A 115,343-nucleotide genomic window follows, 5' to 3' on the forward strand; every position below is an offset into this window, starting at 1 on the left:
CGGGCAATACGCCGAGGATCATCCAAGAGGATGAGTACTACAGCTTTGGACTTAGAAAACCAACGGGTGGTTATGACTTATCCAACAACAACCGCTATCTTTACAATGGTAAGGAGGTGCAAACGGACTTGGCTAACCAATACGATTATGGCGCTAGATTCTATGACCCCGTGATCGGTAGATGGAATGCTGTAGATCCGCTCGCAGAGATGGCATTTAATTTCTCAGGGTATAATTATTGTAACAATAATCCTGTTTTATTAACCGATCCACTCGGGCTAGCTGCCGATTCGGGAGGAATTCACCTCCAAGCGGTGACAGTAACAGCTATCCGAGATGTGACAAAGATTATGTATCTTTCAGGTACTTTCTTTCGAAATTTGTATGGAAAATACTTAGATCGAGTTGGAACGACTAATAACGTTTATAGTTTTAATGGGTTATTAGTACAATCGATGCTGCACAGAAAAGACGTTGAAATAAATGGTCAGCTATTAGATAAAATGAAACGTGACGAAGATTTTTTAAGATTTAGAAATGATTTGATAAAGATCCTGAGAAAAAATTCTAAATTCAGAAAATTGAAATTCCTGAACAGAAGTGGCCAAGTCCAGTTTGGAGGCAAACAATTTTTTTCGCAAGAGGGTTTAACTGATGAAACAGGGTGGGCAATGCGAAATGCTAATATTAGTGCAGATGCAACACTGAAAGCCGATGGAACAATCATAATTAATTATGAAATCCAAGATACATTTGACTTAAGTTCTCAAGATGGTAGATCCGATACCTACAATAATCTTAGCGGAATCGGTGGCCTCGTTTATCACGGTCTCTTAGGTGGAAAAGGCGATATGAAAGTTTGGGGACATTGGGTTGAAGAAATTAAGTAATGATGAGACACAAAGCAATATCATTTTCAATAGCACTACTGTGCTTAACTATAGTCTCATGTGAGCAGAAAATGACTACTACCGTAAAAAAAGATGAGTTTTACACTGGCAAAGGTGGGTGGGATTACGCAAGATTCCCTTTGATTAAACCATATGAGGCTCGACTCGTCGCCGGCTTTGACAATTGGATTGTAAGACTTGATTCAACAAGTTATGACGGGACCGTGCCGAACGTAAAAAGCCTAAACATTATTGGGGATAGCTTAATCATACTTTATAGTAAAAACACTTTGTTAGATGGCCTACCTACTAAACAGTCTTGGTATGTTATACTCCCTGCAAGGCGAATAGAAAAAGGATTCAAAAATCATGAAGATTATACAAGTTATTTAGATAGTTTGGGAATACTACAAGAACCGAAACTTTTAGACATACATCTAGTGAACAAAGATTTTCAACATAATGATAGAATTAATTGGTAACGGACCATTTAAATTTGTTGAACAATAAGCTAGGTATAATCATTTCTTGAAGTTAATTCCGCGATGTCCGTAGACTTCCAAGGCTACGGACATTTTTGTTTTGTAACCATCAGTCTACCATATTGTAACAATGAAGGAATTCTAGCACTTGCTGAAAACTATTGCCCTTTGCTACCGCAAGCGTTCTGCTTGTGAGATTAAGTTACTGTCTGTAGTATTCTAAGACTACGGACTTTTGTATCTTCTAGACTTCAGTCTACCAAAATAGTAACACTCGAAAAGGACAGTATCCTACTGCAAACTATTGCTCATCTGGAACAACGGCAGATACATCGAAATCAAAATTACGCCTACAATAAGCCCGAGGAATATGATGATGAGCGGCTCCATGGCACTGGATAGTGAGGATGTTTTGTATTCCACTTCTTCCACATACTGGTCGGAGATGCGGGCAAAAAAGTAATCAAGCTGGTTGGTCTCTTCTCCTACTTTCACGAGTTGAATCATTTTGGCTGGGTAAACATTAAAAGCTGCCAGGCTCTGGTGTAAGGAGCGGCCATTCATAATATCGTCTTCCACCTTTTTTAAAGAGCTTTCAATCGGGTAAAAATCAATCATCTGCCTGATGAGGGCTATTGCACGCAGCAGCGGCAAACGCGCGTTGATGAGCAGGCGCATGGCATTGCAAAACCTGGCCAGGTAAATCTTTTGCACCAGATTACCCACTATCGGCAACCTGAGTAAAATATGGGTAGACCACATCCTGAACTTTTCGGTTTTACGCAAGCTAAACAGGATGCCACCTGTAATTACCAACAGAATGAATGCATTAAAGAAGTTATTTTCCAGCGCTTGTGATATGCCAATGATTTTTTCGGTAATCCAGGGCAGTTGGCCGCCAAAGCGTTTAAATACATCGCCAAACATCGGCACAATAAACTTTAGCATAAAGAATACCGCCGCGAGCGAGGAGGACAAGACAATGCAAGGATAGGTGAGCGAAGAAATGATCTTACGACGCTGCTTGATCTTATTCTGATAATACTTAGCCAGATCCTGCAATACCTCGATCAGTTTTCCGGTTTCCTCGCCAATCTGTAAGCTGTAAATCTCGTACATGGAAAAACGCCCGCTTTGCTGCAATGCTTGCGAGAAAGTGGTGCCGCCCAGCACAGCCTGCTCTATAGAGGCGAACAACGCTTTGTCTTTTTCTTTTTTCAGATCAGCAGTAATCAGTTCAAAACTGCTTTTCAAATTAATACCCGCCTGTAGCAGGGAGCTAAGCTCCAGATACAACGCTTCTTTCTTTCGATCCGGAAGTTCACGGCTGCCGAAACTAATGTCTTTGTTGAGGAACGCCAGCAGGCCGCCGGTCTCTTTATCGGCGGTTGCTGATACTTTCTTTTGGGGCTGCGGTTTCTTTGTTTCGTATCTCGATAAATCAATGGATGGCATGGGCGTTTAATTTAATCAGGTTTTCGGAGCTGTACAGTTTGCGGTAGCGATAGGGGAACTGTTGATCATTGAGAATCACCGTTAGCGTAAGTTCATCAATTGGTATTGACAGCGAAGCCTCTTCTTCAACCACAGGTGTCTGTTCATAATAAAGCAGTGGTTTTGTGGTTTGGAGTTGAAACGTATCGGGTACGGTTGCAGCCCTGATCACATGGTTTTGATCAAAGTGATATCTGACCTGTTGCCCTGGTTTGGTGAAAATCAGGCTATCTTGCTTATACATTATACTTTCAGACCGCTCAAAATCTTTTTGAAGCAACTCATCTAATCTTACAACAACTGCCATCTTATCGTTTTTGCGGGTGAATCCGGCATATGCCTTGCTCATCATGCTATACGCTGTGTACGTCATAGCAATAACAATGGCCGAAATTAACATAGCAATTGTTAGTTCCATAATGGTAAAAGCCGGTAGGCGCTTCTTACTTATCCTCATTATTGATAACGATCTTTCTGATTTCGCTGATTTTTTCATGACGCTCGTCATACAAAACCAAATGAACCTCCTGTAGCCGTGCATTACCTTCATAGGGTAGGATATCTTTTTCTATGGTCCAGTCTTCGTTGTTATCTTCTTTAGCGCCATAACTTAGCGGGTGCTCCAACTCCAGCATAGCCTGCTGCAGCCTGACTTGTGCCCGAAGCCGTCTTTCGGAAAGCGATAAGCGCATTACATTCGTGTAAATCATCATGGCAATGCCCAGCACCATTACAATTACCACCATAGATACCACAACCTCCAATATGCTGGAAGCAGTAAGTTTAACGGATCTTATTTTGCTTCGAGCCATTGTAGTATTTTGTAAGTTTTTTGGGAAGCAGGTAAAAGGCGGTTCGTTAGATAATAAGGCGATAATGCCGGTGCGTCTATCCGAATATTAATCAAGTAATTCTCATAGCGCGTGTAAGCCGTTTGGTAAAGAAACCTGCCGGCATAAACATTACCGTTGATGGAGGCGCCGTCTTTATAGTTCAACAAACCCTGGGCATAAACGCGCCCGTTAATCTGGGCGTTCTTCCCTAATTCGATCAGGGGTTTTACTTCATTTTGTGCTTTTTCATAAGTAAATACCGTTCCGTCAATCCGAACGTTATCACCAATACTGAGTTTTTCCTGGCCTTTGTCCTCGTCGTCGAATTTAAGCACGCCCAAAACGGAAGGGTAACCAAAACTGCATTTATCTTCGACAGTAATTGAATCCGTAGCAAAGAGCTGACAAGTGCCTGTAAAGCCACTCTTTACCATAATGGATTTGGCGAATACCAATACATTGTTAAGACGGCAAGATCCATCCAGGGTAACCGAAGTATCCGACTGCAAAACGATATGGCCGCTCAGCTGTTCAGTGATGTTTTGCGGCTCTTTACCGAAAACGAAGGTCATGGCAGGAAGGAGGAAGGATTGTGTAAGTGATCCTTCAGGTAACGGCTGTCTGCGTAGCATAGAATCCGCTATGAAGTATCTTTTCAGTATTTGTAGTTGCCCCTCATCCAGCTTAGGAAGGCGGCGATCGCTATTGTGCTTTTTACCAATAACAATCCGCTTATCACCCTGGTAAGCATGATTGTTAACGTAGGCCTCCTGTATACCTGCCTTGGGTAAATATGCATCTCCTTTAATCGTTGTTTTGCCACTTACAGATAAAGACCGGTCTTCATCAATAATATACAAGGCAGCCCATTGGGTGGAGTCAATTTGATTCCCCATTGTAAATACTTTAGTCAGTGTATCCTTCTGAATAAAAGCACGAGCCACACCAATATTAAACAGGCCCCATGGCTTACGCATCAGCTGTACGGAGTCATTTACCTGATGGAATAAACTGATAGTCTTAGGTTCGTTATAGTCAGCATCGCTTTCCAGCAGTATGTTAACGGCAGAGGCCAGGTTGTTTTGCAACATTGTGTACCGAAACGTTTTTTGGTACTGCAGCTTATAGAAATAAGCCGCTGTAATTAACGACGAGCAAATCACAGCAATGACCAGCGCTATTACAATAACCATATACAAGGCGGAAGCTTTGAGCATGGCTATTTAGCTGGCATTAACTTTTGATGCCTCGTTCTTCTGCTTTTTTATCTTTTTCGGCTTAACAGCCGGCGGTGTAGCTGTGGTGCTCTGAATTGAATCTCTTTTGTGCAGCCAGTGAATGGCTTTTACTTTTTGCCACAGCGATGGCGTTTTGAGTGTATTTGAAACAATTTGCCCATGTTTATACCTAACGGTTTCAACAGAATCGCCACCATGGTAGATTAGTACCTTACCTTCAAGCAAGTTGTCTGCATAACGTCCGGATTGCCTTGGCTGCCCTTGCTCGTCGTAAAAGGTAAAATCCCCTTCTTTTATACCGTGTTGCCAGTTTACTAATTCGGCCAGGGCACCGCTTTCCTGCCAGCTTCTCCAAAGTCCATCTTTCAGTCCGCTGTCGAACTCGCCTTGTTCTTTCAGGCTTTTATCGGTATAGTACTCCTCGTACTTACCATGCAGTAATTTACCGCTGTATCCGCCCTGCGTGTTATGAATTGTATTGCCACCATACCAGTAGTAAATCCGGTCACTGTGCAGTGAACTTACTGCCGAAGGGGTTATTTCAGTCACAATTGTACGACCAGGCGCCGTAATCCGTACCTTATTCAGACCAAAGCTGGGTATCCGTTGTGCCTGGAGGGAGGAACTGGCGAGCAGAAATATTATATACACATATCTTTTCATGGCGTTTCGTTACTGGTAGGTATATAATGAGTGAGATGTTGATAGCTGATTTGAATAGAATCTTTCAAGTTTTTTAAAAGTTTAACGCCTCCCGAGGATTCACCCTCGCTTAGCATCAGGCTTTTGCCACTCACCGTCATGAGCGCATAAAGTTTTTTAGTATGTGGGTTTCTGATGTAGCCGGAATAGCGGATAAAACCCCAGTTCATTGCTTGCTTACGCGTTCCTGATGCCTGATGTATTAGCGGCGATAATCGTGTTGTGCTACTGATTATTTGCCTAACCGGAATTTGTGCTGTATCTTTTTTTATGGGTGCTTTAGCCATGGCAAAAGGGTCCCGATAATTTAATTTCAAAGAGACTGTGTCTTTGATAGCTTCATAGTCGTTCAGGGGCTCTTTCGGATAATTTGCAGATGTTTTTGGCATTACTGGCAGTTCGTCGTCATTATTGACGGCCGCAACAATACGATAAATAATCAGGCCCCATACCACGGCAACTATCAGCCCTAAAAAGTACACAGATGCTTTATTTTTCATAAGGCCTGCTTATTGTAAGGTAAAGCTTCTAACCGTACTGGCTGTCCCTTCATTACCGGCAGCATCTATAGCAGTCACTTTCCAGTATATGCGTTCTCCAAAAGTTCCTGTGGTCAGCGTGTAAGATGTTGTATTAATCAGCATCGGAAAGCTGTCATTATAACGGGTGGTACCATCGGCTTTAAAAGCATAAAGACGGTATTTTGATGCCGTGGCTACCTGGCTCCATCGCATGGTGACCGGAGAACTGACAGACTGATCTGCAGCAGGTGCCGTTAGGCTGACCTGACCAGGCGGCGTGCTGTCAAATGTCAGGTTGCGGATAACCGACCACCGGGATTGTGCGGTATCGTTTTCTGCCCGGACGCGCCATTGATAAGTCTGGTCTTTTAACAATTTGTAAGTAAACTGTTGTGCCGGTGTGGCCTGGTCCAGCACAAGCTTGGTTTCATCAGCAAAACTGTTGGTGTCCAGCTGCAGGCGATACTTCGTGGCACCATATAATTCTCCCCAGCTGAAGTTGAGGTTACTTTGCGTAGTCAAAAGGTTACTACCAGGGGTATTTACTTGCACCACTTGTTGCTTGATCGAGGAAAAAAGAACCGAAAATTGCTGCGGTGTGGTATAAGCGGTTTCAGAACTGCCGTTTTCAGCGCGTACACGCCACTGGTAGGTACCTGGGCTCAGGTTGAAAGCAAACTTATCACTTTTAACCACTGTATCAACAACAATAACAGTTGCAGAGTCAAATTTTGGCGTAACAATTTGAAGGCGGTATTGCAATGCATCTTCTACTTGGTTCCACCAGAAATTCAAGGTATAGCTCGTACTTTTATAGTCATTTCCAGGCGCATTGAGCATTACCTGCCGCTCCTTAATGGAAGGTTCAATGAAATCTTTACAACCGAAAAGCAGGCTAGATAAGGCAACTAATAAGAAATAAGGCTTAAGTTTTATCACGCTCGAATTTACGGCAAAAATTAATAAGTTAACTAAATTAATTGAAGCTTAACGAAACTGCTACTCGGTGCTAGTCCACGCCGCTTTGTTTGTGAATGATTATCTTTGAAAACTTACTTGGAATAGTCGATGAAGTAGGCACCTACCTAGGCACTTTGAAGTTGACTTTCTTTGAAGATTTTTATGCTAATATAATACGCTCGAGCTTAGCTGGGCGTGCTTAAAAGTCTATTTTGTGACCTCGCTCAGTCCTTACATATACAGGCTTTAGGGACCGTCGATTATAAGGCCGAGAAACAGTATCGGCATGGCTCAGCTTACTTCCAATATTAATTACGATGCTACTAATTTTTGAAAGGCAGATCAACAAAATTTCTACTGGCGAAGAAGCTGCTCAGGTTGCCAAAATACCGGAGTAGCAAAACGCACATACTATGATAACCGAACTTCAGGAAAAGGTTAAAAAGCTGTTGGTATCAATGTCCGCAATGCTTTTTATAGCATTTTAGATTTTACTAGCTGTTTTGTTTTGCAAGTGTGGCTCCGTTTTTTTAGTTACATTCAATGCAGTTATTCTGCCTACTCATAGCGTATCTTTCTGGTTTAAAAAAGTCTACCATCTCCTGTAAATTGTTTTCCGCGAGCATGGCTTCTACCAGCTGTAGTGCTTCCGCCGTTACTTTGGATGTTCTAGCGAGCATATTCTTTTCATAAGATGATATGGCATCTTCTATAGTCAGGAAATTATTAGCGCAGAGTGCCTGAGACAATTCAAGAGCATCCAGCATGGCTTGGTTTACGCCATCCCGCGAAGGAGGCGTTTGATGTGCAGCGTCGCCAATCATTGTTAGGACTGGAAGGGATTGCCAGGATTGGTCCGCAGGAAAGTAGTATTGCGGACGTGCAACGAAATAGGACTCAGTGGTATGGAATATTTCGTGCCAGTCATCACTCCAGTCAGAAAAGCGCTCTCTGAACCATTTGAACGCTTATGCTTTATCTGTAAAGTCAATGCCCGAACTCTTTACCCAGAGATCCGGCTCTCTAGTAATCGTATAAAATGATAGCGATCCTTCACCTTTGGCGCTTAATACAATTGTCTTGCCATTCCAATGAGCAAAAACTTTTCCGCCATTTGTCAATTTCCAGAGATTAGGTGCATTTGATACAGCGTTGTAAATATTACCCTCAATAATGGTAACACCAGAATAGATACGACTGGTGTTAGTGATGTATTTTCTGACTTTTGTATTTGCGCCATCGGCAGCAATGACTATATCTGCGTAGGCAGTAGTTTCGTTTTCAAAAATGAGGTTCCAACCCTTGCCTTCCTTGTGTAATTCCAAAAAATTGGAATTCCATACTATGGTGGTATCATACAACGATGCAATAAGTAGATCACGAAGCGGACCTCGGTCAATTTCTGGTCGTGCATGCGTTTTATCTAAATCCTGTAGCGGAGTTTGGTTTTGCTCTGTGTAGTGCATTATGCCGTTGTTATCGGTAATGGCAATTATCTCTGCGCCAGGTCAGTAATTATTTCGGAATACCTCCATAAGGCCGCCTGCCCTTAATGCTTTCAGTCCAAACTCATAATGCAAGTCAAGCGTAGCACCTTGTTGACGGATCTGCTGGTTTGTGTCGCGTTCATATACTTTTATATTTACCCCTTCTTTGTGAAGCCGTCTGGCCAATGTCAATCCTCCCGAACCGGCACCTATAATGGCTATTTGTTCGTTTTCTAATAACATAATGTTTATTGTTTTGAATTTCTATATCTGCATACAAAACTCTTGTTACTTTTATAGGTAAAATAGCTGTATTTGATATTAAAATAACCGTAAATGAAAAAATCGATCATTGACAAAGGCTCAGGCATTGCTCTTGAATTTGGCCGATTATTGGGTGCTACAATACGTGGCCGTTTTATAGATATTCTGGAAAGTATGGGGCAGCATACATCACCGGTTTTTCTTGGGGAAATGATTTGCGTATGATGATCCGGCATTATCATTTGAAGGAGGATGTAATTATCGAGCGAACTAATGAATTAGCAGAAGGGGAGTAAGACATAATATTTCTATTAAGCGGAATATTTCCGGCATTGGTTAACCCGGTCGCACAATTATTATCAGAGCTGGCAACTATGCTAATCTGCAGGCACGCCGTATCTTCTACTATGGTTATGCCCCGAAATACCCTTTTCGGGAGCGTTACCATAGCGGCTTCCAGGCAGCATTTGCTTGGCTTATTCGGAGAAATAGATCATCCTGTGGTTAAAGCATTATAGAGGTACCCGAAAACTTTATATTAGAAACCAGCGTTTCTCCGCATATCATCAATAGCGCCAGCGAAATGCTAAACCAGCCTGTTCCTGCAAGTTTGGAAAGGCTGTTTTATAAGCTATAAAGTGCGAAGAACTACTATGCCATATTATTTCGATCCTGATGCAGCGAACGTCATTGCCCATGAGTAACATGCATATTGAAGATATCAAAGCTATATATGCTATTAAGATCCATCTACAAACAGATGTAGACTTACCGCCAAATATCGCTTCCTTGGCGAAAGAAGCAGGCATGAGTGAGCCTAAATTACGCAGGCTTTTTAAGCGAACTTTCGGAAAAGGGGTTTTTGAATTTTACCAGTTCACGCGCATGCAAAAGGCTGCTGGTTTGCTTAAAGAAAAACGGCTTACTGTCTCTGAAGTAGGTTATCATTTAGGCTTTACCAATCTAAGTCACTTTTCTAAGGTGTTTGAGCAGCACATCGGTGTAAAACCGAAGAAGTATTCCAGTCAACTTTTCGCATAAACCTTATTATTGAAGGTAACTATGCCTGTTATGCAGTTGCACGGTTAAATGAATCATCGACCAATAGCTAATAAAATATATTTTCCTGCCATTATAATTACAGGATACGCTTAAATATACCTTTTGCTCTTGTGAAAATAGTCTGGTAGCATGTGTCCCCTTGAAAGTCTTTACTATTCCAAATATTGTGAGTTGAAGTAACATCAATAGTAAACTGTGAACCCGATTTGAAAGGTTCACTCACTAATTTAACACCTGAGACTCAAATTTTTAATAAAGAAGGAAATGTTAATTAATATAATTTGCTTATTGTGTAATATTATTGTAACTTACAATTAACAAAACAACCTTGTCATTATATAACCAATTAATGCCTATGAGATAGTCAACCTCCCTGCTCCATTTGGCAAAGTGCCGACTTCAGCATCCATTCACCTAAGTACTTATTATTTTAACCTTTATCTAACTACCTTTATCATGAAAAAATTTAAAACCTTTGCCTTTCTGGCTACTCTTTCTTCTTCGCTTTTATTCGGTAGCTGTACCAAAGACAAAAGTCTACCAAACGCTAAAACTCAAGATGCTGACGCGGCTGCGTCGTCCAAAAAAGGCACCCTTTCTGCAAGTTTTGGTGATATAGCCGAGATTGACATTTCGCGTGGGGATACTTGTTATTATTGGACTAAATCCGGAACGGTATCTTCAGGTACTTCAACAAACTCTACTTATTACCGATCACCAGTTAACTATTCACTACCCTCCGGTAAAACGCCTGCAGATGTAGTGGCAATTGCTATTGCTAATACAAACTGGTGCTACTTCTGGTATTCGGATGGTACAATGTCCGTAGGATACAGCAATAATGCAACAGCGTATATTTCTCCTAAGCCTTATGCGCTACCTTCAGGTAAAACACCTGCCGATATCCTGGCTATCTCTATAGCCAAAAGTAACAACAATGTATATACCTGGTATAAAGACGGAACAGCGTCTGTTGGCAATTCAACAAGTTTAGGTGCCATCAGAGCCCCTTACCCTTATACCGTTGCAGCCGGCAAAACGATCAGTAACGTAGTGGGCATCGGTATTGCAGGAAGCAATGACCATACCTACGTTTGGTATAATGATGGTAGTACAAAATCAGTTTCTTCCGGCTATACTGATATCTTCGACGCTTATTTCGGCGCAGTGCCATCTTCTTTTTAAACATTTTTACAAGCAATAAAAAAGCGGGTTGCTATGGTAATAGCAACCCGCTTTTGGATTTGTAACATAAGCAGCCGACGATGAAAGGCGTATCTGTTTTATGTGGGAACTATTATGTTACTGTATTTTAAATCAGTAATAAAAATGGTGCTGTACTCGCCGCTCGACTCGGTACGCTGGCGGGATGTAACATTTGAAGAATAGTCGACTGTGACTTATAATCTCATTAAATTAGTTAAGCTTGATATGTCTAATGGCGGTGGTTAGCCAATGCGTGATATCAATTGCACATTTGAGTTTATGGGCACCGTTGTTGGTAAACGTGTGTTTTTATTATGATGCTGATACGATAAACCATATATTGTATCTGCAGGATAAATACGTGTTAGCCCGCGGCCCAAAAAGCGGAAAAGAAAGGCATAAGGCAAAAAAAGATGATAACACTTTGATACACAAGCAGTCGAAAAGCTAACATCGGCGACGAGGTGTATCGTATAAATGCCGCCGCGTTTAGGGGAGGCGCATTAAGGGTATAGCTGAAGAAAAGCAGGACACACGTAAACGTAACCGTATGATCTTGAGATATGCCACAAAAAATGGCTCGCGGGTTGTTTTATCCGGGATTGATGATAAAAAAGATTCGGTTTAGATAGTGCTTGGACGGTATAAAGAGTACATTTTGAAAAATAGCAAATTGCACGCTGGCAAGGATTAAAAGAATGGGTTTATCAATGGATTATGATGCTGTTGTGGTAGGCTCCGGGCCTAATGGACTGGCTGCAGCTATACTATTACAACAGCACGGGTTATCGGTTTTACTGCTCGAGAAAAAGGACACGATAGGTGGTGGGTTTGTCAAGTGAGGCGTTAACCCTGCCCGGCTATTTGCGTGATGTATGCTCGGCTATTCATCCCTTGGCTGTAGATTCACCATTTTTGCAAACGTTGCCCTTATATCAGTTCGCTTAAACAGCTACCCTCAGCAAAAACGGTACTATTTGACATAACACCTCATCAGCTATTGCAAATAGCCGGCGAAAAGCTTTTGCACTTTTAAAAAAGTCAGCTTCAAAAATATCGATATGGCATGGTGTATTCAAAGTAGACAGGGCGCTGGATGCCCCAATACCATTTAAAGACCATACCGTAGAGCAGGCAGGCACTGTACACCTGGGCGGTTCGCTGCGTGAAATAACGCAGAATGAATTGCAAACCGCCAAAGGGCATCATCCAGAAAAGCCGTTTGTATTGTTGTCGCAGCCCAGCATATTTGACCCAACCCGTGCTCCCGAAGGCAAACACACCGCCTGGGCTTACTGCCATGTGCCCAATGGCTCCACTTTCGACATGACGAATGCTATTGAAAGTCAGATTGAGCGATTTGGGCCTGGCTTTAAAGAACGCATACTGGCCAAGCATACCTTCAATACAGCGCAGTTGCAAAACCATAATCCTAATTTTATCGGGGCGATATTGACGGTGGCATTATTGATTTGCGGCAGTTGTTTACCCGTCCGGCGCTGCGATGATCGCCGTACACCACCTCATCAGCGGGTTTGTACCTCTGTTCATCATCAACGCCGCTTGGAGGAGTGGTGCATGGTATGTGCGGCTATCACGCCGCTAAACACGCGCTGCAAAATATTTTTCACATCAAGGTTGCGCCTTTATAAACTAACCTTAAAATATACTAAATTATATGTCATCAAATTTTGCAAAGTTCAAGTTACATGAAGACTGGGTAGTAGTTATACTTGGCTCCCTTATTATACTGCTTGTCCTGGTGTGCTGCTTGCAATACCTGCTTTTGCTTGGAAAACAAGCGATGAACTATCGATTAAAGTTTTAGGAGCCGGTAACCTGAAGCTTATTGGATTAATGTTTTTGTTTGTGGGGGTTATTGGATTAATAGGCGTGTGGCCAAGCGGTAAAAATTTAACGACTTTTTGCGCGGCTATCCTGCGGTATACCTGCTTACTATTTTTGCGCTGATGATGGCCGGCAGCAGTCAGGCGAAGGCATCAAACCTGGAGGTAGTTATATTTAGTTTGATAATTGGCTTACTTATTAGCAATGTTTTTTATTTACCCGAATGGTTGCGCAACTCGCTGTCTACCGAGTTGTTTGTTAAAATTGGTTTGGTGTTGCTGGGCACCAGCGTTATTTTTTTTACATATTCTGAAGGCGGGTTCCTTGGGCCTAATTCAGTCTTTGGTGGTAGTTACCTCAGTGTGGTACTTTGCCTGTTGGGTATGTCGCAGGCTTAAGATAGATGACGATATCACCATGATGATTTCCAGCGCTGTATTCATATGCGGTGTTTCGGCCGCTATTGCTACAGCAGGAGCAATTAAAGGAGATTCAAAAAACTATCTTATGTGATTTCATTGGTGTTGATAACCGCTATACCCATGATTATTTTTATGCCTATTATTGCGCACCACTTTAATATGCCCCAAGGTGCATGGCTAGGAGGTAGTATCGATACTACAGGAGCCGTAGTGGCGTCTGGCAGCTTTCGTATGACCCTGTAACTGCAATTTTCATCGCATCTGATGTTTTCTTAAAATCCATACAAAGGTCAGTTACATGTCCAAGCATAGTTGCTGATTACTGGTTTATGTTGACCAATTAAAAGTTAGTCTGAGAGCGAGGGTCGTGATCATGAACTTGGTTAGTAACTCTAAAGTTTTGATATAAAAACGAGCAAATAGATCTAATAACTGTGAACCTGTTTGAAACGGCTATTACTCTCAATTTCAAGTAAGTGAACCAATAAACATACTATTTCGCTGCTTTAGCTTGAACCAAAAAGTAACCTCTTACCATTTTTTACGTACAAATGCACGTTTGAACGTCTTTTGATTATGCTGGTGTTGGTTTAAACGGGTGTAAGTTAATGTTTTATAGTAAAAAGGTATTTTGTAATTATTATCACTTCTTTGCATTCGGTACTGCTTTATGTGTGGTATTTTATGTTTATACCGGATTGGGTATTGCTGGAAGATTAAGCAACACACAGGCCTTTAATGAGCAAGGTGCATCAACGGCAGTTCTTTATCCTGCCGTTTGCGGTACCATCATTGATACCGGCGTATGTGGCACCAGTATGCGGTTAAATGCTGCGCCTAACCAAACCAATTACCTCTGGAGCACGGGCGAAACTTCTTCGGCCATAACGGTTACTTCGACGGGAACCTATTGGTGGGAAACTATTGATATGGACAACAACAAGGTGGTTAACGGTAATTTCAGCAATGGAAGAACAGGTTTTACCAGTAGCTATACCTACGCTGCGCCAACAAATAACAGGGTTCTTTATCCCGAAGGCACTTATTCCATCACCACAAACCCCAGAAACGTTCACTCCAATTTTGATCCGTCTACCGATCATTCCGGTAATGGAAATATGATGGTGGTAAATGGAGCATCACAGGCAAATGTTACAGTTTGGACAGAAACCATAAACGTAGGAAAAAACACCGATTATATATTTTCTGTATGGTTTACCTCCGTAAATGCTGAAAACCCCGGGCGATTGAACTTTTCGATTAATAACGTGCCGCTTGGCAATCCCATTGTATTATCAAACCAAACCTCAACTTGGCAGAATTTTACGGTGCGCTGGAACTCAAAGGATGCAATGAGTGCTGTAATCAGTATCGTAAACCAGAATACCATTGCCAGCGGGAATGATTTTGCGTTGGATGATTTGGTTTTTGCACCTGTGTGCCGCAACACTTATAATGTCAAGTTTTATTCGAACCCGCTAAAGCCATCAATAATTACACAATAAAGATTATCAATATACATTCCCCAATTAATTAATTAATATGAAGCAAAAATTTACCTTGATTAAACTTGCTATTGTTGCTTTTCTTTCTGCCTTTTCCTTATTGGCAGCGGCACAATCGCAAACCCCTACGGCAGCAAGTCCATTTTATACGCCAAGCGATGCTACATCAGCTCCGCCAAATGCGGCTACTGATGTAGGTAAAGTGCTATGTTTTGGCGGAACGGTTACGCTCAAGGGTAACGACGCTGTGGTTGCCAACAATACTTACCAATGGTTTAAGGTCAATACATCCGGACAGAAAGTACTGGTTAAAGAGGCCATTGGCGATAACACTTACCAGGAAAATACCCAAGGGGCGGGTTACTACACTTACCATTTGGTTGTATCTAATGCTGACGGTTGTAGCTCGCCGGAGTCGAGCCCGTTAAAAGTTTATGTGCTGCCACAGTTGAATGCTACCATTGCGGCTACTAAAGACAGGGTATGTTCGGGCGCACAAACCACTTCAGATTTGAGCATTCAAGGGCTGGATAGCCGTTTTGAATATACTTATCAGTGGACCAGAGATGGCCAGAACATAACCAATAATGGCACCTCAAGCACCTATACCGTTGCCGAGCAAAACCAGGGTACTGTAAATTATGCTGTTAAAATAGCATATAAACTAAATCCTGATTGTACCCAGACAACAGCTCCAAAAGCAATTACTGTGGTTCTGGTTCCGGGTGCTCCAACAATCAATTTCGGAAACTAATAGCTCGGGCATAATCGCTTAAGCTGTGTGACAGGAGGATTGGTTTTTGACGCAAAAGCATCGTAAATATCGCTTATGCCTGCTACTGCTTTGGGCAGTAGCAGGCTTTGCCCTGCTTTCAAACAAAGCGGTGGGGCAGGTATATACGCTATCAGCAGGTGAGTCAAAAAACCTGAGTATCAATGAGCCGAACGCTGCGGCTTATCAATGGTACAAGGACGGTGCTCCTATTCCGGGTGCTACAAACAGTCATTATCTGATTACAACCCCTGGAAAATACACGGTTCAGGCATTTAATAGTGAGAGCTGCCCGTCGCCTATGTCGCAAGAAATAGTTGTGATGCTGACGGAAGAAAAGCGAGTTGATCTGGTGGTAACCAAAAAGTCGGAAAGCCGGCAGGTACGTTCGGGCGAACCGTTTGAGTATTTACTGACGGTGACCAACAAAGGTCCGGCCAAGGCCACCAACGTGCAGCTAAAAGACGCCTTGCCCGATGGAATGGAGTTTATATCGGTAAAAACGCATACAACTGGCATGCCCGATTATGATGCTGGTGCCCGTGTGCTTACCTGGAATATCGGTACACTGGAGTTGAACGAAGAAGCAGAACTGCGCCTGTTAGTTAAAACTACCGTGCGCGGAACGGTGACTAATTCGGCATCGGTAAATGCGACGGAAGAGGATCGGAATATAGCCAATAACCAGTCGTCAGATACCAAAAGCATTGTAGGGTTGGATATACCAAACATTTTTACGCCCAATGGCGATGGTAAAAATGACGTGTTCGAAATACCGGAACTCAGCAGCTTTGCCGAGAACGAACTATTGATTGTAAACCGGTGGGGTAACAGCATTTATGAGAAAAAGAACTATCGGAACGAATGGACAGGCGAGGGGCTGAGCGAGGGAACTTACTTCTATATACTAAAAGTGAAAACTGCAAATGGTAATTGGGAAGTGTACAAAGGATATGTAACCCTGCTCCGGACAAAATAGAAAGATGAAAGAGATGCAATTTTTTGATGCTGTTCGATATAAGGGAAGCAAAGCATACAGGCTGATGATGATTGTCTGGTTCACGGTGTTTTGCATGGGTGTGTGCCATCGGGCGCAAGCCCAGCAGGATGCGCAGTTTAGCCAGTATATGTTTAACGGCTTGTACATCAATCCAGCCTTTGCCGGATACAAGCAAGATGTATATCTGAATGCTTTCTACCGTTCACAGTGGACCGGTTTGGAGGGTGCTCCACAAACTTTTTCGCTGGCAGCAGACGGTGCAGTGAACGATGCCAAAGTAGGGTTGGGGATGTTAGTGTTGCAGGATCGGATAGGTGCACAAAGCAGCTTTGCGATGTATGGCAATTATGCCTATCGGTTACAGATTGGCGATAATGAAAACAGCCGCCTGGCTTTTGGTATAGGTGCAGGCTTTGTGCAGAATGGACTGGATGGTACTAAGCTTCATGCCGTACAATCAGATGATAGCTATGTGCCCGTAGGTAATCAAACTGTTATATTGCCCGATGCCCGATTAGGTGCATTATACACCAACGAGCGGTTCTTTGCGGGTATCTCGCTTGATAATGTGCTGTCGCGTGTTGTCAGTGCAACTAAAGATAAATCCATCATGACACCGGTACCAATACCACATTTTTATCTTACCGGCGGAACGATATTCGATGCAAATGATCAGGTGAAAATACGGCCGTCCTTTTTAATTAAGGATGATTTTAAGGGACCAACCAGCCTCGATATTAATTTATTTGCGCTGCTGGGCGAACGTGTGTGGATAGGAGGTACTTACCGTACGGCTGTTAGTTTGTACAATAAACCGCATCTGCAAAACGGTCTGCAAAAATCAAACGCAATGATTGGAGTGGTTGAGTTTTTTGCTACGGACAGGCTTCGTATAGGCTATGCGTTCGACTACTCATTAACGCCATTGCAGAATTACAGTTACGGATCGCATGAATTATCTATCGGCTTTTACTTACGTAGTGCTAACCGCGAGCCATACTTTAATAAGTGCTATTTCAATTAATCATTATTCAACAAAGGAATACGTAGTGTTATGAATTTGAAACTACTTTTTTTGCCCCTTTGCTTTGCTGATATTCCGTAGGCGTGGTTCCAAATTGTTTCAGAAAGTTTCTGCCCAGGTGCGATTGTGAGCTGTAACCTACCAGCGCGGCAACTTCATACACTTTGTGTTCTCCTGCTTCGAGTAATTTTGCTGCAGCCTTTAACCTGGTGATGTTAATCAGTTCATTCAGGGAAAGGTCTGAAATAGCTTTTATTTTGCGATATAGAGTAGGCTTGCTCATATTCATTAAGTTAGCAATGTACTCTGCATCCAGTTCGGTGTTTTGCATATTGTTGCATATAATGCTGCCCAATTTTTCCAAAAACTTTTCGTCGGCCTTTGAATTTGCCATTGATCGGATAGGCGTTAGCGGGGAGCTGGCAAAGTGTTCCTTTATCTTGCTACGATTGCTGAGCAGGTTAGCTATCTGTACGTGTAAATGTTGCGGCGAAAATGGCTTGTCTAAATAAGCGTCAGCGCCAATATCCAAACCTTCAATTCTGCTCTGGAGGCTATTTTTAGCGGTAAGTAGAATGATTGGAATGTGGCTGTAAGCTAAATCTGTTTTTATTTTTTTGCACAGTTCAAACCCATCCATAACCGGCATCATTACGTCGCTGATGATTAGCTGGACCGTGGCTGATTCAATTTTGGAAATGGCTTCCTGGCCGTTCCGTGCCTTTAATACTGTATAACGGGTTTTCAGTTCCTGCGAAATAAATTCGAGTATTTCCGGATTATCATCTACCACAAGAACTACCGGATTATTGGTGTCTTGTACAATACCTTCGTTATCTGCTTCCGGTTGATCGGATGTTGAAATGCCCGATGAGAAATCAAATTCATGATCCTGATGTATAGGGATTGAAAGTGTAAATGTATTCCGGTCCCTTTTTAATTCATTTAGTTCCAGCTTACCCTTATGCAGTTCCGCTAACGAGCGCGAAAGCGGCAAACCAATGCCTGTACCAGTATGTCTTTCAGAAACCTTCATTCTAAAGAAAGGCTCAAATATCTTATCCCGCATCTCAAAGGGTACCGCATCGCCGTCATTTCTAAATTCAATATTGAACGTATCTTTTTCTGGCTGTTGCGCTAATAGTTCAACTTCAACCGTGGTAGTGCTGTACTTAATTGCATTGCCAATTAAATTGTACAGTATTTTGGTAAAGGCTTCTTTATCAACATAGGCATAAACACTTTCAAAGGGCTGCTTGAGTTTGTATGCCAATTCCTTATGCTCGGCTAAAGATCTGAACTGTGAGAATGTGTCTGTTAAAAGTTGGTTAATGTTGGTTTTAACAAAGTTAAGGCGATAGCCGTCCTGCTCCGCTTTTCTGAAATCGAGCAGTTGGTTGGTAAGCTCCAACAACCGGTTTGTATTCGTTTCCATGACCTTCAGGCTGTTTTGAATAGCCGGACTTTGCCCGGTGCTTTTCATAATACTTTCCATTGGCCCTTTTATTAAAGTCAGCGGCGTTCTGATTTCATGGGCAACATTGGTAAAAAATTCAATTTTAGCGGTATAGATCTGTTTTTCTTTATCGTGATTTAATGATTCAATAATCCGTTCGTTTTTCTGGCGGGTTTTGGCATGGTATCGTTTCAACAGAAAATAAACAAATACCACCGCTAACACCGCATAAATAAAATACGCATATACGCTTGCCCAAAATGGGGGCGCAATATTAATTTCAAGTGTAGTTCCGGCTAAATTCCACTGGCCCTTGCTGTTGATCGCTTTTACTATAAAGGTATAATGTCCGGGAGCTAATTGCGTGAAATATACTTTCCGGTTGCGTTTTAATTCAATCCAGTTTTTATCCAGCCCTTTCATCATGTATTTATAGCGGATCATTTCGGGAGCCGAAAAGTTTAATGCTGCAAAATCTATACTGAAAGATGATTGGTTATGGTTCAGGTTAACCTCTTTGGTAAGTAAAACAGATTGCTGTAATAACGTATTTTGCCCCCTGACAGAGATTTCCTGGTTATGTACCTGAAAGCCTGTAATATAAACCGGATAATATAAATTTCTTTGTTTAAATGCAGCGGGATTAAAGCTTATCATTCCCTTTACACAACCAAAATATAGTGTACCGTCTGCATCTTTATAGGCTGAGTTGTAATTGAACTGGTCGCTAAGTAAGCCGTTGGATTTGGTATAAATGTGTTGATTACCGTTGGTAAGGTTAAGGCATACCAAGCCATGACTGGTGCTGATCCATAGGTTTTTATTGTCATCTTCCAATATGCGGTACACATGATTGCTTGGAAAACCGTTATCTAAATTGTACACTTTGCTATGTTTAATGGCAGGATCATATTGCCACAAACCAATACCATCAGTAGCCAGCCAAAGCTTTTGGTTACTGTCCTCAAACACACCATTTATTGTGCTGGTTTCCAGCACATGCGCCTCCGGTCCAAATTTAATTTTAGCACCTTGGTTTGTAGGAATATGATAGCTATATAAGCCATCATTTACGGTGCCAAGCCAAATATTGCGGTTGTGGCCCTCGTGCATGGAGTAGATAAAAGCATTTACCGGTATTGCACTAATAGGTGTGAAATCTTTAGTGGTTTGCTGATACTTATACATACCCTTCGTTGTACCGGTATAGATGTCGCCGGCTTTGGTTTTACAAAAACCGATGATGAAGTTGCTTTTTAATTTATTACGCTCCTTACCGGCAAGGTATATGCGCTCAACTTTTCCCGAACTGATATTCAGAACATCCAGACCACGCTCAAAGGTGCCAACAAAAAGTTCGTTGCCATTAGGTAAAAGGCCATGAATGTTTGTGTTGGACAAGCCGCTGCTACCATTAGGGCAAAAGTGCGTCCAGGTACGTTTGTCTGGATTAAGCTTATTCAAGCCGTTGTCTTCTGTACCGAGCCACAGGTTGCCGTACGTATCCTTACATATTTCACGTACAACATTGCCTTTTAGCGAGTTTTCATGATCGGTACCGGGATAGTATTTGGTGAATATGGAATATTGCTGCGAGTAATAATTTAAACCGCCAAAATAAGTGCCCGCCCACACGCCGCTCTCTGTATCTTTATAAAGCGTATAAACGGCATTGTCGGAAAGCGAATAGGGATCGTTATAATTTTTCTTGAGATGGATTGTGGATCCGTTTTCCGTATTGTAAATGTATATGCCCGATTCGGTTGCAATCCATATCTGGTGATCATTATACTTCAAAAAGTCACGAACAAATATCTCGGTATGGTCTTCATTGTAAGTTAGCAGGTCTTTGTAAGTGCCTGTGGCGATATCAAATGCTTTCACGCCTTGATTGGTAGTCCCCACCAATAGTTTATCATTTCCGGCTGGATAGATTTTCTCAATAGCATTAGAGGCTACCCACTTTGAGTTTTTGAACAGGTTGTAACTCTCAAACGATCTCTTAGACTCATTGAATTTTTCCAAAGTGCCCGCTGTGGTTGACAGCCAGAATACGCCTTTGTGGTAAAGGAGGGAGGTGGCTTCAAAACTCTGAAGTGAACCATAATCCGTCAGCTTTCCATCAAATACGTTGTATTTGAATAGCGACGAACCAAAAATAAACCATGTATTGTTGAGCTTATCATGGGCAATGCTCCTGATTACATCCTGCTTATTGATACGCAAATGCGTAAAACCCTCACTGCTAAAATCGTATTTGTCAATCCCCTTATCGGTGCCAATCCATAGATTTCCTTTCGCATCCAGGCTGAGCGTATGCACCATATTATTGGATATGCTTTTCGGATCTTTAGGATCGTGCCTGAAAACTTTAAAAGTATAGCCATCAAAGCGGTTAAGCCCATCTTTGGTACCCAGCCACAAAAAGCCACGCTTGTCTTGCAGGCTACAATAAACGGTGTTGTTGGACAGCCCGTTTTCTACCTGGTAATGCTTAAAATAAAAAGGCTGCGCATTACAGATAAAACACGGAACAATAAACAGGAGCAGGTATAGGAAGTACGTTGGTTTCAAATTGGTTTACTTCCACAAATATATTTTTTTACCTGATAGATAACAAATGATACTTTTTAACCAATTATTGATACGATTTGATTAACTGATACCCTGCTAAATCAATTTAATTTACCCCCTGATTAAGGCACCACCAATTGGCCTTAATTGAGAAACAAAAACCAATCAATTATTAATTTATGAGAAAAGCTTTACAACTCAGGCATGGGATTTACTTCCGTATGCAATGGCCGCCCAACACCATAAGGTGGTCTAAAACATTAATGTTTTTTTTCTTACTGGTAGCTTGCCTGGCTTTTACCAAGCAGGCTGCAGCCCAGGTTAAAGTAAGCGGTACCGTTGTGGATACTACCGGGCAGGTTCTTATTGGCGTTGCTGTAAAGGTTAAGTCGGGCTCTGGAGGCGCTACAACGGATATTAACGGTAAGTTTACCATTACAGTTCCCAGCAACAACAGTGTGCTTACATTTAGTTACGTTGGTTTTGATGCACAGAGCGTGCCGCTGAACGGGCAAACCAATATCACTGTGCGGTTACGTTCCAGCAACTCCACTTTACAAGATGTTGTGGTTACGGGGTTCGGTTCGCAAAAAAAGGAATCAGTAACCGGATCTATATCATCAGTAACCAGTAAAGACATTGAGCGGGTACATGCTGGCGCTACAGTGAGTACTACTTTGGCTGGTAAATTACCGGGTGTAACTTTCCGAATGGCCGAAGGCAGACCAGGATCAGGAGCCAGTATACAGATACGTAACATGGGACGCCCCCTTTATGTAATTGATGGTATACAGCAAGATGAAGGTCAATTCAACAACCTGGCATCAAATGATATCGAAAATATATCTGTGCTTAAGGATGCAAGTGCTGCTATATATGGTGTTTTGGGAGCTAATGGCGTTGTTGTAGTAACTACCAAAAAAGGATCGGGAGAAACCCGTATCAATGTGGATGCGAACTATGGCATGCAAAATTGGACCCGCTTTCCGCACGTAGTAAATAATTCTTATGATTATATGCGCTATCGTGCCGAGGCGGAAATTAACCGCTTTGGTAGTACCAATATCACACAAGCAGAACTTGATAAATACCGGGTTGGTACAGAGCGTGGTTATCAAAGCTTTGATTGGAGAGAGTATGTTCTTAATAGTAACAACAATGCTCCACTGTCTACCATCAACGTGAATTTTACAGGTGGAAGTGATAAGTTTAATTATTATGTATCGGCTACAAGTTTTTACCAAAACTCGCAGCTGGGTAAGGAGTATGAGTTTAAACGTAACAATATTCAGTCGAACATAAGTGCTAAAGTAGCTAACGGATTAAAAGTAAGCTTGAACATTAACGGCCGTATAGAAAGTCGCGAAAACCCCGGTGTACCAGGCGGAGATGATTACTTTTTAGCCCGTTTTGCGGTGTTAAGAAATAAACCGACTGAGCGCCCTTACGCTAATGATAATCCTGAATATTTAAACACTATTTCGAATAATGAGTCAAATTACGCTTTTCTGAATAAAAAGACATCGGGCGTATATCGTAGCGACTGGCGCGTGGTTCAAACCAACTTTAATGCCGAGTACCAAATTCCAGGAATCAAGGGTTTAGTGGCTAAAGGTGTATATTCTTATTACTATGCTGATAACTTAGTAAACAACCACGAGTATACATACGATACTTATACCTATCAGCCAAATACTAACACCTACTTAAGAACTGGTGGCAGTAACAATCCGTGGCGCGAGCGCGAGCAGGTAAAAAATATCAATACAACTGCGCAATTGCAGTTGGTTTATAATAATTCTTTCGGAAAGCACACTATCGGCGGCTTACTGGTAGCCGAAAGGATGGAATTGCATAATTTAAGAAATTGGCTGCATGCAATACCTGTATCTAACAACTTGCCGCTTATTTATTTTGCTAATATTGATACCTACGACGATACTGACAATACAGACAGACGTGCCGGTTACATAGCGCGCTTCAATTACAATTATGCCAATAAATATTATTTAGAGTTGTCAGGGCGTCGGGATGCATCTTATTTATTTGCGCCAGATCAACGTGCTGGGTATTTTCCTGGTGGGTCTGTAGGCTGGCGTATTACCGAGGAGAACTTTGTAAAAAATTTTTTAGGCGACAAGAATACCTTAAGCGATTTAAAATTGAGAGCATCCTATGGCGTTTTGGGTGATTATCGAAGACCTTATGATGCTAACGTAACTGTAGTAGATCCATTTAAATTTTTGCCTGGATATAACTATAATCAAGGTTCAGCTGTTTTGAACGGGAATAATATTGTAGGTTCACGTGATCAAGGACCGCTTGTTACGCTACTATCATGGACGAAAAGTAGAATTTTTGATATTGGAGCTGACTTTGCTTTATTTAACAACAATCTGACCGGTACGGTTGATTATTTTTATCGTAAGAGAACAGGTTTACCTAAAGGAAGAGTTGACCGGTTAGTTCCGTCTGAACTCGGTTATGGTTTGCCAGACGAGAATTTAGAAAGTGATGCCCAATATGGTGAAGAGCTATCTTTAAATTATAATGGTACTATTGGAAAAGTAAGGTTCAATGTCGGTGGTAACATTGGTTATACACGTGCCAGAACCATTGACAGATATAATCCTACCTACTTCAATTCGTGGGATAAGTACCGTAATTCGGAAGAGAATCGGTTTAGAAACATTGATTGGGGACAAGAGGTTATAGGTCAGTTTACATCACAAGAGCAAATCAATAATTACCCTGTAAATATTGATGGTAAGGGAAATAGCAGCTTGATACCAGGTGATTTGATATACAAAGATCAAAATGGAGACGGTAAAATTGATGGCTATGACGATCGTCCTATCGGCTTTGGTTATGGTCAGCAGCCTAATATAAATTTTGGATTCACGATAGGCGGAACTTACAAAAATGTAGATTTCAGAGCCGATTTCTCGGGTGCATCAGGCTACACATGGTTCCAAAACTGGGAAACAAGATGGGCTTTCCAAAACGATGGTAACCTGAATACCATATTTGAAGATAGATGGCACCGTGCAGACCCGTTTGATGTAAACAGTGAATGGGTTCCGGGAAAATATCCCGCAAACCGCTATAATCCGGGTACAAGTCATTCAAACTATAACCGGAATTCAACCTACTGGCTGCATAATATTACTTATTTAAGAGCCCGGACTATTGAAATAGGTTATTCATTACCTGCAAAACTTTTAACTAAGGTAAGAATCAAACGTGCCAGATTCTATGTGAATGGTTATAATATGTTTTCGTTTGACAACATGAAAGATTATAGTCTTGATCCTGAGACTATTGATGATAACGGGCTGCAGTTCCCTCAAAGCCGGGTGCTCAATTTTGGTGTCAACCTAACTTTTTAATAAATACTTCTTAGCAAATTTTCCATGAAAAAAACATATAAAGCATTTATTCTTGCAGCTTTGCTTAGTACGGGCGCATGCAAGAAGGATAAAGAATATTTGGATGTACGTCCTAGACAGCTAGTTCCAACGGAAACATTGTTTTCTGACCCTGTACTAGTTTTATCAGCATTGGCTAATTTATACGATCGTCAGCTCGATTTTTCAGGGCTGGATAACGGCTGGGCATCATTTGTAGATTTTAGTGAGGCGTTCCCTTCAGAAAATGGCAGCGCCGGTATTGTTCAGCGAAATGGATGGGGTTACGGCGACTGGGGTACCTGGGATTACACCTACATACGCGAGCTGAACCTTTTTATTCAACGGGCTAATGCATCAACCGGTTTGAATGAAAATGATAAAAAAAGGTTTCTTGCCGAAGCACGCTTTCTTCGCGCCAATTATTATTTTGAGATGGTTAAAAGAATGGGAGGGGTGCCTCTTATTACTCAACCACTTGAGTTTACCGGAGATGTAACTAGTTTACAATTTCCGAGATCGAAGGAGTCTGAAATTTACGACTTTGTGATTAGTGAGGCCGAAGCGATAAAAGATATGTTACCTACTAATCCTGATGAAAAGGCACGGGTAACTAAAGGGGCTGCACTGGCTATGGAAGCAAGGGCTGCTTTGTATGCTGGCTCAATTGCTAAATACGGAGCTAACACGCCGCAGGTTTCGCTTCCTGGCAATGAAGTAGGCATACCTGCCGGCATGGCAAACGGCTATTACACCAAAGCGCTTGCCGCTGCACAACAAGTCATCAATGGCGGCGCGGGTAGTTACTCCTTATATAAAGAAATACCTGATTTGTCCGAAAATTTTGCCGCTGTTTTTTACGATAAAAGCAGTAAGAACAAGGAGTCGATCTGGGTTGAAGATTTCAAAACAGGTACCACAAAAACACATTCTTATACGGTTAACAATCAGCCTTATTCTTTATCTGAGGAAGGGGGCGACGCTGGCAGGTTAAATCCGTCATTGAATATTGTTGAAGCGTTTGAAAAACTGGATAATACTTATGCGCCGCTTCCTACGGTTGATGCAAGTGGTAATCCAATTTTTTATACTAATCAAAAAGACATCTTTGCAGGCAGAGATGCACGTTTGGAAGGCACTGTAATTATACCAAGCGGATTGTTTAAAAGCCAGCCGGTAGATATTTGGGCAGGTTATCAATTAGCAGATGGTAGCATTTTTAGCAGTTCGGATGCTACGGCCTTCAGAGCTTTACCGGGCACTACTGAAAATATCCAGGTTATTGGCCGGGATGGGCCGGCCAATGGTAAGGAGTTCAGAACACAAACCGGGTTTTACATCCGCAAGTATCTGGATCCGGTAATCGGTTCTGGCCGACGCGGCCGCCGTAGCGATGTAGCCTTTATCCGTTACCGTTATGCCGAAGTGTTGCTTAATGCTGCCGAGGCTGCATTTGAGTTAAACCAACCCGGAGTGGCACTTAATTATATGAATCAGGTTAGGTCTCGTGCCGGTTTAACAACGCCGTTAACCGAAATAAACTTCGATCGTATTGTTCATGAAAGAAGAGTTGAACTTGTTTTTGAAGGACATACTTTGTTTGACATGAAAAGATGGCGCCTTGCCCATATTGTATGGGACGGCAACCAAACCACCATTGCCGATTTAAAAAGCAATATAGGCAGTGCCAAAAAGCGCAATACGCAGCCGTGGGGTTTATGGCCTTATAAATACTACAATCCGGGAAACCCTAATAACGGCAAATGGCTGTTCAAAGAAGTAAAGCCGAATTTAGTAACAGGCGCAAACAGATTTCAGCTTGGTAACTATTATTCACAAATAGATAATAACATCTTATCGAACAACCCTAAGATTGTTAAGCAACCCAATCAATAATATCAAAGATTATGAAATTTAAATATCAATATTTAGTTCTGGTGGCAATTATGTGGCTGGCTACCTCTTGTAAAAAAGATACTTATGATGCGCCTAAAATAACATTGAAAGGACGTTTGGTTTATAATGGAGAGTCCATCAACCTTGAATATAATCAGGTTCCGTTAGAACTTTATCAGCCCGGTTTTGGTAAAACCGGAGCTATCACCGCTACCTTTGCCCAGGATGGTACCTACTCAATGTTATTGTTTAGTGGCGATTATAAGCTAATTATCCCTAATGGCCAGGGGCCATTCCGTTGGAGTGAGAATGCAACAACCAATAGGAGAGATACCATGAATGTGAGTATCAACGGCGACCAGACGCTGGATTTGAACGTAACGCCTTACTATCTAATAAGCAATCCGCAAATGGCTGTAAGTAACAGGGTGGTGACTGCCACATTCGGTATAAACAAAGTAATAACTGACGCTAACGCCCGCAATATTGAGCGTGTAACATTATATGTAAACAAAACGCAATTTGTATCAGGAGGTTCGGATTACAGTATTGTTGCCACTGATTTGGCAGGAAGTGCCATATCAAATCTGAACAGTGTATCTATGAGTGCAACAGTACCCGCCATTGCACCCACTCAAAATTATGCATTTGCGCGTATAGGTTTAAAAGTTCAAGGTATTGAGGATATGATTTTCAGTCCGGTACAAAAAATTCAGCTATAATCCTAAGGGCCGTCCAACTGACGGCCCTTGTTTTAAATTGCTTTTAATTCTAACTCTATATAAATGAAAAAAAGCCTGCTTATTTCTCTTTTATCAATTGTAAGCTTTGGTACAGTAAATGCCCAGCAAGGCCAATGGAAACCCGTTGGTGATCGCATCATGTCGCCTTGGGCCGGCAAAGTTAATCCGCAGGCACCACTGCCCGAGTATCCGCGTCCGATGTTGGTCAGGAACAATAACTGGAAAAATCTGAATGGATTGTGGAGTTATGCAATCGTGCCGAAATCACAAAACGAGCCGGCCAAATATGATGGTAAGATACTGGTGCCTTATGCAGTAGAATCAGCCTTGTCGGGCGTAGGCAGACCGGTTGGGAAAGATAGTTTGTTGTGGTATAAAAATACCGTAACCGTGCCATCATCCATGCGGTCCAAAAGCGTATTGCTGCACTTTGGGGCGGTTGACTGGCAAACTGAAGTATTTGTAAATGGTAAAAGCGCCGGAAAGCATGAGGGCGGATTTGATCCGTTTACCTTAGATATTACGCCTTATTTAGCTAAGGGCACTAAGCAGGAAATTAAAATTCGTGTATGGGACCCGACCGATGACGGCCCGCAGCCGCGGGGCAAGCAGGTTAAAAAGCCGGATGGCATTTGGTACACGCCGGTTACCGGCATATGGCAAACTGTTTGGTTAGAAGCTGTGCCTAAAACCTACATTGTATCAACCAAACAAACGCCCAACATTGATGAGCAAACCATTAAGGTAGCGGCAAGCGTAAAAAATATTTTACCCGGCGATAAACTTAGTATAGAAGTGATGGACGGGCAGCGGCGTGTAGCACAAACGCAGATTGATGCAAGCGACTCTGCGGCCATTAAACTATCGGATCAGAAATTATGGTCGCCGGCAAGTCCGTTTTTGTACGATTTGCGCATTACCCTGCTGCGTAATAAAAAACCGGTTGATCAAATACAAAGCTATTTTGCCATGCGCAAAATTTCAATGGCTCCTGATGCAAAAGGTATTCAACGGTTAATGCTCAACAATCAGTTTCTGTTCCAGTATGGCCCGCTCGATCAAGGATGGTGGCCTGATGGTTTGTACACGCCGCCTACAGAGGAGGCAATGGTGTATGATATTGATCAGCTCAAAAAAATGGGTTTCAACATGATCCGCAAACATATTAAGGTAGAGCCAGCCAGGTATTATACCTATTGCGATAAGCAAGGTATGCTTTTATGGCAGGATATGCCAAGCGGTGATTTAGGTAACGGCTGGGGCAACAACCCAGGTGTATATGACCAGGCCACCGATAAAGACCGCACGCCTGAGTCAGAAGGATACTATCGTAAAGAGTGGAACGCTATTATTAATACCTTATATAACAACCCATGCATTGTGATATGGACACCGTTTAACGAAGCTTGGGGGCAATTCAAGACCGAAGAAATAACCGAGTGGACCATGAAAAAAGATCCATCAAGGTTAGTAAACAGCGCCAGTGGCGGTAATTATTTCATGACCGGCCATATGGTTGATTTGCATAATTATCCGCACCCGGCTATGCCACGGCCTGAGCTTTTCGGTAAATATGTAGCTTTGGTTTTGGGTGAATTTGGCGGCTTGGGCTGGCCGGTAGAAGACCATATATGGCAAAGCACGCGTAACTGGGGGTACCAGAACTTCAAAAAACCCGAAACGCTACTGAAAAAGTATATCACCTTTACCGATCGCTTACAAGAGCTCATTAAACGAGGCCTTTCGGCTGCGGTATATACGCAAACCACCGATGTGGAAGGGGAAGTAAACGGATTTATGACCTATGACCGCAAGGTTACTAAAATGCCAGTCGATCTACTGCACAAAGAGCATATGAAACTATATGACGCTGCCTTAGTAACACCGGCTTCTAAATAACATCACTTAAATATAAATCTTATCTCATTACAAAATAGTTACCGTTTAACATATTACTTATAAATAATGACGAAAACATCAACCGTCCATCGTATCTGCACTACTTTCAAAAACAGGTATGTCAAATTACTTAGCCTGTCGCTGGCACTGGCAACAAGTGCACAGGCACAAGTTAGCAAGGCGCCTGCTTATCCGCTTATTACGCACAACCCTTACTTTAGCGTTTGGTCAAACACCGATACATTAAACAAATCGGTAACGCACCATTGGACAGGGCAGGAGCAATCTTTATTGGGGGTTGTAAAAGTTGACAACCAATTTTACCGTTTCATGGGTCAGGCCGAAATACAGTATAAGCCTGTATTGTCCATTGCCGAAGAGCAACCATACAGCTGCCAATACCTGATTGATGCGCAACCCGCAAGCGGTTGGCAAAATGCAGACTTTAATGATGCCGATTGGAAATCAGGTGCAGCACCATTTGGTGATGACCGTGCCAAGGCGGGTACAGCCTGGACCGGCTCAGATTTGTGGATGCGCCGCAAATTTACTTTAGATAAGCTGCCCGAGGGGCAAATGATGCTACGTGTTTTTCATGATGATGGCGCAGAGGTGTACTTGAACGGTCACTTAATTTCTACTATTCAAGGTGCAAACGGCGATTACGAGCCTTTCCCGTTAACAGCAGAAGCAAAATCGTTTCTGAAAACCGGGAACAACGTTTTGGCAATTCATTGCAAAAATACCGGTGGCGGCAGTTGGCTGGATGCCGGATTAGAATACCAGGTAATCAGCAAGTCGCCAATTGACGTAAAGCTGGCCTCGCAAACCGGCGTGAATGTATCGGCTACCCAAACCACTTATAATTTCAAGTGCGGTGCAGTAGATATGAAGGTCGTATTTACATCGCCATTGGTATTAAATAACCTGGCCTTATTGGCCAATCCTGTATCTTATATTACCTATCAGGCGTCAAGTAACGACGGTAGGCAACATCAGGTGAGCATTCTGCAAGGCGTATCATCAAATTTGGCCGTTAACCGTCCGTATCAGGAAGTACAGGCTAATGCCTATACTAAAAACGGCTTTAATATTTTAAAAGCAGGTACAACCGAGCAGCCACTGCTGCAAAAGAGAGGCGATAACCTGCGGATTGACTGGGGTTACGTATACGTGGCCGCAGCCGGCGCTAAGCAGTATATCTCCTCATCTTCAGATGCTGAGCAATCTTTTTACAAAAGTCAGCTGAGTTCTGGTACCAACAGAACCGGGAAACAATTAATGCTGAATACGGTAATCCCTGTAGGGGCTGTGGGCAAAGCACCGGTAAGCAAATTCATCGCCGTTGGTTACGATGATTTATATTCTGTTCAGTATTTCACCAACAACTTAAAGCCTTGGTGGCGTAACTCACAGGGTGCAACAATGGATGGCGTGCTGAGCCAGTCTGTTAAAGATTATAACAGCGTGCTGGCGCAATGCCGTGCAACAGATAGCAAAATTTACCAGGATGCAAAAGCAGCCGGTGGCGAATCATATGCACAATTGGGTGTATTGGCTTATCGCCAGAGTGTAGCTGCGCATCAGTTAGTAAAAAGCCCGGAGGGCGAACTGCTGTTCTTATCTAAAGAAAACTTCAGTAACGGTTCAATTAATACCGTAGACGTAACCTATCCATCTGCACCACTTTATCTGTTGTATAATCCCGAATTATTGAAGGGAATGCTGAACGGTATTTTCTATTACAGTGAAAGCGGTAAATGGACCAAGCCTTTCGCTGCGCACGATTTAGGTACCTATCCCATTGCTAATGGACAAACCTATGGTGAAGATATGCCGGTTGAAGAATGTGGTAATATGATTATCCTGACTGCAGCCATAGTAAAAGCCGAAAAAAATCCGGCTTACGCAAAAAAGCACTGGAACACCTTAACTACCTGGACTAACTTTTTAGCACAGGCCGGTTTTGATCCGGAAAACCAGTTATGTACCGATGACTTTGCCGGTCACCTGGCACACAATGCAAACCTTTCGGTTAAAGCTATAGTGGCTATCGGCGCATATGCGCAAATGGCAGCACAATTGGGCGACAATGCAACAGCCGCTAAATACACCGCCATGGCTAAAGAAATGGCACAAAAGTGGGAGCAGATAGCCAATGCAGGCGATCACTACGCGCTGGTATTCAAAAACAACGAAACCTGGAGCCAGAAATACAATATGGTTTGGGATAAGGTATTGAAGCTAAACCTGTTTCCGCAAAAAGTATATGATACTGAGTTGAAATATTACCTAACCAGGCAAAACGAATTTGGGTTACCGTTGGACAGCCGCAAAACCTACACCAAGTCTGACTGGATTTTGTGGACAGCGGCCATGGCCGATAACGCCAGCGATTTTAATGCGTTGGTAAATCCGGTGTATCAGTTTGCTATAAAAACACCTTCGCGCGTACCACTTACCGATTGGCACGAAACTGTTGACGGCAGAATGATCGGTTTCCAGGCACGTAGTGTGGTAGGGGGGTATTTCATGAAAGTGTTACGAAATAAGATGGAACAGAAATAACAAGCATCTTAACTTGTTGATATAGCCTAAGGCTATATCAACAAACCAAAAATGGCCGAACTTAACTGTTCGGCCATTTTTGGTTTTGTATGGTAGCTGATTCTACAGCTGTTTCAATTTAATGTTTTTGTAAGATACAACGGCACCGTGTGATTGTAGGGCGATGTGGCCTTTCTGATATTTTGCAAAGTTCTTCCAGTCTTTAAACTTGCTGTTATTCAGCAGTTCAGTCCATTCGGGGCTGTCCATCTGTACATTGATCACCTCTTTGTTGTTCAGCCAAAAAGTAAGGTGGCCGTTCTGTTTGCGAATTCTGGCGGTATTCCATTGGCCGGCAGGTTTTGCAGCATCGGCAGGGGCAGCCTTTAAATCGTATAGTGAGCCCGCCAGGTGATTGGCTTTTTTATTGTCTTCGGCTTTTTCGTTATCCAATACCTGCATTTCAATTCCCGACAGGTAAGTAGCACCCAAAGCCGGGTCTTCATGCACACCGAAAATAATACCGCTGTTGCCGCCTTCGGCAATCTTCCAGTCTAACGATAGGTCAAAGTTTTCATATTCTGCATCAGTAACCAAATCAGCCTGACCGGGCAATTTAGGATCAAGTTGCAAAGCGCCGTCAACAACTTTCCATGCGCCGGCATCTTGTTTAAGATAGGCATGCCAGCCGTTGGTGGTTTTACCGTCAAAAAGTTGCTGCCCGCTTTTTTTGCTTTGCGCAAACGACGTGTACTGTAGCATTGCTCCGATAGCAAGAGTACTTAAGATAAACTTTTTCATTTTAGTATAGAATGTAAATTTATGCGGTGAATGCCGCTAAGGTTGATAATTAATATTTATAAATAGATGGTTAATAATTCTTCCAACAGCATATTGATTATCCATAGGTATTTTACAGGCATAAAGCACGGGTCACCATATAGATTATTTTAGGTTTTATAAATTGGTTGGGCGCTAACGCGGAGGTAAGATAGTAAATTTATTATTTCTGTATAATTAAATTTCTGGTTAAAGGGGAGCAGGGATTCCTTCGCTTCTATATGAGCAGATAACCGCGTTGCCAAAGCACATCTATAATTTAGTATGTAATAGTAAACGTATGCACGCCAAGTAAACGCTTCGCGTTTTATTTATAGTTATCTCTCTTTTAATTATAAAATTCCTATTTTAAACCGCCAATTAAAACCAAACTACATCGCCAAATCTATGAAACCAACCAGACGGGATTTTATCCGCCAGACTGCTGTGGCAGCCGCTGGAACCTACGTGGGCACTATCGGTATGAGTGCCAAAAGTTATGCAAATATTATAGGTGCAAACGACCGCGTTCGGGTAGGCGTTGTAGGCTTTTCCGACCGTTTCAGGCAAGCCCTGTTCCCGGCTTTTCAAGGCCATTATAAAGAGTTGAATTATGACATCGTTGCTGTATCTGATATCTGGAACCGCCGCCGCGATGAAGGGCAGGCTTTTCTGAAAGATAAATTGGGTCATGATGTTCAGGTTTGCCATAATAATGATGAGCTGTACAAGCTGAAAGATTTGGATGCCGTAATCATAAGTACAGCCGATTTTCAGCATGCACAACATGCCATTGAAGCCGTAAAGGCTGGTTGCGATGCTTATGTTGAAAAGCCATTTGCCGAAACTATGGAAGATAACCGGGCTGCACTTAAAGCTATTAAAGCAGCCAATAAAATCGTGCAGATCGGTTCGCAGCGCCGTAGCGGATCTAACTATCACGCTGCAGCAAAGTATATCCAATCGGGTAAGTTTGGTAACATTACGATGGTTGATTTAACTTGGAATGTAAACCAGCCCGGCAGGTGGCGGCGGCCCGCATTGGTAGGCCAGATCAAAGAATCAGACACCGACTGGAAGAGATTTTTAATGAACCGGCCTTATGAGGCCTGGGACCCGCGAAAGTATCTGGAGTACCGCCTTTTCTGGCCATACTCTTCCGGGATGCCGGGGCAATGGATGAGTCATCAGATTGATACCGTGCACTGGTTTAGCGGGCTTAAGCATCCGCGTAGCGTAGTGGCCAATGGCGGTATTTATCAGTGGAATGATGGCCGCCGTAATTGGGATACCACAACAGCGGTGTTTGAGTATGGCCCGTTGGATAATAAGGAAGGCGGCTTTCAGGTGGTTTTCAGTTCGCGTATGCACAATGGCGATGAAAAGCCGGCCGAGATATATTATTCTGTAGGCGGCGAGCTCAACTTAATTACCAATAAGGTTAGTCCAGCTGGCGGTTTGCAAGAAAAGCCTGCGGCCGACATGGGTATGAAACCGGTATTGCTGAGTGAAGAAACCTTGGCCGATCCATCCGTAAAGGCTGTTGCATCTGCCAACACCGGGGCCGACCAGCTTACATCCAATCATATGCGCAATTGGATGGAGTGCATTCGTAGCCGTAAGCAACCCAATGCGCCGGTAGAAGCAGGCTACAGCCATTCTATCGCTACCATTATGACCAACGCGGCCGTTCGCACAGGTGCTAAGGCAACCTTCAACGAACAAACGCAGGAAGTAATGGCTGGTGGTAGGCCGTTTAAATATTAAGTTAATTATAAGTAGTGAGTAGAAGAACTTTTATAAAACAAACAGGGGTACTTGCCGGGGGCTTATTGTTGCATAGCGAGTTAAGCAATGCATTTGCTGTGCCTAAGGCTTTGGGTATACTGAATGTAGGTGTGATTGGCTGCGGCGACCGCGGCAAGGGGCTGATGGCCGTTATGAACGAGGCTAAAGATCAGTTCAGAATAACAGGTATTTGTGACGTTTTGGATTTCAGGATTAATGAGGCACGTAAAATGATACCTGACGAGAAACCAACCGCTTACAAAGATTACCGGCAGCTGCTGGATAACAAAAGTATTGATGTCGTTATTATAGCAGTGCCATTGAATATGCACTATCAAATTGCTGCCGATGCCCTGGCGGCGGGCAAGCATATTTACCTGGAAAAAACCATGACCTACAACATACCGCAGGCGCAAAACTTAGTTGCACTGGCGGCCAAGCATCAAGGTCAAATACTGCAGGTGGGGCACCAGTATCGCTATACGCCCTTGTATTTCAAGGTAAAGGAAATGATTGAAAAAGGGTACCTGGGCAAGGTGGTGCAAATAGATTGCCGGTGGGATCGTAACTGGAACTGGCGGCGTGCCGTGCCGGAGCCCTCGCTTGAGAAAAAGATTAACTGGCGGATGTATAAAGAATATTCTGGAGGCTTGGTGGCCGAATTGCTTTCGCACCAGATTGATTTCATAAACTGGGCGTTTAATACGCATCCCGACCAGATATTGGCCGCCGGTGGCATTGACTATTACAAAGATGGCCGCGAAACTTTTGATAACGTACAGGTGCTGTTCAGGTATGCGAAAGACGGCATGATAGGCAACTTTGGCGCTACCTGCGGCAATGCGCACGATGGTTACATCTTTCGGATAAAAGGCACTAAGGGCATGGTTTCGCTGCTGATGGACGAAGGTATTTACTATCCCGAAAGAGATGCCCGCAAGGAACTGGAAACGGTAGACGGCGTTACAGGCGCTACAAAAATTACCTGGAACAAAGATGGCGGCATTCCCATCCTGAAAGAAAAAACCCGTGATGGAAGCTGGTACGCCTTAACCGACTTTTATCAGTGCATAGCACAAAAAAAGCAGCCGGTATCTAATGTGTATACCGGTGCCACAACAGCTATATGTGTTCATTTGGCTAACAATGCTTTATATACCAATACGCCCGAAACCTGGAAATCAACCTATAATTTTCAAAGACAATCATGATTACTAAAACACCGTTGCGCACTTTAATTACCGGATTAGCCTTAATTGGCGCATTTGCAGGCCGCAGCCACGCCCAGCAAAAGCAACAGGGCTGGACGGATTTATTTGATGGCAAAACACTTACCGGCTGGAAAAAGCTTGCCGGCGATGCTACCTATCAGGTTGAGAATGGTGTTATAGTAGGCACAACCGTTATGAACTCGGGTAACACCTTCCTGGCAACCGAAAAGGAGTACGGCGATTTTGTACTGGAGCTGGATGCCAAGATAGAAAGTACCGTAAGTAACTCCGGTGTGCAAACCCGCAGCCATTACAATCCTGACGGGCATAACGGCAAAGGCTTGGTTTACGGCCGGCAATTGGAGATTGACCCATCTGACCGTAATTGGAGCGGGGCTATTTATGATGAGGGGCGACGCGACTGGCTTTATACCGGAGCGCTAAATCCGAAGGCGCAAGGTGCATTCAAAGTAGGTGAGTACAACCACCTGCGGATAGAATGTATAGGCAATGAAACGAAAACCTGGATCAATAATATCCCGGTGGCCTATGTGGTAGATACCGTTGACCAGAAGGGTTTTATTGCTTTACAAGTGCATGGTATTAGTAAACAGGAGCAAGCCGGTAAAAAGGTGTACTTTAAAAATATCCATATCAAAACCAGCGGACTTAAGCCAATGCCTTTCCCGGCTGGTATTTTTGTAGTAAACACGGTTCCGAATTATTTAAGTCCTTATGAAGAAAGCACCGGTTGGAATTTGCTGTTTGATGGTAAAACTACGAACGGTTGGAAAGGTGCTTACAAACCTGCTTTCCCCGAAAGTGGTTGGAAGGTAGAGCAAGGGCAGTTAACGGTACTATCTTCGGAGGGTAAAGAATCGGCCAATGGTGGCGATATTGTAACTAAGCAGGAATATGGCGCGTTTGACCTGTCTTTTGAGTTCAAATTAACGCCCGGCGCTAATAGCGGCGTTAAATATTTTGTAACGCTAACCGAAAATAACACGGGTTCGGCCATTGGCTTGGAATACCAGGTACTTGATGATAAGCTGCACCCCGATGCCAAGCTGGGCCGCGATGGCAACCGCACACTGGCTTCACTGTATGATCTGATAAAAGCCAATAAACCCGAGCGCTTTATACGCCCAATTGGTGAGTGGAACCGGGGGCGGGTAGTAGTTTATCCCGACAACCGCGTAGAGCATTACCTGAACGGTGTAAAAGTGGTGGAGTATACCCGTGGTTCTAAAGCGTTTAGGGATTTAGTTGCTATCAGCAAATACAAAGACTGGAAAAATTTTGGCGAAGCGCCCAAAGGTCACATTCTCTTACAGGATCATGGGAACCAGGTCAGCTTCCGGAGCATCAAGTTAAAAGAATTGAAATAGATACATGAGATGCCTCATCCTAATTGTTGGCTGTCTGCTGTTTCTAGGGCTTAGGCCTGCGCCACCTTTACGGGCTTACCACATCAGTGGTTTTGCGCAGGGTACTACCTATCATATTACTTACTATGCAGCAGATAGCATGATCAAACAGGATGAGATTGATCGTGTTTTGACGCATATAGATAGTTCTCTTTCTATCTACCAACCTTATTCGTTAATCAGCCGGTTCAACCAGTCGGAAGGTGGTATTGTTATAGATACACTCTTAAGATCAGTTGTTTCTAAATCCATAGAGGTTTATCAAAAAACAAGTGGCGCTTTTGATATTACTGTACTACCGCTGGTAAACGCCTGGGGGGTTGGGATAAAGAAATTAAACAGCCAACCCGACTCGGCAACCATAAAAGCTATTTTGCCTTGTGTAGGAACGTCGCTTATTGCCTTATCAGACAGCCGGCTTATCAAGAAAAAGCCATGTGTGCGTATTGATGTAAACGGAATAGCGCAAGGTTATTCCGTTGATGTGCTGAGTAGCTATTTAGATGGAAGAAAAGTTAGTAACTATCTTGTGGAAATAGGTGGCGAACTGCGTGTAAAAGGTAATAATCCGCTAACTGGAAAATCCATGCGTATCGGTATTGAAGCACCCCAGCAATCCGAGTTTACTGATGGATCATTTCAGCGGATTATGCACCTTAGCCGGGGTGCGGTTACCACGTCAGGCAGTTATCGCAAATTCTACCAGTCGGGTGGCAAAACTATATCCCATCTCATTAATCCAAAAACTGGCTATACTGCTGATAATGATTTGATAAGTGTAACCGTATATGCGCAAAACGCCATTACGGCCGATGCCTATGACAATGCTTTGATGCTGATGGGACTAACCAAAGCGAAAGCTTTTGCAGAGGCAAGTCATGAAATCGAAGCCTTTTTCATCTATAGAAAGCCGGACGGTACCGTTGCCGATACCGCCACAACGGGATTTTACCGGTTGCTTGAGCAACCGAAAACTTAAGATCAGGAATGGCAAAACTATAAACATCTATCAAAATCTGCATCCGTATGAAAACACGTTTAAGAATTAATGCTAAAAAATGGCATTGCGCATGGGGCTTAATCCTTTATTTGTTAAGCGCAGGCCAGGTGTTTGGGCAAAAAGCAATGAGTATGGGTAAGAAATAGCTTAACTATACCTTACCCGCAGGTAAATCAGTGACCTTCAAACATAGATTATCTATCGTTTCCGGCACAATTTCGAGCGACCAGATCAATCAGCAATACAAGCTTTTTTGTGCAAAATAAACCACTTAAAATAACAAAAGCCAACACCAGTTTTATACGCATGCTGGCTCTTGTTGTGCCTGCTGTTAATTAGGATTGATGCAGACTTTCTATCTTTTGGGCGATAGCCTGTAATAAGCCTACCTCCAGGTTGTTTTCTTTACTGGCTACCTGTTCCGGACTTACTAACGCCCGGTAGTTTCCTTCTTCATCAGGTTCAAACTGTACTGGTATGCCGTCCAAATCTACCTCTATCCGGTGTATATAACCATACTGCCGAAGCTGCGCATCGTATTTCAATAATTCGCCTTTATAAGTTAGCTCTAATAAAAAACGTTCGTCCATATCCATACAAAGATACGCCTTCCAGATTTTGTTTGGTCGCTTTATCCTTCTGTTTAAAATCACTTTATAAAGTGTTAGCTACAGCTTTTCGTCTTCGCAACCCCTTGTAAGCATAAATTCTCATGGTCGCCTCATTAAATGAGGTTTGTTTTGCTGTATATAGCACTTGATAAAAGACATTATTAACATAATCTATACACCATTAAAAATATCGATTTTTTTAAAACGATATCCTTGGTGCATATTTGTAACGCAGACACTCTGTCTGCAATTGTGATAAGGTTTAGGTTGAAAGCCTCCAAGCTGCAAGAGCGAGGAGGCTTTTTTATTTACAATGTCCTATCCAAACATCTATTTATTCCTTGTTTTAAATTAATATTTTGGCAATATGAATTTAATTCTCATTTTGTATAGGAAAACTTTCAATTATTAGTATTTTGTTCTGTTTTTAAATACGTCCTTAAATTGGCTGCTCATCCGGGCAGCATACTAACAGAGCCAGATTGTTGCGTGAATCATTAAAGATAGTTGCTATTAAATGCTTAATTTTAACTTAACCCGGCCGCAAGAACTTGAGTTCAAGTCTATCTTTGAGCGCTATAAGCGCCAAATTTATACCCAGGTATATACTATAGTTAAGTCGCAGTACGCAGCTGAAGAAATAACGCAGGAAATTTTTATTAAGTTATGGCTGAGTCAGGATGCCTTGCAGCAGGTTAAAAATTTAGATGGATATATTTACACCATCGTACGCAACTACTCCTTAAACTATCTTCGAAAAATTGCAAGCAATGCCAGGCTGGTAAATGAGTTGCAACGCGTGGCTGTTACCGGCTTCAATAACACCGAACAGGAAATGCAGGTTACGGAGTGCAGGCAACTTATATCTAAGGCTGTAAATCAGCTTTCACCGCAACGCCAATTGGTTTACCGTCTCAGTAAAGAAGATGGTTTAAATTATGACGAGATAGCTGCGCAATTAAACCTTTCCAAACACACTGTCAAAAATCATCTCATGGCAGCTTTAAGTTTTATCAATTCCTATCTTACAAGAAACGGCGTAAATCCAACCCTGGTAGTTGTGTTCACTCTTTGTAATTTGTTTTAACCTTAATTATATAGTTGATATACTGGTTTTTCTTAAATTATGGTTGAAGTTTTTATTTTCAGACCGTTTTTGATGGGTATATATCAATAATTCATTGAAAATATTGATTAAATAACATTAAATAGATTGTGTTATTGTTATTTATTCATTATTAGTGCCTTATTTTATTGTTAGAATCACTAAATTCCGCATTATTTAAATTTGATGTGAAAAAAAAGTCCACTTTTGATTAGTCTGTTAGAGGTTTTGTTGTGTCTTTAGTTATAGAATCAGTAAGATAGATGGAAAAATATCAGCGTCAGTCCGAGCTCTTAGATAAATATATGGCTAATTCGTGTACCAAAGCCGAGTTCGATGAGCTTTTGGAGATGCTGAAACAAGCCGACAGCTTTGATGCATTCGACGCCTCTATGCGTAAAAGTTGGGAAGAGGCAAGGCAAACTCCTTTGTTACATACAGTAAACTGGAATGGCATATACCGTACAGCAATTGGTAACCGATGGTTAGGTAGGCATTCTAAATTTATAAAATATGCAGCTTGCATAGTAGCGATTTTGATGATTGGCAGTGTTATACTTTACAAAAAGCAACCTGTCCCAACAGTATATGTAACGCATCGCGTACCAGCTGCCCAAACAAAGGTACTTGTTTTGCAGGATGGCACCCGGATTACCTTGAATGCTAATAGCGAATTGCGCTACCCTGAAAAGTTTACAAGCAATAGCCGCGAGGTATATTTAAAGGGCGAAGCTTATTTTCAGGTAGTGCATAATGATAATAAACCATTTATTGTACGCGCCGGCAAGTTAAAAACGCATGTACTGGGCACTTCTTTCACGGTAGCCGCTTATTCACCGCAAAAGCCCATGGTAATAACCGTACTTACAGGTAAAGTAGCCGTGAAGGATGAATCGTCAAAAGCCGTGGCCGTACTAACCCGCGGCCAATCTGCCACCAGTCGACCGGGGCAAAATAAACTCGCACTCGGCATGATGGCCGACCCACAGGATGCTATTGCCTGGACTGAAGATAAGCTGATATTTGAAAATGCCAGTTTAGAAGAAGTTGCTACAGCACTTCACAATAAGTATGGCGTGGAGGTGAAGGTTGCCGACGAGAAGTTGGCGCAGCAGCACATTACCGCAATTTTTCAGCACCAGCATTTAAACAATATTTTGAATGTATTGGCTAAGCTTACGCATTCAAAATACATGCAAAAAGAGCATGCCTACCTGTTATATAAGTAATTAACTAATGTGTAAACTTAACCCGTACTGCCTATAGATATAAAAGGATACAAAAAAAAGGTTGAATGTGGTTCCAGCACACTCAACCCTGTAATCCGGGCCAGGCCCGGCTGAATTCATAGTACATCCCGTAAAGGGCATTTCATCACTATAAATTTTGACCAAAGATATGACAAAAAAATCATTGTCCTGTCGCTTAATGCGCAAAGCTTTAGGCCGGACAGTTATTATTAGCCTTATTTTTTCTTTACTCTACGCTCAGGTTTTTGCAAAAGGGAACTCCATTCAGGATCTAAACCCCAAGATTTCGTTACGTGTGGTCAATATGCCTGTCAAAAACGTACTTAAGCAAATCAATAAAGCAACCAAAATAAGTTTTGTTTTCAGTAACGCAATTGTTACCAACCAGGCGGTAAGCATTGATGTGAAAAACGAAGAATTGAACGCCGTATTAAAAAAGATTTTTGAACCGCTGGGCATGGCTTTCTCCATATCGGGTAACGTTATACTGATAGATAAAAAGCCGGTTGCCACACCCGAGGCCGCTGCAAATAAAGTTGTACAAATAGCAATTAGTGGTAAAGTTACCGATAACGCCGGTGCGCCGCTGCCCGGTGTAAATGTTAAGGTAAAAGGTACTACAGGTGGTACCAGTACCAACATAGATGGTAAATACACCATAGCTGCACCAGATGATAATGCCGTATTGGTGTTTTCTTTTATGGGTTTTGTGCCCCAAGAGGTGCCTGTGGCAAACCGCAGTGTAATAGATGTAAAGCTGCAGGAGGCATCAAAAGATTTGAACGAGGTGGTGGTTACCGCTTTAGGTATATCACGCCAAAGAAAAGCATTAGCCTATTCCGTTACGGAGGTTAAAGGCGATGAGTTTACCCAGGCACGTGAAAACAACGTGGCTAATGCACTAACTGGTAAAGTTGCAGGTGTAAATGCCACCGGCTTATCCACCGGTCCGGGCGGGTCAAGCCGTGTCATCATTCGTGGTAACGGATCATTTGGGGGTAACAACCAGCCGCTTTATGTGGTAAACGGTATGCCTATTGATAACAGCGTACCTGGCGGTAGTGCTACTACCAACGGCGGTGCGGGCAACGTTGACCGCGGCGATGGTATTGCCGGCATCAACCCCGACGACATAGAATCAATCAGCGTGCTTAAAGGTGGTACAGCAGCGGCGCTCTATGGCGCCCGGGCAGGCAATGGTGTAATCCTAATAACTACAAAAAAAGGCCGTGCACAAAAAGGAATAGGTGTTGAGTATAACGGTACTTATACTATGGAAAGCCCTGCCGTATTTCCTGACTGGCAATATGAGTATGGTCAGGGTGATGGCGGTGTAAAACCTACCACACAGGCTGCGGCTATTCAAACAGGTCGCCGGTCGTTCGGTGCTAAAATTGACGGTTCCACTTATATCGGTGCAGATGGCTTGCAGCATCCTTACACCGCACAAAAAGATAACATCAAAAACTTCTACCGTACGGGCTCTACCTTTACCAATACGGTGGCTGCAACAGGTGGTAACGAGGCCGTTACTTATCGTTTTTCGGTAGCTGATCTAAACAGCCAAAGCATTTTGCCAAACAGTAACTACAACCGCAAAACGGCTAACCTGAATGTAAGCGGTAAATTAGGTAGCAAAGTTACTTTTGAAGCGTTAGCCCAGTATAATATTGAACGTGCTAAAAACCGCCCTACCGCAGGCGATGCGTCCGGCAACCCCAATTGGAGCCCTTATATGATAGCCAATACGGCAGATGTGAGATGGCTGAATCCGGGGCATGATGCGAACGGAAATGAAACACCGTGGAACGATGCCTCTATTGCTACCAACGCATATTTTGTAGTAAATAAGCTTCAGCAAAATGATACCAAGAACCGGTTTATTGGTCAGGCTGGTGTTACTTATGAGTTCATAAAAAACCTTTCGGTAAAAGCGGTAGTAAGCCGTGATTTTTACTACTACAATTACAAATACATCGTTCCGACTGGTACGCTGTATTTTCTGAACGGACAGTATACTGAACTGAAAGTTGATGCATCAGAAACCAATGGTTTGCTAACACTGAACTATAATGGTAAAATAAGCAAAGACCTGGCTTTAACAGCATTTGTGGGTGGCAATCAGCAGCGCTCGGTTTATAATGAAACCAATATAACCGGTAGCAATTTCATTATTCCGTACTTCTACAGCTCCACCAACTTGTCTACCGTTTCCAATACGCCGACTAATAATAGAACGGCCATTAACTCGCTGATGGGATCTGCAGATTTAAGCTTTAAAAACTATGCTTACCTGACTGTTACCGGCCGGCAAGACTGGTTTTCGACCTTGAGCCCGCAAAGTAACAGCATTTTTTACCCGTCTGTAGGTGGTAGTTTCGTGTTATCCGAAGCATTTAAAATGCCTGCTGCAGTAAGTTATGCCAAGGTAAGGGCCTCATGGGCACAGGTGGGCGGCGGTGCACCTACACCTTATCAAATAAATCAGGCTTTCACTATGCAGCCAAGTTCAGGGCAGCCGTTACAGAATGTATCAAGCACAACGATCACCAACAATAACCTGCGGCCATATACCTCTACCACTACCGAGGCGGGTATCGAGGCCCGTTTCCTGAAAAGCCGTTTAGGTTTTGATATCACAGTATACAACCGTAAAACCACTAAAGATATCGTACTCACAGCAATTTCGGGCACCACCGGTTATAACAATGTGATCCTGAACGTGGGTGAACTGAACAATAAAGGTATTGAGGCCCTGATTAACGGTACACCCATTAAGGGCAGCAAGTTTAGCTGGAATGCGAGCTACAACGTAGCCTACAATAAGAATGAAGTAGTTAAACTGTCTGAGGGTATCAATCAATTACAAGGTGCGTCAACTGTAAACGGTTGGGCATACATTAACAATATTGTTGGCCAGCCCTATGGTACCATTGTAGGCACACGTATGCAGCGCGATGGTAACGGCAATGTAGTCTATAACCGTACTACAGGCCTGCCGGTAGCCACAGGCTTGCAGATGTTAGGCAACGGCGTTGCGCCGCTAACCATGGGTTTAACCAACGATTTCAAATACAAAAGATTTTCATTGAATGTGCTTCTGGACGGCAAGTTCGGTAATAAGATTTTCTCGTTGATGGAAGTATATGGTACGCGACTGGGTTTAATGAAATCGACGCTGCCCGGACGTGAGAACGGTCTGCAGCTAAACGGTGTCGACCAAGCCGGCGCGCCCTACTCAAGAGTAGTGCCTGTATCCGACCTGAGAAGTTATTACGATAATTATAAGTCGTATTCTGAACTCTTTTTGCATGATGCAGGGTTTGTAAAACTGCGTCAGGTCATATTGAGCTATGCTATCCCCGTTCAGAAGCTAAAGGCGATGAATATTCAAGGTGCATCCATCTCATTTGTTGCACGTAACCTGCTAACCATCTATAAACAGACCGACAATTTTGACCCTGAAGCGAGTTTCAATAATGGCCCAAGCCAGGGTTTTGAATCTCTCGGCTTGCCCAGAACACGCAGCTTCGGTCTAAATTTTATGGTTAGATTTTAATCAGCGCCAAATGCAAGCAAACGAATACTCAGTTGACAGAATGATTTTTAAATGTAATTAACATGAAAAGATATTTCCAAAAGTTCTCGGTGCTGTTGGCAAGTGCCTGTTTGGCTTTACAGGCTTGCGATAAGGGGTTCGAAGATATGAATACCAATCCGAATGCCTCCAGCAACCCCACGCCGTCTTATGTTTTCACCAAGGCATTGCTGGATGGGGCAGGCGACGTGCTTACTCTTTTACAGGGCACCATGCAATATACTACCAGCTATAATGATGTGGCAGGCTTTGGCGCCAAGTATGTTCTGAGCCAAAACCAGCAATCATGGACAGTTTTTAACAATGCTTACCCTAAAGAGATTAATGAGATAACCCAAGTAATCACAGCGGTATCAGGTAAACCCGAGCTGGTTAACCAGTTGGCAGCTGCCAGGGTATGGAGGGCATATTGCTTTAGCCGGGTTACTGATTTATATGGCGATGTACCATATGCACAGGCGGCTAAAGGTTATACCGAGGCAAACTACAAACCGGCTTATGATGAGCAAAAGAATATTTATGCTGACATATTGAAGGAACTGGATGAAGCTGCCGCTAGCTTTGATGCCAGCAAAGTAAACTTCGGCGCAGCAGATTTGATTTACGCTGGTGATGTAACCAGGTGGAAAAAGTTTGCTTACTCCCTGATGCTGCGCCAGGCCATGCGCATGACCAAGGTTGATGCTACCGCAGCCCGAACCTGGGCTCAAAAAGCAATAGCAGGCGGCGTAATTTTAGAGGATGCAGATATAGCCAAAGTAAATGGTTATGTACCGGCCGGGCAGGATATCAACAAAAACCCGCTGGCTTTATGGATGTATAATTCGGATTACAATCCGGCTAATTTTGGTACTAATAATCCCGAAGGCGGCAAGTTTCAGGATGTATTCATCAACTACCTTAAAAACAACAAAGATCCGCGCCTGGGTGTGCTGGCGGTAGTGTGGACAAGCCGTACCAAGGTTGATACTGCAGCGGCGCTTCAAAAAGGTATGTCGGCAACGCTAGGTACCAAGCCTGCCGATTTTGCCACTTATTCGGAACCAAATCCGGCCACGCTGCTCAAATTCGAAAGCCCATACTTTTTATTGACCAATGCAGAAACTAACTTTTTGCTGGCCGAAGCAGCCTTGCGTGGCTGGTACAATGGTACATCGGTTGGCGCCGCCTATGAGAATGGCATTCGCGCGTCTATGCGTCAGTGGGCCTTGTATGGTGCAGCAGGTAATATCAGCACTAATCAAATTGATACTTATATCCGGTATCATCAGTTAAACACCGCTGGTGGTTTTGAAAGCCAGATGGAGCAAATCTATACGCAATTCTGGGTAGGGGTGTTCCCTAACTCGCAGGAGGTATTTGCCACTTACCGTCGTACCGGTTTCCCGGCGCTTACGCCTAATAATTATGTAGGTAACGCTACAGGTGGTAAAATTTTCAGGCGGATGCAATACCCTAATACCGAGCAAAACCTGAACGGTCAGAATTACCAGGCGGCTATTGCCCGCCAGGGAGCGGACGATTTTATGACCCGCATGTGGTGGGACAAGCCATAAAACTTTAATCAGTTAATACAGATAGCTTTCCTGCGAGTAGCGCATTGCAAAAGCAGGCAAGCCTATCGCTTTATTATCAGTGATTACTTGGCTGAAATAAACTATACGTCAAAACAAAATACATTATGAAAGCAGAAAGAAGATCAATCGTAAAAAAGCTAATCGCTTCCGTAGGTGCCTTATCCGTATTTGGTATGGCAAAAGGAAGTACGCCACAAATCGAAGAAAAGGAAGTTAACAACGTGACTAACTATGAGGATGTGCCATTATTCTCTGGCTCAACCCGGATGGGCAATATGATATTTATAGCCGGCAAAGGTGCCCACGTTGAACCTTTTGAAATAAAAGCGCATACCGAAATTGTACTCAAAGAGTTGGAGGCTGAATTGAAAAAAGCCGGTTCATCAATGGAAAAGGTGCTGAAGGTAAACGTATACCTGAATGATATTGCCGACTACCAGAGCATGAATGAAGTCTATAAAGGCCGATTTGGTAAAAAGCCCCCCGTGCGTACCACCGTTGCAGTTGCCAAAGGCGGCGTACCCGGTAACTCGCTGGTAGAGATGGACTGTATTGCTTACGTGTAGAAGCAGTACGCAAAATACAAACTGTGGTAACAATTATAACCAAATTATGAAACGCAGAAACATCATCAAGGGGCTATCCATTTTGCCGTTTAGCGGCAGCATAGTGGCTGAAGCCGCTTCGTTCCATACGCCAATTAAGCCTGCACTTGCTCCAAAGCGTGACTTTTTTAAAGAGCTTGGGGTGACGCCGGTAATCAATGCATCCGTAACCATGACTTTCCTCTCAGGTTCATTAATGCAACCAGAGGTGCTGGAGGCAATTAACTCCACCGCACATGACTTTGCCAATATGTATGAGCTGCAGGATAAAGTAGGCGCCAAAATTGCCGAAATGCTGCATTGTGAGGCGGCTATGGTAACATCGGGCGCGGCTTGCGCTATGTTACTGGGCACAGCGGCAGCTATAACCGGTACCGATCCGCAAAAAATTAAAATGCTGCCCAATTTACCGGGGCCGCGACCTGAGGTGATAATGCAAAAATCGCATAGGTATCTATTTGATCAGGCAGTAACTACCACCGGAGCTAAAATGATTGAAGTAGAAGGTGCAGCTGAAATGGAGCAGGCCATTAACAGCAACACCGTGATGGCTCTATTCTTTAACGCTGCCGAGCGTAGCAGCATCACACACGAGCAGTTTTTGACCGTAGCTAAAAAGCATAACATTCCAACGTTTTTAGACGCAGCTGCCGATGTACCGCCGGTAGAAAACCTGTTTAAGTTCCAAAAGATGGGTTTTGATCTGGTCACCTTTTCAGGCGGTAAAATGATACGCGGGCCGCAAAGTGCAGGGTTGCTTTTTGGCCGTAAGGATCTGATTGCCGCAGCACGCTTAAATCATAGTCCGCATGAGGCTCCCATTGGCCGGCCTATGAAGGTTAACAAAGAAGAAATGTTTGGTATGTATGCCGCATTAAAGGCTTACCTGGAAAGGGATCATAAAAAAGAATGGGAAGACTGGCTGCAACGTACCAAATACATTGGCGGTAAACTGGAAACCTTGCAAACCGTTAAAACCAAAACCGTGGTTGATCCGGGGCCGGCCAACGCTTTCCCGAGCTTGTTTGTAACCTGGGATCAAAGCAAAATTAAAACAAAGCCCGAGGATGTGCTGGTAGCCCTTAAAACAGGAACGCCAAGCATTGTTGCCAACAGCCGGAACGAAAGTTTAATAGTTGGCGTAGTGCTGCTCCGGCCAGATCAAATAGATGTTGTGGCCAACCGGGTAAAAGCCGTATTGCAACAAGCTATGGCATAACATCAACAATTCAAGGTTGCCTTAAAAAGGAAATTCAACAGCTTAAATATTGAAAAATTTGAAAACGCTTTTTAACAGGCATGGGCATGCTATGTCTTTTTCAAAGCAGTTAAACCTATCTGAATGAAAAATAAACTCTTTATACTGCTGGCCGGTTTTGGCTTGTTTTGCCAGGCAGCGAGGGCGCAAACGTACAGCATCGTTATCAAAAGCGGGCACGTTATCGACCCGAAGAATAACATAGACGGTGTAATGGATGTGGCCATCAAAGATGGTAAGATAGCACAAGTAGCCAAAAATATTGATAGCAAGCAGGCTGTGCAGGTTGTAAATGCCAAGGGCTTGTATGTAACGCCGGGGCTGATTGATATTCACACACATAACTTTTTTGGTACACAGCCCGATCATCAGTATGAGAACGGTAACCTGGCCTTGCCGCCCGATGGGTTTACTTTTCGCAACGGCGTAACAACCGTTGTGGATGCAGGCAGCTCTGGTTGGCGTACTTTCCCAACCTTTAAGGCCCAAACTATCGATCAGTCGCAAACCCGGGTGCTGGCTTTTATCAATATAGTAGGCGAGGGCATGCGTGCGGGATATGAGCAGAATGCAAACGATATGGATGCAAAAATGTCGGCTATGGTGGCCCGGCAGTATAAAAATAACGTAGTAGGCTTTAAGGTTGCGCATTACGAAGGGCACGAATGGACACCGGTTGACCGTGCTGTGGAAGCCGGCAAGCTGGCCGGAAACCTGCCGGTGATGATTGACTTTGGCGGTAGTAACCCGCCACTGCCTATTGAGGAACTGTTTATGCAGCACCTCAGGTCGGGCGATATTTTTACGCATTGCTTTGGTCAGGTAAACGGCCGGGAACCTATTGTAGATATCCAAACCAAAAAAGTAAAGCCCTATGTATGGGAAGCCCGTAAAAAGGGTATTTATTTTGACGTAGGTTATGGCGGTATCAGCTTTGCCTACGCACAGGCTATACCGGCCACTAAAGAGGGCTTTTATCCGAACTCTATCAGTACCGATATCCATACCGGCAGTATGAACAACGCCATGAAAGATATGCTCACCACCATGTCTAAGTTCTTAGCCTTAGGTATGGATTTAAAAAGCGTTATTCAGGCATCAACAGCAAACCCTGCCAAGGAGATCAAACACGAAGAATTAGGAAACTTATCAGTAGGCGCTGATGCGGATGTAGCGGTACTGAATGTACGCGACGGCAAATTCGGTTTGTTTGATTATACCGGTTACAAGCTCGAAGCTAAACATAAACTGGAGTGTGAACTAACCATCAGAGCAGGTAGAATAGTTTACGACCTGAATGGCATTGCCGATCCGGTTTACGCACCACAAAAAGCTGTGAATGATCATTAAGCGTTAAAGACTATCTCAAAACCAATGAAACCTAAAGCTATTTTACTAATTGCGCTGCTATTTGTGCTTACTAAAGCTGATACATCCAGGGCACAAACCCTGTCTAAAGATGAACTGATATTTTATACATCTGCCTGGAAAGGAGAACGCTTTCCCGACGGCCGGCCCAAAATAAGCGATGATCTTATTCAGCGTGCGAAGAATATCGGTATTGAAGAAGCCTGGACTGTGCTGAGAAACGAAGGCTACAACAACCAGTTTGAGGGTAACTGGAAGTTGGTACATGATGATGTACCGGTAGTGGGCCGAGCAGTTACCGCTATGTTTATGCCTACCCGGCCTGATGTGGAGAAGAATATCAAGGATAAGGGTGTTAAGCAGGGCCGCAAAGGCAATACCAACGCCTGGCCCATTGATATACTGCAGCCTGGCGATGTGTATGTGGCTGATGGCTTTGGTAAAATACAAGGCGGCACCCTAATAGGCGACAATTTGGGTAACTCCATCTATAATAAATCGGGCAACGGGGTGATTTTTGACGGTTCTGCCCGCGATTTGCAGGGGCTAAGTAAAATCAAAGGCTTTAACGCTTTTGTGCGTGATTTTGACCCCTCGTACTTGGAAGAGATGGTATTGATGGGTTTGAATACGCCTATACGTATAGGCCGCGCTATTGTATTACCTGGTGATTTGGTGATTTCGGAAAAAGAAGGGGTGCTGTTCATACCGGCCCACTTGGCCGAAAAGGTGGTTGCCACAGCCGAGTTTATTGCCCTGCGCGACCAGTTTGGACAGGCCATGCTCAAATCCGGCCGCTTTACAACGGGTGAAATTGACAGCCAGTGGACCAGCCAAATTAGAGAGGCCTTTTTGACATGGCTGGCGCAAAGTGGCGAAAAGGTGAAAATGACCCGTGCTCAGTTAGACGCCTTTATGGAAAAACGGACATGGTAAATATTATGGTATCAAACTAATTAACCATCGCAACTATGTATAAAATTTTAACGGGCATATCAGCAGCGGGCATACTGATTGCTGCCATACTGTTTATAAGCGGACTCATTGCGCAAGCTGGGCCGGTTCTGATTGCCTCACTGGTTTTGCTGGCCGTGGCTTTCCGCGGCTTTGTTTCCCTCAAGGGGTTTTCCTTCACGCTTATTATTTTTGCTGCCATTACAACGGCCTTGTACTATCCAAATTACTTTGTACAGATCAATGGCTTTAAGCTGGCAACACTAATTACACCGCTAATTCAGCTCATTATGTTTGGTATGGGAACTTCCATGGGCGTGCAGGATTTTGTAGGTGTTATTAAAATGCCCAAAGGGGTAGTTATAGGCGTGTGCAGCCATTTTATCATTATGCCGTTACTTGGTTTTACGCTTGCCAAGCTAAGTGGTTTTCCGCCCGAAATTGCCGCCGGAATTATTTTGATAGGCTGCTCGCCCAACGGCATGGCCTCAAACGTGGTATCTTACTTGGCAAAGGCTAATCTGGCTTTGTCTATAACACTAACAGCCGTATCTACCATGCTGGCGCCGCTTTTTACACCGTTATTGATGAAGTTGCTGGGTGGCGCTTTTATTAAAATTGATGTGGTAGATATGATGTGGGATATAACCAAGATGGTTATTGTACCCATTGGTGCTGGTATCTTGTTTAATAAGTATCTGCTTAAAAGGGCAAAATGGCTGGAAACTGCTATGCCCTTGGTATCTATGTTTGGTATCGCTTTCATTATCGTCATTATCACAGCTGCCGGGCGAAGCAGCCTGCTCAACATTGGCTTTATGCTGATTGTGCTGGTACTGGCGCATAACCTGTTGGGCTATACGTTTGGCTACTGGGCCGGCCGGTTATTTAAAATGGATGAGCGGGACTGCCGAACCATGGCTATAGAAGTGGGTATGCAAAACGGCGGACTGGCATCAGGCTTAGCCAAAGAGATGGGTAAAATGGCAACGGTCGGCTTGGCACCAGCCATATTCGGCCCGTTAATGAATATAACTGGATCTATCCTGGCGAACTACTGGCATCGCAAGCCGGTGGATGATCGACCTAAGCCAGGCACCGAGTGATTAGTGAATTGTGCAAATACAAAGTAGCCCGTTAAACATTTGTTCAACGGGCTATTTTAATATATAACCATCAACTAAAAAGCTACGCTATTATTCCACGTTTTGCCTTGTTCCGGCTTTATAGTAAAGTCCGGCAAGTGCTTTCTGAAATCCAGCGATCATTTCCTCTCGCTTTATTTTCATATCTATGAGTTTGGATTCGCGGCTGTTGATCAGGAACAAAGTACTTTCGCCCAAATCGAACTTTTGTGATTCGCCGGTAAGCAGTATTTGCTGATTGCCGATGTTTTTAATTTGTATGGCCAGCTGCGATTCGTAAGCCTTTAAATCGTTGTACGATGCCAGCACTTCGTTCTGAATTACCCGGCCCGATTGCTGTAGGTCGAAGTCCAATTGTTCCTGCTTAATTTTTACCTCACGCAGTTTACCGCGTTCGGCCCTTAAAAACAGCGGGAACGAAAACTCAAGTCCTACCTTGTAATTGCTCCAGCCAAAATCATAATAATCGGGAACGTAGGTGTTAAAGCTACGCCGTTTAGAAAGCAGCGAACCGCTGATGTTGATTTTTGGCTTAAGCATTTCACGCCGGTAGCTGCGCTCAATGGCCAGTTGTCCGCTCTTGGCCCTAAGCTTTACCAGTTCGGGATGCAGGTTGGCTGCTTGTGTTACTAATGTATCTACCAACTGGCGGTCAACCTTTAAAGGTGCGGCGCTTTGCGGTACAGCATCTACAGGTAATTCCAGCGGGTTACCCTGATCGTTCCATAAATGGTTAGACAACACCAGGCGGGCATTTTGCAGCTCAATCTTCACCTTCTCTAACTGGATGCGGCGATCCTGCACGGTAATATTGGCCTCTACAGAATCAATCCCCGGCTTGTCGCCAACTTCGGTTTGGCCGCTTACTGCCCGGTACCTTTGTTCGGCCAGGCGCACGCCTTCATTAATCAGTTCAAACTGGCGGTACATGTAATACCAGTTCCAGTAGTCTTTAATGGCATTGTACCATACGCCGTTTATTTGTTTTACACGTTCGGCTTCGGCATAGCCTACCATAATTCTGGATTGCCTTAACGTGCTGCGGCGGGCATCAATAATTAACCCCTGACCCAAAGGTATACTCAGACCAATGCCGGTAAGGCCGGATAAGCTGGTGTGCGTTTCAGGGTTGGTATATTCGCCCACGTTACGGTCATAACCAACTTTCAAATCGGCGCCGGCAACCCAAAGGGGTACCTTCAGTTCACTGGTCCAGTGGTTGTAATATTCACTTTCGCCAAACAGTTTACGGCCAAAGGCCGCCTTTAAAGCAGGATCGAAATAACCCAACGATTGCAGCACATTAGCTCTTGCAGCTTCGCTTAGCAAGGCGGCTTGTTTCACAATTGGGTGGTTTTTAAAAACCAGTTCCTCAAAATCCTTTAAAGCAAAAGTTTTGCTTGTATCCTGAGCTTTATTGTTTTTGGCCTGGGCTGATACTTTTCCTCCCCATACAAGCAGTAAAAGGCAGCCAATAACCCCATAACATATTAATTTAAACTTCATGTTATTGTTGCGTTGTTACCTGTATTAAGCCTTTTTATCTTTACTATCACCTGTTTTACCCTCCTTAGGCTCTTTTTCCAAACTCGGCGGGAAGCCGTTCAGCTGACGCCATATCTCGTACCAAAGCGGCACCGAGCGTAAAATAACACGACCAAACGCGCCCGATCCTTGTCTTAGCTGTTCAGGCCACGCTTCGTCTTTGCTTGGAACAGGATTGGTTTGCCTAACCAGCAAACGGTATTTGCCGCCAGCACTGCTAACCCGGTCAATCACGGCCACTTTACCGGCAAACGTACCCACTGCTACTGATGGCCAGCCGGCAAATTGTACCGAAGGCCAACCCTCAAATTGCAGTCGTACATCGCTGCTGTCCAATATCAGCGGTACATCCATGGCGTCCACATAAATTTCAACCGCAACCATCGGCGATTTGGGTTGCAGCGTGGCGATTGATTCACCTTCTTTGATGTTTTCACCTATACCGGCCTTATACGTTTTTACAACAAAACCATCCTGTGGTGCACGCACCACATATAGGCTGCGCCTGATGCCGATGTTGGTAATATCGTTACGCAGCTTAGCAATCTCACCGCGCACGCTGGCACGGCTGGACACGGCCGAGCTCAGGTCGGACTGTGCTTTGGCTAACGATTCCTGATACTTGGCCCTAATATTATCCAGGTCAATCTGTGCGTTAAGCAGGTTCTGACGCGAGTTGTTTAGCTTGTTTTGCTGACTGATTACTTTCGCTTTATCGTCTTGCAGCTTTAACCTGCGGGTTTCAATATCCGTTAATGAGAACAGACCATTTTTGTAACCGGTTTCATAACGCACTAAACGGGCCTTGGTCGTTTCGTATGAGTTTTGAACGGCAACCAGATCGGCGCTGTCAATCTGTACATAATTTTCAGCCTGCCGCACTTTATTTTCAGCCGCCGATAATTGGAAACGTAAGCCGCTGGTCATGGCCTTAATTTGGGCGTTGGTTGCTTCTATTTTTTGGGCAGCAGCGGTTTCGCTGTTTTGCTTGGCATCCAGCTGCTCGTTCAGGCGTGTTGGCAGTTCAGGGTCAAAATACGACTGGCTGGTTTCGGAGATCACCAAAATGGTGTCGCCTTTCTTTACTTCCTGGCCTTCACGTACGGCCCAGCGTTCAATACGGCCGCCAATTTGATTTTGTACCGTTTGTGGTCTGTCTTCAGGACGTAATGCGGTTACGGTGCCACGGCCCGGAATGGTTTGCCGCCAGGGCAGTAATAAAATAATGATGAATGCCACCAGCAGCATCAGCATAATTTTGCCCAGAATGCGTGGCCCCTTGGCTACTAAAAGTTCTTTACTCGACTGGTTGGCCAATGCCTCCCAGTTGCGTAACTGTGCTGTATGATTTGATGTATTAGCCATGTTGTGCTTCTCCTTCCTCCAGTTCCAGATCGGTTACCACGGCCAGTTTTTCGCTGCCGGTTACCATGTCAAAAACAGTGTTCATGTTGGTCATTAATTTTTCAATAGCGTAGCTGATCTGTACAATGATCACCTCAGCCGCTACGAACTGGCCGAAAGTCATTTGGCGCTCTACCACAAAGTAAGAACCCAACAGCAACAGTCCGCCCATTAAAACGGTGCGCAGGGCCACTGCGCTTGCAAAAAACCTTTTTAGTATACCGAAATGATCATTACGTGCCCTTAGGTAGTTGGAAGTAATATCATCTGTTATGTTAATCACCTTAGCGCGTTCTGGCTCGTTGCGGTGCGCGTCTAATTTGTCAGCAACCTCTTCCAGATAGGCTACCACTTCGTACTTATGTTCCGACTCCTGGATGCTGGTGCGTACGCCTGCTTTAAAGTACAGGAACAATACTAAAGCAATAATAAGCAGCGTAAGTAAACCAAAGCCCATAAACACCGGATGATAGAAGGAGAGAAGTACGGCACTGAACAAAATCTGAACGGCCGCAGCTACAATGTCAACCAGCAATTTTGTCAATCCTTTTTGAATGGTGAGGATATCAAAAAAGCGGTTAACCAATTCGGGCGGGTTTTCGCCCGCCAGCTCTTCTTTTTTGATGCGGGGCAAGCGGTAGGCAAACTCCATCGCGGCTTTGGCAAATAGTTTTTGTTCAATAACCTCAACCAAAGTAAGCTGCCCGATGAGCAACAAACCGCCCAATACAATACCGCCTAATACGACGGCAATGAGGATATAGGTAGAACTATACATGGCGCCATTGGCCAGCAGGTTGTAAATGGCAGTGGTTCCAAGTGGCAGGGTGAGACCTATAAGGCCGATCAAACCTGCATAAATTAAGATATAATTGATAGTTGAACGCTCATAATGGAGCATGGTCACAAGCCTTTGCCACGGCGTGGGGGCATTGGCAGCATGTTTCTTTTTCATTTCTTAGCCAAGTAATAAATGGGAGATCAAAGTTTAATTCAGGAAAGTACAGACGTTGCCGTATCCGGAACAGTAAAAATTCCAGGCAACATGAATTTCAGAAATACCTTATGGAATGGCTAGAGCACGTAAGTTCAGTTTTTCGAACCGAACGGTTTTTGCCTATGCAGAGCATAGCAAATTGCTTTTACAATTAAAAAGGTATTGCTTATTAGACTAAAAAGTCGGGAGGCGGTGTGGGTACTGTTCGATGAGGGGCCTGAACAGGAGGGTGACTATCACACGAAAACTTCGATTCCATATCGCTGATCATTTCCAGCGGTACATGTAAATCGGTATAATAATCACATGAAAATATCTTCTTTTCGCTTTTGTCAAACAGATCTTCCTTGGTGTCTTTACCATCCTCTGTATTCTTTTCTACAGAGATAGGATCCGTTTCAGCCTTGCTGAGATGATGAATAAAAGGAGCGCCAGTTTTGAAAGCAAAAACACTTAGCAGTATTATGCTTATCAAACTTGTCAGTATATTTTTCCTGAAAACGCTCATTCGTATCTGCAAATATAGGGTTTCTACGTAGCTCATCAAACGGGTGTTATAACATATTTATTATAAAATTGTTTATAAATGTTTAACGAGTTGATAAAATTGAACGCTTTTAGTTAATTAAGCGAGTAGTTGGGATAGGCTAAAAACAAGAGAGGCATAACTTTATGTTATGCCTCTTTAAAAATTTAATTTACATCAAACCACAGCTTAGTGGTTAGCAAATCGGGGCCTTGGCGGCCAACTGCGGCTCTATAATTAGCGCCGTTAAGCGATTGTTCGGTTCCGGGGTAAATGAACCGGACCGGCATCTTGCCGTTCAGCGTACCCGCTACGGCCGGCTGCAGTTGAGGGTAGTCCAATCGGCGCCACTCGGCAAAAGCTTCCAGTCCCTGGCCAAACAGTGCAATCCACTTTTGTTCGCCTATTGATTTTTTGTAATTGGATGGATCGTATTTCACCGCATTTGATGAGGTATAAGCTGTAATGGCGTCATCGGCAATTCCGTATTGGCTTAAGGATGCCTTCACGGCTTGGGTATATAAATCAGCAGCGTTTTCATTAGTAAAACCTCTGGCGGCTGCTTCGGCACGGTCAAACAGTACCTCGGCATAGCTCATGATTACGGCAGGTGCACGCGGTGCGGTAAAGTAAGTGCCGGGTTTAGATGTTTTGTTGAAGCCCAGGTTACTGGCATCACCTACCAATAAGCCGTTAGGTATGCCCACATAATTCTGAGGCGTTGCATCTTTTGTTTTAGCCGCGTAAATAGGAAGGCGAGGGTCGTTCAAGGCAAAAAGCTTATCGACAATGGTTTTGCTGATACGGTAATCATCGCGCGTATCAAACAAGTTGCTGATAGGATTTTGATTGGGTGAGTCAGCGTAAACCAGCTGTGCAAGCTCGTTGTTTGAGCTGATGTAGCCGCTGCCTTCTGCTTGCATTTCTGCCAATACCTGCTTGGTTTTTTCAGGTTCGCGATCGGCAATGCGCAGCGCAATACGCAGGCGTAATGAGTTGGCGAATTTTTTCCACTTAGAGATATTATTGCTGTAAATAACATCGCCGGCAATGGCTTTACCTGAAGGATCGAGCGCGCTTTGTGCTGCTTTCAAATCATCAAGCACGGCAAAGTATACATCCTTTTGCGTGTCATACGCTGGCGTAAGGTAAGTATCAATGCTTGCTGCCTGTTTGTAGGGTATATCACCATAAGCATCTGTAAGCAGTGTTAGTACCCATGAGCGCAGCACCAATGCAACACCTTTATAATTGGTGTTAGCTTGTGCATCTGCCAGTTTAATGATTTGGTTAAGGTTAATGATGCTTCTGGAGTAGCCCACATTCCACAGTTCTTGCATGGCCGTGTTGGTATAAATGTACCTGTCGGGATCGGTGTATTGTATTTTTGCCCAGTGCTGTACAAAAAGCAGCGCGGCATCCATATTGTTGGTGGTACCCCAATAAGTATCTGCTGTTGTTTTGGTTGCTGCTGTAAGCAAATAATCGGGTTGTGCGGTTTGAGAGGCGTTAGGGTTCTGGTTAATTTCGGCCAAATCTTTTTTGCAAGCCGTAAATGATAACACGGAGCCCCCGGCTACTAAAAGAAATATATGTTTGAGTTTCATGGCGTTTTTAGAATTTAAGGTTGATGTTAAAACCAATGTTGCGAACGGTAGGCAATGTCAAATCTTCCAAACCCTGGGCATTGCCGGTATTAAAGGCTACTTCGGGATCAATGTTCGGCACGTTTTTGTGGATAATCCATAAGTTGCGGCCCACTATAGAAACGGTAGCTGCCTGCAAGCCTACACTTTTAATCCATTTTGTGGGCAGGGTGTAACCCAGTTTCAATTCGCGCAGCTTTACGTATGATGCATCATACACAAATGCTTCATCCACGTTGGTAAAACCTTTGTAATAAGCCTGTGCCGGAACAATAGTGTTGTTGGGTGTACCATCAGCTTTAACGCCTTTAAATACCATACCATCGGTATATACCGTTTCGCCGTTAGGCGCCGCACCGCCATTGTTCACCTGAACTGCAGTACCGGATGTGTTATTAGCCGGATAGTAGTAGCTTAAACCGCCATTTGCTGTTCCACGACCGGGCAGGGTAGAGGCCAATACGCCGGTGTAAGTACCCGTACGGTTGGTGTTTGAGTAAATGGATCCGCCCACTCTGGCATCAACCAAAAAGCTCAGATAAATACCTTTGTAATTAAAGCTATTGTTGATACTACCCATCCATTTTGGCGTGTACTTACCTAAATATTGTTTGGTTGGGTTGACAACCGGTGTACCGTTAGCCGCTACAATAATGTCGCCATTGGCATTGCGCTGGTAAGCTGTACCAAATAGGGTACCATATGGCTGGCCCACAGCAGCAAGTACGTCTACCGTTCTGTTAGTGCCCAGTGTGTAGGTTTGTAAATTGCCTTCGTCAAACAGCGATATTACTTTGCTTTTGTTGGACGAGAAGTTGGTCATAATATCCCAGGTAAAACCCCTTGCTTTTATTGGCGTAACGCCAAGTTGCACCTCAAGCCCTTTGTTATTCAATTTTCCGCCGTTAATCAGCTTTTGTGTATAACCCGTAGCAGTACTCACATTTACATTTAAAATCTGGTCAAAGCTGTTGGTGTTATAAGCAGTTATATCCAAATGAACCCGGTCCTGGAAAAAGCCTAGTTCGATACCAGCTTCAGCAGAGGTTGTGGTCTCGGGTTTCAGGTCAGGGTTAAGACTGATGGTAGAAGCACTTTGCTGCGGATTGCCGTTAAATGGAGCCGTAAAGTTATAGGTGTTTATCAACTGGTAGGGAGTTAACGTAGGTTTACCAACTCTTGACAAGCCACCTCTTAGCTTAGCATAGGTCAGTACATTGCTTTTAATGTCCAGTGCTTCTGACAATACCAAACTTGCATTCACTGACGGATAGAAGTATGAAAGGTTGTTGATTGGCAGGGTTGAAGAGCGGTCGTTACGGCCGGTAATATTTAAGAAAGCATAATTTCTGTACCCAATCTGGGCTGACCCGAACAAACTGTATGTTTTAGTTCTTAGATAGTTGTTTGATGAAATCAACGGGTCGCGGGAGTTGCTCAAGGTATATAAACCGGGTACAGCAAGCTTAGGTGCAATTTGATCATTTTGCTCAAACAATGTACTGCTTATGTTGCCGCCACCTAAAAGGTCTATAGAAAAATCGGTATTAAGTTTTCCGGTATATTGTATGCGGGCTTCTGTGTTGGTTTCATTTACCAAATACGAATCCTCCTCATAAGAACCAAACGGGGTGCCGTTGGTACCATAGGCAACCTTAATTTTTCGTTTGTCATTATAATAATCCGTTCCGGTACGGAAGTTTGCCGAAAGGCCTTTAGCTAACTTATAGTTTAGCTCGATACTGCCGATTAGACGGTTTTTGTATTGGCTTGCCGTATTTTCATTTGCTACAAAGTACGGGTTAGAGTAGTAGCTGTTATTCCAGTTAAAGGTATTGCCGTTGGCATCACGATAGTTTTTAAGGCGGTTAACATCTACCTGGCGGCCAAACCAAATGAATTGCAACATGGTACTGGTGGCTCTTCTGCCATATGTACCCGGTAAGTTCGGTGCGTCGTCTTTGATATAATTGGCAATAGTAGTTACCGTTAATTTAGATGTAGGCCGGAAGGTGGTATTCACCATAAAGGAGTTGCGACCTAACGAACTGTTCGGCACTACGCCAGATTGATGCAGGTTGTTATAGGATAATCTGAAATCGAATTTATCGCCAGAACCCGCTATGGATACGCTGTTATTTAACGTAACGCCTGTTCTAAAGTAATCGCGAACGTTGTCAGGATGGGCTACAAAAGGTACAGCTTCGCCGTTTGAAAAAAACTGTGGAATTAACCGGCCGTCCAGCGGTGGGCCCCAGCTTTCGTCAACTCCGTCATTAATGCCGCCACCTTTACCGTCTACATAACTGAACCGGCCGTTTGAGCCTTGTCCATATTCGTTCTGGAAATCCGGTAGAACTTTAAGGCTAGAAAAGCTGGTGTTAGAGTTAATGTCAACCCCAATGCCTTTAGTTCCTTTACCCGATTTGGTTTTGATTAGTATCACACCATTAGCTGCACGAGAGCCGTACAGCGCTGCCGCATTAGGTCCCTTCAAAACGTTTACCGACTCTATGTCCTCCGGGTTTATGGATGCCAAAGCGTTAGGAAAATCACGTGACCCGTTGCTACCTTGGAACTGGCGGTTGTCAACAATTACACCATCTATCACAAATAATGGCTCGTTGTTATTACCAATGGATGTTTCGCCCCGGATAATGACGCGCGAAGAACCCATATCACCCTGGCTGCTGGTAACCTGCACGCCGGCAACTTTACCTGCAAGGGCATTGATGAAATTGGTTTCTTTAGCTTCAGAGATATCTTTAGATTTAAGACCCTGTACGGCGTAGCCTAAAGATTTTTTGTCTTTAGAAATGTTCAGTGCCGTCACTACAACCTCGTTCAGTGAGTTGCGTGTTTCTTCGAGTGCTACCTGAATGTTGGATTCATTTCCGGTAACTGTTATTTCGAAAGGGTTAAAGCCCAGATAGGTAAAACGAACGATGTCGCTCTTTTTAACGGTCAGCGTAAACTTACCGTCAACAGCAGTTTGGGTACCGTTAGTAGTACCTTTTACGGCAACGGTTACGCCGGGTAAGGGTACACCGTCTGCTTTGCCGGTTACAGTACCGGTTAGCCGGACTGATTGTGCCGAGGCTGTTTCTGTAAATGTAAACGCCAGAAATATGACTAATAATAGCTTGTAAAGTTGATTCATGTTGTTGATTGCAGTATGGTTTTCAGCGGTAAAGACATACTCATTTCTGTCAGTAATTCTTTACTGCCGGTAATAGGTGTTCAAAAAAAAGATGGTTTTACGGATGCAACATCCATGATGGTATTTGAGCTATTGGCAGCAACAGCACATGGAAGGAGCGGAGAGAGAAGGGGTGATTTGGCTGTTAAACCAAATGTGTTGATTTAAAAAATTAGGTGTTGTTTCCATTGTCTATGTTCAATATTATACCCTGTACAATTTAAGGACGCGTAATAATGCAGCAAATATAATATAAACTCTATAGAAATGGTAGTATTTATTTAATAATTTGATAAGTGCCTTACAAAATCGCGTTCTTGACTTTTCAGGGAGAGCATATTCTATAATATAGTTGAACTTGCTAAAGTGTTTTATTCCTCAAATTCTCTTAATCATTAAAAACAATAAAGGCTGCACTTGGCAGCCTTTATTGTTTTTAATACGTTTGTAATTCAAATAAATGCAGTATTTATTTAAATCACTGTATTTCAATTAATGAAATACGGATACAGCAGGGAAGTAATAACCTGTGTAAGCCACATCCTTTTTCAGTTGGCCGGTTACGGCGTCATGGAAGTATAGGTTATTGAAGCTATAATTAGTTCCATAACCTGATTGTACGGTGCTTACTTGCAGTTGGTTGGTTTGAGGATTATAACCTATACCGGCACCATACAATTCTTTACCAGTAGGTAGGGTGATAAATGCATTTTGCAGCGAAGCAGCATCGCCATCCAGGTAACGATAAATTGTTTTGCCGCCACTGAAAGATTTATTTTGAGCTAAGTATACTAAATTCTCTTTGGTTGAAGCCGTGATAGAACCAGGATGCCATGCACCCCATGAGCCAAATACCGTAAATGGTACGGTTACGGTTTGCACATCAAGTGTGGTTGGGTTTATTTTAACGAGCGACGTACCGCCTGCGGCCCACACAGCGCCGTCGGGTGTACGGGCAAAGCCAACTACCATGCCACTTATCTTTTTGGCTACACTATAGTCTGACGCATTTAGTATGATAACGCCGCCTGTTTGGGCCAAAACAAATACATAATTACCGGCTTTAATCATATCACCGGCCTGACCGCTGATTGCGTCGATTTTCGCACCTATTGTTAATGTAGTTAAGTCAAGCGGAAATACACCTTTCTGCGAACTCACTAAACCCTTATTGGCATCAATGCCTACAAACGCACGCCAGTCGTTACCGCCAGCGCTTGCTACGCGGCCGGTTTCTTTTAGGCTGTAAGCATCGGTAACCACAATAGGGCCACCTACTTTTGATACCAGGAACAGCTTGTTGTTAAAGATGGTGCCATACTCTAAGGTTGATGATACCGGGTCGAGCGTTTTGCCTGGGTTTTCTTTCGTATAAACGCTGTCTTCAAGTTTTTGTGTATCGTAACGGTAAAAGCCAACTGTACCGGTGCCATGGCCAAACCAACCTTCGTTGATCTGGAAAAAGCCATTCTCGTACTTACCCCATACATGTATGTTGTAGTTAACGGCCGTGCTGCCACCTGCATTGCTGGCTTTAAAGGCAATCTGATAATCGCCTCTGGCATCAGGTTTAAATGCCAGTACTGAATCGGTTCCCGTTGGTGCGCCGTTGACCGTCCAGATGTAGGTAAGTCCACTTTTTGTAGCCAGCTTAGGATGTAAGCTAACGCTTTGCCCAACGGTGATGGTGTCCCTACCATTGCCGGCCGGTTGCTGGGCAACCGGTGGTTCGGGCGTAATTTCCAAAGCCGTATCCTTTTTACAGGAGGAAATCCCTCCAATGAGCAATATGCCGAAAATGGTTAAAGATCTTTTAATCGTAAGTTTTTTGTGCATAATAGAATGTGATGATTTGTATATATAAATGAAGATTAGTTTTTAAGCAGGCTCAGATCGGCAATGCCCGATACTTCTGTTGAACACTCGCCCAGCCAGCCCATGTTGTACTGAATACCGGTTTGGATTTTTACAAAGTCGATACCCTTCAGGCTAACCGGCTTACCGCTGGCATCAACGGCGCGTGCAATATCGGCCTTGTCGCCGCCGGGCGTATTGTCGGCATAGCCAAAGGGAAAAGCTGCGCTGGTAATGTAGCTGGGGTTACTGTCGTCGATATTGCTTGATGGCAGCAGCGTGCCCGAGAGTGTGTACGTATTAGCGGTTAATGATTCAGGATAATAAGCTTGTGTATGAAACGCGTTGGTTTTCACCACACCACTTTTACCCTGACTGTCTTTCCAGGGCACATCGCCGGTTAACGGATTTGGCCTCGTGTAGGTAACGGAGTAATTGTTAACGTAACCCGGTTTGCCCGTTTCGCTGCCGGCCAGTTCATACCAGGTATCATCAGGCTTGCCGTTGCCATTGGTGTCCTGCATCACCCAAATCACGCCCGGTTCGGCGAAGGCGTTAAAGGCGTTGCCGTAAATTACGAGGTCGTCCTGACTATCGCGGTTCAATACCGTATGGTCAAAGCCAAACACCACATAACCGCCAAAGCCGCCTAACGATACTAAACCGCTGTTGCTCAACAAAACGCTGCGTGCTGCGGTTTCAGATGCCAGATCGGTGTTAATGTATTGCCCCGGTGCGGGTTGATACTCAAACAACTGGGTGACGTAGGTTTTACTTTGCTCCGTAACCGGCCGTATAGCAGCTTCTTTATCCGGTTCAACGGTACTATCTTTTTTGCAGGAATATAAAGAGGCTATAGCGCTTACCATCAGCATTAGGTTTCTTCCTCTTCGGAGTGTTGAAAATGGTTTATTCATATCTTTAAGGTGATTTAATACTTGAAAGCGATGTGGGCAGGTATATCGCCGGTAGTTACCTGCCATTTCTTTTTGCCGTTGGCATCAAAGCAATACAGCGTGCCTGGCGTTACATATTCTTTGGCATCGGTCAGGTAAACATCTTTGGTAAATGGATTAACCGCCAGGCCATACGGAACTTTAATTTGCTGGTCGGTGCCGTCGGTAATGAAAGACCGGTTGAGCTGCGTTTCATCCCGCACATTGATTAAGGTATAGGAGATGATATTCTTTTGCTGCGGATAATTCCATTCTGTGGCGCAGATATAGGCCAGGTTATCATCAATGCACAGGCTTGATGCGGCGATGTTAAACACCTTCTTTACCTGGTCGGTGCGGGTATCAACTACATACAGGCGCGAGGGTATATCATAATAATCGCCCCTTGAAGTTACGTAAAGGTCACCGTACCGGTCGGCTTTTACCTTGTCCAGGTTGATGGCTACATCAATTCGTTTAATCTCCTGAAACGATACAGGGTCAATAACCGACAAGGTACGCTCATAGTCAGGTGGACTATAGCCACCCGAATTGGCTACATACAACTTACCGTTTACCACGGCCATCTCCTCGGGTTGGCGGCCAACGGTTACAGTACGTTCCCGTTGCAATGTGGCCGTGTCTATTTCGGTAACAATGCCATTCGGCGCCTTTGGGTCGCCCACCTTGCCGAGGTAGGCGCTCACGTAGGCCTTGTTTTTATAAAAGGTAACATAACGGCAATTGTTAATATCAATCTGTTTGAGGCGTTTTCCAGACTTGGCATCCAGTACTTCCAGCTTATTGGATACGTTGACCACCACATAAAGCTTGCTGCCATAAATGCCGATGTCATTACCCACATCGCCCAGGCCCTTCACTACCTCGGGGTTGGCTTGGTTGTAAATATTGCGGCGGTAAACGCCTGTACGCAGGTCTACATAATCAAGCGAGGCCTTATTCATGTTCATGTTGCCCTCGTTGAGCAGGTACAGGCCCTGTATCGGGCTCGAAGGGTCGCCGGTGAAAACAGTTTCCTGCTGTTCGGGAATCACAGACGGATTTTTACGGCAGGAGCCGAAAAGCATATAGCCGGCAAGCAATATGCTGGTCACCATTAGCGACGGTCGGTCGAGTAAATTATTCATGATTAAATAGTATAACTGATTTTAATGCGGTAAAAGCGGCGGGGCAACGGGAAATTGGTGATCAACTCCCTGTCTTGGTTGAAGATATTGTTGATCTCCAAACCAAGCTTAATCGGCTTTCGATGCAGCATCGTATGATAGCCGAGTGTAACATCGTGCGTATAGTAAGGTTCCATGTAGTTATATACCTGGTTTTGATCAGTGCTGAGCTGATCGTATCGGTTGCCAACGTACAGGTAGCTGTAGTTGATGGAAAGCTGACGATAATCCGCACCAAGCGTTACCGAGCCGCTATGCGTCGGAATGTAAGGAATATTGTAGCGGCTCTTTTGCCCGTCGGTTACGTCGCGCGATTGCTGGTAGGTGTAATTAACCCCGGCATTCAGCACAATCTCCGAACCGGTGTTCCATGCTGATTGTATAGTGGTTTCAAAGCCTTTGATGGCTACGTTACCAATGTTATACATCGTCCACCTAAACAGGTTTGCGCCTGGTATGGCCACAATCTTATCCCTTACCTGGTTGTAATAAACATCTGCTTGTACCGATAAGTAAGCAAAAGCCTGTTGCTGGTAAGTATGATTATAGGTTATACCCACATCATACTGCTTTGCCCACTCAGGTTTGAGTTGTGTGTTGCCGATAGTGGTATAATACAAATCGTTGAGGGTGGGCAGCCTGAATATATTTTTATAGAAGGCACGCAAGGTAACATCCTGTTGGCCGCCGGGTTGCCAGCTCATTAACAGGCTTGGGGTGAGCTTTTGCTTGCGGCCGGCGCTGGCAAAAGCTTTTACCACATCATTAACCCAAGTGTGTAATAAGCTTCCCTGCAGACTAATGTCCTTTAGTTTTAGCTCGGAAGCCAGTACGGTTTGCAGCATATACCGGGTAGGGTAAGCAAAGCGGTACAGATCGGCATCCAGGTTGTTCCACTGGTAATCGGACGATAGGGCCACATCCCACGCGCCGGTAAGCCGGTAACGGTTTGCCCATGAGAAATAAAACTCATGCTGATAGAAGTGATTATCCGAAAACCCCGTTTTCTTTACAGTTTCTGGATCCAAATAACGCAGGTAATCGTTGGCATATTTTGCATTCAGTATGAAGCTGAACCGCTTGTTTACGTTGCTGTTGTAACTGCCTTGTAAAAACAGGTTGCGGTCCCATTGCCGCTGTGGATAGTCAAATTTATTGGATACCACAGGGCCCGGTAAGCCGCGGTTGGCAACAAAAGCATATGCTTTTACTCTCCAGGTGCTGCTGTCGGGCAGGGTACCGTTCAGCCCACCTTCAACACGGTAGCTGGCTACATCGGTGTTACTGCGGCTGGCGGTAGTATCAAACACTCCATTACTGGATCTGAATTTATACCGGCCATCGGTCTGTACTAATTCACTGCTTACGCTGGCCGATACGCGGTTCGTCAGCTTTTGCTCCCATAATATAGAAGGGTTCCAAAGGCCGAATGATCCCGTTTTGAACCCTGCTCGTAAGTGCGTGTGTTCGCCGGGTCTAAAAGTGGGAATTTTACTTTGCAGGTATATGGCGCTTGCTGCGGCAAAAGCCCTGGCCGGTTGTGAAATTTCGCTGCGCTGCCCGTTGTATAAGCTAATCTCTTCTATATTATCCAGCGAGAACCGGCCCAGGTCAACCTGCCCGTTTTGTACGTTGCCTAATTGCACCCCATCATAAAACACAGCTGTATGGTTGGTGCCCATACTGCGTACATTAACTGTTTTAAGGCCGCCTATACCGCCATAATCTTTCAGCTGAACGCCGGTCAGAAACCGGATGGCGTCGGCAACCGAAAAGCTGCTCATGCGTTCCAGCCGGGTAGAGGATAGCCGTTGCACAGGGGTGATGGATGGTTGGATAATGCGGTCTTTTACCGCATTGATGTTTACCTGCTGCAATTCATGCACTTTCGCTGTTGCGGCAGTATCTGCACGGCGGGATTGTGCCCAAACTTTGGGGCAGCACAAAAGCGTTGCGGCTAAACAAAGCGCAATTTTTTGATAAAGCAAATGCCGGCCTGTACGCACAGGCGCAAAAAGCATGTTGAATTCCATGTGTGTTGTGAGTTAATTCCCCACAGCAACCCGGAAACTGTACACCTAAAATGAAAAACAAGAAAAGTATCTCATTCCAGCTTCAATCCGCGAAAGCTATGAATTTATCAAGGCCTGAGGCAGGTATTCTGACTTGCTCTCCTGATCCGTCTTCCCATGCTCAACGCGGCACAGTGACTTTGGAATGGACTTCGGTATACAGAGCTTACAGCTGCGGGACAGTTCCGGATTTACACCGGATTCCCTTTTAATTTTTCGGCATAGCCAAAAAAACCTTAAGCGCCGCAAAACTACTACTTCTAAAGCGCAACGCAACTAATAATTAAAAATTAGCTTTTCACTTAAAAGCGGGCGTAATGATTAGAGGATAGAAAGGCTAGGTAAATTTGTACCATTTATTCCCGCTTTTGTACAAAAATCCCGAAAGCAGCCACTCTACCTTTGACATATCAACAAAAACAAAAATATCATGTCAAAAACAATTTTTATCACTGGCGCCTCAAGAGGATTTGGTAAAATATGGGTAGAAGCATTTCTAAAACGTGGCGATAAAGTAGCAGCCACTTCCCGCAACATAGACGGATTCAAAGACATTGCCGCACAATACGGCGACAACTTTTTACCGCTGCAACTGGATATCACCAACCGTGCTCAAGCCTTTGAAGTAGTTAACCAAGCCAAACAACATTTTGGTGGTTTGGATGTGGTGATCAACAATGCCGGTTACGGCCTGTTTGGCGCCGTTGAAGAAGTAAGCGAGCAGGAAGCACACGATGTAATAAATGCCAATATTTTAGGTACCCTTTGGGTAACACAAGCAGCGCTGCCCATCTTCCGGGAGCAAAAAAGCGGTCATATTATCCAATTATCAAGCGTGTTGGGCCAATGGGCGTTGCCAACACTGGGCATTTACAGCGCCACTAAGTTTGCCGTTGAAGGTTTAAGCGAAGCCCTTGCGCAGGAAGTAAAACACTTAGGCATTAATGTTACCCTGGTTGAACCTAATGGCTACGCAACCGACTTTGGCGGTGCGTCGGCTGTGCAAAGCCAGCCTATTGCCGATTACCAGCCGGTAAAAGCAGCTTTGGCCGGTGCCGAAGGTTTACAGCCGGATGATTACGGCGACCCGGAAGCTACCGTTGATGCTATTTTAAAACTAATAGATGCACAAAAACCGCCGCTGCGCTTTTTCCTGGGCAAAGTTGGCTTGCCTAAAACCCGCCGCATTTATAGCGAGCGCATTGCAGAGTGGGAGGAGTGGAACGAAGTAGCAGTGGCTGCGCACCGTAAAGCTGATACAGTAAGTAACCTTAACTAATTCAATAGCATGTCAAAAGTAATTTTCATCACCGGAGCCTCTAAAGGCTTCGGTAAATTGTGGGCCGAGGCCTTTTTAAAACGTGGTGATAGAGTGGTAGCCAGCGCCCGCAACACCAGCGCGCTGAATGATTTGGTGCAGCAATATGGGGATGCCGTGCTGCCTCTGCAATTAGATGTAAACGACCGCAATGCGGCCCTTAATGCGGTAAGTAAAGCAAAAGCACATTTTGGGCGTATCGATGTGTTAATCAACAACGCTGGGTATGGTTTATTTGGTGCGGTTGAAGAGACCACCGAAGAGCAGGCACGGGCCCAAATGGAAACTAACTTTTTTGGCGTATTGTGGATGACGCAGGCCGTGCTGCCCATTATGCGTGAGCAGCAGAGCGGCCATATAATTCAGGTATCGAGCTTTTTAGGTTTGGTAACACTGCCTGTATTGGGCTTATACAATGCCTCCAAGTTTGCAGTGGAGGGCCTGAGCGAAACACTGGCTATGGAAGTAAAAGATTTTGGTATCCATGTAACTTTGATTGAGCCTAACGGCTTTTCAACCGATTGGTCGGGCGCTTCGGCTATACAAACAGAAGCGATGGAAGCCTATGAACCAGTTAAAAAAGCTTTTGCCGAAGGTGCAGGTCCGGATGCCTGGGGTAAGCCCGAAGCAACAGTAGCGCCTATACTGCAGGTGGTTGACAGTCAGATCCCACCATTGCGTTTACTGTTGGGCAAGGTGGCTTACCATGGCGTAAAAGATGCCTATGCGCAGCGCCTGGCATCTGTTGAAGAATGGAAAGACGTATCGATAGCCGCGCACGGTCATTAATAATAAATTCATTTAACTGTTTCAAGAAGGCTGCGTTGCGCTATATTAGCGGCAAAGCAGCCTTGTTTATATGAAAAGCATGAAGCATTACAAAACGCTGAGCGCCCTGCACCGCGATAATGGTTTTCCGCAGCCAGAACATCCCCTGATCAGTATGTATCAGTGTAACCAAACCTGCAGCATAGGCGACCGGGAGTTTACCAGCGATTTTTATATGATCGGTTTGAAAAAGCTTAAAGCAGGTATTATTAAATACGGCCGTACTCGCTACGATCACGAAAACGGGTCGATGATGTTTATTAAACCGCGCCAGGTTGTGGAGCTCAAAGATCTGCATTTTGAAGAAAACGGCTTTTTGATTTTTGTGCATGAAGATTTTTTGAACGGGCACCCGCTGCATACCGAAATCAGGCAGTATCATTACTTTGATTATGAAATTAATGAGGCTTTGCACTTGTCGCCAAAAGAAGAAGAGATTATCTGGAACTTTTACCGCAACCTGCAAACCGAGTATGCAAATAATCTGGATGAATTTAGCCGCGAACTGATGCTCACTACAATCAGCTCTATGCTTAAATATGCACAACGATTTTATAAGCGACAGTTTATTAACCGTACGGACATGTCGGGCAAAATGGTATCCCGGTTCAATGATGTATTATCGGCCTACCTGGGCGATGGTCGCATCCATACCCAAGGCTTGCCTACGGTGAACATGATGGCCGATCAGTTGAACATATCGGCCCGCTATTTAAGCGATTTGCTGAAGCAGGAAACCGGCAAAACAGCTATCGAATTGATTCACATCTTCCTGATTTCGGAGGCCAAAAACCTCCTTGCTGGCGCCGAACATAATGTAGCCGAAATTGCGTACCAGTTAGGCTTCGAAAACCTGTCGTATTTCTCGCGCCTGTTTAAGCAGGAAGTTGGCCTGAGCCCCATGAAGTTTAAAAAGCAATTGGTGAGCTAATTAAAATAACCTGTCTGCTTACTGACTGCAAAACCGGTTACTGTCCACTTAAAAGAGAGGTACTTTTAGTAAGTAATGACGAATACATAGAACAACAAAGCCGGACACACAGCAAGTGAACGTCCGGCTTTGTTATGTAATATAGTGATGTAAGTATTAAAGTACTTGTTCTGTAAAGTAAGCTTGCAATGGTTCTGCCAGCAAAGGCTTGGCGTCGGCTACAAATTGCTGAAAGTGTGCCGACTGGTTATGTTTGTCAATGCTTTCCTGCGACTGCCATTCTTCCATCATTATAAAGGTAGTGGCCTCGTTCATAACCTGGTGTAAGTCATAACGTTTACAACCCTCTTCCATTCGTGTTGCTTCAACCAGTGGCTTAAAAATATCTGTTAGCGCCTGAACGGTATCGGGCTTGGCTTTAATTACTGCTGTAATATGGATCATGATGTTAGATGTTTAAATTCTGTTTAGTCACTGTTTTTCCTGAAAATATGCTTACCAGGTTTTTAACGGTTAGTAAACGCTGTCTGTTGCCAAAGGTAGCGCATTAACCATTTAGATGCTTGTACATTTTTGACTAAAAGTGGTACAATTTCACTCTAATTAACAGAAAAAGCACCTGCCAAGAGGTGCTTTTTTATTACCAGGTTAGCTATTTGCCAATTACAATTCGCTAAGTAATTCCATCTTTTTTTGATTGTATTCTTCCTGCGAGATAAGGCTGTTATCAAACAGCATTTTTAATTTTTTGAGTTTCTCGGTAAGTTCATCCGGCTTTTGCTCGGCCACCGGTGCAGGAGCCGGAGTTGCGGCTGGTGCTGGCTCCGCAGGTGCAACCGGTGTTGGTGCTGCGGTTACCGGTGCAGGCGGTGGTGTTGGAGGCGTTGCGGGTTGGGCCAGCGGTTTTTCCAAAACCGGCGGCAGGTTTTGCACGCGGTGCAGCTCTTCGCGCTTACGCTCGTTCTCGCGGCACTCCTGCGAATATTGGTATAACTTACGGGCCTGTACTTTAGGTAAGTAATCTACACCCATTTCGGCGCCTTTGGTTGTTTTAACCATAAATACCGCGCCTATAAATTCTTCATTTACCGTAATGTCGGCAATGTCTTTCCAAACAAAGTCAACAAACTTGATGGAAAAGCCCAGATTGGCAGGGGTAAAGAACAATACACGACGGTTGGTTACCACAATGCAATCCGGCATTATATTAACTACCGGTTTTTTCTGACAGGCTATGTATAAGGTTTCCTCTCCTTGAGGCAGCAATTCTTTCAAGCGGCTATATACTTTTTCAACCGCTTTTGGGTCCTGCTGGTCGTTCAAAAATTTTTCGATCATAAAATGATGATAAGTATTTGCTATCAAATGTAATAATAATCTGCCACTTATAAAGTTTCGGCAGGCAGTAGTTGTTCGGGCAAAAATTTATTTTTGATGAATGCCTTATCCTTCCAAAAGTACTGACTGGATCGTGTCACGAGTATAAATACCTGTACCAAAGTGTTCCGGGTGTTCCAACCTGTACCACTTTTTGCAAACGGCCTCTGCATGCTGCAAATGCCGTTTTAGGTGTACCAAAGTGTACCACCTGTTCCGGCGTGTACCGGTTTGTTCCGCTTTGTACCACTTTAAAAGTGGTACACCCAGCAGGTTAATTAAGCAATCAGCAAGTTACAACCACGTATATCTGAGAAATCGAACCGGCCCAATACCTCAAATGAGCCGTCGTCATGTACCTTGCCTAAATCCTGCGTTGCAATGAAAGCGCAGGAGTTGATGTTGGCCAAGTCGATTATATTAATGCCGCCTGTTTTGCCACCTGTAACGGGGCTTATTGGGTCGTTAGTGTCCCGGGTTTGGATACGCATCCAGGGCGGGCAATTGAATATGCCATCGCCTTTGGAGTAGGCCTGTGATAGCAGCTCCGTCATGCCATACTCGGAGTGAATAGCGTTTACGCCAAAGCCGCGGCATAATATGTCGTGCAGTTCTTCGCGTATGATTTCCTTGCGGCGGCCTTTCATACCGCCGGTTTCCATCACAATCAGTTCAGGAAAGTTGATCGGGTAGCGTTCCACAAAATCCAGCAGGGCAAAGGTAACGCCTATCAGCAGGGTAGGTTTCTTGGCCTGCTGTTGTTTAATTAACTGCTGGTAAAGCTCGTCGTGGTTATACAGGTAAAAGCCGCTATCCGGATTGCCCGATTGCTTAATCAGATCATCGGCCATATAAACCAGTGATGAACCAGCCCGCTCCAGATAGGCTGGTAGCAAGGCTAGAATGCAATATTGCTTTACATCGCCATAAAACAGCTCAAATGCTTTACGAAAACTCTCTGTATACCAGCTTACCTCGCTCACCAGGTGGCGGCTGGTAATCATGCCGGTGGTCCCCGAGCTGGTAAAGGTCACTTCCGGCTCACCAGGTGTGCTTAAAACTTTGTGCTGCTTGAAAAATTCTATCGGTAAAAAAGGAATGTCCTCAACACGTTTCACCTGTTGCGGGTCTACATTTAAACCGCCAATAAATTGCCGGTAAATAGCGTTGTTTTTTGCCTGATACTGAAACACCTGTAGCGCGGCTTCGGAAAATTGATCCTTTGTCTGAATAGAAAATATCTGCTGCTTTTGCGGCTTTTGCATAGGCAAAGATACACAGCTTTACGCCATTGGCTATGCGTTAATAAGAATTGATTACATTTTGAAAACAATCAAATCACCTATTTATACGTTACTTCGGTGATACATTTATGAAGCTTGCAATTGCTGCTTATAAATGCCAACTATTAAATTGAATATTACCATGATGAAAAAAATGAAACCACTATTTGTGCCGATGCTGATGAGTATGTTATTGCTGATTACCGCAACCTTAAATACCCAGGCACAAACCGCTACAAAAGAAAATGACAAGATACAATCGGCCGTTAAAGTATTACACGCTTTTTCAACCTCGGGTGAAAGCATTCCGCAGGAGCTGTTGAAAGAGACGGAAGGTATCGTAATTATTCCGGGTATGATAAACGCTGGTTTTGCAGTAGGCGGCAAACGCGGTAAGGGCGTGGCTATGGTAAAATTAGCCGATGGCAGCTGGAGCAATCCGGTATTTGTTACCCTTACAGGTGGTAGCTTTGGTTTCCAGATAGGCGTACAGTCAGTAGATTTGGTATTGGTTTTCCGTCACAAGGGGGTGTTGACAGAAGTTAAAAACGGTGACTTTACCATTGGTGGCGATATCTCTGCCGCAGCCGGACCGGTTGGCCGCAGCTCTACTGCCAGCACCGACCATAAGCTGGAAGCTGAAGTGTATTCATATTCCCGTAGCCGTGGTTTATTTGCAGGTATCAGTGTTAATGGTACTAACCTCGCTATTGATAAAACTGCGAATGCTAAGTTTTACGGTTCTGATATCACCTCCCAGCAAATTTTCGAAACAGGCAAAAGCACCAAGCCTGCTGTAGTAACATTGAAAGAAGCACTTAAGGGCTTATAAAAAAGCGATTTGTTAGATATATATAAAGCGCATCCTCATCACAGGATGCGCTTTTTTGTTACAGGCGTACTGATGTAGGTTTTTCGAACGCCTGCTTTACTAAAAAACCTGATAAGGCAGCTAAGCCGCCAACAAGTCCGCCAAGCAATCCCATAATTAAAAGTAAAAGTGTCCAGTGCGGTAAGTGAAACAAAGCAGCTACTCGTCCGGCCAGCATATTTTCGTTCGGTATGCTTTTTAGTAGTGCCAGTAATACCCATGCCGCAAATACGCCGCCAAACCCCGACCATACGGTTTGCCACGTGTTCTTGCCGAATAATATAGCGCTAACGAAGGCAATAATCGGCATTACATACCAGGGTAAAAATGGAACAAGCCCGCAAAGTGTGGTAAAAGCAAATATGAATAAGAAAAGCATGATTACTTTTTATTTAAGGTTAGGATAGATTTGATTCTGGTTGATTTTTCATTAGCCGATTGCAGGAACAGCAATGGGTTTAGTTGGCCGTTTTTCCAGGTTTGCAGCATGTCGGTATAATAAAAGCTGCCCGGGTTACCGGATTCGCCTCCGGGGAAGATACCATAGCCCTGCACCTTTGGGCCCAGTTGTACCACCATTCGCCACGACGGGCCATTGCCTCCGGTAATGGCGTTGATAACGCCGCCCGTTCCGCCCGATGCAAATTTGCCCGACCCCAGGCCATCTAACCCGGCCAGGTGTTCAACTTCTGTAAGGCGTACTTTGCCCCATTGCCAATTATCGCCGGGCTTGCCATGTTGGTTGGCCAACTCGTTAACGGCGGTGTTGAATGCCTGACTTACAATATCAGCAAGCGTTTCTTTTCCGGCAGTCTGGCTATTATCAAACCATTTGCTTTTGGGATCTTTTAGCAGGAGTTGTATGGTACGGTCTCGTGAGGGCCAGCGTAACTCGCGGTTGGCAGTGCCAAACTCATCGTTCCAGGTAAGGTTGTAAATGTAACTCCACCAGCTATTGAAAATACTGGCGCCAATTGATGTGGCGTCGTATCGCAAATCCCATCTCTTTATCAGGTTATAAGCCTGGTGCTGCGTAGCATCCAGTTTGCTTTCGTCAATATTATGGAGCAGGGTGGGTAGTATATCGTGTGCAGTAATACTATAATTATCCGTTTGCAGCAGGCGCATGCTATCGGCGGTGATATGGTTCATTGCACTTAACCTGTCGTTGATGCGTTTGCCGCGCTGGTACGATCCAAACTGCCAGTTGATGTAGTAGGGATAAGCAGCATCAGTTGATTCCTGGTTGGCCGAGCTTACAAAGCCACGAGCCGGGTTCTTAACTGTTGGGTTCTGCTCGTAGGGTATCCAGCCTTGCCAACTGTTTGCCGCATCCGTACCGTCCAATATAAACTTGCCCTGATCCTTAAACTTCAATGGCAATTTACCATTTGGCGTTATAGCAATATCATTGTCTGCACTGGCAAAAATAAAGTTCTGTGCTGGGGCGCTGTAATAACTAAGCGCCATACGGTAGTCGTCGTAATTTTTAGCCCGGTTAAGCAGATAAAACGTGCGCAACTCATTCGATTCATCATGCGCCACCCATCTTAAAGCGGTACCGGCCGGCACCGATTGTGGTGTTTTTTCGGGCTTTTGCTGGTTGCTTTCATATACTACCGGCCCGTAGTGGGTGTAAATAACATCTTCAACAACCGGCTGCTTTCCGCGTACGTTGATCACTTCAGCACGCCGCGTAGTTTTGTGCCATTGGTTATTATACCAGTACTCTTCTTTGGTGGCATCTTTAAATTTTATCTGGTACCAGTCCAGCACATCCGCATCCACATTAGTAACGCCCCAGCTTATTTTTTGGTTGTAACCGATGATGATGTGAGGCGATCCGGGTAGCGAAACACCATAAACGTTAATGCCGGGTGCATGCAACTGTATCTGGTACCATATTGATGGGAAAGTAAGATGCAGATGCGGGTCGTTTGCCAAAATAGGATATCCGCTTGCCGTTTTACTGCCCGACACTGCCCAGTTGTTGCTGCCAATACCTTCAATACGTTCTTTGGGCTTGTTGTTATTACCCCGCATCTGGGCCTTAAAACTTGCTGAAGGTTGCGGCACAGGCAAAGACTTAAAATTCCATTTCGTACCTGCCGGAATGATTGGTTCTTGCTGAAAGTTGCGATCCGGAAACAAATCCTGCGTTACCTTCCAGCCGAATTTGTTCAGTACATTGGTCATTTCCAGTTCGTCCGAGCCGCCGGCAAGCGTTTCTGACATTAGCTTTAATAAAAATGCACAATTAATCGGCTTCCATTCTTCGGGCTTGTAATTGAGTAGTTTAAATTCAAGCGGGTAGGTTGTTGGCGTAAGGGTGTGTATGTAGGTATTGATACCTTCCGTATAAGCCTCAATGGCTAGCTTGGTTTGCGGGTCTTTCATCATGCCGCGCAATGTGTTTTCGGCGCCGTAAACCATACCCATACGGCGGTGGTATCGGTCCATTTCCAGAGCTTTAGATCCAACCAATTCGGCTAATCGGCCCGATGCGCTACGGGTTTGGATGTCCATCTGCCAAAGTCGGTCGGTAGCGGTAATATAGCCCTGGGCATAGTAAAGATCATGCTCGTTATTGGCAAAAATGTGCGGTATACGATTTTCATCATACTGAATAATTACCTTATCCAGCAAGCCATCCAGTTTTAGTTCATGCGCTTTTTCAGACTGGCGGCTTTCTGCATTTTGCCAAAAGCCGCCAACAGGGTTTAAAAATTTGCCAAGCGGCGGTATGGGATCAAATTGGGTTTGCAGAGCCCATATAAGTAATATGGTTACAGCAATGGCAAGCAATGCTTTTACTATTTTCATGGAGTATCGTATAGGCGATGCAAGATATAAAAACGTTTGCATACAATTTTTAAGCGATTAGCGGCTTTGCATAGCCAATCTATCAACCAATAGCTTGCCGGTATGTTATCATTTTTATTTAAAAAAACTACTTTAGGCTCCTGAAGTTTTTATAAAAACAGCACACAAAATACCTTTATGGCACCCGCATCACCCCATCATAAACTCATCATTTACCAATTGCTCCCACGGCTGTTTGGTAACACAAATACCACTAATAAATTCTATGGCTCTATTGAAGAGAACGGCTGCGGTAAGTTTAACGACATTACCGGGAAAGCGCTCACCGAAATAAAGCACATGGGTTTTACCCACGTTTGGTACACAGGTGTAATTGAGCATGCTACCATGACCGATTATTCTGCCCATGGTATTACGCCCGATGACCCCGACGTGGTAAAAGGTCGTGCCGGATCTCCTTACGCAGTTACGGATTACTATGACGTAGCGCCGGATCTGGCCGTTGACGTGCCTAACCGCATGGCCGAATACGAAGCCTTGATTGAACGTACACATCAAATAGGTTTGAAAGTAATTATAGACTTTGTGCCTAACCATGTGGCCCGTACTTATCAATCAGACGCCAAGCCAGCAGGGGTTCGCGATTTTGGTGAGGATGACGACACGAATCAAGCTTTTAGTCCCCAGAATGATTTTTATTATGTGCCCGGGCATCCCTTTGTTGTACCAGGCGGATACAATCCCGGCGGAGATGAGTTTCAAAGCCCGCTGAAAGACAGGCGGTTTGATGAATACCCGGCCAAGGGTACCGGCGATGATGTGCATACGGCCAGCCCATCAATTAACAACTGGTTCGAAACCGTAAAAATTAACTATGGTGCAGATTTCCGGAATGGGTATCATACGCATTTTGATCCCATACCTCCCGTGTGGCATAAAATGCTTGATATCCTAACATTCTGGGCAGCCAAGGGGATTGATGCCTTTAGGTGTGATATGGTGGAGCTGGTACCTATTGAATTTTGGAACTGGATAACCACCCAGATGAAGCAACGCTTCCCTGACTTGATTTTTATAGGCGAAGCATACAATCCGAATGAGTATAGCAATTACCTGTTCGGAGGCAACTTCGATTATCTTTACGATAAAGTAGGTTTGTATGATGCCATTAAGCGCCTTACCCGTAATGAGCATGGTGCAAGCACCTGGGAAATCAATGCGGTATGGAACCATCACTGCCGTGGCTTTGACGAGCGCATGTTGCGTTTTATGGAAAACCACGATGAGCAGCGCATTGCCTCCCGTGATTTTGCTGCCGACCCGTGGCTGGCCGTACCGGGCATAATTGTAACGGCTACGCTGGCAAACGGGCCGGTTATGATCTACTTTGGTCAGGAGGTAGGTGAGCCGGCCGCAGGGGCATCAGGCTTTAGCGGTGATGATGGCCGTACCACCATATTCGATTACTGGGGTGTGGCCGAACATCAAAAGTGGGTAAATAATGGGGCATTTGATGGGGAAATGTTGTCCGAAGACCAAAAGCAGTTGCGTGGCTTCTACGCGAAATTGTTAAATATAACAGGAAAGCATGAAGCTATAACCAACGGTAAGTTTTATGAACTGATGGTTGCCAATCAGCAAAGTCCCGGTTTTAGCGAGAAAGTATATATGTATTTGCGCTATACCGAAAGCGAGCGCATCTTAGTGCTGGTAAACTTCAACCGCCATGACCATCATATGAACGTTAAACTTCCGACCGAGCTGCTAACCCAACTGTCAGTAAATGGCCCTGTAACCTTTACAGACTTGTTAAGTAATACTGAATTAAAAACAGACGATGTTTCTGAAGGTCTGTATGTTAATTTGAAGGCAATAAGCGGAATGCTACTGCTATTTTGATGATTAACTTATCGGAAATAAGTGTTTGCTTAACGTGTCGAAATTCAATCGCCCGATTACCTATCAGACGTATAAATTTTTGATGAGTATAGGTTTATCAATAATTTATTTGACTTTGTAAGCACTGTACCGGTTAATTTTTATTTCGGTATTGTAAGTATACACTTGTTTCTTATTTTCGGCGGTTGACTAAAAAGTAAACGATTAATTAAAATACAATGCGCCGTGGCTTGATAATTGGTAACCTTATAACAGAGAAACACGTTATAATGTCGTCAGAACTTTGCAAGAAGTGCTGTGCAAAAACCCTAATTATATTAAATGGAAGATAATATACCCCAAGCAGATCTTACACCTCCGGAAGTGCCTGCTACCAAACTGATTGAAGAGGAAGAGGAAGTATTTCACCACGTAAATAATCCTGTTGCCAGTTTAAAACCTATTGTAAAAAAATACCTGGGTGCCCCCAATAATGTGGAGCAAAAAGGTAACCGGTTTTATTTCACCGACGGCGAAGCTAAGGTAGAAGTGGTTGTCGTTACCGACGAGATAATCCGTGTGCGGATGGCACCACATGGCGTATTCCTCGAAGAGTTTTCATACGCGGTACCTAAGCTGGATGCCAAAGTTTCGGTATTTCATTTGCACGATGAGGAGCATGAATACCGGGTATCGACCAATACGGTAAACTGCCACATCAACAAAAAAGATTTCTTTATTTCATTTTCTGATAGCCAAAACCATATCACCAGCCAGGATGCTGTACAAATGCACTGGGAGGAGAACGTACAATTTGGTGGTTATTATGTATTCGGTACCAAAGTTTGTCACTCAGATGAAGCCTTTTTTGGATTGGGCGATAAACCGACCGACCTGAACCTGCGCGGCAAACGTTTGGTGAACTGGAATACCGATGCCTATTCCTATAACTGGAACCAGGATCCGATTTACCGTAGTATACCATTCTATATCAGTTTAAATGAAGGCATAGCGCACGGTATCTTCTTCGATAATACATTCAAAAGTTACTTTGACTTCGGTCGTGAAGACCATACCAAAACCAGCTTTTGGGCTGATGGCGGCGAACTGCAATATTATTACATCCACGGTCCGCACATGATGGATGTGGTTAAGCGTTACCATATCTTAACCGGTACACACCCAATGCCGCCACTGTGGGCGCTGGGTTATCACCAATGTCGCTGGAGCTACTATCCGGAATCAAAAGTAAAAAAGGTTGCCCAGGGCTTCCGTCAAAATAAAATTCCATGTGATGGCCTCTACCTCGATATTGATTATATGGACGGCTATCGATGTTTTACCTGGAACCGAAAGTATTTCCCTGATCCAAAAAGAATGATCAAAGAACTGGCGGCCGATGGGTTTAAAACCGTAGTAATTATTGACCCGGGTATCCGTGTGGATGATAATTACTGGGTATTTAAAGAAGGGAAGGAGAAACGCTATTTCTGCCGCCGGTCTGATGATTACTTTATGGAAGGCCATGTATGGCCGGGCCGTTGCCAGTTTCCTGATTTTACTAACCCCGAGGTGCGCGAATGGTGGGGCACCTTGTTTGAAGAGCTGGTGCAGATGGGTGTTGCAGGCGTTTGGAACGATATGAACGAACCGGCCGTATTCGGTTCCGGAACTTTCCCCGACGATGTGCGCCACCAGTACGATGGCTACCGCGGTTCGCACCGTAAAGCGCACAATGTTTACGGTATGCAAATGGTACGTGCGACCTACGAGGGTATGCGCAAGATCATGAAAAACAAGCGTCCGTTTACCATCACCCGTGCCGGCTATTCAGGCGTACAGCGCTTTACATCGGTTTGGACTGGCGATAACGTAGCTTCATGGGAACATCTGCGTTTAGGTAACGTACAGTGCCAGCGTTTATCTATGTCGGGCATACCATTCTGTGGAACGGATATAGGTGGCTTTAGCGGCGAACCTGACGGTGAGCTGTTTACCCGCTGGATTCAGATGGGTACTTTCTCGCCGTTTATGCGTGCACACTCTGCCGGTGATACCAAAGAGCGTGAGCCTTGGAGCTTTGGCGAGCCGTATACAGCAATCAACCGTAAGTTTATAGAGCTGAGGTATAAGTTGTTGCCTTACTTATATTCAACATTCTGGGAGCATCACCGTTATGGTTTCCCAATTTTGCGCCCGGTAGTAATGCAGGAGCAGGAGGAAATCAACAACCAGGCGCGCCAGGACGAGTTTACTTACGGCGATAAAATACTGGTTTGCCCGGTAATGGAGCCAGGTCAGCTTAGCCGGCATGTGTACCTGCCCAAAGGCGACTGGTATAACTACTGGGATAATCAGATGGTAGAGGGCGGCCGCGAAGTGGAAGTTGCTACACCGTTAGAGACTATACCGCTGTTTATAAAAGCAGGCTCGGTTATACCTGAATACCCGGTAATGCAATATGTTGGCGAAAAAGAACTGGAAGAAGTAAAACTGAACGTTTACTACAGCGATGTGCTGTCTAACTCCTTCTTTTTTGAAGATTACGGCGAAACCTTTGCCTACGAGCAGGATATCTACTCAGAGAAAAAGTTTGTAGTAACCGGTAAAGAAACCGTTCTTACCATACAGCAAAGTATGGAAGGTTTATACACGCCGCGTTATGAATATTATCGCTTTAACGTAATTGGTTTGCCGTTCAAACCTTCAAAAATCATAATTGACGGTAAAGAAGTAGCAGAGTTTACAGTAAATGCTGATCACTGCCTGGAGTTTAGATACACCAAAAACTTTAAGCAGATCGAAATTATTTAAGCGTTAATAACGCTCAATCATAAGCGCCATTGTTTGGAAGTAATTTCAGCACAATGGCGCTTTTTTTATGTGATGTTGCCGGGTAAATTGTTAGTATTGCATTACGTAAAACAACCAATAGCTTACGGTGTTCAGCAATGTATAACCGTAATTGTGGTTTTTTACGCAATTCTATCTACTGTATTTATGAAAAAAGAGCCTTAAAAAGGCTATCTGACTATGGCAAAACGAACCTCCAAAACCAAACCTGAGTTACCTGAACCCAACATTTCACAGGCACCGCAGGATGCAACGCCTTTTCCTGAATCCGAACCGGTAAAAAACGCTAAGCCGAAAGCTATCCGAAAAAAGGTTGCGCCCGAAGCGAATACCTTCCCGGAGTCGGAGCCTGTAAAAACGATCAAAACACGTAAAGCAAACACGACGGCTGCACCTGACGAAATGCCGGCCGGAGAAGTATCGATTAACACGCTGCTGACCGAAATACCGCAGAAAAAAGCCAGGGCTGCAAAGTCAAAAAAAGCACAGGCAGATGATACCCTTTCAGTAACGGCACAAAGTCTGCCGGTTATACCTGATACCAGCGAATCATCACATCCAATAACAGTATCGCTTAATCCCGTTGAAGTTTACTCACGCCTCACCGATTTCGATATCAGCCTGTTTAAATCAGGCCGTCACTACCGCTTGTATGAAAAGCTGGGATCGCATGTGGTAACACATAACAATGTTGTGGGTACTTACTTTGCTGTTTGGGCACCTAATGCGCAGTACGTATCGGTTATTGGTAATTTCAATGGTTGGAACCGGGGCACGCATCAGCTTAATCATCGCTGGGACTCATCAGGTATTTGGGAAGGTTTTATTCCGAATGTGGGTAACGGCGAGGTTTATAAATACTACATCCGTTCCAGCAGTAATGAAGATTTGGAGAAAGGCGATCCGTTTGCCCTGCGCTGGGAGGAGCCGCCGCACACAGCCTCTGTCGTAGCTGACACGTATTACGAATGGAAAGACAACGATTGGATGGCCAACCGTTATCAGCATAATGCGTTGGATAAGCCGTATTCGGTTTATGAATTGCATCTGGGTTCATGGGCCCGGAGCGAAGAAAGCCCCAATGACTTTTTAACCTATGAGCAGATTGCAGATAAGCTGGTGCCTTATGTAAAGGAAATGGGCTTTACTCACGTAGAGTTTATGCCGGTTATGGAGCATCCGTTTTATCCAAGCTGGGGTTACCAGATTAGCGGCTACTTTGCAGCAGCATCGCGCTGGGGACCCCCGCAGCAATTGATGAGCTTAATTGAGCGTTTGCACCAGGAGGGGATAGGCGTAATTTTAGATTGGGTTCCTTCACACTTCCCTGGTGATGCAAATGCCCTTTACAAGTTTGATGGTACGCACCTGTATGAGCACGAGGATGTGCGCAAAGGCTATCACCCTGACTGGACTTCTTACATCTTCAATTACGGGCGCAATGAGGTAAAAGCATTCCTGATCAGTAACGCGTTTTTCTGGCTGGACCGCTACCATGCCGATGGCTTGCGCGTTGATGGTGTGGCATCTATGCTGTATTTGGATTACTCCCGTAAACATGGAGAGTGGATTCCGAACCAGTATGGTGGTAATGAAAACTTAGAGGCGATAGAGTTCCTGAAAGAGTTTAACTCTGCCGTATACAGCACATTCCCGGATGTACAAACTATCGCCGAAGAATCAACTTCATTTTACGGTGTAAGTCGCCCGGTAGATGCCGGTGGTTTAGGTTTTGGCATGAAATGGATGATGGGCTGGATGCACGATACGATCAATTACTTCGGTAAAGACCTTGTATACCGCAAATTTCATCATAACCAGATTACCTTCAGCTTGATATACGCATTCAACGAGAACTTTATGCTGCCTTTTTCGCACGATGAAGTTGTATATGGCAAAGGTTCCATGATTAATAAAATGCCAGGCGACGAGTGGCAAAAGTATGCCAACCTGCGCTTGGTTTACAGTTACATGTTTACCCATCCGGGCACTAAGCTGATGTTTATGGGCGCGGAGTTTGGGCAGGTAGCGGAGTGGGATTTCGGTAAATCGCTCGACTGGTGGATTACTCAGTTCGATTGCCACCAGGGCATCAAAGAAGCTGTAAAGCAATTGAACCACCTTTACCGGAGCGAACCGGCTTTATATGAAAAAGCTTTTGAGCCGGACGGTTTTGAATGGATAGACGGCGGTAACGTAGAAGATTCTATACTGGTATACATGCGTAAAGGCCGTGACGCTGCCAACGATGTTGTGATAGCCCTGAACATGACGCCTAAGGTACATGACAACTACCGTGTAGGAGTACCACATGCCGGGCAGTGGCAGGAGGTCTTTAATTCCGATGCTAAGGAGTTTTGGGGATCGGGCATAAATAACCCATACCCGCTTGAAACGGAAAATGAAGGGTGGCATGGCCGTAACCAGTCCATAAATATCACACTGCCACCTTTGGGAGCAGTTGTGTTTAAACGAATCTCATAAAAAAGACGAATCAACAAAAAAGCCGGTTATTTAACCGGCTTTTTTGTTGATTGTAAGTGAACGCAATGGTTTACAAACTTGCCTTATACTCGCAATTAGCAATGGCCCGCTTATAATCCTCAATTGAGTCAAAGTTCAGGCAAAGCTTAATGGCTTTTTTATAGTAATTAATAGCTTCATCATAGTTTTGTGCATATTCTTCGAGGATGCCTAAACGGTAATTGATGAGCGCCTTATCCACCAGTGGGCGTTTAAGTGCTTTTTCGGCTATGGCGCGGGCTTTGTCCCACTGCTCCATGTTGGTGTACAGTACCATCAGGTTAATGTACGCATGCGGGTAGTTTGGGTTACTTTGTATAGCGGCCCGGTAATGGTTCTCGGCACGAGGGTAATCATCAAACTGTGTACGGTACAACCAGCCTAATGAGTTGTGAGCCTGCGCGGTGGCCGGCTCTTCTAAAATTATATTTTCGAGTAGTTGTTTAGCTTGTAAATAGTTGGCATTGCGTATTGCCTCTTCGGCTTCAAGATATATATCTTCCCAGTTATGCATGTTCGTATCGTTTAAGACAACATGCAATATACGAAATTTTGATGAGATTGGGTTCAGCTAAGTGCTGGCGCAAACAGAAATGCTTAGTGATAGGTTGATATAAGATAAAGACTTAGCCATGGCCTATAAATTCTTTTATCTGTATTTGGCAGGAGGGATCCTTGCTCTTATCTGGTTTATTTACAAACTGATGTTTCTCACATCGCCGGTAAACTTTGGTGTTGTTGTTCTTTATCTGATACCGGTGATTATATTATTTTACCTGGCTTATAAAGTATACCACGAGAAGAAGGATAGTGAGATTATGTAACTTAGCGAGGTATAAGCTTATAAATAAAAGAGCCGGACAAATGCCCGGCTCTTTTATTTATGCAGTAACTGAGATTACAGTTTACCAATTTCCTGAACTAAATCGATCAGTTTGTTTGAGTAACCCCACTCGTTGTCATACCAAGATACAACTTTAACAAAGTTGTCGCTCAGTGCGATACCAGCTTTGGCATCAAAGATTGAAGTGCGTGAATCGCCTTTGAAATCTTCTGATACAACCTCATCTTCGGTGTAACCTAAAATGCCTTTAAGTTCGCCTTCTGATGCTTCTTTCATTGCAGCTTTGATCTGCTCATAAGTAGCAGGAGTTTTTAAGCGTGCAGTTAAGTCAACTACAGATACGTCAGCAACCGGAACACGGAATGACATACCGGTTAATTTACCTTTTAATTCAGGTAAAACTAAACCTACTGCTTTAGCAGCACCGGTTGATGAAGGGATGATGTTTTGGTAAGCACCGCGTCCGCCTCTCCAGTCTTTAGCCGAAGGGCCGTCAACTGTTTTCTGAGTTGCAGTTACCGCGTGGATAGTGCTCATTAAACCTTCTTCGATACCAAATTTATCATTTAAAACTTTAGCAACAGGTGCTAAACAGTTGGTAGTACATGAAGCGTTTGATACGATGTTTTGATCTGCTTTCAGTTGTTTGTGGTTAACACCCATTACGAAAGTAGGGGTATCATCTTTTGCAGGAGCAGACATTACTACTTTTTTAGCGCCTGCATCAATGTGTTTCTGTGCAGATTCCTGAGTTAAGAACAAGCCGGTTGACTCGATGATAACTTCAGCGCCTACTTCATTCCATTTCAGGTTAGCAGGATCTTTCTCAGCAGTTACGCGGATGGTTTGGCCGTTTACTACCAGGTTACCATCTTTAACTTCGATGGTGCCTTCAAATTTACCATGAGTTGAGTCATATTTCAGCATGTAAGCCATGTAATCAGGCTCTACAAGGTCGTTGATACCAACCACTTCAACATCTGGTCTTTGAATGGCAGCTCTGAAAGCTAAACGACCGATACGGCCGAATCCGTTAATTCCTATTTTCATCTTTTTATTAGTTTTTACTTGAATAGAAGGTTAATAAATTATTTATAGGTTCTTTTAATACAAGTGCAATATTGATACCAGCTTGCTCGGCCGCCTTATCTAAAAAAGGTTTGTAGCCAGCAGCAACTGATCCGGCAAAGTATATCTGAGCATCCGGATACTGCTCTTTCAGTGGCAGCACATACGTGTTGATAAGCTTACTGAAACCATTTAGCAACACGTTTTGAACATATTCGTCATCCTGTTTATCTAAAAAGAATTCGCCTATGTTGCTCAGAAACAGTGCGGGTTGTGGTTGCCGGTATACCTTATCTAACAGTAACTTACGGTCTGTATCATAACGTTTCGTAAACTTACGCCGAAGGTGATCGGGCAACGTTTCATTGATGTAAGCTTTGACCAGCTGGCGGCCCAGCCAGTTGCCGGAGCCCTCATCGGCCAGAATGTAGCCCAAGCCATAATTGTTAGCTTTTATCTTTTTCCCGTCAAACCAGGCTGCATTTGATCCGCTTCCGCATATGCAAACTATCCCAGGTTCATTTCTACAGCAGGCAATTGCAGCCCCCACAATGTCATGCTCTACAGACACTTTGGCATATTTAAAAAAGGATAATAAGCCATTAACAACAACCTGCTTCAAAGCCGGCGTTAATACGCCTGCACCAAAAAAATAAATTCGCTTTATTTCTTCGGCATGATGTATCAGATTAATGTTTTTGTTCAGTGTATGCAGGATGTGTTTCTCGTCTGTAAAGAAAGGGTTGATGCTGCTGGTTTTGAACGAGGCAACTGTACGCCCTTTGGCGGCAAGACGCCACTCTGCATAATTTGACCCGCTATAAATAACTGCAACCATAGATACCTGTAAGCTTTACGGCGAGCAAATATAATAACTTTAATCGCTTATAGGTAATTATGAAAGTTGACACCTAATGTTAAATTTAATAAATTTCATTTAATGAGCAGTTAGGTTAGGTAATTATTAAATATCAATATTATTTATTGTGGATTTGATACGGAAACGTTTGCGTTATTGTATAAATTACACTTAGTGTTTGTGAGGTATATTTAGCAAGTAAATAAATTACCACTATCTTTAAAAAATCACATTATAAACATTCTAAATTTTGGAAGAAAATCTACCCAAATTTGAGTCGGCTATTTCCATTGACTGTGTAATCTTTGGTTTTGATGCCGGTGAGTTGAAGATCCTTTTGATTGAGCGTAGTGCCGATCCGTTTAAAGACTGGTATGCCTTACCGGGTAACCTGGTAAAGCAGGATGAAGGTATTGAGGAAGCTGCCGGCCGGATATTACATGAGCTTACCGGACTGAACGACCTGCACATGGAGCAGTTCCATACCTTTGGCGAAGTAAACCGTCACCCAAGCGGGCGGGTTATCACGGTGGCCTATTACGCTTTGATACGAATTAACAGCCAGAAAGAGGTGAAGCCACTGATTGAATTTGCAAAGAAAGCATTCTGGCATCCGGTTAGTGAATTGCCTAAACTGGCTTTTGATCACAGCGATATTTTTAAAACCGGTTTTAATAAGGTGCGCCGCCGCCTTCATTATCAGCCCATTGCGTATGAATTGCTACCCGAAAAATTTACGCTTACCCAGCTTCAGCAGTTATATGAAGCTATACTGAATAAAAAGCTGGATAAGCGAAATTTCAGAAAAAAGATGTTGAGCTACGGCTTTTTGAAAGAACTTGATGAAAAGCAAAAAAACGTTTCATTCCGTGCTGCCAAGCTTTACAAATTCGACAGGCGGAAATATGCTAAGATATTTCAGAACGACCTGAATATAGAAGAATCATAACACGAAGAGGTTCGGATATTGAATCCGAACCTCTTAATCCATTTTACCTACCAGCGTAACAATTGATTTTGCCGGAATAGATACAAAGTTCAACTTTGTGTTTGAAATGGGTTTCAAACTGTAATTGTTTGACGTAGCATAAGCCCGAATAGAGTTTACTTTTACGTTTTTCAGCTTTATTCCTAAATTTATAACTGAGTCTTTTGAATTCACCAGTACGGTAGTTAAGGTACGCTGAACGTCATCTTTGTAAGATGATACCAATAAATCATTGTCTTTGGCGCTTATGTTTTCAAGCGATGCTTTTATACGCACTGCACCCGGCCTGATAAAGCGGCTGTAGTTACCCAAAGCCCATAAGGTTTGGCTAAGTTGGTAATTGCCATCTTCGCGTCCGCTCACATAAACCAAACCATCTTTGTAATTGTAAGGCGATAAGGCCAGCCACCACTGCCATGCCGAAGCGTTGGCATTAGCCAGATCGTTGTGGATGGCGCGGGCAACATAAAGAGCTGTAGTGATGCCTAAGTCCTTACCGTTTCCATTTATCTCACCATTGTTGTCGCCTAGAACGCAGTACTCCGACATCCAGTATCTTAAATTAGGCACCGATTTGATCTTGGCTTTTAACTGCTGCCTTACTGTTGCGCCCGTAGCGTATGGTGAAGTGGTATAGTAGGCATGTGCTGCAGCAACTTTTTCCAGATTTGAAAGATTGCCTAAATAGGTTGATCCGGGTTTAAAAAAAGCATCAATCTGGCTTTCGCGGCCGCCGTAATTGGCCGTTGTAACAAGCGAGTTGATTTTATAAGCCTCCGGGATCACTATCTTTGTAGACAAACCAGCATTTACCAGTGAGGTATTTATTGCACGGGAAATGCGGGCTATCTGGTCGTTGTTAAAAGGGCAGCCTTCCTGAACCTTGTTGCTCCAGTCGAGCTGAGGTTCATTTACTGGGCTGATATAGTCAAAAGTTACGCCGGTAAGTGAGTTTACGCCTTTAATTACATTGGCAATGTAATCGCCCAATTTGGGGTAGTTAGCTGAAGGAATATTAGCCTGGCCGTTTGGCGAAAACGCTTTGCCGTTTACCGTGTAGTTAACAGGCGGACTATTCAAAAAAGCCAAAAATTTAGATACGCCTCTTTGTTTAGCTGCTTTCATAAACCATATCTGGCCGGCTTGCCGGTTCCAGTTGTAGGTTCCGTCGGGTTCTAAGAATGATTCCTGCCTGTGCCAAGGGTCTCTGATTTCACTGGCATCACCCTGTTGTCCGCTACCTGCGCCAACGTTGAAACGCCATAGCGACAAGCCTACACCTACGGGCTGTCCGTTAGCCAGCGTGTCTAACGAAAACAGTGCATCAGCAATAGCGTTACGTTTACTGTCCGACCAATTGCCCACGTATTGGCAAACCCAGGCGTCTGAGGCACCAAAGTTGTCGATCGTTTGGTAGGTTGAATCAGCATCTACACTTATGCTGGCAGCAAGATGCGGCACCAAAGCATCCGGAACATGGGTGTTTGGTAAAGTCGTATCCTGAAAACCGTTCGATTTTTTGCACGAAGTCGTGTAAATAAGCGCAAGTATTTGCGCTGAGATGAGTAAGGGGGTTAATCGCATTTAAATTAGGGATTGCTTGTCAAATTTAATAATTATGCACAGGTATACCAATACCAAAATAGCAGGATCTGATATATTTTTTATGAAAAATTCTGATATAAATTGTTGTTTAACTGAATATTAAGTTATCTGTTAAAATTTATTGGAAAATTATATTGCTGCTTTATGATAGGTTATAAGTCAGTTATTTAGATTCGATAAGAATATTAACTTATAGTAAAGGTTTGATAGGTGTAGGATAAAGCGAAAAGCTAATGCTGGCATTTGTGATTAAATTAGTTGTATGTTTGCCAACAATTCTACCTATGAGCTGTTATGCAGCCTGTGTTATCATCTAACAACAACATTTGATGCGATTGCATGAGTCGTCAGTGAATTTGTTGTATAGGTTTGTCATATACATCTGGATTATACAAAAGTAATTAGTGTTAAATCATATCATCCAATAGCTTTTGCGCTCAACAAATCAATTCCAGATATAGGTAATTGTTGTTTATAATAATATATAGCCATATCATATAGTTCGGTGTTCCGGTAATTTATAAAAATGAGTTTCAAAAAGAATTTTGTTAAAAGCATACTAGTCAGCGGGGGATACAACTACCTATCACAAGCCATATCTTTCTTTTCAACGGTAATTATTTCGAGGCTTTTAACACCTGAAAGCTACGGATTTGTAGGTATCATAACCATTTTCACCGGCTTCCTTTCCATATTTTCAGACAGCGGTATATCCTTAGCTGTAATACGTAGTGATTACCAACATACCTACCACAAGTCGGTTGATACACTTGCTCTGATAATCGGCTGCGTTTTGTGTGTAGTTACGAGCATTTTGGCTTTTCCTATTTCGCTATTTTTTAAAAACACGGAGCTTACAATACCAATGATGGTTATGTCGCTAAGCTTTATATTCAGGAGTATAACCTTAGTTAGAGGTGCGCTGATCTCAAAAGCCATGAATTTTGGGTTTACAGGCTTTGTTAACCTAGTAACCACCATCATTACGATTCTAATTACGATAGTTATGGCTTATGCGGGGGCAGGCTACTGGTCGTTAATTATACCGCAGGTATTATCCGGATTAATTAACCTTATACTACAAGAAAGAAAGCTCAAGTTTGGTTTCCAATTATATTCCTGGGCACATGTAAAAGTTGCTTACAGATACACCAAAAGAACAATTGGTAATATAATGGGCTTTAACATTGTTAACTATTGGGCCCGTAACTCCGATAACCTTTTAGTTGGCAGAATGTTCGGGGCATCTGATTTGGGTATTTATAATCGTGCATACAACTTGCTAACCGTACCGCTCAATTTAATAACCGGCTTAATAGGAACGGTTTTATATCCAAGCTTAAATAAACTAAAGGGATCAATGGACGCTATACGTTCTGAATATCTCTTTATATTAAAAATGATCAACTTCATTTCATTCCCGGTAGCTTTTATTCTGCTGATGTTCTATAATCAGTTGGTGATGTTGCTTTGGGGGCCGGTTTGGATTGGTGTAGCACAACTGCTGCCTTATTTCGGGTTATTACTGTTAAGCCAGTCACTGCTATCGACAGTGGGTAACATGTTGGTATTGGTAGAGCGCGAAGAAGTGCTACGGATTAGCGGATGGATAGGAGCTGCCGCCATGATTAGCGGTATATGCTACGGTGCTTCAATTTCTATGGTGGCAATAGCGCAATTTTACTCGTTAACTTTTATTGTAGTAGTACTTCCGGTTAACTTGTTTTATGTATATATCAAGGCTCTTGGATTTTCTGCTAAAACCATGACATTTTTTTGGGGACCAAACATCTTGTTATCATTAGGGCTTTGGTTTAGTTGCTATTATCACATGGATGTATTAAAAATGTGTCTTCTCTTCGCGTTTTTTGTCAACATGCTGATAGGATCAAGAATTGAGTTGGTGAAAATTCTCAAATATTTAAATACAAGTATGCGTAAGGCTTAATGTATACCATACATTCTACTTAAAATATGGCTTTGAAAAATTTAAAAAAGTTGAAGATAGCTTTCTTTGTCGGATCATTTCCTTGTATATCGGAAACGTTTATCTTAAACCAAATTGTTTATTTAGTTAAACAGGGGCACGACGTTACCATTTTTGCTGATAGTAGTGATAATAAACCTGTGCATCCACAAGTAGTTTCCTGTAATTTACTAAGCAAGGTGGTTTATCCTTATAAAGCGAAAACAAAGCTTAAAAAGATAATTGAGGTAGCTTCCTTGTTTCTTAAATCCGAAGAGAAGAAAGCACTTCTTAAAACCTTTGACTTTAAAAAATTTGGTAAAAGCGCACTGAACTTATCCGTGTTTTACAAGTACTATAATTATACTAACTATACGGAATTTGATCTTATTCACGCTCATTTTGGTCCCTACGGTAATCTGATCATGGATATCAAGGAGCTTGGATTGTTTAAGGATATACCTTTGATTGTGAGCTTTCATGGATACGACATCAATCCATTATATATCGAAACTTATAAAGAAAGTTACAAAAGATTGTTTGGCTGCGCTACTTATATCACTTCAAATTCAAACTTCACTTCCAAACTTTTAGAAGCAGCAAATTGCCCTGCCAGTAAGCTAATTAAAGTTCGCGAATCGCTTGATACTTCGTTTATCAAACCTGATAGAACAGTATTTAAAACAGGGGAGGAAGTTAATATCTTATTTTGTGGCAGATTTATAGAATTTAAAGCGCCCGAGCTTGTTATTGAAATTGCCAACATTTTAATTAATGTTAAGACCCATCAAAATATCAAATTCCATATGATCGGCAGCGGGCCTTTAGAAGGGTTAGTTAATGATGCAATTTCAAGATATAATTTAGCAGATAGTATCGTCCTGTACGGTGCTAAAACGCAGGATGATATAATCAAGATCATGTCATCAATGGATATATTCTTGTACCCGGGTGTGAATGATATGAAAACCGGCAGAGCTGAGAATCAGGGCCTCGTATTGCAGGAAGCCCAGTCTATGGAGTTGCCGGTTGTTACTTCAAATGCTGGTGGTATTCCCGATGGTGTCATTGATTCAGAAACAGCTTTCGTTTTGCCGGAAAAAGATATCCCTGCCTTTGTCGATAAATTGGAGTTGCTGATTAATGACAAAGAACTCAGGCTTAAAATGGGAAAGCGTGGCCGGGAATACGTAACAGAAAACTTTGATTACATCAAACTAGGGGAGTTGCTTGAAAACTATTATCATTCCATGATTGGTAACTAGTTTTGATACTGAACATTTAAGTGCGTGCTTTGAAGGTTATGTAATGCATTCTGAGCATATAATGTTGAGTAGCTCATTGCCAAAAGCTTTCTAAGTACCCTTGAATAAGCCAGATTGTACCGATAAAGTAAGAAGAACGACCAGGCTTTAATGAAGTTCTTTGAAAACTTTAGCTTTTCTAAGTTCTCCTGTAAAAATGCAGCTGCCTTCGATCTGTCTCTTTCTACCATATAGGTTGACAGATTGAAGATTAGTTTTGCCATCCCAAACGTTAGTTGTTTGTTGTTTAATTCAATAACAACAGGCATAAATTTCATAACCGCTGTTATTTTTTCTTCAACGCTTGTATTTTCAGTTTCTGTGCTGGAGATACCGCTATTGTCCGGGTCTCTCCGGTAAAATGAATCGATGTTCTCTTTCTTGTCGGCAACTTTTAAATAATTATTGTTAGCATTTAAAATTGCTCTGATGTGCGTATCCCAATCCTGCCACCGGCGCAAGTCTTCGTCCCACCCGCCAATTTGTTTCAAGAAATCTTTGTTCCATAAGGTTCCCGAAGTATGCCACGGGGCGTCAATACTGAAGAATCGAACTAAGTCATCTTTGCTCTTGTTCAGATAATTCCATACATACGGCGTATCAAAAGCCTTTTTAACAAATACGCCAGTAGGGAACACATAGAAGTATTTACCAGGATTAGCCTGTGCGAAGCGTATCCGTTTTTCAAGGCACTCGTGTGATATAAGATCGTCTGAATCTACATAGATTACATAATCGCCTAAGGCATTGTCCAGGCCAGTGTTCCTTGCGCCTTGGGCACCTTTCTTATGCGCATTCTTGAAGTACTTAACGCGTGGCTCTTTTTCTGTTATGCCCGTCACCAATGCCTCTATATTTTCGGTTGAATGATCATCAACAACCATGCATTCCCAGTTAGGGTAGGTTTGCTGGATGATAGAATCAATGCACTCAATTAATAAATTACCTCTGTTGAATGTGGGTACAACCACGCTTACTTGGAACATAAGTTAGTATCAGTTTTATAAGTAGATAGAATAAGCCATAGCACAAACTAAGTTTACTTGAGAAAGTTTTTCTTGACTTAATAATGCAGAGCAATTATAGCTCTTTTCAATGGCAGTTCACTTATTTTATTTACTCGGTATGCTTCATTTGCTTCTTCAATATATTTAAAGGTTATATTTGGTTGCACGTGCATTGATAATTAAATCATGTCAATAAAATATTATGCCAGTCGAATATATCCTTATAATCCACGCTGATCTTGCTATCACCCTCGATTAGGTCATTATCACTATAAAAAAGTTATCCGCCTTTAATCATTGCAAACAAAACGCTTTATAACTATCAAAATATGGTGAATAACAGATTTGAGTATGATGCCATCGTTGTAGGTTCCGGCCCCAACGGTTTGGCTGCCGCTATTACCATGCAGCAACAAGGCTTATCAACCTTAATTGTTGAAGGTAGTAAGGCAATAGGAGGAGGGTTGCGATCAGCGGAGGTAACGTTGCCCGGCTTTTTACATGATATCTGTTCAGCCGTTCACCCGATGGCGGTTAGCTCACCTTTTTTTAAACAGATGCCGCTGGCAAAGCATGGGCTCGACTTTATATACCCTGAGGTAGCAGCAGCACACCCTCTGGATAATGGCAGCTCAGCGGCCTTATATAGATCTATTCAAAAAACAGCTGTTACCTTAGGGGCGGATGCAGATGCTTATACCCGTATTTATGAGCCGCTGGCAAAGTATTGGCCATCCATAGCTGTAGATGTACTCGGCCCCCTGCGTATTCCCAAGCATCCTCTTAACATGGTACGCTTTGGTTTAATGGGTTTAACTTCGGCAAAAAGCTTTGCAGATAATTTTAAAACTAAAGAGGCCCGTGGCCTATGGGCCGGAATGGCTGCGCATTCAATACAGCCATTATCAAGTCTAACCACATCAGCCATTGGTTTGGTGTTAACGGTAGCTGGTCACCTGTATGGCTGGCCGATACCCAAAGGAGGGTCTCAGAGTATTGCCAATTCATTAGTTTCTTACTATACGTCAATTGGCGGAAAGATACAAACCGACTTTTATGTAAACGCACTCTCAGAGCTACCGCCGTCGCGGGCGGTACTATTTGATGTCACACCTAAGCAACTGCTCAAAATAGCCGGTCATAAGTTTTCGCCTTTATACAAGTGGCAGTTGCAGCGCTTTAAATATGGCATGGGAGTGTTCAAGGTAGATTGGGCTTTAAATGAACCTATTCCATTTACCAACCCCGACTGCAGGAAGGCAGGAACGGTGCATATTGGAAATACGTTTGAGGAAATTGCCAGTTCGGAATACCTAAGTTCAACCGGCAAGCATCCCGAGAAACCATTTGTGTTGTTAGCACAGCAAAGTTTATTTGACGCCACCAGAGCGCCAGAAGGTAAGCATACGGCATGGGCTTATTGCCATGTACCAAATGGCTCTTTAAAGGATATGACTGATGCTATTGAAAATCAAATTGCGCGATTTGCGCCCGGATTCAAAGATATTATATTAGCGAAAGCAACAAGCAATACTGCACAGATTGAGGAGTATAACAACAACTATTTAGGTGGGGATATCAATGGAGGCAAATTGGATATCACCCAATTGTTTACCCGGCCTGCTCTGCGCATGTCTCCTTATAAAACATCGCATCAAGGTCTATATATCTGTTCGTCGTCAACGCCGCCGGGTGGCGGGGTACATGGTATGTGTGGCTATTACGCGGCCAAGCGGGCTTTAAGTGATATCTTTAATATTAAGTTGCCGAGCCTGTAAATAAAAAAGACCTGTTTTTTTGAACAGGCCTTTTTCTTTATATGAATATGTAAGTCTTCATATTAGATACTGCTTGGCTCAAGCTCTAAGTGAAATTTAACCAGGTTATCTATAGGAGAACGAATGATGGTACCTATAGTCATGCCGTTTTCAGTTACTACCTCTTCCAGTACGTTTCTGAAGTTATAGCCTACAGAACCGATACAGTTAAAGGTGTATTTCTGATAGTCAGGGTACTGCGTTACCAGGTTTTTGAAAAAGTCTTCAAAAGATGTTTTTACAAGATTTCTGGTGTATTCCAGATGTACATTGTTATCGTACACAAATTTACTGAACTGTGCACAAAAACGGTTAGCTAATGGTTGAGAATACACTCTTTCATTTACATCATCAGGAGTTAACTGGTAAGTGTCCCAGAAATTTTTGCGTACAGCTTCTGGCATGTAACCTCTCAAATAGTCAACCAGTAATTTCTTGCCAATGTAGCAACCGCTGCCTTCGTCGCCTAAAATGTAGGCACCTGAATCGATGTTGTTTACAACATCTTTTCCATCATATATACAGGTATTTGTACCGGTACCTAAAATAGCAGCGAAGCCTTCGGTGCGGCCCAGCAGTGCACGGGCTGCGGCTAACAAATCATGCCCTATGTTTACTTTGGCATTAACGAAAACCTGGCTCATGGCGTTATGCACAAGTTGGCGTTTTTCGTCTGTTGAACATCCAGCACCATAGTAATTTACTTCGGTAAGCTTTTCAACTTCCAAATCAGCTGGTAAGTTTTTACGTAAAGATTCAATAATGTATTGAGGACTTACAAAATACGGATTATAGCCTTCGGTATTAAAATATACTTTTTTACCATCATCTGTAACCAAACACCAGTTGGTTTTTGTTGAACCTCCGTCAGCAATTAATTTCATTGATATATGTTGTTTAACGGGTTAAATGTATGATTTACTTCGTTCAAAAAAGAATTTTTTGATGTAAAAAACACACTATCCTAATGTGAAAATTAGTTCAATCGATTAAAGTAACATAACTATCCTCTATAATTCAGACAAATAACAATAGAGGGAATTTGAATTTAACAGATTATTTAAATTTAATACTCTCTTAAAAATAACCATATATTTGCGCTTTATCTTTCTATGAATACAAGAAATGTTTAGTTTGTCTCATCAACAGTTGTTAGAAATAGAATCCCCTAACAACACCTTCGCTAACAAACTTAAAGACGATTTATGGACTGCGTTGATAGCAACGAATACACTAAGTGATTTTTTAGTAGGATTTTAATCAAAAAAGATGTTTAATTGATAAAAAAAGATTAATTTGATTAATACCTAAAATAACAAGCAAGATTAAAAGCCGGTATATTGCACGGCACTTGGTCAATAAATTTCAACCATATAAAACATATTGTATAAAATAACGTTTACGCATCAGATTAGTCCGTCCAAGGGACTAAAAGTTCTACCAAACATGAAATACATTTTACGTCTTTTCACAATTCTACTTTTTCTATTCTTAACCGGATTAAAGGTTACCCAAGCGCAGAGTTTAAGTGCAGCCGATTTATCAAATATCAATGTAGCTGCTCTTACCGATGCACAAATCAGACAGATTGCCGATCAGGCAAAAAACACAGGTTTAACTGACGAGCAACTGCGTCAGCTTTTACAAACTAAAGGCATGCCCGATGAGCAGATTAATAATTTGCAAAATCGTATCAGGGCCTTAGCCAGCACTTCTGGAGCTGCATCACCAGCTCCGGATACCAGCGGACGCAGGTTGAACTACACACCGGATACAGCTTTAGCAGATGGACCACAAGGTTTAAAGGCACGCATTTTCGGCGCTGATTTATTCAGAGCAGGTAATAGCTTCGAACCCAATTTGCGGATAGCTACTCCTGTAAATTATATTTTAGGTCCGGATGATCAGGTTAACATCAATGTTTATGGTAATTCATTGGTGGATTGGAAACTGGTAGTTTCTCCCGAAGGTACAATTAACATTCCTGGCGTAGGTGTGGTTGCCGTTAGCGGTAAAACCATAGAGCAGGCCACTGCTATTATAAAAAGCCGGTTGGCTGCTAACCGTTATGCTGTTGGCAGGGGCACTAATGTTAATGTAAGCCTGGGTAATATACGTAGTATTAAAGTTATTATTACCGGCGAGGCTGAGCGCCCGGGTACTTACACGTTACCTTCACTGGCAAGTGCATTCAATGCCCTGTCAGCAGCTGGAGGCCCAAATGTAAACGGTTCGTTCCGTCAGATTGAAATTATCCGTAACAACAGAATTATCAGACGACTGGATATTTATGATTTCTTGTTAAAAGGAGATCAGAAAGACAATATTACCCTGCGCGATCAGGATATTATTCGTATTCCTACCTATCGTGTGAGAGTTGAAATGCTTGGCGAGGTTAAAAAGCCGGCTTTGTTTGAGGTGCTGCCCGGCGAGACGCTGCAAAACGTTATCACTTTTGCCGGTGGCTTTACCGACAGGGCTTACACTGCCAAAGTAAAAGTAACCCAGATAAGCAACCAGCAGCTTCGTATTTCGGATGTCACCGAAGATGATTACAAAAATTATATTCCATTAAGAGGAGACAAGTTTACGGTTGATGCTATTTTGGACCGTTATGAAAACCGCGTAACTATTAATGGTGCAGTATTCAGACCCGGAGAGTATGAGCTCGAAAATGGGTTGACATTAGGCCGACTGATTACAAAGGCTGCCGGCTTAAAAGAAGATGCATTTATGGATAGGGGATATATCACCCGTTTGAAATCTGATAATACTACAGAGCTTGTTCCCTTCGATCTACGCGCTATAGTAAATAAAACTGCGCCTGATATTGCGTTACAACGCGAAGACGTTATCAGCATTAAATCCATCTTCGATTTACGTGATCAATATACCGTAACCATTAACGGCGAGGTGCGTACGCCCGGAGACTTGCAGTTTGCAGAAGGTATGACCGTTGAAGATGCAATTGAGCAGGCCGGTGGCTTTACGCTTAGCGCTAATGCTAAACGTATCGCCGTAGCAAGACGTATCAACACGGCAGACCCAAGATCAGCTAACTCGCCTGTTTCTGAGGTTTTCAGTGTGGATGTTAATGATCAGTTAGGTTTGAATGGAACTCATTTTGCCTTGAAGCCATACGATATCGTATCAGTTTACATGTTACCTGGTTTCGAGAAGTTGAAAACCGTTAGGATAGAAGGTGAGGTGGTATCTCCTGGTAACTATACCATCATGCAGAAAAACGAAAGAATTTCTGACATTCTTAAAAGAGCTGGTGGTCTTACCGCATCTGGTTATGCAGAAGGTGGTACACTTAAGCGAACCAATGCGGCTATATTAGGTGTAGATAAAAGCAGAGTTGATACCAATGCTTTGGAAAAAGAGCGCATACAACGCCTAAAATCATTACAGGAAAATACCAACGGTTCATCAAACGTTGATGAGAACCAACTCCGTAACGATTATGTAGGTATTGACTTGAAAAAAATCATTGATAAACCAGGTTCAAAAACCGATTTGTTGATTGAAGACGGTGACGTAATCAGAATACCTAAATTACAACAGGTAGTTAGAGTAAACGGTGAGGTATTATATCCAAGCGTTGTTGTATATGATTCAGGAAAGTCCTTTAAAGGGTATCTAATCAACGCAGGCGGGTTCACAACTAAAGCTTCCAGACGTGGTGCCTATGTGGTATATCCTAACGGAACAGTTAAGGGTACCCGCAAGTTTATATTCTTTAACATCAGACCTGATGTAAGGCCAGGAAGCGAAATTTTTGTACCAGAAAGACAACAACGCAGAGGTTTGTCATTAGCTGAGATTACAGCTGTAGGTGGTAGCTTCTCAGGTTTAATCGCAGTAATTTTAGGTTTAATCAGTATTACCAAGTAACATCAATGCAAGAACACGTTGTTAGAGATCAGGACGACATTACGCTAAAAGAGCTAATTGTAAAAATTAACAGTGCCTTTTCGTTCCTGCTGCGCCAATGGAAAATTATTTTAGTTGTAACCATAATCGGAGCGGTGCTTGGTGTTTTTTACGCTAATTACAAAAAGCCCGTTTACACCGCTCAATGTTCATTTGTATTAGAAGATAACAGCAATAAAACTAATGTTGGTGTTTTATCAGGATTTGCATCATTGATAGGCGGTGGCGCTACAAGTAATACCGGCATTTTCCAGGGCGACAATATACTTGAGTTATATACGTCAAGGTTAATGATCGAGAAGACACTGCTGTCACCTGTTACCATTGAAGGTAAAAAGCAGCTGCTTATTGATCGGTATATTGATATCAATAAGCTGAGAGAAAAGTGGGTAAAAGACAAAGATCTAAAGAACATTTCTTTTGAAATTGGTAAACCTAATTTTACTTTGAAACATGACAGTATTGTAAGCAAAGTTGTGGATGATATTAAAGGAAATTACCTGACTGTAGAGCGGCCGGATAAATCTTTAAATATCATTGATGTTTCGGTAGCATGCCCTGACCAGTATTACGCCAAAGAATTTGCAGACCGCATTGTGGAGAATGTTAATGCTTTTTATGTTGATACCAGGACTAAACGTTCACAGGAAAACATTAGGATGTTGCAATTGCAGGCCGATAGTATACGCACGTCGCTAAACAGTTCAATGGGTAGGGTTGCTGTGGCTCAGGATGCCAATCCTAATCCAAACCCGGCAATGCAGTCATTACGTATCACTTCACAGCGCCGGCAGGTAGACGTACAGTCTAACCAAGCCATATACGTTGAAGTGATTCATAACTTGGAGCTGGCAAAAATGGCGCTGAAAAACGAAAGACCTATCATACAAGTGATCGACGGACCGGTTTACCCGTTGCCGGTTAAAAAACTGAGCCCTATTAAGGGTGCTGTTATAGCAGGTATTTTAGCCATGTTTTTCTGTGTAATTATTTTAGTAACCAGAAAGTTTTTAGTTAAAGTAACTGCATCATAAAATAAAGTTAGTTTGGCTCTTATAAAAAAGGCGTTAAAAGATAAATTCTTTTAACGCCTTTTCATTTGGGCTTTATTCAAAATGGAGTAAAGGTGATGCCTTTAAGCTAAGCGTTCACTTCTGGTTGCTTCATAAATATGGTCGATGATATTTCCGTCTACGTTCTCGTCAACTTTTCTGGCAAACAACGCGTCTGATTTACTGATTAGCTCTTTGTCATCTGCCGTGATATATAAAGGGTGTTCGCTTCCATAAACCCATTTAACCAGCCGTAAATCATCGTTCATAATGTTGATGGACGGCGTGTTAGCCAGAATGGTTTGAACCCATATTTCGTCTCCTGAACGGGTATATTTAAAGTGTTCCAAAAAGGCGGGATTCTTTTCTACGTAATCAAGAACACACGCCATTGCTTCACGGTTCATGTTAATCCAGTTCCAGCCGCCGTAAAATTTTATCGGGTATAACTTTCTCCTCATTTTAAGACGTATTTGTGTTTTGCGAACAACTGCAAATACTTTTTTTAATAGCAACCCGAATGTGTTTTGTTTGAAATCGTCACCCCAGTAGTAATGTAGCCGGCCGTAGCCACCTTCCTGTTCAGCCCAGGCAGGTTTGGGCAAGGCTTCGTGGTTTACAAAGCTTACATTGGCATTTTTTTGTATATAATCTTTAATGTATTGGTTTGACTTAATAGGTATATCTTGCCCGCTAATAAGCATGAAATAGTCATTTCCATCGGCGTATGCAGCCTGGAACAGTTTATGTGTGGCAATGATCTGATGATGGCTTCCCCAGTTTACGTCCTGTCTTTCAATAAGCTTTACATTAGGATATGCTTCTAACTGGGCCACATCTAGCGTGCTTTTTTTATCGATGTGGATGTAAATATTAAAATCTTCACTTAGTCTGCTTACCAGCCTTTTTAATTGATTGATATTTTTGTGTGCGAGGATTAGTATGGCAATTCGCATTAATCGGCGTTTTAGGTATGATATGTTTTATTGTTAGGCTAGTTCTTATCTTTCATGCGTCCTCTCACTAAGTGCATGCCTTCATAAATAGCCTTATAGGCATTTTCAGATGGGAAAGCATGAATGAGTAGCTGTCCGGCTCCCTTTGCTATGTTGCCATATCGAAGGTTGTAGAATGCACTGTCCAAACCCAGCAAGTGGGTTTGTTTCTTTTTTAGTGCCTTAACGTAATTTCTGTCAAGATGATTAAACCCGTCTTTTAGGGCAGCATCTGTATAGTTAACCATTTCGGTTCTGACTACAACTTTTGCCTCCATCATCTTCTTGAATTTTTTGGACATATTGTCGTTATGGTTGCGAACTAAAAGCGCAGTACCTTCAGGTGCAAAGTGTTTAAATGCAAAGCCGCACATGGCTGCACGATACCAAAACTCCCAATCCTCAAAGCCGTAGCTGGGCTTAAACCCGCCGGCAACATCAAATATCTTTCTTTTAAATAAAGGGCATCCCGGCAGGTAAATATTATCATCAAGCAAGTGCTCAATCAGGCTGCTGTTTTTGCCGCTTACACGCGGTTTGCTAAATATAGCTGGTAGTACAGGTGTAAAGTCAGAATCTTGATCGTCGAATAATCGTATGTCACTGTATAGTAAGTCAATGTCCGGATTTGATTCTAATTCGGCAACCTGCAACTTAAGTTTATTGCTTTCCAGCATGTCATCAGCATCGAGCAATTGCAGGTACTTGCCTTTGCTGGCAGCAATGCCTGTATTACGGGCGGCAGACAAGCCCGCGTTTTTTTGATAGATATACTTAAAACGATTGTCGGCTAAAGTGTAAGGCTTGGCTACGTCTGCAGTATTATCTGTCGATCCGTCGTCAACAATAATACATTCCCAATGCGCATAAGCTTGGCTGGCAACGCTATCAAGCGCTTGCGATAAATATTTTCCGTAATTGTAACATGGGATAATAATAGAAACCAGGGCAGATGTATCCATAAGTGTAAATATGCTCAAAGGTAATGCAGAGTTTTTACTAAACTGCAATGCAAACAAAATGTGTTGCAAAATGTTTAGTAATCGCTTTTCATTATGTGTTCCGGGCAGCTACCTTATGCTATTGCTTTATAAAACACAGTTGAGTTAGCCGAAAATTAATAAGTTTGTAATCGCAAGTTAGCAACCGTTTTATTTAAATGCCGAAAATCAGTGTTATCCTTCCTGTGTACAATACAGAACTGTACATCAAAGAAGCTGTTGATAGTATCCTCAACCAAACTTTTAAAGATTTCGAATTACTTGTTATCAACGATGCTTCAACCGATAATACACTTCACATTTTACAGCAGATTAATGATGATCGCTTAAAGATTATTAATAACGAAACGAATCTGAAGGTCGTAAAATCATTGAACAAAGGATTGGACCTGGCACAAGGTGAGTACATTGCCAGAATGGATGCTGATGATATTGCCCATCCGCAACGGTTTGAAAAGCAATTGCGTTTCTTTGAAACTAATCCCGATGTTGACTTTGTGGGTAGTTGGGTACAAACATTCGGCTCCGAAAGTAATGTTATGAAAGCCGCAACCGAACATGATCACATTAAGGTCAGGCTCTTTTTTTTGAACCCGATTTTCCATCCCGCGGTAATGTTCAAAAAACAAAGTTTCAATGTAAACGGTTACAGGTTTGACGAGCGCTTTACCAATGCCGAGGATTATGGAATGTGGGTAAAGGCTATAGATACACTTAAATTTGCCAACGTACCCGAAATTTTACTGAAATACCGGGTGCATAATAACAATGTATCGGTAATAAAAGCAAGCAACAGAGCCGTGCTTGATGAGATACATTACGACGTTTATAAGCAGTTCCTGTCTAAATTGGATTTAGTCTATACGGATGACGAGCTTCAACTTCACCGCAAACTGGGGTTAGTAGAAGTAGAGGCGTTAGACCTGGTCGGTTTAGAAAAATATTTGCAGTGGCTTAAAAAGCTGGTTGATCAAAATAATCGGGTAAAGTACTTTGAGAGGGAACATTTTAAAAATGTGATCCTTTCTTACGTGCTGTATGTAGTAAAAAAAGCCAAACCGTCGGGTCCTGCATTCAGGCTGGCGCTCAAAACGTTTGGCAATTTGTTTACACCGAGCGATTTCTGGTCGTATTTTACCAGCAGGGCGAAGGTTAAGTTAGCCAAAGCTCAAACATTTTAGGAACTTAAAAACATCTTACCAAAACATCATACTTAATGAAAACAGAAAAAGAATACGACTATCTTATTGTGGGCGCCGGTTTGTTCGGTTCCGTTTTTGCACATGAAGCTAAAAAGAGAGGAAAGAAATGCCTGATTATTGATAGGCGTTCACATAGCGGTGGTAATATTTATTGTGAAAATATTGAAGGCATAAACGTACATAAATATGGTGCCCATATCTTTCATACCAACGACAAGGAAATTTGGGAATACGTAAATTCATTTGTTGAGTTTAACCGTTACACCAACACTCCGGTAGCTAATTACAAAGGCGAGCTGTATAATCTGCCCTTTAACATGAATACCTTTTATCAATTGTGGAAGGTTAAAACACCTAAGGAAGCGAAGGAGAAAATTCAATCGCAGATAGATCAGTTGAGTATCAAAGAGCCTTCAAATCTGGAAGAGCAGGCTTTATCCTTAATTGGTACCGATATCTATGAAAAGTTAATAAAAGGTTATACCGAAAAACAATGGGGCCGCTCGGCTACAGAACTACCTGCGTTTATTATTAAACGTTTGCCGGTGCGTTTTACATTTGATAACAACTATTTTAACGATAAATACCAAGGCATACCAATTGGTGGTTACAATAAGCTAACTGAGGCGTTAATTGAAGGTGTTGAAGTTCGTTTAAATACCGACTTCTTTGAAAATCGTGAAGAGTGGGAAAGTAAAGCAGAAAACGTTGTATTTACAGGTAAAATTGATCAGTATTATGACTTTCAGTTTGGCCAGCTTGAATATCGCAGCTTAGAATTTGAACACGATGTGCTGGATGAGGAAAACCATCAAGGTAATGCCGTAGTAAACTATACTGAGCGCGAAATACCATACACCCGGATCATTGAACACAAGCATTTCGAATTCGGTACGCAGCCTAAAACTGTGGTAACCAAAGAGTATCCGGCCGATTGGACGCCTGAGAAAGAGCCTTATTATCCAATTAATGATAATAAAAACAACGAGACCTACCGCCAATACAAAGAGCTTGCCGATAAGGAAGAGAAAATTATTTTCGGCGGAAGGCTGGCTGAGTACAAGTACTACGATATGCACCAGATCATTGGGTCGGCACTTAAAAAAGTAAAAGATCATTTTGGCGCTTAATAAATCAAACTTTTCACTTAAGTAACCTTCGTCTGTCTGTGCATAAATACCAGTTCTGCATTTTTGAGTACAATGATGCAACTAATAATTCTGCCGCTACAAAAGCTGTAAGCGATTGCAATAAGATTTTTAAACGCAATGGCTATACAGATTATACTTTAACATTTCATAACAACTCAAAGCGCGGATGGCGTTTTTATCTGGCAGCTTTTAAAGGTATTGCAAAACTGCTTCTTCAAATTGAGAAGGGCGCATTGGTTGGCATACAATACCCGATGCTTAATAATGTTTTTAAGTACTTTATTAAAGCTGCCAGAATAAAAGACATTAAGTTTTTTTGCATCATACACGATGTTGAATCGTTGCGATTGGGTGCAAAAGATCCCGGATTAATCAAAAAAGAAACTGCAAATTTAAGCTATTACGATTTTTTGATTGTGCATAATCCAGTTATGTTGCAGTGGCTTAAGAACAACGGCGTAACAACCCGGATGCTGCCATTGGGTATATTTGATTACCTGGCTGATAAGCCACCCGTACACGCAGCTCACTCTCCGCAGTTAAACACCATAGTTTATGCAGGTAACTTAAGTAAAAGTAAGTTTATTTATAAGCTTGATGCAGTTAAGGAATACCGCTTTAATGTATATGGCCCCAATCTGTTAACCGACGAAAAGCAGCCCGAAAATACTAAATGGTGCGGCGTGTTTTCTCCTGATGAAATTGTGTACCGCCTTGACGGCGACTTCGGATTGATTTGGGATGGTGAAGACATTAACGAGTTAGACAGCGTACTGGGTAATTATCTATTATACAATAACCCTCATAAAGCATCCTTGTATTTAGCTGCAGGTTTGCCTGTTATAGCACCAAAAAATTCGGCAATCGGGAAATTGCTCGACGAATTGAAAGTGGGCGTGCTGATTGATACTTTGGCTGATTTAAATACGCTAAAGATTTCACCGGAAGAATATCAGGTATTGAAAAGTAATTGCCTGGTATTACAAAGTAAAATAATTAACGGCGACTTTTTTACGCAGGCCTTAGCTGGTGTTGAGTCGCAGTTGCTTCAATAAAAAAAGTTTATGTTAAAAGTTGGTTTAGACGGCAGGTTACTTCAGGGCAAGCTTACCGGTGTAGGTAAGTATGTGCTGAACATGCTCGATTATATTTGCGATCACTCATCTGACATAAACTTTATTATTTACACCAACCGGCCTTTGGAATGTAAATTACGCTCCGGTAGGGTAGAAGTAGTGCAAGACAGTAACCTGATGGCCAAGGTGAAACCTATGGTTTGGTCGAAGCTTTTTATGCACAGGCTCATTAATCGCAACTTGCCAGATGTGTTTTTGGCAGGAGATACGTTTGTTCCCTTACTTAGCAAATGTAAAAAAGTGGTAGCGGTAGTGCACGATTTTAATGCCATCATTGCTCCCGAAACCATGAGCCGTTTGCGTTTAATTACCGATAAGCTTTTTTTTAAATCGGACATTAAAAAGGCATCGGCAATAATCTGCAACTCGTTCGGTACGGCCGATAAGCTGAAAAAGTACTACAATATCGATACAACCTTGGTAATTCATCCCATCATGGATAAGCAGTACCGCCTTGTTGATCCGGTGTTGGTGAATGAACGATTACAAAGCAGGGGTATCAATTATCCCTACATTTTAACGGTCTCTACTCAGGAGCCAAGAAAAAATATGGATAAGGCTATCCAGGCTTTCATCGAAGCAAAAAAATCCCCCGAAATGGCTGATTATAAAATGCTTTTGGTGGGCTCAAAGGGGTGGAAAGCAGATCACATACAGCAACTCATCCAGTCTCATAAGCAGGATGTGTTAAGTTTAGGTTATGTTGATGATGAATTAATGCCGTATATTTACAGCGGCGCTAAACTTTTTGTATTTCCATCCAGCTATGAAGGCTTTGGTATGCCCGCACGTGAGGCGATGTTATGTGGTACTAATGTATTAGCCACAGATATGCCCGAGCTTAGGGAAGCATCCTACGAACAGGCTGTTTATATCAATCCGGAGGATGGAACAGCATTTGCCGAACAGATTGTAAAGTTATCTAAGTCTGGATTATTGTTTGCGCCTGGCAGTTTAAAAAATACTGACCATATAGAAAGTTTAATAGGTGCTTTTTTAAATGTATAATCTGATATTAGAAAAACAGTATGCAGCATTATGATATACTATACGGAATAATGAGGATCAATCCTCTTATTCTGGTGCTGAATTGCATACTGATTGTTGCTTTTTTTACCTCATGGTACTTTTCTTATAAGCGAACCGGCTGGTTGATTGACTTGTGGCACTTTACACTGCTCATGAGCTACTTTATGACGTTTTTGCTGATGTATCCTTTCGCAACAGCAGAATTAAACGTATTAACTATAGGGCCTTTCAACTTGGCCCATGCTCGTGAAAGTATTACTACTGCTTATTTTATAACCCTCACGGGGTTTATGTGCTTTTTTATCGGTGGTCTTATTTACAGAACTAACAACACCCAAACACCAATTTATTGGTTTTTGATGATGCCATTTAAAAAAACACTTGGTACCATGTATTCATATATCGTGGGAAGCAGGATAGTAACAACGCTGGTATTCGCACTCTATGCAAGTTTAATGTTTTTTGTGCTGATGCTGGCCTTTAAGGCCGGCATGGGTAACAATCCGAGGGGTTTCTTTCTTAAAAATGACAGTCTGCGTCCTGTATTTAATTTAACAAACTCTATCAGTGGTATAGCGAGTGGCTTAATTATAGCGCGAATATTTGTTTATAATCAGCGGTATGATAAGATTTTATTAGCACTGTTCATATTTTTAACCTTTTTTATTGGCTCAAGGGGCGGTGCTGTTGGTCCATTATTAAGCTTATTTACCAATTGGTTATATTTTAAGAAACAAGGCCGTATAAGCTTTTTCACATTGGCGTTTGTTGCTCTAGGTATATTGAGTCTGGTAGCATTTCTAAGCTTTTTCAGATCAGGACAGGGCGGTAGCGGAGCAGGTGTTTTAAACGAAATACTATACGGTAACTCTTTTTCTGACTTGCGCGATATGTCATGGATTATATCTGTGTGGGACGGTAATTATTTTTACGGCAAAACCTACTTAGCCGCGTTTATGTCCTTTGTACCAAGTAGCCTTTCTGCATTCCGTATGGAGTGGTCAATCGGTAAAGTGACAGCCAGAATGGCGGGCTATAGCCCGGCTGAACACCCTGGTGTTAGGCCCGGTACCTTTGGTGAGGTTTATTTGAACTTTGGTATAGTAGGGGTAATTGTACTGGGTATTTTAATGGGCTATAGTACCAGATATATTGACCGGAAAGTTAAAGATGCGGCTAAAAGCAAGAATGTCATGTCTGCTTTGGTGTCAGGCAAGTCTGGCGCTTTAATAGGTAACCTGGCAATCACAGCCGGTTTCTTCGGGTTTTATATATCTTTCATCATCTTCACTGTTTTGTTTTTGCTTTCACTGTGTATGCGCTTCTTAAAGTCAGATACAGGAAATACTAATCAGCTATCCATACAAAAAGACGCATAGCTGGTAATATAAAGCTGCATTATGCAGGTAAAATATAAATTATGCATATTGTTATTGATGCGCGCATGGTTAATGCATCAGGTATAGGCGTTTACCTGAAAAATATCTTACACGGCATTGCCAACTTAGGTAAAGTAACCTTGTTAGGAAACCCGGCCGAACTTTCTGAGTTTAGGGATTACGGCGTTATTCCATTTTTAGAGCCTATTTACAGCATCAAAGAACAGGTTAAACTTAGAAAGCTGATTCCTGACTGTGATATTTTTTGGTCGCCGCATTACAATATACCCTTGTTACCCATCAAAGCAAAAAGGCGATTTGTAACCATACACGATGTTTACCATTTGGCTTACTACAACCAGTTGAGCATGGCTCAAAGGATATATGCTAAAATTGTGATTAATGGTGCCGTTCGGTTAAGTAAACAAGTTATCACCGTTTCGAAATTTTCAAAAGACGAAATTATTAAGCATACCGGGTGCAATGCAAGTAAGATAAGTGTAATATACAACGGTGTAAAAGATACGCCATCAGTAAATATAACCTTTAATGAGTTGGCAAATCATTATCATTTACCTCAAAAATATCTACTCTTTGTGGGTAATGTAAAACCCCACAAAAATCTGAAAACACTTTTACAGGCTTACCTGTTGTTGAGCGAGGAGCTACGGTCGGAATATAAGATTGTAATTGTGGGCAAAAAAGACGGTTTCATTACCGGAGACCCGGAATTATTCAATTGGATAGACCAAAACCCTGGATTATCTGACCGTTTAATATTTACAGGATTTGTGGCAGACGAGCACATGGATGCTATTTATAAATATGCGTCATTGTTTGTATTCCCGTCTGTATATGAGGGCTTTGGCTTGCCACCGCTTGAGGCCATGCTAAACCAATGTCCTGTAGCTGTGTCAAATGCAGCGTGTATGCCCGAAATTTGTGGTGAAGCCGCTTTGTATTTTGACCCTATGAAGCCTGAAGATGTAAGTGAAAAAATCCAATCAGGCTTAACAGATTCATCGCTAAGGCAAACTCTAATTGAAAAAGGAAATAAGCACACGGCGTTGTTCACCTGGCAGGAATCTATTAAACAGCACTTGCAGATGTTTGCACATATATAAAACATTACTGCGAAATAAATATACTTAATTCTATCTACCTTGAAAGTTGCATTAGTACATGAGTGGCTCACCATTATTGGCGGGTCTGAAAATGTTTTTAAAGAGATAGCCTCGCTATATCCGGGGGCTGACATATACACTTTAGTTGCCGATCCTGAAACAATAACCAAATTAGGTTTACAGGGGCATAGGGTAACTACCTCTTTTATACAGAAGTTGCCTTTAGCCAAGTCTAAATACCGCAATTACTTAGCCTTGTTTCCCAGGGCAATCGAGGATTTTGACCTGTCATCTTACGATTTGATTATTTCTTCGTCACACGCTGTGGCCAAAGGTGTGCTTACCCATTCTGGCCAAAAGCATGTCTGCTATTGCCATTCGCCGGTACGTTATGCATGGGATTTATACCATCAATACTTAACGGAGTCGGGGTTGAATAAAGGCATAAAAGGCTGGCTGGCGAAATCCATCTTGCATCGCTTGCGGATATGGGATATCATCAGTACGAATAGGGTGGATTTCTTTGTGGCTAATTCGGCCTACATAGCAAAACGGATAAAAAAAGTTTATAACCGCAGTAGCGTTGTAATACATCCCAACGTAGCGGTTGATGATTTCGATCTGGTTACCGAAAAGCAGGACTACTATTTTACCTGCTCGAGATTTGTGCCCTATAAGAAGATAGACCTGATTGTGAAAGCTTTTGCAAAAATGCCCGACAAAAAACTATACGTTATTGGTGATGGTCCGGACTTTCAAAAAGTGAGCAAGCTGGCCGCACCTAATACGATATTATTAGGATATCAACCCTTTTCTGAACTGAAAAAATATATGGCCGGTGCAAAAGCTTTTGTTTTTGCAGCAGAAGAAGATTTTGGCATACTTCCGGTTGAGGCGCAGGCATGTGGCACGCCCGTTATAGCTTTTGGGAAAGGCGGTGCACTTGAAACTGTAGTGGAAAACTACACAGGTGTTTATTTTAGTGAACAAAGTTCTGAAGCAATTATCAATGCTGTTCAATATTTCGAAAATATGAAAAATATTTTTGATCCAGTTAAAATAGCGGAACATGCCGATAAGTATTCTACGGCACGATTTAAAAGCGAATTCAAATCTTATGTTGATGAAGTTGTTAATACTTTAAACGTTTAATTAATAAAATAACGTTTTGGTATTAAAATTGATAACAAATTATCAATATATGAATACGTGCTTAATAATTTATCTGATAAACTTTAATCTATAAATATCATCCTATGTCTGTTCGCTACTCCCGCTATCTATCAGGATTAATATTTATATCCGATTTAATAATGCTTAATATAGCATTATATCTTTCACTGATTATCTTTTCAGATTCTCAATACAACACCAATACACGCGATTACTTTCTTTTGGTAAATCTTGTATGGATAGGTGTATCAGCTGTTTCCAAAAACTATCAGGTTGTACGACCACTTGTATTGAAAGATAACATTAACCGGTTTTTGATTACCTTATTTAATCACTTACTGGTTGTTTTTGGCGCTATTTATTTCCTTAAAATTGGCGATATATCCCGCACAAGCAACATCGCTGCTTATGGGTTATTCTTTGTCTTTATACTGATATCACGCTCTGGTTTGTTCCTTTTCCTGGATTATATTAGAAAGAAAGGTTACAACCACCGTCAAATTATCATAATAGGTGATGAAAACATTGCAGCACGCTTAGTAACATCATTCTCGCATCACCCGGAATACGGTTATGATTTGGCTGATTTTATTTCTGAAGATCAGATCCAAAACATGCCGGAAGAAAAGCTGATTGAGAATTTATTAAGCAAGAAGCCAGACGAAGTATTTATATGCTACAAGCAATTGGATACTGAATTATTAAAGCGTTTGATTTGTGTTGGTGATGAAAACTTTATCAAAATCAAAGTAGTTTCGGATTTGATTTTAAGCAATAACTATGCACAGCTGGTAAATTATCACAATGTGCCGGTTTTGCATATCACTTCCCATCCTGAAATCAGTTTAAAAATTAGGTTGTTAAAAAGAAGCTTCGACGTTGGTTTTTCAGCGGTAGTTATGCTTTTTGGCGCGCCTTTCTTTGCCTTGCTATTACTTATAACTAAACTTACCTCAAAAGGTCCTGTGTTTTACAAGCAGGAAAGAATTGGCCGTAATAACAAGCCTTTTTATATCTATAAGTTCAGGAGCATGTATATAGATGCTGAACAAGCTGGCCCACAATTATCTAAAGACAATGACCCGCGTATTACTAAATGGGGGCGTGTAATCCGCAAAACCCGTTTGGATGAATTACCTCAGTTTTGGAACGTACTGCGTGGAGATATGTCAGTAGTTGGCCCTCGTCCTGAAAGGCAGCACTTTATTGAGAAGATCGTTCAAAGAACGCCAGATTATAAAAAACTGCTTCGTGTTAAACCAGGATTAACATCTATAGGCCAAGTACATTATGGTTATGCCGAGAGTGTAGACCAGATGTGCGACCGGATGCGGTTCGACTTAGTTTACCTGCAAAACATGAGTCTAAATTCAGATTTAAACATCATACTAAGAACTGTAAAAGTAATGGTTCAAGGAAAAGGGAAGTAATTCCCTTTTTTCTTTTTAATAGATTTTATTAATTTGTCATTTTGTTAATTTTAAGCTTTCGCAAGTAGGATATTAATATAAATAATATAACATCGTTTTAATCTTTATAATTAAAAAATATCTGCTATTTTAGCGTATCTGTAAAATCTGCCTTTAAAACAGTTGAAACGCTAATTACCTATGAGTCACAGGTACGCTACTTTTATTAAAGCTATTAATCTATCTGTTGATTATGTCATACTTAATATAAGTATGATAATTGCCTATCTGATTGTAGATCACTCCTATATTGCCTGGATCAGCAATAAAAACTATCTTCCCATAGTTTTAGTGTTTAATTTAATATGGCTTTTATCGGCCAATATTACACGTATATATGAGCATGTATTAAATAAGGATTCGGTAAAAACTTACCGTGGCTTATTTAATACCTACATGCTTTTTGTAAGTCTTATCTGTTTTACCGTTCTTATTATTATTGGTACTAAGGCGTACTACATTACAAGAGAGTTCTTATTTTATGCATTAGCCTTGTTTGGATTTTTACTTTTTTTGTGGAAGTTGATATTCCTGAGCATAAGGAAAAGCGACCGCGCCATGCTGGCTGATTATAGGAATGCAGTAATTGTAGGGGGGGGCAGAATAGGGCATGACTTGTATAACTTTGTAACCTATAATCCCGAACGTGGATACAAGATACTGGGCATATTTGATGATGATCCGGAGAAGGTAGTAGATAAAAAGCTATACCTCGGGTCAACAGACCATTGCATACCATACATGTTGGATAAAAACATCGAAGAGATATTTTGTACGTTACCAAATACTGAGGCAACAAAAATTGAGCAGTTGATGTTAGATGCAGACAAGAACCTGAAACGGTTCAAGCTGGTGCCCGAGTTTTTCTATATCCACAAGCCTACATTTATCCAAAACTTTGGACATATACCGGTAATATCCATAAGGCCGGAGCCTTTGGAGAACATGCTTAACCGTTTCTTCAAAAGGTTATTTGATATCGTATTTTCTTTATTCATTATCATATTTGTATTCAGCTGGCTTTTCCCCATCCTGGCCTTATTAATTAAGCGTGAGTCTTCCGGGCCTGTGTTTTTTGTGCAAAGCCGTTCCGGGCGTGAAAACAGACCATTTAACTGCTACAAGTTTAGGAGTATGAAGGTGAATAAAGAATCGGACAAAATGCAGGCCACCCGTGGCGATAGCCGTATCACCAAAATAGGTGCCTTTATGCGTCGCACTAATTTGGATGAGTTGCCTCAATTCTTCAATGTACTTATAGGGGAGATGACGGTAGTGGGTCCACGACCGCATATGTTATCGCATACCGAGCAGTACTCTCAACTGATTGATAAGTTCATGGTACGTCATTTCCTTAAGCCCGGCATCACCGGCTGGGCGCAGGTAAATGGACACAGGGGAGAAACGCGTACTACAGAAGCCATGCTGGGGCGTATTGAGGCTGATGTTTGGTACTTGGAGAACTGGTCGTTTTTACTTGATTTGAAAATTATTTTCCTTACTTTTTGGAATACGGTTAAGGGCGATAAAAACGCATTCTAATTAATTGAAAATTATTGTACTGAGTTACAATAGCTTAAACAGAATGTAAAATAAAAGCGCAAATTAATTTTATAGTTGTTGATTTAAGCCTATATTTGCGCTCAACAAATCCTAACCGCGGAAGTGGCGTAATTGGTAGCCGCACCAGACTTAGGATCTGGCGCCGCGAGGCGTGGGGGTTCGAGTCCCTTCTTCCGCACAGGTTTAAAGCCGTTAACTGAAAAGTTAACGGCTTTTTGTTTATGTAGGTTTAGGTATTTATTTTTAAGATTAAAGTCTATTAAATAGAGAGTAATATTTAAGTTCTGGTGATTAGTTCCAAAGGGTGCCATCCAAACCTAAAACACTTCCCATCCAAATTGCAATAACATATGCTACCAGGCATGCTGTAAATGTTAGGGCTTTGTTCCAGCCTTTCTGTTTACGCAGTATATTCATGAAGTAGCCTAATGTGCCGCCTGCTGCTCCGGCTAACATTGCAAATACTAACGGCCTAATCATCCATAGTTTGCCCCACGTAGGGTCAGGGTGCTTAACACCGGCTATAAAGAATGCCATCAGTGTTAATGCAACTGTAGCGCCAACTAACGTTTGCTTACTCAGCAACGCCGGGAAAAATAATTGAAGGGATAAAGTGCTTTTTGGTGTCATGGTATCAAGGTTGTGTAACGAATTTACTTTGTAGTGCAAAGTAAGATAAAAGTACTTTGAATTGCAAAGTATTTGTCAAGTTTTTATACAATTTTATTATGCATAATAAAAAGATTAACTGTTCAATATCAGTTTCTAATGAATCATTTAAGCAATACTTGTCGACAAGGGAATAGAGTGGCGATAAATTCATTGGCACATATGCGCCTATATGAGACAAGGCGTAAGTACAAATAATAGAGAAGCTTTATTATCAATTTTTAAAAGAATAGGATGGAGTGGTTGGGCCAAGCACAAGTTTCTTGATATACCCAGAGCAGGGGTAAGCTTATAAAAACAACAAAGCCCTCCTGAAAAATCAGGAGGGCTTTGTACTCGGGGCGGGAATCGAACCCGCACGATCTTTAAGGATCACAGGATTTTAAGTCCTGCGTGTCTACCAGTTCCACCACCCGAGCAGGTGATTAACCTTTTCAAAAACAAATCCCTCCTGATATTTCGGAAGGGATTGGGAGCGAAAGACGAGATTCGAACTCGCGACCCCGACCTTGGCAAGGTCGTGCTCTACCAACTGAGCTACTTTCGCAATTTAACGTTCAGGATACTTTAACATACCCCCTTGCGTTTTGGTGATGCAAATATAGACACAAAAACAATTGCTCCAAATTATTTTTTTAAAACTTCGTTAACTTTTTTGTAATCCGCTGGTTTTCAAAACATCATTTATTAAATCACTTTCAAAGCCCCGGCTCATGGCATATTGCTGTAGCTTATAGCGGCGTTTAAAGCTGTCCGGCTCCTGCATTTTGGCGTTCTTACGCTCTAAAATGTTTTGTAGTGTACGTATATAATCATCGCCATCAATACTTAGCAATGCTTTGGTGATAAGCTTATCAGATACACGCTTCAACTTCAATCCTTGCTTTATTTTTATACGTCCCCAACCTTTCAGGTTAAACTTACCTTGTGCATAGGCTCTGGCAAAGCGTTCTTCATTTAAAAAGTTATTGGCTATCAGTTGGCTTATCACGCTTTCCACACCGGTAG

Annotated in this window: 94 protein-coding genes, 3 tRNA genes and 1 riboswitch (1 of these 98 running past the window's edge); of the genes, 56 read left to right on the forward strand and 41 right to left on the reverse strand. The window is 42.9% G+C overall.

What is annotated here, in order from left to right:
* Both KHS38_RS00005 and KHS38_RS00010 read left to right on the forward strand, forming a co-directional pair.
* A partial coding sequence (locus tag KHS38_RS00005; RefSeq protein WP_213485729.1) for an RHS repeat-associated core domain-containing protein occupies nt 1–890 on the forward strand: 890 nt, incomplete at its 5' end.
* Between the two features lie 71 nt (nt 891–961).
* The gene (locus KHS38_RS00010) at nt 962–1,372 is read left to right on the forward strand and encodes a hypothetical protein (protein WP_213485732.1); all 411 of its coding nucleotides are present in this window, start codon (nt 962–964) and stop codon (nt 1,370–1,372) included.
* A gap of 291 nt (nt 1,373–1,663) precedes the next feature.
* On the opposite strand, the gene KHS38_RS00015 is transcribed toward KHS38_RS00010, so the two are convergent.
* From KHS38_RS00015 to KHS38_RS00060, 10 genes are all read right to left on the reverse strand, one after another.
* Complete coding sequence (locus tag KHS38_RS00015) at nt 1,664–2,827, reverse strand: type II secretion system F family protein (protein WP_213485738.1); 1,164 nt, start codon at nt 2,825–2,827, stop codon at nt 1,664–1,666.
* The gene (locus tag KHS38_RS00020) at nt 2,814–3,284 is read right to left on the reverse strand and encodes a PulJ/GspJ family protein (protein WP_213485739.1); all 471 of its coding nucleotides are present in this window, start codon (nt 3,282–3,284) and stop codon (nt 2,814–2,816) included. Before KHS38_RS00020 ends, KHS38_RS00015 begins: the two co-directional genes overlap by 14 nt.
* Nucleotides 3,285–3,309: 25 nt before the next feature.
* Entirely contained in the window at nt 3,310–3,678 is a 369-nt protein-coding gene (locus KHS38_RS00025; protein WP_213485740.1) for a hypothetical protein, read from the reverse strand.
* Entirely contained in the window at nt 3,660–4,916 is a 1,257-nt protein-coding gene (locus KHS38_RS00030) for a polymer-forming cytoskeletal protein (protein WP_213485741.1), read from the reverse strand. The genes KHS38_RS00025 and KHS38_RS00030 overlap by 19 nt, the downstream gene beginning before the upstream one ends.
* Nucleotides 4,917–4,922: 6 nt before the next feature.
* Complete coding sequence (locus tag KHS38_RS00035) at nt 4,923–5,600, reverse strand: toxin-antitoxin system YwqK family antitoxin (RefSeq protein ID WP_213485742.1); 678 nt, start codon at nt 5,598–5,600, stop codon at nt 4,923–4,925.
* Nucleotides 5,597–6,139, reverse strand: a complete 543-nt coding sequence (locus KHS38_RS00040) for a hypothetical protein (RefSeq protein ID WP_213485744.1) — start codon at nt 6,137–6,139, stop codon at nt 5,597–5,599. The genes KHS38_RS00035 and KHS38_RS00040 overlap by 4 nt, the downstream gene beginning before the upstream one ends.
* Before the next feature lie 9 nt (nt 6,140–6,148).
* Nucleotides 6,149–7,099 (reverse strand): fibronectin type III domain-containing protein, encoded by a 951-nt coding sequence (locus KHS38_RS00045; protein ID WP_213485746.1) that lies wholly within the window; start codon nt 7,097–7,099, stop codon nt 6,149–6,151.
* Nucleotides 7,100–7,650: 551 nt separating this feature from the next.
* Entirely contained in the window at nt 7,651–7,944 is a 294-nt protein-coding gene (locus tag KHS38_RS00050) for an FAD-dependent oxidoreductase (RefSeq protein WP_213485748.1), read from the reverse strand.
* A 144-nt stretch (nt 7,945–8,088) separates the two neighbouring features.
* Complete coding sequence (locus KHS38_RS00055) at nt 8,089–8,586, reverse strand: FAD-dependent oxidoreductase (RefSeq protein WP_213485750.1); 498 nt, start codon at nt 8,584–8,586, stop codon at nt 8,089–8,091.
* A 42-nt stretch (nt 8,587–8,628) separates the two neighbouring features.
* Complete coding sequence (locus tag KHS38_RS00060; RefSeq protein WP_213485753.1) at nt 8,629–8,850, reverse strand: FAD-dependent oxidoreductase; 222 nt, start codon at nt 8,848–8,850, stop codon at nt 8,629–8,631.
* Nucleotides 8,851–8,943: 93 nt separating this feature from the next.
* Between KHS38_RS00060 and KHS38_RS00065 the strand changes: the two genes are divergently transcribed.
* The 11 genes from KHS38_RS00065 (at nt 8,944) to KHS38_RS00105 (ending at nt 17,710) form a co-directional block, all read left to right on the forward strand.
* Entirely contained in the window at nt 8,944–9,096 is a 153-nt protein-coding gene (locus tag KHS38_RS00065; protein ID WP_213485761.1) for a hypothetical protein, read from the forward strand.
* Between the two features lie 480 nt (nt 9,097–9,576).
* The gene (locus KHS38_RS00070; RefSeq protein WP_213485763.1) at nt 9,577–9,912 is read left to right on the forward strand and encodes a helix-turn-helix transcriptional regulator; all 336 of its coding nucleotides are present in this window, start codon (nt 9,577–9,579) and stop codon (nt 9,910–9,912) included.
* 477 nt (nt 9,913–10,389) lie between these two features.
* Nucleotides 10,390–11,118, forward strand: a complete 729-nt coding sequence (locus KHS38_RS00075) for a hypothetical protein (RefSeq protein ID WP_213485765.1) — start codon at nt 10,390–10,392, stop codon at nt 11,116–11,118.
* Between the two features lie 719 nt (nt 11,119–11,837).
* A complete protein-coding gene (locus KHS38_RS22420) occupies nt 11,838–11,981 on the forward strand; it encodes an FAD-dependent oxidoreductase (protein WP_349627900.1) in 144 nt (47 codons plus the stop codon).
* 343 nt (nt 11,982–12,324) lie between these two features.
* Nucleotides 12,325–12,852, forward strand: coding sequence for a phytoene desaturase family protein (locus tag KHS38_RS22425; RefSeq protein WP_349627901.1), 528 nt, complete (start codon nt 12,325–12,327; stop codon nt 12,850–12,852).
* Nucleotides 12,853–13,064: 212 nt separating this feature from the next.
* Entirely contained in the window at nt 13,065–13,385 is a 321-nt protein-coding gene (locus KHS38_RS22180) for a hypothetical protein (protein WP_249665343.1), read from the forward strand.
* Nucleotides 13,333–13,500, forward strand: a complete 168-nt coding sequence (locus KHS38_RS22185; protein WP_349627902.1) for a putative sulfate exporter family transporter — start codon at nt 13,333–13,335, stop codon at nt 13,498–13,500. The genes KHS38_RS22180 and KHS38_RS22185 overlap by 53 nt, the downstream gene beginning before the upstream one ends.
* Before the next feature lie 517 nt (nt 13,501–14,017).
* Nucleotides 14,018–14,914: a hypothetical protein gene (locus KHS38_RS00090; RefSeq protein WP_213485767.1), complete on the forward strand. Its 897-nt coding sequence runs from the start codon at nt 14,018–14,020 to the stop codon at nt 14,912–14,914.
* Between the two features lie 37 nt (nt 14,915–14,951).
* Entirely contained in the window at nt 14,952–15,668 is a 717-nt protein-coding gene (locus KHS38_RS00095) for an Ig-like domain-containing protein (protein WP_213485769.1), read from the forward strand.
* A gap of 46 nt (nt 15,669–15,714) precedes the next feature.
* On the forward strand, nt 15,715–16,665 hold the full coding sequence (locus KHS38_RS00100; RefSeq protein ID WP_213485771.1) for a T9SS type B sorting domain-containing protein: 951 nt from the start codon (nt 15,715–15,717) through the stop codon (nt 16,663–16,665).
* Between the two features lie 4 nt (nt 16,666–16,669).
* Nucleotides 16,670–17,710, forward strand: coding sequence for a PorP/SprF family type IX secretion system membrane protein (locus KHS38_RS00105; RefSeq protein WP_249665227.1), 1,041 nt, complete (start codon nt 16,670–16,672; stop codon nt 17,708–17,710).
* Between the two features lie 28 nt (nt 17,711–17,738).
* Here KHS38_RS00105 and KHS38_RS00110 read toward each other — a convergent pair whose 3' ends face one another.
* A complete protein-coding gene (locus KHS38_RS00110) occupies nt 17,739–21,740 on the reverse strand; it encodes a two-component regulator propeller domain-containing protein (RefSeq protein WP_213485773.1) in 4,002 nt (1,333 codons plus the stop codon).
* A gap of 179 nt (nt 21,741–21,919) precedes the next feature.
* Here KHS38_RS00110 and KHS38_RS00115 point away from each other — a divergent pair, with 179 nt between their 5' ends.
* From KHS38_RS00115 to KHS38_RS00135, 5 genes are all read left to right on the forward strand, one after another.
* Entirely contained in the window at nt 21,920–25,129 is a 3,210-nt protein-coding gene (locus tag KHS38_RS00115) for a SusC/RagA family TonB-linked outer membrane protein (protein WP_249665228.1), read from the forward strand.
* Between the two features lie 171 nt (nt 25,130–25,300).
* On the forward strand, nt 25,301–27,043 hold the full coding sequence (locus tag KHS38_RS00120) for a RagB/SusD family nutrient uptake outer membrane protein (protein WP_502887905.1): 1,743 nt from the start codon (nt 25,301–25,303) through the stop codon (nt 27,041–27,043).
* A gap of 11 nt (nt 27,044–27,054) precedes the next feature.
* Nucleotides 27,055–27,765, forward strand: coding sequence for a DUF3823 domain-containing protein (locus KHS38_RS00125; RefSeq protein WP_213485780.1), 711 nt, complete (start codon nt 27,055–27,057; stop codon nt 27,763–27,765).
* A 63-nt stretch (nt 27,766–27,828) separates the two neighbouring features.
* A complete protein-coding gene (locus KHS38_RS00130) occupies nt 27,829–29,685 on the forward strand; it encodes a glycoside hydrolase family 2 protein (protein WP_213485783.1) in 1,857 nt (618 codons plus the stop codon).
* Nucleotides 29,686–29,751: 66 nt separating this feature from the next.
* Nucleotides 29,752–32,253, forward strand: a complete 2,502-nt coding sequence (locus tag KHS38_RS00135; protein ID WP_213485785.1) for a glutaminase family protein — start codon at nt 29,752–29,754, stop codon at nt 32,251–32,253.
* Between the two features lie 102 nt (nt 32,254–32,355).
* Here KHS38_RS00135 and KHS38_RS00140 read toward each other — a convergent pair whose 3' ends face one another.
* Entirely contained in the window at nt 32,356–33,033 is a 678-nt protein-coding gene (locus tag KHS38_RS00140; protein WP_213485787.1) for a 3-keto-disaccharide hydrolase, read from the reverse strand.
* A gap of 426 nt (nt 33,034–33,459) precedes the next feature.
* Between KHS38_RS00140 and KHS38_RS00145 the strand changes: the two genes are divergently transcribed.
* From KHS38_RS00145 to KHS38_RS00160, 4 genes are read left to right on the forward strand one after another with little or no spacing between them, the layout of a single operon-like run.
* Complete coding sequence (locus tag KHS38_RS00145) at nt 33,460–34,818, forward strand: Gfo/Idh/MocA family protein (RefSeq protein ID WP_213485789.1); 1,359 nt, start codon at nt 33,460–33,462, stop codon at nt 34,816–34,818.
* 14 nt (nt 34,819–34,832) lie between these two features.
* Nucleotides 34,833–36,050, forward strand: coding sequence for a Gfo/Idh/MocA family protein (locus KHS38_RS00150; RefSeq protein ID WP_213485791.1), 1,218 nt, complete (start codon nt 34,833–34,835; stop codon nt 36,048–36,050).
* Nucleotides 36,047–37,438: a 3-keto-disaccharide hydrolase gene (locus KHS38_RS00155; protein ID WP_213485793.1), complete on the forward strand. Its 1,392-nt coding sequence runs from the start codon at nt 36,047–36,049 to the stop codon at nt 37,436–37,438. The genes KHS38_RS00150 and KHS38_RS00155 overlap by 4 nt, the downstream gene beginning before the upstream one ends.
* Before the next feature lie 4 nt (nt 37,439–37,442).
* Nucleotides 37,443–38,456, forward strand: coding sequence for an FAD:protein FMN transferase (locus KHS38_RS00160; protein WP_213485796.1), 1,014 nt, complete (start codon nt 37,443–37,445; stop codon nt 38,454–38,456).
* Between the two features lie 356 nt (nt 38,457–38,812).
* On the opposite strand, the gene KHS38_RS00165 is transcribed toward KHS38_RS00160, so the two are convergent.
* Nucleotides 38,813–39,067, reverse strand: coding sequence for a hypothetical protein (locus tag KHS38_RS00165; RefSeq protein WP_213485804.1), 255 nt, complete (start codon nt 39,065–39,067; stop codon nt 38,813–38,815).
* A gap of 538 nt (nt 39,068–39,605) precedes the next feature.
* On the opposite strand from KHS38_RS00165, the gene KHS38_RS00170 reads away from it, so the two are divergent.
* From KHS38_RS00170 to KHS38_RS00210, 9 genes are all read left to right on the forward strand, one after another.
* The gene (locus KHS38_RS00170; RefSeq protein ID WP_213485805.1) at nt 39,606–40,175 is read left to right on the forward strand and encodes an RNA polymerase sigma-70 factor; all 570 of its coding nucleotides are present in this window, start codon (nt 39,606–39,608) and stop codon (nt 40,173–40,175) included.
* A 323-nt stretch (nt 40,176–40,498) separates the two neighbouring features.
* Nucleotides 40,499–41,422, forward strand: a complete 924-nt coding sequence (locus tag KHS38_RS00175; protein WP_213485806.1) for a FecR family protein — start codon at nt 40,499–40,501, stop codon at nt 41,420–41,422.
* 325 nt (nt 41,423–41,747) lie between these two features.
* Nucleotides 41,748–45,002 carry a SusC/RagA family TonB-linked outer membrane protein gene (locus KHS38_RS00180; protein ID WP_249665229.1) on the forward strand — a complete coding sequence of 1,085 codons (3,255 nt, stop codon included), beginning with the start codon at nt 41,748–41,750 and terminating at the stop codon, nt 45,000–45,002.
* A 62-nt stretch (nt 45,003–45,064) separates the two neighbouring features.
* A complete protein-coding gene (locus tag KHS38_RS00185) occupies nt 45,065–46,597 on the forward strand; it encodes a SusD/RagB family nutrient-binding outer membrane lipoprotein (protein WP_213485810.1) in 1,533 nt (510 codons plus the stop codon).
* Nucleotides 46,598–46,722: 125 nt separating this feature from the next.
* Nucleotides 46,723–47,184, forward strand: a complete 462-nt coding sequence (locus tag KHS38_RS00190) for a RidA family protein (protein WP_213485812.1) — start codon at nt 46,723–46,725, stop codon at nt 47,182–47,184.
* Nucleotides 47,185–47,230: 46 nt separating this feature from the next.
* Nucleotides 47,231–48,442: an aminotransferase class V-fold PLP-dependent enzyme gene (locus KHS38_RS00195; protein WP_213485814.1), complete on the forward strand. Its 1,212-nt coding sequence runs from the start codon at nt 47,231–47,233 to the stop codon at nt 48,440–48,442.
* A gap of 123 nt (nt 48,443–48,565) precedes the next feature.
* Nucleotides 48,566–49,831, forward strand: a complete 1,266-nt coding sequence (locus tag KHS38_RS00200) for an amidohydrolase/deacetylase family metallohydrolase (RefSeq protein ID WP_213485815.1) — start codon at nt 48,566–48,568, stop codon at nt 49,829–49,831.
* Nucleotides 49,832–49,855: 24 nt separating this feature from the next.
* On the forward strand, nt 49,856–50,785 hold the full coding sequence (locus KHS38_RS00205) for an RraA family protein (RefSeq protein WP_213485819.1): 930 nt from the start codon (nt 49,856–49,858) through the stop codon (nt 50,783–50,785).
* Between the two features lie 35 nt (nt 50,786–50,820).
* Nucleotides 50,821–51,909, forward strand: a complete 1,089-nt coding sequence (locus tag KHS38_RS00210; protein ID WP_213485820.1) for a bile acid:sodium symporter family protein — start codon at nt 50,821–50,823, stop codon at nt 51,907–51,909.
* A 90-nt stretch (nt 51,910–51,999) separates the two neighbouring features.
* Here KHS38_RS00210 and KHS38_RS00215 read toward each other — a convergent pair whose 3' ends face one another.
* From KHS38_RS00215 to KHS38_RS00240, 6 genes are all read right to left on the reverse strand, one after another.
* The gene (locus KHS38_RS00215) at nt 52,000–53,454 is read right to left on the reverse strand and encodes a TolC family protein (RefSeq protein ID WP_213485822.1); all 1,455 of its coding nucleotides are present in this window, start codon (nt 53,452–53,454) and stop codon (nt 52,000–52,002) included.
* Between the two features lie 24 nt (nt 53,455–53,478).
* The gene (locus KHS38_RS00220; RefSeq protein WP_213485823.1) at nt 53,479–54,858 is read right to left on the reverse strand and encodes an HlyD family secretion protein; all 1,380 of its coding nucleotides are present in this window, start codon (nt 54,856–54,858) and stop codon (nt 53,479–53,481) included.
* Nucleotides 54,851–55,852, reverse strand: coding sequence for an ABC transporter transmembrane domain-containing protein (locus tag KHS38_RS00225; protein WP_213485824.1), 1,002 nt, complete (start codon nt 55,850–55,852; stop codon nt 54,851–54,853). The genes KHS38_RS00220 and KHS38_RS00225 overlap by 8 nt, the downstream gene beginning before the upstream one ends.
* 211 nt (nt 55,853–56,063) lie before the next feature.
* Nucleotides 56,064–56,438: a hypothetical protein gene (locus KHS38_RS00230; RefSeq protein ID WP_213485825.1), complete on the reverse strand. Its 375-nt coding sequence runs from the start codon at nt 56,436–56,438 to the stop codon at nt 56,064–56,066.
* Between the two features lie 149 nt (nt 56,439–56,587).
* On the reverse strand, nt 56,588–58,027 hold the full coding sequence (locus KHS38_RS00235; protein ID WP_213485827.1) for a SusD/RagB family nutrient-binding outer membrane lipoprotein: 1,440 nt from the start codon (nt 58,025–58,027) through the stop codon (nt 56,588–56,590).
* 7 nt (nt 58,028–58,034) lie between these two features.
* Nucleotides 58,035–61,226 carry a SusC/RagA family TonB-linked outer membrane protein gene (locus KHS38_RS00240; RefSeq protein WP_213485829.1) on the reverse strand — a complete coding sequence of 1,064 codons (3,192 nt, stop codon included), beginning with the start codon at nt 61,224–61,226 and terminating at the stop codon, nt 58,035–58,037.
* A 15-nt stretch (nt 61,227–61,241) separates the two neighbouring features.
* Here KHS38_RS00240 and KHS38_RS00245 point away from each other — a divergent pair, with 15 nt between their 5' ends.
* The gene (locus KHS38_RS00245) at nt 61,242–61,433 is read left to right on the forward strand and encodes a hypothetical protein (protein WP_213485830.1); all 192 of its coding nucleotides are present in this window, start codon (nt 61,242–61,244) and stop codon (nt 61,431–61,433) included.
* Nucleotides 61,434–61,757: 324 nt separating this feature from the next.
* Here the strand turns inward: KHS38_RS00245 and KHS38_RS00250 are convergent, their stop codons facing one another.
* Genes KHS38_RS00250 through KHS38_RS00265 form a run of 4 tightly spaced genes read right to left on the reverse strand, consistent with a single transcriptional unit; the run spans nt 61,758 to nt 67,274 of the window.
* Nucleotides 61,758–63,101: a DUF5074 domain-containing protein gene (locus KHS38_RS00250; RefSeq protein WP_213485832.1), complete on the reverse strand. Its 1,344-nt coding sequence runs from the start codon at nt 63,099–63,101 to the stop codon at nt 61,758–61,760.
* Nucleotides 63,102–63,136: 35 nt separating this feature from the next.
* Nucleotides 63,137–64,036, reverse strand: coding sequence for a cell surface protein (locus KHS38_RS00255; protein ID WP_213485833.1), 900 nt, complete (start codon nt 64,034–64,036; stop codon nt 63,137–63,139).
* A gap of 14 nt (nt 64,037–64,050) precedes the next feature.
* The gene (locus KHS38_RS00260) at nt 64,051–65,202 is read right to left on the reverse strand and encodes a YncE family protein (RefSeq protein WP_249665230.1); all 1,152 of its coding nucleotides are present in this window, start codon (nt 65,200–65,202) and stop codon (nt 64,051–64,053) included.
* A 2-nt stretch (nt 65,203–65,204) separates the two neighbouring features.
* Nucleotides 65,205–67,274 carry a TonB-dependent receptor plug domain-containing protein gene (locus KHS38_RS00265; RefSeq protein WP_213485835.1) on the reverse strand — a complete coding sequence of 690 codons (2,070 nt, stop codon included), beginning with the start codon at nt 67,272–67,274 and terminating at the stop codon, nt 65,205–65,207.
* 101 nt (nt 67,275–67,375) lie between these two features.
* A riboswitch (cobalamin riboswitch) is annotated at nt 67,376–67,567 on the reverse strand.
* Between the two features lie 176 nt (nt 67,568–67,743).
* Here KHS38_RS00265 and KHS38_RS00270 point away from each other — a divergent pair.
* From KHS38_RS00270 to KHS38_RS00280, 3 genes are all read left to right on the forward strand, one after another.
* The gene (locus KHS38_RS00270) at nt 67,744–68,592 is read left to right on the forward strand and encodes an SDR family NAD(P)-dependent oxidoreductase (protein ID WP_213485837.1); all 849 of its coding nucleotides are present in this window, start codon (nt 67,744–67,746) and stop codon (nt 68,590–68,592) included.
* Between the two features lie 9 nt (nt 68,593–68,601).
* Nucleotides 68,602–69,420, forward strand: coding sequence for an SDR family NAD(P)-dependent oxidoreductase (locus KHS38_RS00275; protein ID WP_213485839.1), 819 nt, complete (start codon nt 68,602–68,604; stop codon nt 69,418–69,420).
* A gap of 70 nt (nt 69,421–69,490) precedes the next feature.
* Nucleotides 69,491–70,390 (forward strand): helix-turn-helix domain-containing protein, encoded by a 900-nt coding sequence (locus tag KHS38_RS00280; protein WP_249665231.1) that lies wholly within the window; start codon nt 69,491–69,493, stop codon nt 70,388–70,390.
* 156 nt (nt 70,391–70,546) lie between these two features.
* Here the strand turns inward: KHS38_RS00280 and KHS38_RS00285 are convergent, their stop codons facing one another.
* From KHS38_RS00285 to KHS38_RS00300, 4 genes are all read right to left on the reverse strand, one after another.
* A complete protein-coding gene (locus tag KHS38_RS00285) occupies nt 70,547–70,834 on the reverse strand; it encodes a putative quinol monooxygenase (RefSeq protein WP_213485841.1) in 288 nt (95 codons plus the stop codon).
* Between the two features lie 219 nt (nt 70,835–71,053).
* A complete protein-coding gene (locus tag KHS38_RS00290; protein ID WP_213485843.1) occupies nt 71,054–71,728 on the reverse strand; it encodes a PH domain-containing protein in 675 nt (224 codons plus the stop codon).
* Between the two features lie 47 nt (nt 71,729–71,775).
* Nucleotides 71,776–71,940 carry a hypothetical protein gene (locus KHS38_RS00295; protein ID WP_213485845.1) on the reverse strand — a complete coding sequence of 55 codons (165 nt, stop codon included), beginning with the start codon at nt 71,938–71,940 and terminating at the stop codon, nt 71,776–71,778.
* Between the two features lie 105 nt (nt 71,941–72,045).
* Nucleotides 72,046–73,032 (reverse strand): LuxE/PaaK family acyltransferase, encoded by a 987-nt coding sequence (locus tag KHS38_RS00300; protein WP_213485847.1) that lies wholly within the window; start codon nt 73,030–73,032, stop codon nt 72,046–72,048.
* Nucleotides 73,033–73,204: 172 nt separating this feature from the next.
* Between KHS38_RS00300 and KHS38_RS00305 the strand changes: the two genes are divergently transcribed.
* On the forward strand, nt 73,205–73,882 hold the full coding sequence (locus KHS38_RS00305; protein WP_249665232.1) for a lipid-binding SYLF domain-containing protein: 678 nt from the start codon (nt 73,205–73,207) through the stop codon (nt 73,880–73,882).
* A gap of 58 nt (nt 73,883–73,940) precedes the next feature.
* Here KHS38_RS00305 and KHS38_RS00310 read toward each other — a convergent pair whose 3' ends face one another.
* Together KHS38_RS00310 and KHS38_RS00315 are read right to left on the reverse strand one after the other, a co-directional pair.
* A complete protein-coding gene (locus KHS38_RS00310; RefSeq protein WP_213485849.1) occupies nt 73,941–74,300 on the reverse strand; it encodes a hypothetical protein in 360 nt (119 codons plus the stop codon).
* A gap of 2 nt (nt 74,301–74,302) precedes the next feature.
* Nucleotides 74,303–76,744: a penicillin acylase family protein gene (locus KHS38_RS00315; RefSeq protein ID WP_213485855.1), complete on the reverse strand. Its 2,442-nt coding sequence runs from the start codon at nt 76,742–76,744 to the stop codon at nt 74,303–74,305.
* A 177-nt stretch (nt 76,745–76,921) separates the two neighbouring features.
* On the opposite strand from KHS38_RS00315, the gene KHS38_RS00320 reads away from it, so the two are divergent.
* The 3 genes from KHS38_RS00320 to glgB all read left to right on the forward strand — a co-directional run bounded on the left by KHS38_RS00320 (nt 76,922) and on the right by glgB (nt 83,959).
* Complete coding sequence (locus KHS38_RS00320) at nt 76,922–78,643, forward strand: alpha-amylase family glycosyl hydrolase (protein WP_213485857.1); 1,722 nt, start codon at nt 76,922–76,924, stop codon at nt 78,641–78,643.
* 321 nt (nt 78,644–78,964) lie between these two features.
* Nucleotides 78,965–81,436 (forward strand): glycoside hydrolase family 31 protein, encoded by a 2,472-nt coding sequence (locus KHS38_RS00325; protein WP_213485860.1) that lies wholly within the window; start codon nt 78,965–78,967, stop codon nt 81,434–81,436.
* 219 nt (nt 81,437–81,655) lie between these two features.
* Entirely contained in the window at nt 81,656–83,959 is a 2,304-nt protein-coding gene (glgB, locus tag KHS38_RS00330; RefSeq protein WP_249665233.1) for a 1,4-alpha-glucan branching protein GlgB, read from the forward strand.
* A 70-nt stretch (nt 83,960–84,029) separates the two neighbouring features.
* Here the strand turns inward: glgB and KHS38_RS00335 are convergent, their stop codons facing one another.
* Nucleotides 84,030–84,512 carry a tetratricopeptide repeat protein gene (locus KHS38_RS00335; protein ID WP_213485863.1) on the reverse strand — a complete coding sequence of 161 codons (483 nt, stop codon included), beginning with the start codon at nt 84,510–84,512 and terminating at the stop codon, nt 84,030–84,032.
* A 118-nt stretch (nt 84,513–84,630) separates the two neighbouring features.
* Here KHS38_RS00335 and KHS38_RS00340 point away from each other — a divergent pair, with 118 nt between their 5' ends.
* Nucleotides 84,631–84,822 carry a hypothetical protein gene (locus tag KHS38_RS00340; protein WP_213485866.1) on the forward strand — a complete coding sequence of 64 codons (192 nt, stop codon included), beginning with the start codon at nt 84,631–84,633 and terminating at the stop codon, nt 84,820–84,822.
* A gap of 74 nt (nt 84,823–84,896) precedes the next feature.
* Here the strand turns inward: KHS38_RS00340 and gap are convergent, their stop codons facing one another.
* Together gap and KHS38_RS00350 are read right to left on the reverse strand one after the other, a co-directional pair.
* Nucleotides 84,897–85,892 carry a type I glyceraldehyde-3-phosphate dehydrogenase gene (gap, locus tag KHS38_RS00345; protein ID WP_213485868.1) on the reverse strand — a complete coding sequence of 332 codons (996 nt, stop codon included), beginning with the start codon at nt 85,890–85,892 and terminating at the stop codon, nt 84,897–84,899.
* 7 nt (nt 85,893–85,899) lie between these two features.
* On the reverse strand, nt 85,900–86,748 hold the full coding sequence (locus KHS38_RS00350) for a hypothetical protein (RefSeq protein WP_213485870.1): 849 nt from the start codon (nt 86,746–86,748) through the stop codon (nt 85,900–85,902).
* 271 nt (nt 86,749–87,019) lie between these two features.
* On the opposite strand from KHS38_RS00350, the gene KHS38_RS00355 reads away from it, so the two are divergent.
* The gene (locus KHS38_RS00355; RefSeq protein WP_213485873.1) at nt 87,020–87,718 is read left to right on the forward strand and encodes an NUDIX hydrolase; all 699 of its coding nucleotides are present in this window, start codon (nt 87,020–87,022) and stop codon (nt 87,716–87,718) included.
* 33 nt (nt 87,719–87,751) lie between these two features.
* Here KHS38_RS00355 and KHS38_RS00360 read toward each other — a convergent pair whose 3' ends face one another.
* On the reverse strand, nt 87,752–89,341 hold the full coding sequence (locus KHS38_RS00360; RefSeq protein WP_213485882.1) for a glycoside hydrolase: 1,590 nt from the start codon (nt 89,339–89,341) through the stop codon (nt 87,752–87,754).
* 547 nt (nt 89,342–89,888) lie between these two features.
* Here KHS38_RS00360 and KHS38_RS00365 point away from each other — a divergent pair.
* Complete coding sequence (locus KHS38_RS00365) at nt 89,889–91,310, forward strand: oligosaccharide flippase family protein (RefSeq protein WP_213485884.1); 1,422 nt, start codon at nt 89,889–89,891, stop codon at nt 91,308–91,310.
* 26 nt (nt 91,311–91,336) lie between these two features.
* Nucleotides 91,337–92,593 (forward strand): glycosyltransferase, encoded by a 1,257-nt coding sequence (locus KHS38_RS00370; protein ID WP_213485888.1) that lies wholly within the window; start codon nt 91,337–91,339, stop codon nt 92,591–92,593.
* Here KHS38_RS00370 and KHS38_RS00375 read toward each other — a convergent pair.
* On the reverse strand, nt 92,590–93,618 hold the full coding sequence (locus KHS38_RS00375) for a glycosyltransferase family 2 protein (RefSeq protein ID WP_213485890.1): 1,029 nt from the start codon (nt 93,616–93,618) through the stop codon (nt 92,590–92,592). The two genes, KHS38_RS00370 and KHS38_RS00375, sit on opposite strands and share 4 nt — an antisense overlap.
* Before the next feature lie 350 nt (nt 93,619–93,968).
* Between KHS38_RS00375 and KHS38_RS00380 the strand changes: the two genes are divergently transcribed.
* Nucleotides 93,969–95,417 carry a phytoene desaturase family protein gene (locus tag KHS38_RS00380; protein ID WP_213485891.1) on the forward strand — a complete coding sequence of 483 codons (1,449 nt, stop codon included), beginning with the start codon at nt 93,969–93,971 and terminating at the stop codon, nt 95,415–95,417.
* 62 nt (nt 95,418–95,479) lie between these two features.
* Here the strand turns inward: KHS38_RS00380 and KHS38_RS00385 are convergent, their stop codons facing one another.
* Nucleotides 95,480–96,340 (reverse strand): N-acetylglucosamine kinase, encoded by an 861-nt coding sequence (locus KHS38_RS00385; RefSeq protein ID WP_213485892.1) that lies wholly within the window; start codon nt 96,338–96,340, stop codon nt 95,480–95,482.
* Between the two features lie 562 nt (nt 96,341–96,902).
* Here KHS38_RS00385 and KHS38_RS00390 point away from each other — a divergent pair.
* Complete coding sequence (locus KHS38_RS00390) at nt 96,903–99,353, forward strand: SLBB domain-containing protein (RefSeq protein ID WP_213485893.1); 2,451 nt, start codon at nt 96,903–96,905, stop codon at nt 99,351–99,353.
* Nucleotides 99,354–99,358: 5 nt separating this feature from the next.
* Nucleotides 99,359–100,426 carry a Wzz/FepE/Etk N-terminal domain-containing protein gene (locus KHS38_RS00395; RefSeq protein ID WP_213485894.1) on the forward strand — a complete coding sequence of 356 codons (1,068 nt, stop codon included), beginning with the start codon at nt 99,359–99,361 and terminating at the stop codon, nt 100,424–100,426.
* A gap of 101 nt (nt 100,427–100,527) precedes the next feature.
* Here the strand turns inward: KHS38_RS00395 and KHS38_RS00400 are convergent, their stop codons facing one another.
* Nucleotides 100,528–101,400: a beta-1,6-N-acetylglucosaminyltransferase gene (locus tag KHS38_RS00400; protein WP_213485895.1), complete on the reverse strand. Its 873-nt coding sequence runs from the start codon at nt 101,398–101,400 to the stop codon at nt 100,528–100,530.
* 38 nt (nt 101,401–101,438) lie between these two features.
* Nucleotides 101,439–102,401 (reverse strand): glycosyltransferase family 2 protein, encoded by a 963-nt coding sequence (locus tag KHS38_RS00405; protein WP_213485896.1) that lies wholly within the window; start codon nt 102,399–102,401, stop codon nt 101,439–101,441.
* Between the two features lie 197 nt (nt 102,402–102,598).
* On the opposite strand from KHS38_RS00405, the gene KHS38_RS00410 reads away from it, so the two are divergent.
* The 10 genes from KHS38_RS00410 (at nt 102,599) to KHS38_RS00455 (ending at nt 113,844) form a co-directional block, all read left to right on the forward strand.
* A complete protein-coding gene (locus tag KHS38_RS00410; protein ID WP_213485898.1) occupies nt 102,599–103,621 on the forward strand; it encodes a glycosyltransferase family 2 protein in 1,023 nt (340 codons plus the stop codon).
* 35 nt (nt 103,622–103,656) lie between these two features.
* Nucleotides 103,657–104,772 carry a UDP-galactopyranose mutase gene (gene glf / locus KHS38_RS00415; RefSeq protein WP_213485911.1) on the forward strand — a complete coding sequence of 372 codons (1,116 nt, stop codon included), beginning with the start codon at nt 103,657–103,659 and terminating at the stop codon, nt 104,770–104,772.
* A 38-nt stretch (nt 104,773–104,810) separates the two neighbouring features.
* Nucleotides 104,811–105,848, forward strand: coding sequence for a glycosyltransferase (locus tag KHS38_RS00420; protein ID WP_213485913.1), 1,038 nt, complete (start codon nt 104,811–104,813; stop codon nt 105,846–105,848).
* A 9-nt stretch (nt 105,849–105,857) separates the two neighbouring features.
* Entirely contained in the window at nt 105,858–106,937 is a 1,080-nt protein-coding gene (locus KHS38_RS00425) for a glycosyltransferase family 4 protein (protein WP_213485916.1), read from the forward strand.
* A gap of 173 nt (nt 106,938–107,110) precedes the next feature.
* Complete coding sequence (locus KHS38_RS00430; protein ID WP_213485918.1) at nt 107,111–108,337, forward strand: O-antigen polymerase; 1,227 nt, start codon at nt 107,111–107,113, stop codon at nt 108,335–108,337.
* A gap of 41 nt (nt 108,338–108,378) precedes the next feature.
* Nucleotides 108,379–109,461 carry a glycosyltransferase family 4 protein gene (locus tag KHS38_RS00435; RefSeq protein ID WP_213485920.1) on the forward strand — a complete coding sequence of 361 codons (1,083 nt, stop codon included), beginning with the start codon at nt 108,379–108,381 and terminating at the stop codon, nt 109,459–109,461.
* Between the two features lie 39 nt (nt 109,462–109,500).
* Nucleotides 109,501–110,613 (forward strand): glycosyltransferase family 4 protein, encoded by a 1,113-nt coding sequence (locus KHS38_RS00440; RefSeq protein WP_213485922.1) that lies wholly within the window; start codon nt 109,501–109,503, stop codon nt 110,611–110,613.
* Between the two features lie 161 nt (nt 110,614–110,774).
* The gene (locus tag KHS38_RS00445; protein ID WP_213485925.1) at nt 110,775–112,064 is read left to right on the forward strand and encodes a sugar transferase; all 1,290 of its coding nucleotides are present in this window, start codon (nt 110,775–110,777) and stop codon (nt 112,062–112,064) included.
* Between the two features lie 180 nt (nt 112,065–112,244).
* Nucleotides 112,245–113,645, forward strand: a complete 1,401-nt coding sequence (locus tag KHS38_RS00450; protein ID WP_213485926.1) for an undecaprenyl-phosphate glucose phosphotransferase — start codon at nt 112,245–112,247, stop codon at nt 113,643–113,645.
* Between the two features lie 117 nt (nt 113,646–113,762).
* Nucleotides 113,763–113,844, forward strand: a tRNA-Leu gene (locus tag KHS38_RS00455).
* A gap of 113 nt (nt 113,845–113,957) precedes the next feature.
* On the opposite strand, the gene KHS38_RS00460 is transcribed toward KHS38_RS00455, so the two are convergent.
* The 4 genes from KHS38_RS00460 to KHS38_RS00475 all read right to left on the reverse strand — a co-directional run.
* Nucleotides 113,958–114,296, reverse strand: coding sequence for a hypothetical protein (locus tag KHS38_RS00460; protein WP_213485927.1), 339 nt, complete (start codon nt 114,294–114,296; stop codon nt 113,958–113,960).
* Between the two features lie 372 nt (nt 114,297–114,668).
* A tRNA-Leu gene (locus KHS38_RS00465) sits at nt 114,669–114,754 on the reverse strand.
* Nucleotides 114,755–114,809: 55 nt separating this feature from the next.
* Nucleotides 114,810–114,882: transfer RNA gene (locus KHS38_RS00470), tRNA-Gly, on the reverse strand.
* 99 nt (nt 114,883–114,981) lie between these two features.
* Nucleotides 114,982–115,343: the 3' portion of a regulatory protein RecX gene (locus tag KHS38_RS00475; protein ID WP_213485928.1), read on the reverse strand. 130 nt of this gene lie beyond the right edge of the window; the window shows 362 of its 492 coding nt (coding positions 131–492); the start codon falls outside the window, past its right edge; the stop codon is at nt 114,982–114,984.

It is taken from the genome of Mucilaginibacter sp. Bleaf8 (assembly GCF_018390515.1).
In the GTDB taxonomy this organism is placed as follows: domain Bacteria; phylum Bacteroidota; class Bacteroidia; order Sphingobacteriales; family Sphingobacteriaceae; genus Mucilaginibacter.

Coding starts and splice junctions, on each gene's coding strand:
- KHS38_RS00250 (WP_213485832.1), bottom strand. CDS start 63,101: ATGCACAAAAAACTTACGATTAAAAGATCTTTAACCATTTTCGGCATA.
- KHS38_RS00210 (WP_213485820.1), top strand. CDS start 50,821: ATGTATAAAATTTTAACGGGCATATCAGCAGCGGGCATACTGATTGCT.
- KHS38_RS00265 (WP_213485835.1), bottom strand. CDS start 67,274: ATGGAATTCAACATGCTTTTTGCGCCTGTGCGTACAGGCCGGCATTTG.
- KHS38_RS00350 (WP_213485870.1), bottom strand. CDS start 86,748: ATGGTTGCAGTTATTTATAGCGGGTCAAATTATGCAGAGTGGCGTCTT.
- KHS38_RS22420 (WP_349627900.1), top strand. CDS start 11,838: ATGGGTTTATCAATGGATTATGATGCTGTTGTGGTAGGCTCCGGGCCT.
- KHS38_RS00130 (WP_213485783.1), top strand. CDS start 27,829: ATGAAAAAAAGCCTGCTTATTTCTCTTTTATCAATTGTAAGCTTTGGT.
- KHS38_RS00200 (WP_213485815.1), top strand. CDS start 48,566: ATGAAAAATAAACTCTTTATACTGCTGGCCGGTTTTGGCTTGTTTTGC.
- KHS38_RS00300 (WP_213485847.1), bottom strand. CDS start 73,032: ATGCAAAAGCCGCAAAAGCAGCAGATATTTTCTATTCAGACAAAGGAT.
- KHS38_RS00180 (WP_249665229.1), top strand. CDS start 41,748: ATGCCTGTCAAAAACGTACTTAAGCAAATCAATAAAGCAACCAAAATA.
- KHS38_RS00410 (WP_213485898.1), top strand. CDS start 102,599: ATGCCGAAAATCAGTGTTATCCTTCCTGTGTACAATACAGAACTGTAC.
- KHS38_RS00360 (WP_213485882.1), bottom strand. CDS start 89,341: ATGCGATTAACCCCCTTACTCATCTCAGCGCAAATACTTGCGCTTATT.
- KHS38_RS00240 (WP_213485829.1), bottom strand. CDS start 61,226: ATGAATCAACTTTACAAGCTATTATTAGTCATATTTCTGGCGTTTACA.
- KHS38_RS00400 (WP_213485895.1), bottom strand. CDS start 101,400: ATGCGAATTGCCATACTAATCCTCGCACACAAAAATATCAATCAATTA.
- KHS38_RS00445 (WP_213485925.1), top strand. CDS start 110,775: ATGCTTAATATAGCATTATATCTTTCACTGATTATCTTTTCAGATTCT.
- KHS38_RS00030 (WP_213485741.1), bottom strand. CDS start 4,916: ATGCTCAAAGCTTCCGCCTTGTATATGGTTATTGTAATAGCGCTGGTC.
- KHS38_RS00450 (WP_213485926.1), top strand. CDS start 112,245: ATGAGTCACAGGTACGCTACTTTTATTAAAGCTATTAATCTATCTGTT.
- KHS38_RS00310 (WP_213485849.1), bottom strand. CDS start 74,300: ATGCTTTTCTTATTCATATTTGCTTTTACCACACTTTGCGGGCTTGTT.
- KHS38_RS00065 (WP_213485761.1), top strand. CDS start 8,944: ATGAAAAAATCGATCATTGACAAAGGCTCAGGCATTGCTCTTGAATTT.
- KHS38_RS00095 (WP_213485769.1), top strand. CDS start 14,952: ATGAAGCAAAAATTTACCTTGATTAAACTTGCTATTGTTGCTTTTCTT.
- KHS38_RS00430 (WP_213485918.1), top strand. CDS start 107,111: ATGAGCTACTTTATGACGTTTTTGCTGATGTATCCTTTCGCAACAGCA.
- KHS38_RS00075 (WP_213485765.1), top strand. CDS start 10,390: ATGAAAAAATTTAAAACCTTTGCCTTTCTGGCTACTCTTTCTTCTTCG.
- KHS38_RS00135 (WP_213485785.1), top strand. CDS start 29,752: ATGACGAAAACATCAACCGTCCATCGTATCTGCACTACTTTCAAAAAC.
- KHS38_RS00050 (WP_213485748.1), bottom strand. CDS start 7,944: ATGATTGGCGACGCTGCACATCAAACGCCTCCTTCGCGGGATGGCGTA.
- KHS38_RS00425 (WP_213485916.1), top strand. CDS start 105,858: ATGTTAAAAGTTGGTTTAGACGGCAGGTTACTTCAGGGCAAGCTTACC.
- gap (WP_213485868.1), bottom strand. CDS start 85,892: ATGAAAATAGGAATTAACGGATTCGGCCGTATCGGTCGTTTAGCTTTC.
- KHS38_RS00405 (WP_213485896.1), bottom strand. CDS start 102,401: ATGGATACATCTGCCCTGGTTTCTATTATTATCCCATGTTACAATTAC.
- KHS38_RS00105 (WP_249665227.1), top strand. CDS start 16,670: ATGAAAGAGATGCAATTTTTTGATGCTGTTCGATATAAGGGAAGCAAA.
- KHS38_RS00015 (WP_213485738.1), bottom strand. CDS start 2,827: ATGCCATCCATTGATTTATCGAGATACGAAACAAAGAAACCGCAGCCC.
- KHS38_RS00255 (WP_213485833.1), bottom strand. CDS start 64,036: ATGAATAAACCATTTTCAACACTCCGAAGAGGAAGAAACCTAATGCTG.
- KHS38_RS00185 (WP_213485810.1), top strand. CDS start 45,065: ATGAAAAGATATTTCCAAAAGTTCTCGGTGCTGTTGGCAAGTGCCTGT.
- KHS38_RS00195 (WP_213485814.1), top strand. CDS start 47,231: ATGAAACGCAGAAACATCATCAAGGGGCTATCCATTTTGCCGTTTAGC.
- KHS38_RS00235 (WP_213485827.1), bottom strand. CDS start 58,027: ATGAAACTCAAACATATATTTCTTTTAGTAGCCGGGGGCTCCGTGTTA.
- KHS38_RS00215 (WP_213485822.1), bottom strand. CDS start 53,454: ATGAAGTTTAAATTAATATGTTATGGGGTTATTGGCTGCCTTTTACTG.
- KHS38_RS00140 (WP_213485787.1), bottom strand. CDS start 33,033: ATGAAAAAGTTTATCTTAAGTACTCTTGCTATCGGAGCAATGCTACAG.
- KHS38_RS00275 (WP_213485839.1), top strand. CDS start 68,602: ATGTCAAAAGTAATTTTCATCACCGGAGCCTCTAAAGGCTTCGGTAAA.
- KHS38_RS00290 (WP_213485843.1), bottom strand. CDS start 71,728: ATGATCGAAAAATTTTTGAACGACCAGCAGGACCCAAAAGCGGTTGAA.
- KHS38_RS00070 (WP_213485763.1), top strand. CDS start 9,577: ATGCATATTGAAGATATCAAAGCTATATATGCTATTAAGATCCATCTA.
- KHS38_RS00205 (WP_213485819.1), top strand. CDS start 49,856: ATGAAACCTAAAGCTATTTTACTAATTGCGCTGCTATTTGTGCTTACT.
- glf (WP_213485911.1), top strand. CDS start 103,657: ATGAAAACAGAAAAAGAATACGACTATCTTATTGTGGGCGCCGGTTTG.
- KHS38_RS00280 (WP_249665231.1), top strand. CDS start 69,491: ATGAAAAGCATGAAGCATTACAAAACGCTGAGCGCCCTGCACCGCGAT.
- KHS38_RS00125 (WP_213485780.1), top strand. CDS start 27,055: ATGAAATTTAAATATCAATATTTAGTTCTGGTGGCAATTATGTGGCTG.
- KHS38_RS00055 (WP_213485750.1), bottom strand. CDS start 8,586: ATGCACTACACAGAGCAAAACCAAACTCCGCTACAGGATTTAGATAAA.
- KHS38_RS00370 (WP_213485888.1), top strand. CDS start 91,337: ATGGCTTTGAAAAATTTAAAAAAGTTGAAGATAGCTTTCTTTGTCGGA.
- KHS38_RS00230 (WP_213485825.1), bottom strand. CDS start 56,438: ATGAGCTACGTAGAAACCCTATATTTGCAGATACGAATGAGCGTTTTC.
- KHS38_RS00175 (WP_213485806.1), top strand. CDS start 40,499: ATGGCTAATTCGTGTACCAAAGCCGAGTTCGATGAGCTTTTGGAGATG.
- KHS38_RS00190 (WP_213485812.1), top strand. CDS start 46,723: ATGAAAGCAGAAAGAAGATCAATCGTAAAAAAGCTAATCGCTTCCGTA.
- KHS38_RS00375 (WP_213485890.1), bottom strand. CDS start 93,618: ATGTTCCAAGTAAGCGTGGTTGTACCCACATTCAACAGAGGTAATTTA.
- KHS38_RS00380 (WP_213485891.1), top strand. CDS start 93,969: ATGGTGAATAACAGATTTGAGTATGATGCCATCGTTGTAGGTTCCGGC.
- KHS38_RS00155 (WP_213485793.1), top strand. CDS start 36,047: ATGATTACTAAAACACCGTTGCGCACTTTAATTACCGGATTAGCCTTA.
- KHS38_RS00025 (WP_213485740.1), bottom strand. CDS start 3,678: ATGGCTCGAAGCAAAATAAGATCCGTTAAACTTACTGCTTCCAGCATA.
- KHS38_RS00220 (WP_213485823.1), bottom strand. CDS start 54,858: ATGGCTAATACATCAAATCATACAGCACAGTTACGCAACTGGGAGGCA.
- KHS38_RS00010 (WP_213485732.1), top strand. CDS start 962: ATGACTACTACCGTAAAAAAAGATGAGTTTTACACTGGCAAAGGTGGG.
- KHS38_RS00435 (WP_213485920.1), top strand. CDS start 108,379: ATGCATATTGTTATTGATGCGCGCATGGTTAATGCATCAGGTATAGGC.
- KHS38_RS00060 (WP_213485753.1), bottom strand. CDS start 8,850: ATGTTATTAGAAAACGAACAAATAGCCATTATAGGTGCCGGTTCGGGA.
- KHS38_RS00165 (WP_213485804.1), bottom strand. CDS start 39,067: ATGGACGAACGTTTTTTATTAGAGCTAACTTATAAAGGCGAATTATTG.
- KHS38_RS00170 (WP_213485805.1), top strand. CDS start 39,606: ATGCTTAATTTTAACTTAACCCGGCCGCAAGAACTTGAGTTCAAGTCT.
- KHS38_RS00090 (WP_213485767.1), top strand. CDS start 14,018: ATGTTTTATAGTAAAAAGGTATTTTGTAATTATTATCACTTCTTTGCA.
- KHS38_RS00460 (WP_213485927.1), bottom strand. CDS start 114,296: ATGACACCAAAAAGCACTTTATCCCTTCAATTATTTTTCCCGGCGTTG.
- KHS38_RS00315 (WP_213485855.1), bottom strand. CDS start 76,744: ATGAAAATAGTAAAAGCATTGCTTGCCATTGCTGTAACCATATTACTT.
- KHS38_RS00270 (WP_213485837.1), top strand. CDS start 67,744: ATGTCAAAAACAATTTTTATCACTGGCGCCTCAAGAGGATTTGGTAAA.
- KHS38_RS00390 (WP_213485893.1), top strand. CDS start 96,903: ATGAAATACATTTTACGTCTTTTCACAATTCTACTTTTTCTATTCTTA.
- KHS38_RS00020 (WP_213485739.1), bottom strand. CDS start 3,284: ATGGAACTAACAATTGCTATGTTAATTTCGGCCATTGTTATTGCTATG.
- glgB (WP_249665233.1), top strand. CDS start 81,656: ATGGCAAAACGAACCTCCAAAACCAAACCTGAGTTACCTGAACCCAAC.
- KHS38_RS00260 (WP_249665230.1), bottom strand. CDS start 65,202: ATGAATAATTTACTCGACCGACCGTCGCTAATGGTGACCAGCATATTG.
- KHS38_RS00305 (WP_249665232.1), top strand. CDS start 73,205: ATGAAACCACTATTTGTGCCGATGCTGATGAGTATGTTATTGCTGATT.
- KHS38_RS00035 (WP_213485742.1), bottom strand. CDS start 5,600: ATGAAAAGATATGTGTATATAATATTTCTGCTCGCCAGTTCCTCCCTC.
- KHS38_RS00295 (WP_213485845.1), bottom strand. CDS start 71,940: ATGCAGAGGCCGTTTGCAAAAAGTGGTACAGGTTGGAACACCCGGAAC.
- KHS38_RS00335 (WP_213485863.1), bottom strand. CDS start 84,512: ATGCATAACTGGGAAGATATATATCTTGAAGCCGAAGAGGCAATACGC.
- KHS38_RS00245 (WP_213485830.1), top strand. CDS start 61,242: ATGGTTTTCAGCGGTAAAGACATACTCATTTCTGTCAGTAATTCTTTA.
- KHS38_RS00340 (WP_213485866.1), top strand. CDS start 84,631: ATGGCCTATAAATTCTTTTATCTGTATTTGGCAGGAGGGATCCTTGCT.
- KHS38_RS00325 (WP_213485860.1), top strand. CDS start 78,965: ATGGAAGATAATATACCCCAAGCAGATCTTACACCTCCGGAAGTGCCT.
- KHS38_RS00160 (WP_213485796.1), top strand. CDS start 37,443: ATGAGATGCCTCATCCTAATTGTTGGCTGTCTGCTGTTTCTAGGGCTT.
- KHS38_RS00040 (WP_213485744.1), bottom strand. CDS start 6,139: ATGAAAAATAAAGCATCTGTGTACTTTTTAGGGCTGATAGTTGCCGTG.
- KHS38_RS00365 (WP_213485884.1), top strand. CDS start 89,889: ATGAGTTTCAAAAAGAATTTTGTTAAAAGCATACTAGTCAGCGGGGGA.
- KHS38_RS00385 (WP_213485892.1), bottom strand. CDS start 96,340: ATGAAATTAATTGCTGACGGAGGTTCAACAAAAACCAACTGGTGTTTG.
- KHS38_RS00395 (WP_213485894.1), top strand. CDS start 99,359: ATGCAAGAACACGTTGTTAGAGATCAGGACGACATTACGCTAAAAGAG.
- KHS38_RS00225 (WP_213485824.1), bottom strand. CDS start 55,852: ATGAAAAAGAAACATGCTGCCAATGCCCCCACGCCGTGGCAAAGGCTT.
- KHS38_RS00115 (WP_249665228.1), top strand. CDS start 21,920: ATGAGAAAAGCTTTACAACTCAGGCATGGGATTTACTTCCGTATGCAA.
- KHS38_RS00285 (WP_213485841.1), bottom strand. CDS start 70,834: ATGATCCATATTACAGCAGTAATTAAAGCCAAGCCCGATACCGTTCAG.
- KHS38_RS00145 (WP_213485789.1), top strand. CDS start 33,460: ATGAAACCAACCAGACGGGATTTTATCCGCCAGACTGCTGTGGCAGCC.
- KHS38_RS00320 (WP_213485857.1), top strand. CDS start 76,922: ATGGCACCCGCATCACCCCATCATAAACTCATCATTTACCAATTGCTC.